The 112888-nt window shown below is 58.1% G+C and carries 119 protein-coding genes (2 of these 119 only partly in view); 47 read left to right on the top strand and 72 right to left on the bottom strand.

What is annotated here, in order from left to right; translation table 11 throughout:
• A protein-coding gene (ade, locus tag VNL17_12780; protein HXI84954.1) for an adenine deaminase crosses the window boundary here: on the bottom strand, positions 1-456 show its beginning. 1254 nt of this gene lie to the left of the window's left edge; 456 of the gene's 1710 nt are visible here — the first part of the coding sequence; its start codon is at positions 454-456; its stop codon lies off the left edge, out of view.
• A gap of 61 nt (positions 457-517) precedes the next feature.
• On the opposite strand from ade, the gene VNL17_12775 reads away from it, so the two are divergent.
• From VNL17_12775 to VNL17_12755, 5 genes are all read left to right on the top strand, one after another.
• Positions 518-2524, top strand: a complete 2007-nt coding sequence (locus VNL17_12775; protein ID HXI84953.1) for a 4Fe-4S dicluster domain-containing protein — start codon at positions 518-520, stop codon at positions 2522-2524.
• A 56-nt stretch (positions 2525-2580) separates the two neighbouring features.
• A complete protein-coding gene (locus tag VNL17_12770) occupies positions 2581-3861 on the top strand; it encodes a nucleotide sugar dehydrogenase (protein ID HXI84952.1) in 1281 nt (426 codons plus the stop codon).
• A 102-nt stretch (positions 3862-3963) separates the two neighbouring features.
• Positions 3964-4356: a hypothetical protein gene (locus tag VNL17_12765; GenBank protein HXI84951.1), complete on the top strand. Its 393-nt coding sequence runs from the start codon at positions 3964-3966 to the stop codon at positions 4354-4356.
• A 28-nt stretch (positions 4357-4384) separates the two neighbouring features.
• Positions 4385-4792 (top strand): hypothetical protein, encoded by a 408-nt coding sequence (locus VNL17_12760; GenBank protein HXI84950.1) that lies wholly within the window; start codon positions 4385-4387, stop codon positions 4790-4792.
• 10 nt (positions 4793-4802) lie between these two features.
• A complete protein-coding gene (locus tag VNL17_12755) occupies positions 4803-5579 on the top strand; it encodes a class I SAM-dependent methyltransferase (GenBank protein ID HXI84949.1) in 777 nt (258 codons plus the stop codon).
• On the opposite strand, the gene VNL17_12750 is transcribed toward VNL17_12755, so the two are convergent.
• The gene (locus VNL17_12750; protein ID HXI84948.1) at positions 5556-6158 is read right to left on the bottom strand and encodes a tetratricopeptide repeat protein; all 603 of its coding nucleotides are present in this window, start codon (positions 6156-6158) and stop codon (positions 5556-5558) included. The genes VNL17_12755 and VNL17_12750 overlap by 24 nt on opposite strands.
• 17 nt (positions 6159-6175) lie before the next feature.
• Positions 6176-6970 carry a TatD family hydrolase gene (locus tag VNL17_12745; protein ID HXI84947.1) on the bottom strand — a complete coding sequence of 265 codons (795 nt, stop codon included), beginning with the start codon at positions 6968-6970 and terminating at the stop codon, positions 6176-6178.
• Between the two features lie 79 nt (positions 6971-7049).
• Between VNL17_12745 and VNL17_12740 the strand changes: the two genes are divergently transcribed.
• Positions 7050-8057 (top strand): sugar phosphate isomerase/epimerase family protein, encoded by a 1008-nt coding sequence (locus VNL17_12740; protein HXI84946.1) that lies wholly within the window; start codon positions 7050-7052, stop codon positions 8055-8057.
• Here the strand turns inward: VNL17_12740 and VNL17_12735 are convergent.
• The 6 genes from VNL17_12735 to VNL17_12710 all read right to left on the bottom strand — a co-directional run bounded on the left by VNL17_12735 (position 8054) and on the right by VNL17_12710 (position 15702).
• Positions 8054-8611, bottom strand: coding sequence for a LemA family protein (locus VNL17_12735; GenBank protein HXI84945.1), 558 nt, complete (start codon positions 8609-8611; stop codon positions 8054-8056). The two genes, VNL17_12740 and VNL17_12735, sit on opposite strands and share 4 nt — an antisense overlap.
• A 58-nt stretch (positions 8612-8669) precedes the next feature.
• Positions 8670-10355, bottom strand: a complete 1686-nt coding sequence (locus tag VNL17_12730; protein HXI84944.1) for a TIGR03790 family protein — start codon at positions 10353-10355, stop codon at positions 8670-8672.
• Positions 10330-11124, bottom strand: coding sequence for an MBL fold metallo-hydrolase (locus tag VNL17_12725; GenBank protein HXI84943.1), 795 nt, complete (start codon positions 11122-11124; stop codon positions 10330-10332). The genes VNL17_12730 and VNL17_12725 overlap by 26 nt, the downstream gene beginning before the upstream one ends.
• Before the next feature lie 44 nt (positions 11125-11168).
• Positions 11169-11798 carry a hypothetical protein gene (locus VNL17_12720; protein ID HXI84942.1) on the bottom strand — a complete coding sequence of 210 codons (630 nt, stop codon included), beginning with the start codon at positions 11796-11798 and terminating at the stop codon, positions 11169-11171.
• Between the two features lie 101 nt (positions 11799-11899).
• The gene (locus VNL17_12715; protein HXI84941.1) at positions 11900-14323 is read right to left on the bottom strand and encodes a sodium-translocating pyrophosphatase; all 2424 of its coding nucleotides are present in this window, start codon (positions 14321-14323) and stop codon (positions 11900-11902) included.
• A gap of 347 nt (positions 14324-14670) precedes the next feature.
• Complete coding sequence (locus VNL17_12710) at positions 14671-15702, bottom strand: Gfo/Idh/MocA family oxidoreductase (protein ID HXI84940.1); 1032 nt, start codon at positions 15700-15702, stop codon at positions 14671-14673.
• A 146-nt stretch (positions 15703-15848) separates the two neighbouring features.
• On the opposite strand from VNL17_12710, the gene VNL17_12705 reads away from it, so the two are divergent.
• Entirely contained in the window at positions 15849-16262 is a 414-nt protein-coding gene (locus tag VNL17_12705; protein ID HXI84939.1) for a hypothetical protein, read from the top strand.
• A 142-nt stretch (positions 16263-16404) separates the two neighbouring features.
• Here VNL17_12705 and VNL17_12700 read toward each other — a convergent pair whose 3' ends face one another.
• A complete protein-coding gene (locus tag VNL17_12700; GenBank protein ID HXI84938.1) occupies positions 16405-17358 on the bottom strand; it encodes a lytic transglycosylase domain-containing protein in 954 nt (317 codons plus the stop codon).
• 174 nt (positions 17359-17532) lie between these two features.
• On the opposite strand from VNL17_12700, the gene VNL17_12695 reads away from it, so the two are divergent.
• From VNL17_12695 to VNL17_12685, 3 genes are all read left to right on the top strand, one after another.
• On the top strand, positions 17533-17898 hold the full coding sequence (locus VNL17_12695; protein HXI84937.1) for a hypothetical protein: 366 nt from the start codon (positions 17533-17535) through the stop codon (positions 17896-17898).
• Between the two features lie 14 nt (positions 17899-17912).
• Positions 17913-18134 (top strand): DUF6199 family natural product biosynthesis protein, encoded by a 222-nt coding sequence (locus VNL17_12690; protein ID HXI84936.1) that lies wholly within the window; start codon positions 17913-17915, stop codon positions 18132-18134.
• A gap of 385 nt (positions 18135-18519) precedes the next feature.
• Positions 18520-18975, top strand: coding sequence for a GNAT family N-acetyltransferase (locus VNL17_12685; protein ID HXI84935.1), 456 nt, complete (start codon positions 18520-18522; stop codon positions 18973-18975).
• Between the two features lie 386 nt (positions 18976-19361).
• Here VNL17_12685 and VNL17_12680 read toward each other — a convergent pair whose 3' ends face one another.
• Positions 19362-20129 carry a hypothetical protein gene (locus VNL17_12680; GenBank protein HXI84934.1) on the bottom strand — a complete coding sequence of 256 codons (768 nt, stop codon included), beginning with the start codon at positions 20127-20129 and terminating at the stop codon, positions 19362-19364.
• A gap of 203 nt (positions 20130-20332) precedes the next feature.
• Here VNL17_12680 and VNL17_12675 point away from each other — a divergent pair, with 203 nt between their 5' ends.
• Positions 20333-21100 (top strand): SOS response-associated peptidase, encoded by a 768-nt coding sequence (locus tag VNL17_12675; protein ID HXI84933.1) that lies wholly within the window; start codon positions 20333-20335, stop codon positions 21098-21100.
• Complete coding sequence (locus VNL17_12670; protein HXI84932.1) at positions 21094-21414, top strand: hypothetical protein; 321 nt, start codon at positions 21094-21096, stop codon at positions 21412-21414. The genes VNL17_12675 and VNL17_12670 overlap by 7 nt, the downstream gene beginning before the upstream one ends.
• A gap of 179 nt (positions 21415-21593) precedes the next feature.
• Here the strand turns inward: VNL17_12670 and VNL17_12665 are convergent, their stop codons facing one another.
• Positions 21594-21803, bottom strand: coding sequence for a hypothetical protein (locus tag VNL17_12665; GenBank protein HXI84931.1), 210 nt, complete (start codon positions 21801-21803; stop codon positions 21594-21596).
• 307 nt (positions 21804-22110) lie between these two features.
• Here VNL17_12665 and VNL17_12660 point away from each other — a divergent pair, with 307 nt between their 5' ends.
• The 3 genes from VNL17_12660 (at position 22111) to VNL17_12650 (ending at position 23730) form a co-directional block, all read left to right on the top strand.
• On the top strand, positions 22111-22455 hold the full coding sequence (locus tag VNL17_12660; protein ID HXI84930.1) for a hypothetical protein: 345 nt from the start codon (positions 22111-22113) through the stop codon (positions 22453-22455).
• Between the two features lie 561 nt (positions 22456-23016).
• Positions 23017-23232: a translation initiation factor IF-1 gene (gene infA / locus VNL17_12655; GenBank protein HXI84929.1), complete on the top strand. Its 216-nt coding sequence runs from the start codon at positions 23017-23019 to the stop codon at positions 23230-23232.
• 15 nt (positions 23233-23247) lie between these two features.
• Positions 23248-23730 (top strand): GreA/GreB family elongation factor, encoded by a 483-nt coding sequence (locus VNL17_12650; GenBank protein HXI84928.1) that lies wholly within the window; start codon positions 23248-23250, stop codon positions 23728-23730.
• 13 nt (positions 23731-23743) lie between these two features.
• On the opposite strand, the gene VNL17_12645 is transcribed toward VNL17_12650, so the two are convergent.
• On the bottom strand, positions 23744-24214 hold the full coding sequence (locus VNL17_12645; GenBank protein ID HXI84927.1) for a hypothetical protein: 471 nt from the start codon (positions 24212-24214) through the stop codon (positions 23744-23746).
• A 151-nt stretch (positions 24215-24365) separates the two neighbouring features.
• On the opposite strand from VNL17_12645, the gene VNL17_12640 reads away from it, so the two are divergent.
• The 3 genes from VNL17_12640 to VNL17_12630 all read left to right on the top strand — a co-directional run bounded on the left by VNL17_12640 (position 24366) and on the right by VNL17_12630 (position 27230).
• Positions 24366-25844, top strand: a complete 1479-nt coding sequence (locus tag VNL17_12640) for a serine/threonine-protein kinase (GenBank protein HXI84926.1) — start codon at positions 24366-24368, stop codon at positions 25842-25844.
• 115 nt (positions 25845-25959) lie between these two features.
• The gene (locus VNL17_12635) at positions 25960-26361 is read left to right on the top strand and encodes a hypothetical protein (protein ID HXI84925.1); all 402 of its coding nucleotides are present in this window, start codon (positions 25960-25962) and stop codon (positions 26359-26361) included.
• Between the two features lie 149 nt (positions 26362-26510).
• The gene (locus VNL17_12630) at positions 26511-27230 is read left to right on the top strand and encodes a YebC/PmpR family DNA-binding transcriptional regulator (protein ID HXI84924.1); all 720 of its coding nucleotides are present in this window, start codon (positions 26511-26513) and stop codon (positions 27228-27230) included.
• Between the two features lie 23 nt (positions 27231-27253).
• On the opposite strand, the gene VNL17_12625 is transcribed toward VNL17_12630, so the two are convergent.
• The gene (locus VNL17_12625; protein ID HXI84923.1) at positions 27254-28018 is read right to left on the bottom strand and encodes a TSUP family transporter; all 765 of its coding nucleotides are present in this window, start codon (positions 28016-28018) and stop codon (positions 27254-27256) included.
• A gap of 148 nt (positions 28019-28166) precedes the next feature.
• Between VNL17_12625 and VNL17_12620 the strand changes: the two genes are divergently transcribed.
• Positions 28167-28913, top strand: coding sequence for a tetratricopeptide repeat protein (locus VNL17_12620; GenBank protein ID HXI84922.1), 747 nt, complete (start codon positions 28167-28169; stop codon positions 28911-28913).
• Positions 28914-28934: 21 nt separating this feature from the next.
• Here the strand turns inward: VNL17_12620 and VNL17_12615 are convergent, their stop codons facing one another.
• Both VNL17_12615 and VNL17_12610 read right to left on the bottom strand, forming a co-directional pair.
• On the bottom strand, positions 28935-30617 hold the full coding sequence (locus VNL17_12615) for a peptidylprolyl isomerase (GenBank protein HXI84921.1): 1683 nt from the start codon (positions 30615-30617) through the stop codon (positions 28935-28937).
• A 401-nt stretch (positions 30618-31018) separates the two neighbouring features.
• On the bottom strand, positions 31019-32029 hold the full coding sequence (locus VNL17_12610) for a hypothetical protein (protein ID HXI84920.1): 1011 nt from the start codon (positions 32027-32029) through the stop codon (positions 31019-31021).
• A gap of 332 nt (positions 32030-32361) precedes the next feature.
• Here VNL17_12610 and VNL17_12605 point away from each other — a divergent pair, with 332 nt between their 5' ends.
• The 5 genes from VNL17_12605 (at position 32362) to ada (ending at position 38007) form a co-directional block, all read left to right on the top strand.
• Positions 32362-33024, top strand: a complete 663-nt coding sequence (locus VNL17_12605) for a PEP-CTERM sorting domain-containing protein (GenBank protein ID HXI84919.1) — start codon at positions 32362-32364, stop codon at positions 33022-33024.
• Positions 33021-33668: a hypothetical protein gene (locus VNL17_12600; GenBank protein HXI84918.1), complete on the top strand. Its 648-nt coding sequence runs from the start codon at positions 33021-33023 to the stop codon at positions 33666-33668. Before VNL17_12605 ends, VNL17_12600 begins: the two co-directional genes overlap by 4 nt.
• 155 nt (positions 33669-33823) lie before the next feature.
• Positions 33824-34897, top strand: coding sequence for a hypothetical protein (locus tag VNL17_12595; protein ID HXI84917.1), 1074 nt, complete (start codon positions 33824-33826; stop codon positions 34895-34897).
• Positions 34898-35001: 104 nt separating this feature from the next.
• On the top strand, positions 35002-36873 hold the full coding sequence (locus VNL17_12590) for an alkaline phosphatase family protein (protein ID HXI84916.1): 1872 nt from the start codon (positions 35002-35004) through the stop codon (positions 36871-36873).
• Positions 36874-36954: 81 nt separating this feature from the next.
• Positions 36955-38007 (top strand): bifunctional DNA-binding transcriptional regulator/O6-methylguanine-DNA methyltransferase Ada, encoded by a 1053-nt coding sequence (gene ada, locus VNL17_12585; protein ID HXI84915.1) that lies wholly within the window; start codon positions 36955-36957, stop codon positions 38005-38007.
• 11 nt (positions 38008-38018) lie between these two features.
• On the opposite strand, the gene VNL17_12580 is transcribed toward ada, so the two are convergent.
• The gene (locus VNL17_12580; GenBank protein ID HXI84914.1) at positions 38019-38324 is read right to left on the bottom strand and encodes a panthothenate synthetase; all 306 of its coding nucleotides are present in this window, start codon (positions 38322-38324) and stop codon (positions 38019-38021) included.
• Between the two features lie 145 nt (positions 38325-38469).
• Between VNL17_12580 and VNL17_12575 the strand changes: the two genes are divergently transcribed.
• Positions 38470-39186 carry a LamG domain-containing protein gene (locus VNL17_12575; GenBank protein ID HXI84913.1) on the top strand — a complete coding sequence of 239 codons (717 nt, stop codon included), beginning with the start codon at positions 38470-38472 and terminating at the stop codon, positions 39184-39186.
• 7 nt (positions 39187-39193) lie between these two features.
• Here VNL17_12575 and VNL17_12570 read toward each other — a convergent pair whose 3' ends face one another.
• The 3 genes from VNL17_12570 to VNL17_12560 are packed head-to-tail and all read right to left on the bottom strand — an operon-like array spanning position 39194 to position 45173.
• Positions 39194-42997 carry a LamG-like jellyroll fold domain-containing protein gene (locus VNL17_12570; GenBank protein HXI84912.1) on the bottom strand — a complete coding sequence of 1268 codons (3804 nt, stop codon included), beginning with the start codon at positions 42995-42997 and terminating at the stop codon, positions 39194-39196.
• A complete protein-coding gene (gene mnmA, locus VNL17_12565; GenBank protein HXI84911.1) occupies positions 42994-44064 on the bottom strand; it encodes a tRNA 2-thiouridine(34) synthase MnmA in 1071 nt (356 codons plus the stop codon). Before mnmA ends, VNL17_12570 begins: the two co-directional genes overlap by 4 nt.
• A 35-nt stretch (positions 44065-44099) precedes the next feature.
• The gene (locus VNL17_12560; protein ID HXI84910.1) at positions 44100-45173 is read right to left on the bottom strand and encodes an aspartyl protease family protein; all 1074 of its coding nucleotides are present in this window, start codon (positions 45171-45173) and stop codon (positions 44100-44102) included.
• A 115-nt stretch (positions 45174-45288) separates the two neighbouring features.
• On the opposite strand from VNL17_12560, the gene moaA reads away from it, so the two are divergent.
• From moaA to VNL17_12540, 4 genes are read left to right on the top strand one after another with little or no spacing between them, the layout of a single operon-like run.
• Complete coding sequence (gene moaA, locus VNL17_12555; protein ID HXI84909.1) at positions 45289-46287, top strand: GTP 3',8-cyclase MoaA; 999 nt, start codon at positions 45289-45291, stop codon at positions 46285-46287.
• A complete protein-coding gene (moaC, locus tag VNL17_12550) occupies positions 46284-46730 on the top strand; it encodes a cyclic pyranopterin monophosphate synthase MoaC (GenBank protein HXI84908.1) in 447 nt (148 codons plus the stop codon). The genes moaA and moaC overlap by 4 nt, the downstream gene beginning before the upstream one ends.
• Complete coding sequence (locus tag VNL17_12545) at positions 46727-47203, top strand: MogA/MoaB family molybdenum cofactor biosynthesis protein (GenBank protein HXI84907.1); 477 nt, start codon at positions 46727-46729, stop codon at positions 47201-47203. The genes moaC and VNL17_12545 overlap by 4 nt, the downstream gene beginning before the upstream one ends.
• Entirely contained in the window at positions 47200-47844 is a 645-nt protein-coding gene (locus tag VNL17_12540; GenBank protein HXI84906.1) for a glutathione S-transferase N-terminal domain-containing protein, read from the top strand. The genes VNL17_12545 and VNL17_12540 overlap by 4 nt, the downstream gene beginning before the upstream one ends.
• On the opposite strand, the gene rimO is transcribed toward VNL17_12540, so the two are convergent.
• From rimO to VNL17_12520, 4 genes are all read right to left on the bottom strand, one after another.
• Entirely contained in the window at positions 47801-49192 is a 1392-nt protein-coding gene (gene rimO, locus VNL17_12535) for a 30S ribosomal protein S12 methylthiotransferase RimO (protein ID HXI84905.1), read from the bottom strand. The genes VNL17_12540 and rimO overlap by 44 nt on opposite strands.
• A 141-nt stretch (positions 49193-49333) precedes the next feature.
• Complete coding sequence (locus tag VNL17_12530; GenBank protein HXI84904.1) at positions 49334-49888, bottom strand: PEP-CTERM sorting domain-containing protein; 555 nt, start codon at positions 49886-49888, stop codon at positions 49334-49336.
• A gap of 283 nt (positions 49889-50171) precedes the next feature.
• Positions 50172-50690, bottom strand: coding sequence for a helix-turn-helix domain-containing protein (locus VNL17_12525; GenBank protein HXI84903.1), 519 nt, complete (start codon positions 50688-50690; stop codon positions 50172-50174).
• A gap of 10 nt (positions 50691-50700) precedes the next feature.
• The gene (locus VNL17_12520; GenBank protein HXI84902.1) at positions 50701-53265 is read right to left on the bottom strand and encodes a DNA translocase FtsK; all 2565 of its coding nucleotides are present in this window, start codon (positions 53263-53265) and stop codon (positions 50701-50703) included.
• A gap of 72 nt (positions 53266-53337) precedes the next feature.
• Between VNL17_12520 and VNL17_12515 the strand changes: the two genes are divergently transcribed.
• Positions 53338-54342 carry a type I phosphomannose isomerase catalytic subunit gene (locus VNL17_12515; GenBank protein HXI84901.1) on the top strand — a complete coding sequence of 335 codons (1005 nt, stop codon included), beginning with the start codon at positions 53338-53340 and terminating at the stop codon, positions 54340-54342.
• Positions 54343-54357: 15 nt separating this feature from the next.
• On the opposite strand, the gene VNL17_12510 is transcribed toward VNL17_12515, so the two are convergent.
• Genes VNL17_12510 through VNL17_12500 form a run of 3 tightly spaced genes read right to left on the bottom strand, consistent with a single transcriptional unit; the run spans position 54358 to position 57311 of the window.
• A complete protein-coding gene (locus VNL17_12510; GenBank protein HXI84900.1) occupies positions 54358-54561 on the bottom strand; it encodes a hypothetical protein in 204 nt (67 codons plus the stop codon).
• Between the two features lie 57 nt (positions 54562-54618).
• The gene (locus VNL17_12505) at positions 54619-56127 is read right to left on the bottom strand and encodes a carboxypeptidase M32 (GenBank protein ID HXI84899.1); all 1509 of its coding nucleotides are present in this window, start codon (positions 56125-56127) and stop codon (positions 54619-54621) included.
• Positions 56127-57311: a class I SAM-dependent rRNA methyltransferase gene (locus VNL17_12500; protein ID HXI84898.1), complete on the bottom strand. Its 1185-nt coding sequence runs from the start codon at positions 57309-57311 to the stop codon at positions 56127-56129. Before VNL17_12500 ends, VNL17_12505 begins: the two co-directional genes overlap by 1 nt.
• A gap of 42 nt (positions 57312-57353) precedes the next feature.
• On the opposite strand from VNL17_12500, the gene VNL17_12495 reads away from it, so the two are divergent.
• Positions 57354-58106, top strand: coding sequence for a sulfite exporter TauE/SafE family protein (locus tag VNL17_12495; protein HXI84897.1), 753 nt, complete (start codon positions 57354-57356; stop codon positions 58104-58106).
• A gap of 63 nt (positions 58107-58169) precedes the next feature.
• Entirely contained in the window at positions 58170-58502 is a 333-nt protein-coding gene (locus tag VNL17_12490; GenBank protein HXI84896.1) for a hypothetical protein, read from the top strand.
• Positions 58503-58519: 17 nt separating this feature from the next.
• On the opposite strand, the gene VNL17_12485 is transcribed toward VNL17_12490, so the two are convergent.
• Positions 58520-59479 carry a hypothetical protein gene (locus VNL17_12485; GenBank protein HXI84895.1) on the bottom strand — a complete coding sequence of 320 codons (960 nt, stop codon included), beginning with the start codon at positions 59477-59479 and terminating at the stop codon, positions 58520-58522.
• On the bottom strand, positions 59451-60836 hold the full coding sequence (locus tag VNL17_12480; protein HXI84894.1) for a KamA family radical SAM protein: 1386 nt from the start codon (positions 60834-60836) through the stop codon (positions 59451-59453). Before VNL17_12480 ends, VNL17_12485 begins: the two co-directional genes overlap by 29 nt.
• A gap of 891 nt (positions 60837-61727) precedes the next feature.
• Between VNL17_12480 and VNL17_12475 the strand changes: the two genes are divergently transcribed.
• Complete coding sequence (locus VNL17_12475; GenBank protein ID HXI84893.1) at positions 61728-62504, top strand: G1 family glutamic endopeptidase; 777 nt, start codon at positions 61728-61730, stop codon at positions 62502-62504.
• A 452-nt stretch (positions 62505-62956) separates the two neighbouring features.
• Here the strand turns inward: VNL17_12475 and VNL17_12470 are convergent, their stop codons facing one another.
• Positions 62957-63922, bottom strand: a complete 966-nt coding sequence (locus tag VNL17_12470) for a hypothetical protein (GenBank protein HXI84892.1) — start codon at positions 63920-63922, stop codon at positions 62957-62959.
• 167 nt (positions 63923-64089) lie between these two features.
• On the opposite strand from VNL17_12470, the gene VNL17_12465 reads away from it, so the two are divergent.
• A complete protein-coding gene (locus tag VNL17_12465) occupies positions 64090-65958 on the top strand; it encodes a DUF3352 domain-containing protein (GenBank protein ID HXI84891.1) in 1869 nt (622 codons plus the stop codon).
• Here the strand turns inward: VNL17_12465 and VNL17_12460 are convergent.
• The 5 genes from VNL17_12460 to VNL17_12440 all read right to left on the bottom strand — a co-directional run bounded on the left by VNL17_12460 (position 65861) and on the right by VNL17_12440 (position 70277).
• A complete protein-coding gene (locus VNL17_12460; GenBank protein HXI84890.1) occupies positions 65861-67363 on the bottom strand; it encodes a class I SAM-dependent methyltransferase in 1503 nt (500 codons plus the stop codon). The two genes, VNL17_12465 and VNL17_12460, sit on opposite strands and share 98 nt — an antisense overlap.
• Positions 67364-67376: 13 nt before the next feature.
• Complete coding sequence (locus VNL17_12455; protein ID HXI84889.1) at positions 67377-67721, bottom strand: histidine triad nucleotide-binding protein; 345 nt, start codon at positions 67719-67721, stop codon at positions 67377-67379.
• A gap of 5 nt (positions 67722-67726) precedes the next feature.
• Entirely contained in the window at positions 67727-68296 is a 570-nt protein-coding gene (locus tag VNL17_12450; protein ID HXI84888.1) for an ATP cone domain-containing protein, read from the bottom strand.
• Positions 68293-68745 (bottom strand): transcriptional regulator NrdR, encoded by a 453-nt coding sequence (gene nrdR / locus VNL17_12445; protein HXI84887.1) that lies wholly within the window; start codon positions 68743-68745, stop codon positions 68293-68295. Before nrdR ends, VNL17_12450 begins: the two co-directional genes overlap by 4 nt.
• 776 nt (positions 68746-69521) lie before the next feature.
• Positions 69522-70277: a hypothetical protein gene (locus VNL17_12440; GenBank protein HXI84886.1), complete on the bottom strand. Its 756-nt coding sequence runs from the start codon at positions 70275-70277 to the stop codon at positions 69522-69524.
• A 302-nt stretch (positions 70278-70579) separates the two neighbouring features.
• Between VNL17_12440 and VNL17_12435 the strand changes: the two genes are divergently transcribed.
• Positions 70580-70972, top strand: coding sequence for a DUF202 domain-containing protein (locus VNL17_12435; protein HXI84885.1), 393 nt, complete (start codon positions 70580-70582; stop codon positions 70970-70972).
• Positions 70973-71234: 262 nt separating this feature from the next.
• Here VNL17_12435 and VNL17_12430 read toward each other — a convergent pair whose 3' ends face one another.
• The 5 genes from VNL17_12430 to VNL17_12410 all read right to left on the bottom strand — a co-directional run bounded on the left by VNL17_12430 (position 71235) and on the right by VNL17_12410 (position 73197).
• On the bottom strand, positions 71235-71411 hold the full coding sequence (locus VNL17_12430; GenBank protein ID HXI84884.1) for a hypothetical protein: 177 nt from the start codon (positions 71409-71411) through the stop codon (positions 71235-71237).
• Positions 71412-71434: 23 nt separating this feature from the next.
• Positions 71435-72142, bottom strand: a complete 708-nt coding sequence (locus VNL17_12425; protein HXI84883.1) for a hypothetical protein — start codon at positions 72140-72142, stop codon at positions 71435-71437.
• Between the two features lie 52 nt (positions 72143-72194).
• A complete protein-coding gene (locus VNL17_12420) occupies positions 72195-72551 on the bottom strand; it encodes a hypothetical protein (GenBank protein ID HXI84882.1) in 357 nt (118 codons plus the stop codon).
• Between the two features lie 5 nt (positions 72552-72556).
• Entirely contained in the window at positions 72557-72781 is a 225-nt protein-coding gene (locus VNL17_12415; GenBank protein ID HXI84881.1) for a hypothetical protein, read from the bottom strand.
• A 200-nt stretch (positions 72782-72981) separates the two neighbouring features.
• Positions 72982-73197 carry a hypothetical protein gene (locus VNL17_12410; protein ID HXI84880.1) on the bottom strand — a complete coding sequence of 72 codons (216 nt, stop codon included), beginning with the start codon at positions 73195-73197 and terminating at the stop codon, positions 72982-72984.
• Between the two features lie 290 nt (positions 73198-73487).
• Between VNL17_12410 and VNL17_12405 the strand changes: the two genes are divergently transcribed.
• From VNL17_12405 to VNL17_12395, 3 genes are all read left to right on the top strand, one after another.
• Positions 73488-73805, top strand: coding sequence for a helix-turn-helix domain-containing protein (locus VNL17_12405; protein HXI84879.1), 318 nt, complete (start codon positions 73488-73490; stop codon positions 73803-73805).
• A 4-nt stretch (positions 73806-73809) separates the two neighbouring features.
• Entirely contained in the window at positions 73810-74268 is a 459-nt protein-coding gene (locus VNL17_12400; protein HXI84878.1) for an SRPBCC family protein, read from the top strand.
• Between the two features lie 161 nt (positions 74269-74429).
• Complete coding sequence (locus VNL17_12395; GenBank protein ID HXI84877.1) at positions 74430-75275, top strand: alpha/beta hydrolase; 846 nt, start codon at positions 74430-74432, stop codon at positions 75273-75275.
• Positions 75276-75321: 46 nt separating this feature from the next.
• Here the strand turns inward: VNL17_12395 and VNL17_12390 are convergent, their stop codons facing one another.
• From VNL17_12390 to msrA, 3 genes are read right to left on the bottom strand one after another with little or no spacing between them, the layout of a single operon-like run.
• Positions 75322-75738, bottom strand: a complete 417-nt coding sequence (locus VNL17_12390; GenBank protein HXI84876.1) for a hypothetical protein — start codon at positions 75736-75738, stop codon at positions 75322-75324.
• 23 nt (positions 75739-75761) lie between these two features.
• Positions 75762-76328 (bottom strand): peptide-methionine (R)-S-oxide reductase MsrB, encoded by a 567-nt coding sequence (gene msrB / locus VNL17_12385; protein HXI84875.1) that lies wholly within the window; start codon positions 76326-76328, stop codon positions 75762-75764.
• Positions 76325-76801 carry a peptide-methionine (S)-S-oxide reductase MsrA gene (msrA, locus tag VNL17_12380; protein ID HXI84874.1) on the bottom strand — a complete coding sequence of 159 codons (477 nt, stop codon included), beginning with the start codon at positions 76799-76801 and terminating at the stop codon, positions 76325-76327. The genes msrB and msrA overlap by 4 nt, the downstream gene beginning before the upstream one ends.
• 197 nt (positions 76802-76998) lie before the next feature.
• Here msrA and VNL17_12375 point away from each other — a divergent pair, with 197 nt between their 5' ends.
• Together VNL17_12375 and VNL17_12370 are read left to right on the top strand one after the other, a co-directional pair.
• Positions 76999-78294: a DUF1015 domain-containing protein gene (locus VNL17_12375; protein HXI84873.1), complete on the top strand. Its 1296-nt coding sequence runs from the start codon at positions 76999-77001 to the stop codon at positions 78292-78294.
• 14 nt (positions 78295-78308) lie between these two features.
• On the top strand, positions 78309-78740 hold the full coding sequence (locus tag VNL17_12370; GenBank protein ID HXI84872.1) for a hypothetical protein: 432 nt from the start codon (positions 78309-78311) through the stop codon (positions 78738-78740).
• Here VNL17_12370 and VNL17_12365 read toward each other — a convergent pair.
• The 24 genes from VNL17_12365 to lysS all read right to left on the bottom strand — a co-directional run bounded on the left by VNL17_12365 (position 78729) and on the right by lysS (position 101039).
• Complete coding sequence (locus VNL17_12365) at positions 78729-79367, bottom strand: phosphopantothenoylcysteine decarboxylase (GenBank protein ID HXI84871.1); 639 nt, start codon at positions 79365-79367, stop codon at positions 78729-78731. The genes VNL17_12370 and VNL17_12365 overlap by 12 nt on opposite strands.
• 19 nt (positions 79368-79386) lie before the next feature.
• Positions 79387-79938: a flavoprotein gene (locus VNL17_12360; protein HXI84870.1), complete on the bottom strand. Its 552-nt coding sequence runs from the start codon at positions 79936-79938 to the stop codon at positions 79387-79389.
• A complete protein-coding gene (gmk, locus tag VNL17_12355) occupies positions 79911-80576 on the bottom strand; it encodes a guanylate kinase (protein HXI84869.1) in 666 nt (221 codons plus the stop codon). The genes VNL17_12360 and gmk overlap by 28 nt, the downstream gene beginning before the upstream one ends.
• Positions 80573-81451: a YicC/YloC family endoribonuclease gene (locus VNL17_12350; protein ID HXI84868.1), complete on the bottom strand. Its 879-nt coding sequence runs from the start codon at positions 81449-81451 to the stop codon at positions 80573-80575. The genes gmk and VNL17_12350 overlap by 4 nt, the downstream gene beginning before the upstream one ends.
• A 7-nt stretch (positions 81452-81458) precedes the next feature.
• Positions 81459-81770 carry a hypothetical protein gene (locus VNL17_12345; protein ID HXI84867.1) on the bottom strand — a complete coding sequence of 104 codons (312 nt, stop codon included), beginning with the start codon at positions 81768-81770 and terminating at the stop codon, positions 81459-81461.
• Complete coding sequence (trpB, locus tag VNL17_12340) at positions 81767-82969, bottom strand: tryptophan synthase subunit beta (protein HXI84866.1); 1203 nt, start codon at positions 82967-82969, stop codon at positions 81767-81769. The genes VNL17_12345 and trpB overlap by 4 nt, the downstream gene beginning before the upstream one ends.
• Positions 82954-83571 (bottom strand): phosphoribosylanthranilate isomerase, encoded by a 618-nt coding sequence (locus VNL17_12335; protein HXI84865.1) that lies wholly within the window; start codon positions 83569-83571, stop codon positions 82954-82956. Before VNL17_12335 ends, trpB begins: the two co-directional genes overlap by 16 nt.
• Positions 83568-84365 carry an indole-3-glycerol phosphate synthase TrpC gene (trpC, locus tag VNL17_12330; GenBank protein HXI84864.1) on the bottom strand — a complete coding sequence of 266 codons (798 nt, stop codon included), beginning with the start codon at positions 84363-84365 and terminating at the stop codon, positions 83568-83570. The genes VNL17_12335 and trpC overlap by 4 nt, the downstream gene beginning before the upstream one ends.
• A protein-coding gene (prfB, locus tag VNL17_12325) for a peptide chain release factor 2 (GenBank protein HXI84863.1) occupies positions 84355-85468 on the bottom strand; the annotation gives its coding sequence in 2 pieces (ribosomal slippage) (positions 84355-85398 and positions 85400-85468; 1113 coding nt in all). Before prfB ends, trpC begins: the two co-directional genes overlap by 11 nt.
• A 74-nt stretch (positions 85469-85542) precedes the next feature.
• A complete protein-coding gene (gene cysS, locus VNL17_12320) occupies positions 85543-86904 on the bottom strand; it encodes a cysteine--tRNA ligase (GenBank protein HXI84862.1) in 1362 nt (453 codons plus the stop codon).
• Positions 86901-87374: a 2-C-methyl-D-erythritol 2,4-cyclodiphosphate synthase gene (gene ispF / locus VNL17_12315; GenBank protein HXI84861.1), complete on the bottom strand. Its 474-nt coding sequence runs from the start codon at positions 87372-87374 to the stop codon at positions 86901-86903. The genes cysS and ispF overlap by 4 nt, the downstream gene beginning before the upstream one ends.
• 13 nt (positions 87375-87387) lie before the next feature.
• Complete coding sequence (locus VNL17_12310) at positions 87388-88113, bottom strand: peptidase E (GenBank protein HXI84860.1); 726 nt, start codon at positions 88111-88113, stop codon at positions 87388-87390.
• Positions 88110-88793: a 2-C-methyl-D-erythritol 4-phosphate cytidylyltransferase gene (ispD, locus tag VNL17_12305; protein ID HXI84859.1), complete on the bottom strand. Its 684-nt coding sequence runs from the start codon at positions 88791-88793 to the stop codon at positions 88110-88112. Before ispD ends, VNL17_12310 begins: the two co-directional genes overlap by 4 nt.
• A 20-nt stretch (positions 88794-88813) precedes the next feature.
• Positions 88814-89869, bottom strand: a complete 1056-nt coding sequence (locus VNL17_12300; protein ID HXI84858.1) for a PIN domain-containing protein — start codon at positions 89867-89869, stop codon at positions 88814-88816.
• 86 nt (positions 89870-89955) lie between these two features.
• Entirely contained in the window at positions 89956-90984 is a 1029-nt protein-coding gene (locus VNL17_12295) for an MlaD family protein (protein HXI84857.1), read from the bottom strand.
• Positions 90962-91726, bottom strand: a complete 765-nt coding sequence (locus tag VNL17_12290) for an ABC transporter ATP-binding protein (GenBank protein ID HXI84856.1) — start codon at positions 91724-91726, stop codon at positions 90962-90964. Before VNL17_12290 ends, VNL17_12295 begins: the two co-directional genes overlap by 23 nt.
• Positions 91723-92508 carry an ABC transporter permease gene (locus VNL17_12285; protein HXI84855.1) on the bottom strand — a complete coding sequence of 262 codons (786 nt, stop codon included), beginning with the start codon at positions 92506-92508 and terminating at the stop codon, positions 91723-91725. The genes VNL17_12290 and VNL17_12285 overlap by 4 nt, the downstream gene beginning before the upstream one ends.
• Positions 92509-92635: 127 nt before the next feature.
• Entirely contained in the window at positions 92636-95098 is a 2463-nt protein-coding gene (locus tag VNL17_12280; protein ID HXI84854.1) for an ATP-dependent Clp protease ATP-binding subunit, read from the bottom strand.
• Between the two features lie 10 nt (positions 95099-95108).
• Positions 95109-96218 carry a protein arginine kinase gene (locus VNL17_12275; GenBank protein HXI84853.1) on the bottom strand — a complete coding sequence of 370 codons (1110 nt, stop codon included), beginning with the start codon at positions 96216-96218 and terminating at the stop codon, positions 95109-95111.
• Between the two features lie 7 nt (positions 96219-96225).
• Entirely contained in the window at positions 96226-96735 is a 510-nt protein-coding gene (locus VNL17_12270) for a UvrB/UvrC motif-containing protein (GenBank protein HXI84852.1), read from the bottom strand.
• Positions 96736-96738: 3 nt separating this feature from the next.
• Positions 96739-97614 (bottom strand): branched-chain-amino-acid transaminase, encoded by an 876-nt coding sequence (ilvE, locus tag VNL17_12265; GenBank protein HXI84851.1) that lies wholly within the window; start codon positions 97612-97614, stop codon positions 96739-96741.
• A 26-nt stretch (positions 97615-97640) separates the two neighbouring features.
• Positions 97641-98327 carry an ABC transporter ATP-binding protein gene (locus VNL17_12260; GenBank protein ID HXI84850.1) on the bottom strand — a complete coding sequence of 229 codons (687 nt, stop codon included), beginning with the start codon at positions 98325-98327 and terminating at the stop codon, positions 97641-97643.
• A complete protein-coding gene (locus VNL17_12255) occupies positions 98320-99555 on the bottom strand; it encodes an ABC transporter permease (GenBank protein HXI84849.1) in 1236 nt (411 codons plus the stop codon). Before VNL17_12255 ends, VNL17_12260 begins: the two co-directional genes overlap by 8 nt.
• On the bottom strand, positions 99552-101039 hold the full coding sequence (lysS, locus tag VNL17_12250) for a lysine--tRNA ligase (GenBank protein HXI84848.1): 1488 nt from the start codon (positions 101037-101039) through the stop codon (positions 99552-99554). The genes VNL17_12255 and lysS overlap by 4 nt, the downstream gene beginning before the upstream one ends.
• A 56-nt stretch (positions 101040-101095) precedes the next feature.
• Between lysS and VNL17_12245 the strand changes: the two genes are divergently transcribed.
• The 6 genes from VNL17_12245 (at position 101096) to VNL17_12220 (ending at position 107716) form a co-directional block, all read left to right on the top strand.
• Positions 101096-101941 carry a DUF1570 domain-containing protein gene (locus VNL17_12245; protein HXI84847.1) on the top strand — a complete coding sequence of 282 codons (846 nt, stop codon included), beginning with the start codon at positions 101096-101098 and terminating at the stop codon, positions 101939-101941.
• Between the two features lie 125 nt (positions 101942-102066).
• Positions 102067-102639 (top strand): CvpA family protein, encoded by a 573-nt coding sequence (locus VNL17_12240; protein HXI84846.1) that lies wholly within the window; start codon positions 102067-102069, stop codon positions 102637-102639.
• A gap of 3 nt (positions 102640-102642) precedes the next feature.
• A complete protein-coding gene (dnaG, locus tag VNL17_12235) occupies positions 102643-104466 on the top strand; it encodes a DNA primase (protein ID HXI84845.1) in 1824 nt (607 codons plus the stop codon).
• 34 nt (positions 104467-104500) lie between these two features.
• On the top strand, positions 104501-106186 hold the full coding sequence (gene rpoD, locus VNL17_12230; protein ID HXI84844.1) for an RNA polymerase sigma factor RpoD: 1686 nt from the start codon (positions 104501-104503) through the stop codon (positions 106184-106186).
• A 140-nt stretch (positions 106187-106326) separates the two neighbouring features.
• Positions 106327-107127 (top strand): type II secretion system protein, encoded by an 801-nt coding sequence (locus VNL17_12225; GenBank protein HXI84843.1) that lies wholly within the window; start codon positions 106327-106329, stop codon positions 107125-107127.
• Positions 107128-107182: 55 nt separating this feature from the next.
• A complete protein-coding gene (locus tag VNL17_12220) occupies positions 107183-107716 on the top strand; it encodes a cupin (GenBank protein ID HXI84842.1) in 534 nt (177 codons plus the stop codon).
• Between the two features lie 57 nt (positions 107717-107773).
• Here VNL17_12220 and VNL17_12215 read toward each other — a convergent pair whose 3' ends face one another.
• The 5 genes from VNL17_12215 to VNL17_12195 form a co-directional block, all read right to left on the bottom strand.
• On the bottom strand, positions 107774-108937 hold the full coding sequence (locus tag VNL17_12215) for a TIGR03118 family protein (protein HXI84841.1): 1164 nt from the start codon (positions 108935-108937) through the stop codon (positions 107774-107776).
• A gap of 205 nt (positions 108938-109142) precedes the next feature.
• Positions 109143-110129, bottom strand: coding sequence for an aldolase catalytic domain-containing protein (locus VNL17_12210; protein ID HXI84840.1), 987 nt, complete (start codon positions 110127-110129; stop codon positions 109143-109145).
• 657 nt (positions 110130-110786) lie between these two features.
• Complete coding sequence (locus VNL17_12205; GenBank protein ID HXI84839.1) at positions 110787-110960, bottom strand: Flp family type IVb pilin; 174 nt, start codon at positions 110958-110960, stop codon at positions 110787-110789.
• Positions 110961-111089: 129 nt separating this feature from the next.
• Entirely contained in the window at positions 111090-111263 is a 174-nt protein-coding gene (locus tag VNL17_12200) for a Flp family type IVb pilin (protein HXI84838.1), read from the bottom strand.
• 369 nt (positions 111264-111632) lie between these two features.
• Complete coding sequence (locus VNL17_12195; protein HXI84837.1) at positions 111633-112394, bottom strand: DUF4197 domain-containing protein; 762 nt, start codon at positions 112392-112394, stop codon at positions 111633-111635.
• Between the two features lie 284 nt (positions 112395-112678).
• Here VNL17_12195 and VNL17_12190 point away from each other — a divergent pair, with 284 nt between their 5' ends.
• Positions 112679-112888, top strand: partial view of an AbrB/MazE/SpoVT family DNA-binding domain-containing protein gene (locus VNL17_12190; protein ID HXI84836.1) — the 5' portion only. It continues 60 nt past the right edge of the window; the window shows 210 of its 270 coding nt (coding positions 1-210); the start codon lies at positions 112679-112681; its stop codon lies beyond the right edge, outside the window.

Raw genomic sequence — 112888 nt, 5'->3', positions numbered from 1 at the left:
CAAATCGACCGCCTTCAACCGCGCGCCACTCGTTTCCAGATCCGTTGCGGGCACGCACGACGGCAGCATCACGTACACGCTGAGCGGCTGATACTTCGCCGTCTTCAGCACATACTCGATGCCTTCGACGCCGAGAACATTCGCCAACTCATGCGGGTCGGCCATGATCGTGGTCGTGCCGTGCGGCATGACGGTCTTGGCGAATTCCCAGACCGTGACCATCGAGCTTTCGATGTGCATGTGGCCATCGATAAAGCCGGGGGTGATGAACTTGCCGCGTGCGTCGAGTTCGTTCGGGCCGCTGTAGTCGCCAATGCCGGCAATGGTTTCGCCGCAAATGGCGATATCGGCAGGATAAACCTCGCTGCTGAGGACATTGACGATCTGGCCGCCCTTGATAACGAGATCAGGGGGTTCTTCTCCGCGGGCAATTTTGATCAGTCGGGTTAACTTCACGGTAAGTTTCAGCTAGACTACGGCAAAAGAAACCGTAAAGTCAATTGACAGAAGCGACCCTATGGCGGACCTCCATCCATCTCCTTTTTCCGACCTTGTGAAGCGGATGTTTCTCGAACCCGAGAAGCAACAGACCATCTTCGATTTGCCGCTGCGCAAGATGTACGTGCCTGATCCCACGCTGGATACGAGCGTCAAGTTCCACGGCAAAGTCGCAGCCAATCCGGTCGGTCCCGCCGCCGGACCGCAAACGCAAATGGCGCAAAACATTGTCCTGAGCTGGCTCGGCGGCTCACGCATCCTTGAGCTCAAAACCGTGCAGATCAACGATCAGCTGGTCATCAATCGCCCCTGCATCGACATGACCAATGTCGGTTACAACATCGAATTCTCGCAAGAATTGCGGCTGCAGGAGTCCCTCCAGGAATACGTCGCGGGAATGATGCTCATCGAGATGCTCAAGGCGAGCAACCTGTTGAATTTTCCTCCGAGCGCGTTCGACAAGACGTCAACCATCTACGATTTCAGTCTCGGCTACGATCTCGCGGGAATTTCGAGCCCGCCGATTCGCGACTTCATTGCCAGCCTGCGCAACGCGAAGAAGCAGATCGACAAATTGCGCCTCCAGATCCCGGATCGCTGGAAGCAATACCGCGACCTCCCCTACCCTGAGCAAATCTCCAACACCGTCACACTCTCGACGTTCCACAATTGTCCTCCGGAAGAGATTGAGAAGATTTGCCACTTCCTCCTGACCGAAATCGGGATGGACGTCGTGGTGAAAATGAACCCGACGATGCTGGGGTTGGACGAGTTGAACCATTTGTTGCATGAACGGATGGGGTTCACCGACATTAAGGTCAATGAAAAGGCCATCGATGCGGGCCTGAAGTTCGATGAAGGCATGGAGATGATGGCCCGCCTGCAGGAAACCGGAAAAAAACTGGGTCTTGGTGTCGGCACGAAATTCAGCAACACCTTGGAAGTTGTCAACCACAAGACGTTCTTCCCGAAGGATGAGATCATGTATCTCAGCGGGCTACCGCTGCACGTAATCACGTTGCAGCTTGTGGAGCGCTGGCGGCGGGATTACGGCGCGGATTGCCCGATCAGTTTCTCGGCGGGTGTCGACAAACACAACTTCGCCAATTGCGTGGCGTGCGGTTTCGTCCCGATCACAACCTGCTCCGATCTATTGAAGGTAGGCGGTTTTGGGCGTCTCTTCGAGTACCTGAAGAATCTCGAGCAAGAGATGAAAAAGCTTGGCGTCACGAATATCGATGACTTCATCCTCAAGCGTGAAGGCAACGAGGCGGCGGCACTGGAACACGCGAAGAAAACCGGCGGAAACCGCGACGCGGCGGTCAACTACGCCGGCTTCCTCAATATCACGCCGATCAATGTCCGCACGCTGGCCGACGAGCGTTACGCGTTCGAGAAAAACAAATCGATCCCGAAGCGAATCGACTCAAAATTGTGGCTCTACGACTGCATCAATTGCGACAAGTGCATCCCGGTTTGTCCCAACGACGCGAACTTCTACTATGAAGTCGATCCGGTCGAGATCGCGTTCACGAATTATTCATGGAACGCTGGCCACCTCGAATCAGCCGACAGCGGCATCTTGAAGATCGATAAGAAACACCAGATCGCCAACTTCGCCGATTGGTGCAACGAGTGCGGCAACTGCGATACGTTCTGCCCTGAGTACGGCGGCCCGTTCATCCAAAAGCCGAGCTTCTTTGCCGACCGCGCCGCGTGGTTGGATAACCCCCGCGACGGATTCTATATCGCCAAGCGAAACGGATTGACGGAAATCGTGGGCCGCATGGAAGGCAAAACGTATTCATTGACGCTCGACAAGTCGCGGCCGACTGCGCGGTACCAGGATGGTGTCGTAGAGGTGGATTTTGACCCGGCCACGCACAAAATTGTGAACGTAAAATCGTTGGCCGGACCTGTCCCCAACCACCGTATTGACGTGAAAACCTATCACACCTTGCGCATTTTACTGGTCGGGATGCTCAATCCCAGCCGCGTTCACCAGGTGAACGTCGCGCACTTATGAGCCGGGCTGGATTTCCAGCACAATAACTGCTATTTCTCAGCTACTGATGGGACACCATGAGGAAGATTGAAGGAAAAGTTGCGATTGTCGGTCTCGGCTATGTCGGCTTGCCGCTGGCGGTTTCTTTCGCCAGGCACCTGACCGTTGTCGGGTTCGACATCAATGCCCGCCGCATTGAGGAACTGCAGAGCGGCGTTGATCGTACCGGCGAAACGCTCGGCGGCGACCTCAAGAGCTCCAACATCAACTTCACCGCCGATCCCAAAGCGCTCTGCGAATGCCGCTATATCATTGTCGCGGTGCCCACACCTGTCGACAAGGCCAACGTCCCCGACTTGGAACCGGTCATCAGCGCCTCGCGCATCGTGGGTGAGAACCTCAGCAAAGGTTCCGTCGTGATTTTTGAAAGCACCGTCTATCCCGGCGTCACGGACGAAGTTTGCCTTCCGATCCTTGAAGAGAAATCGGGATTGAAACTTGGCGATTTCAAGATTGGCTACTCCCCTGAGCGCATCAATCCGGGTGACCACGAGCATACGGTCGATAAAATCGTCAAGATCGTCAGCGGTTGCGACGCCGAGACCCTCGAAGAAGTCGGCGCCCTCTATTCGCTTGTCGCCAAGAGTGTTTATCATGCGCCCAGCATTGCGACCGCTGAGGCGGCGAAGGTGATCGAGAACATCCAGCGCGACCTCAACATTGCGCTCATGAACGAGCTTTCGCTTATTTTTGGGCGTCTCGGCCTCAACACCGAGGAAGTCCTTGCGGCGGCGGGCACGAAATGGAATTTCCATAAGTACCACCCCGGCCTCGTCGGCGGACATTGCATCGGCGTCGATCCGTACTATCTCACCTACCGCGCCCAACAGTTCGGCTACCACCCGCAGGTAATTCTCGCGGGGCGTCAGATCAACGACTCGATGCCGGTCCATGTGGGCGAAATGGTCATCAAGGGCATCGCCCACGTCGGCAAGCCGATTAAGGGCGCTACCGTGGTGATCCTCGGGCTGACGTTCAAAGAGAACGTCCCGGATATCCGCAACAGCAAGGTGCACAGTATCATCACCTACCTGCAGGGTTTTGGTGTGAAAGTGCTCGGCTGCGATCCACTGCTTTCGGCCGACATCGTCCGCAAATATTTCGGCATCGAGAACGTCGAATTCGACAAAGTGCCCCAGTGCGACTGCGTCCTTGTCGCCAACAAGCACAACGCCTTCCGCTCACTCACGCTCGACCAGCTAAAGGCAAAGATGTCCCCGCCCGTGCTGATCGACATCAAGAACCTCTTTGACCGCCACGCCGCCGAAACTGCCGGGTTCTACTTCAAGAGCCTGTAAATAAGCCGTTAACTACCCTGGATTCCTCATTGCGATTGTTACAGACAGGAGTGCGCTTTTGTGGTATTCTTGCCGTCGAACGCAGTAAACAGAATTGTACTCATGTATCGACAAAGAACAGGCGCACGCTTCGAACACCGTGAACTGGAAAGCCAGCGCGTCAAGGACTCCCTCAGTCTCGCCGCCCGCTTCGCGAAACTGAAATCCCTGACCGTTGATCTGAGTTTCTACGATCCCGAAGGCACGTCCAAGACCAGCCAGGTCAAGTACACGGTGAACCTCGCCAACGCCAAATCCGTCTTTCGTTTCAACTGCCCCAACGGCGAATGCATCCGCGGCGATTTCGACCTGACCGACGAACTGGCCAAAGCTGTGGCCGGGAAGCGCACCACGGTGAGCGGCGAAAAGTCCTGCGAAGGCTGGCGCAGCAAGACCACCATCGACACGGTCCATTGCGGCAATATCCTGCGCTACAAACTCAGTCTCGCGTATTGACGGGTCGTGCGCGGTGATTTCGGGAAAGATGCGTGCCGTCCTCAGTTTGTTGCTGCTCTTCTCGTTGGCGGGAGTTGCCAGCGCCGGCACGGAGGTTTCGCTCTGGCGTTCCTACACAAATCAGCCGTCGGGACAATTCCGTTTCGCTTTTGACCTGAAGAATCTCAAGCACGGGGTGTTTTTTGGGTCCTGCGGTCTCAGTACCCGCTCACTGCAATGGGAATACGGCTTCGAGTTAAAGGGTAAGGCGACGAAATATGCGAAGGATGATATCGAGTTGAAGGACGCCAATTTCCATCTGGTGCCGATTGATTCGGGAAGCATCCTGGTGGACGAAAAGAAGTCCACTGTGCAGATCACCATCAAGGTCAGCACCAACGGCGTCGCGCAGGACTTCATCGGCAACGGCACCTACAGGCTGAGAAGCAAACTCTGAACGACTGCCGATGATCAATCCCACCCTCCGCTTCTCCAATCGCGTGGAGAACTACGTCAAGTATCGGCCGGGTTATCCGATCGGCCTGGTTGAAACCTTCACAAAGGAATGCGGGCTGACCGCTGGGTCAGTCGTCGCCGACATCGGGTCGGGAACAGGGATTCTATCCGAGTTATTCCTGAAGAACGGGAACCCGGTGTTCGGCGTGGAGCCGAATCGCGAGATGCGGGAGGCAGGTTCGCGACTGTTGGGCAAATACGCAGTCTTCAGGAGCATCAATGGAATGGCAGAGGCGACGACTCTGGCGGACTCTTCGGTTGATTTCGTCACGGCGGGCCAGGCGTTTCATTGGTTTGACCGCGAGCGGGCGCGGAAGGAATTCGCGCGCATTCTCAAGCCGAACGGTTGGGTGGCGTTGATCTGGAACGAACGGCTGACGGATACGTGCCCCTTCCTGCGCGCATATGAAGACTTGCTGCAGAAGTACGGCACCGACTACGCGACGGTCGATCACCGAAACGTCGATGCCGACGCGATCACGGCATTCTTCGCTCCACAACCGTTCACGCTGAGAGAGTTCGAGAATCGGCAAGTCTTCGACTACGACGGAGTGGAAGGCCGGCTGCTCTCGTCATCCTACACGCCCGAGTCAAGCCATCCAAATTATCAACCCATGCTCGAGGCGTTACGCGCGCTTTTCGACAAGTACCAGATCAACGGCAATGTTTCTTTCGATTACGCCACGCGGCTGTACTTTGGGCGGCTAATCCGTCAACTTGAAGCGTGACGGCCTGGCGGCAATCTTGCCGGGCGATTCCGGCAATGTTTCGCCAGAATGGACGATCCCCTCCAGAATCACGATGCGTTCCTCCGCGAGCTTTGCCTGCTTCGTTGTCGGGATTTTCTCGCGTAACTGTTTCATCACGTCGAGCGCTCGGGCAGGATCTTGTAGCGTGTGTTGATACAGATCGGCCAGCCGGCCGGCGGCCAGTGCGACCGAATCTTCGCCTTTCGCTTTCGTGAGGGCCGCCTGCAGTTCCATCTCGGTGGTCTGGTTGTCCTGCAGATACTTTAGCGCAATGTCCGCAATGCGCAGGTGCGGATACATGTCGTCCGGATGACGGACGATGACCTTGCGGTACTCCTCAATCGCCTCGGAATACCTGCCGGTGTTCACCCGCGCCTCGGCAATGCTATATTCGGGGGTGATTTGCGTGCTGTCATCAGAAGGTCCGTAGAAGGAGAAAAGATTCTCGCTGATTTTCCGGAGTAACGGGAAACCGACGATGAGAAACGCCACAATTCCAAGGCCGGCAACAATTCCCACTGTGATAAATGCCGAGCCCGCGCCACCTACGAAATCCATGACGACAATGTAGCAGTCTACGGCAATCGAAACAACCGCCGGGCATTTCCGGTCGTGGCCCGGGCAATCTCTTCCACCGAGACGCCCTTTACCTGCGCCAACACTTCCGCGATCAGCGGCACATAGGACGACTCGTTGCGTTTCCCACGGTGAGGCACCGGCGCCAGGTATGGCGCGTCGGTCTCGAGCATCACGTAATCGAGCGCCACTTTCCCGGCCACATCGCGCAACGCCGTCGCGTTCTTGAAGGTCAGGATGCCCGTGTAGCTGATGAGCAGGCCCAGCTCGATGCAATCGAATGCGAACTTCTCATCTCCCGAGAAACAATGCATCACGCCCCACGGCCGCCATTCTTTCGGCAGGCTCTCCGCGTGGGCGCCAAGGATTTCCAGAATGTCCACTTCGGCGGCGCGATTGTGGATCACTACCGGCAGTTTGCGTTCCTTCGCCAATTCGAGCTGTGCCCAGAACAAATCTTTTTGCTGTTGCCGCAACGCCGCATCGTCCTTCGCCTCCCGGTAATAGTCCAAGCCCGTCTCCCCAATCGCCACGACCTTCGGCTCCGCCGCCAGTTGGGCGAGTTCTTTCATGTCACAGAGCGAGACGGTGGGAACCTCACCGGGATGCAGCCCGACCGCGGCATACACGGCCTCGAACTGCCGGGCGATGCCCAGCGTCTTTCGCGCCGCCTCCAAATCCGTGGCAATACTGACAATCTGCGTTACCTTGGCGGCCTGGGCGCGCTCGACCACTTGCGGCAGTTCCTCGGCAAAGTCGGGATAACAGAGATGTGTGTGGCTATCGACAAACATGATGCTTGAAAAGCGTTCGCCCCTTGTTTATCACTCGTGCCGCGGCGAGTTCAACGCGAATCACACGGAGGCGACAATCATGGGCAGACCCGTCACACTTTTTACCGGCCAGTGGGCCGACCTTCCTTTTGAAACTATTTGCCAGAAGGCGAAAAGCTTCGGCTTCGACGGGCTGGAATTGGCCTGTTGGGGCGATCACTTCGATGTGCGGCAGGGCGCCAAATCGAAGGCGTATTGTGACACGCGCCATGAAATCCTTGCGCGGCATGGATTGAAGACCTGGGCAATCAGCAATCATCTGGCCGGCCAGGCCGTCTGCGACAACATCGACGAGCGCCACAAGTCCATCCTGCCGCCGCACGTCTGGGGGAACGGGAAGCCCGCTGATGTTCGGAAACGCGCCGCCGAGGAGATGATGCGCACCGCACAGGCCGCGAAGAACCTCGGCGTCAAGGTCGTCAACGGTTTCACCGGAAGTTCCATCTGGCACCTGCTCTACTCGTTCCCGCCCGTTTCGTCGGCGATGATCGACGACGGCTTCGCCTTCTTCGCGAAGATGTGGAACCCGATCCTCGACGAGTTTAAGAAGTGTGGCGTGCGGTTCGCCCTCGAAGTGCATCCGACCGAGATCGCCTTCGACACCATGACCACGCTACGAGCAGTGGCCGCGCTGCAAGGCCACAGGTCATTTGGAATCAACTACGATCCCTCACACCTCGGTTATCAGCACGTCGATTACGTAAAATTCCTTCGCATACTCGCGCCGCGTATTTTTCATGTTCACATGAAAGACGTCTGGTGGGGACACGGCGACGGCATGGTTGGTGTATTCGGTGGGCACACAAATTTCGGCAATCCTAGCCGCTACTGGGACTTCCGTTCGCTCGGCCATGGCGACATCAACTTCGAGGAGATCATCGTCGCGCTCAACGACATCGGCTATCAGGGCCCACTCTCCGTCGAATGGGAAGACAGCCGCATGGACCGCGAGCACGGCGCGAACGAAGCCTGCGCCTTCGTGAAGAAACTCGATTTCAAGGCCAGCGCCCGCGCGTTCGATGCTGCGTTTGAGAAGTCGCGCGGCTAGAACTGCACCTTCACTGGCTCGCGGGCGACGGCGTCGGGGACCCCGAAGTATTCGTGAGCTTGGAAACTGAACAGGTTGGCGACGGCGCTGGCGGGAAACACTTGTAGCGCGGTGTTCAAGGTCAGGACGGCGTCGTTGTAATGCGAACGACACTCCGCGATGAAGCCCTCCGTGTTGGTCAGCTCCTGTTGAAGAGCAGTGAAATTCTGGTTGGCTTTGAGTTCGGGATAAGCCTCGGCGACGGCGAAGACGGATTTAAGGGCACCCGTGAGGGCGTTCTCGGCGCCCGCTTTGGCGTCCGGGGTAGTGGCATTCATCGCGGTATTGCGCGCCTGAGTCACCTTCTCGAACGTCTCCCGTTCGTGCGTGGCGTAACCCTTGACGGTCTCGACGAGATTGGGGATCAAATCGTAGCGGCGTCGCAGTTGCACATCGGTCTGCGCCCAGGCGCTATCGACGAGGTTGCGAAGCGTGACCAGGTTATTGTAAACACTCACCACCCAGAGCAGCATGGCGAAAAAGAGTGCAACGACCACCAACAGTCCGAGGATCATCAATATCAGGCCTTTCCCGCTTCCGTGCGCGCCTTGATAGCAAAGACGCGCCGCATTGTCACTTCTTTTCCTGCCGGCCTGCCGGCAACAACCGATCGATCTTCGCCTGCAACGCCTTCGCCTTTGCCTCGTCGCCCAGCGCCCGCGCCAGGTCGCGCGCCCGCTGGAAGAACTCGACCACGTTGTGATGTGTCGGGTAGGCGTCGCCGAGTCGTTCGTAAATGGCCAACGCCTGCGCTGTTTCCTTCCGCGCGACATGAGCCGTTGCCATTTTGACCGCCACCCGGATGTCGCGGTACGGATCGGCGGGCTTTTCGTCAGCCTTGCTGTACGCCTCGATCGCCTCCCGTTCACGGCGCGCTGCGCGCAGCATGTCACCCAGTTTTTCGTAAAGAACGGCGCTGTGCAATTCCCCGGCCTTGCTGCGGCAAAGCTCCTCCGCTTCCGTGGTTCCATCTTGCGCGACCAACAAGTTGACCCTCCGCAAATACGCCCATTCAACCTCCGTCTTGTGGTCAGCCTCCAGCCGCTGGATTTGCTCGTCCAACGAAGCAGCAAAGGGTCGGTACAGTGGATCCCCCTCGAACGTCGTCTGCCAGCTCAAAGCCGGCTCACTGTAGTACGCGGCCTCCAGAAACGGCGCGCCGGCCAGCAGCCGCTGAAAAAACATGTCGATATGGGGCGTGAGCGAAAGGTACGGTTCATACACGTTGCCCATCGTCGCCGCTGCCCCCTTCGCAAGCAGCGGCCCAACCCAAAACGCCGTGCGCGTCCGCACCGCCGCGCCACTGGACGAGTGCAGGTGATACGCGACGGCTCCTGTTTGGAAACGGAAGTCGGGACGGCGGAACGGCCCCACCACACGGTCCGAATACCAGCCGGCGTAAATCGCCGCGTCCGTCATCGGGTAATCCTCCGCAAACGTCTCGGGTTGTTCATCGAGATCACATTCGTAGCCCGACTGTTGAAAGGCGTGCCAGGCGTTGGTGATCCAGGTGTCACCCACGATGTAGCCCGGGTCGTGCGTGCCCTGCGCGTCGAAATACGCGCGCCCGTGCAGTCCGTAATGCTCGGCTGTCTGCGCGTCGTCGATCATTCGCCGTACGGTCTGCGCGTCAGGCCCGTCGAGGCGCCCCACCAGCAGTATCTCCTGGTTCAACGGCGGTCCGAATCGTTCAGAGGCGTTACCAAAGAATGGGTTGCGAAGCGGTCCCCGGATCGGCAGGCCGGTGGTGGGCAGGAGTGCAAGCTCGCTTTCGACGGAAGCTTCGTCCCTCTGTAATCCCTTCTTTGACTTGTCGGAGAAAAGCTCCTGAAGATTCGGGTCTGGAGCGATGCCCAACGGCACGCCGTACATCAACACGAGGTACGAAACTTTTGCGCTGACGGTGGCCAACGAGGGGACCTTGCCGAGCGCCGGGTCCATGACTGTTCGCGACTCTTGCTGGAGCAATCCCCGGTGGGTGAGGAACTGCCAGATCGGGTCGCGAATTTTCTCGTTGAACTGTTTGCGGGAGATCGTGTCCGCAACGGGGATGCCAATCTCGCAAATCTGGTTGGTCGGGACACCGCGTTTGCGGGCGTAGTAATCTGCGAGTGGTTTGCTATCGGGGTCCTCTGCGTTGTAGACAATCACGACGCGTTGCGCCGGATCATCGGCCGACGCTACGCGTGGCAGCCATAGCAGGACTGCCAACGCCGCAAACCAAAGTCGTGCCTTATGCCAGGTAACGCACTTCGCCATCGGCCACCTCGATTTGCATTCCATCGCAGGCCACGCGCACCTGCGGCGGCAGTTCTTTCTCGACCGCTTCGTGCTCGGCCTCGTGGCACAGGTGCGTGAGCAGCGTCAACTTCGCACCCACCTGCCCCGCCACTTCGCGCGCCTGATCGATGGTCAGGTGCGTCGGATGGGGACGGTGCCGCAGGGCGTCGAGCACCAGCACCGTCACGCCACGAATAGCATCGATCACTTCGGGGGACACGACATTGCAGTCCGTGACGTAAGCCACATCGCGTCCAAAGAGGAAACCGTACACCGTCATCTGTCCATGCAACAGCGGCAGTACGCGGAACGTCGTTCCCGCGACCTCGCATTGCTGGGCTGGTTGCATCGTGTGCAATTCAAAACTGGGCAACCCGGGCCATGCGGGTGTTTCCGTGCAGGCGTAGGAGAACATCCGCTGGATCGTCTCAATCGAATGTGGCGATCCGTAGATCGGCATTTTCTGTCCGGAGCGCTGGCAGAATACCCGCAAATCATCCAGCCCGAGGACATGATCGGCGTGAGTGTGCGTCATCAACACCGCGTCGACCCGGCGGATGTTCGCCCGCAACGCCTGCGTGCGAAAATCAGGCGTCGCATCCACGAGCAAACACCGGTCGCCGTTTTCAATGTAAACGGAGGGCCGCAGGCGTTTGTTGCGGGGATTGTCGGAGCGGCATACGGTGCAGTCACACCCAATCATCGGGATGCCATGACTCGTGCCCGTGCCCAGAAACGTGACGCGCATGCATCCATCATCCGTGAGCCTCGCGCCGTGGTCAAGTCCACGGCTCAGTGGATGGAGAAATTGCGGACGCGCCAGCGGTTCGCCGGCTGCCAGCCGCCGAGTTGAACCTGAAAGGAGCGGGGCACCGTGACTGTGTCCGGAATGCTGGAATCAACACCGTTGACGTTGATGTTCAGTTTACCGGCGGCAAGCACATTGATCTTCACGTGATATACTTTCCCGGCTTCCACCTTGAACGGCGGCCCGGTCCAGACAGGAAAACCTCGCGTTCCCTCCTGCCGGTCAATTTCCAAGCGATCGGCCGACCCATAATCTCCCGTGTTGCTGTAGATAATCCGGAACTTGGTCAACTGGCGAGGGATGACATCCAGAGGTTGTCCCGTCGGCAGGAAGTAAAGGTCGAAGCTGCCGTCACTGGCCGTGCGGCTCTCGAGCATTACGTCACATTCAATCGTCACGGGTGCAGCGTAGGCACGTTGCGTTCGCACATCCTGCCCGTGCAACAGCACGTCGCCCTGTCCCATCACAGCCGGCTCACCTCTTGGGCCATGCCAGTCCGAGTCCTTCGGGAATGGCAATCTGTCCCATGCGATTGGACGCGGCCCGGTGGCACACCCGATGCCCAACAGCGTGATCACCAGGACACCCAGAAGCGTTGCCTGTGTACGGTACATGGCCGGAGAGTACCGCAGGCGCGCCGGTCGCGCAATCTCCTCCGCAAAAAAGAACAGGGGCGCGGGTTGGCCGCGCCCCTGTTGAAACCGCCTGGAATTCTCTAGGCTGTTTCGAATTCCTTTTCCATCTCCGCCATTTCGGGCGAATCTGTCTTGGACTTATTCACGGCCCACGCGATGGCTGCCAGGGCCAAAACCGCGATGACGACCGCGATCCCATAAGAACTCTGCCCCGTGCCTTCCACACCCCCGACGGCGTGGAACTTCAGCACGATGGGCAACAACAGCAGGCTCACCATGTTCATGACCTTGATGAGCGGATTGATGGCCGGGCCGGCCGTGTCCTTCAACGGATCGCCAACCGTGTCGCCGGTGACTGCGGCCTTGTGTCGCTCGGAGCCTTTGCCCGTATTCCTGGCGAGGTCGCGCGGTTCGTCTTCGATCAACTTCTTGGCGTTGTCCCACGCGCCGCCCGCGTTGGCCATGAACACCGCCAGCAATTGTCCAACAAGGATCATACCGGCGAGGAACCCAGCCAGCGCCAGTGGTCCCAGCAGGAAGCCAACCGCCAATGGCGCCATGATTGCCAACAGGCCGGGCCCAATCAGTTCTTTCTGCGCCGCACTCGTGCAAATCCCGACCACACGCGCGTAATCGGGCGTCTTTGTTCCGGCCCAGATTTCCTTGTCGCGGAATTGCAAGCGGCACTCTTTGACAATCAGGAATGCCGCGCGACCGACGGCGCGAATCGTCATCGAGCTGAACAGGAACGGCACGGCACCACCGATGAGCAGCCCGATGAATAACGTGGGGTTGGCAACGGTGAGCATGCCGGCCACGTTGTTGTACTGCGCGGTGGTCATTTCGCTGATTTTTTCCTCACTGCCCATCGCCATGACGGCAATGAAACTGGCGAAGAGCGACACTGCCGCGATCACCGCCGAGCCGATGGCGATGCCCTTGGTTTCCGCCTTGGTGGTATTGCCGACGGAATCGAGGTCAGCCAGAATCTGCCGGGCCTTCTTGTATTTCTCCTCGCCCATCTCGGCCTTGTCATAACCCATTTCACCGATGCCGTTGGCGTTGTCGGCCACGGGGCCAAACACGTCCATCGAGATCGTGTTACCGGTGAGCGTCAACATGCCGATGCCGCACATGGCGACACCGTAGGCCACAAAGATCGGCGAGGTGCCGGAATAAATCGTCACCGACGCGCCAACGGCAATCGCGATGATGATGACCGCCCACACGGTGGATTCATAACCAACCGCAAACCCCTGGATGATGTTGGTCGCGTGACCTGTCTGGCAGGCTTTGGCCATGGACTTGACGGGGGCGTGCGTCGTGTGGGTGAAGTAGCTGGTGCACTTGTTCAGCGCCACTGCCAGAAATACGCCGATCAAGCACGTCCACGCGGGACGCAAATCCAGGCTGGCCTGCCCAAGGTTTGCCCACACCGGCAACTTGCTTAGGTCAGCCAATCCGTTCGTTATTGGATATCCGGCGAGCGCTTGATGGTATTGCATGAAATATCCAGCGTCGAACTTCAGATAGAACAATCCGACCAGGAAGAAGCCCACGACGCTGATCACCGAACCGATCAGGAAGCCGCGGTGCACCGAATCCAGCGCCGCATCACCCGAGTCGCCTTCCTTCGAGCGCACGCTGTAGGTGCTGATAATCGAGCCGATGACGCCGATGGCGCGCACCAGCAACGGGAAGATAACGCCCTTGTGACCAAATGAGGCGTAGCCGAGAATCATCGCGGCCACAATGGTCACTTCGTAGGACTCGAAAATGTCCGCCGCCATACCGGCGCAATCGCCGACGTTGTCGCCGACATTGTCCGCGATGGTCGCCGCGTTGCGCGGGTCATCTTCCGGAATGTCTTTCTCGACCTTGCCGACAAGGTCCGCGCCCACATCGGCCGCCTTGGTATAGATGCCGCCGCCGACACGCATGAACAGCGCGATCAACGTGCCGCCGAAGCCGAAGCCGAGCAGGACTTCATACGCCTTCTCGCCGTAGGCCATGAAAATCAACGTGCCGCCGAGCAGACCGAGGCCGTCCGTCAACATCCCGGTAATCGTGCCGGTGCGATACCCAACCTGCAGCGCCCCGCCGAACGAATTCCGCGCCGCCGCCGCGACGCGCAGATTGCCAAGTGTCGCGAACCGCATCCCGACGAAACCGACGGCGAAGCTGAAGAGCGAGCCCATCAGGAACGCGCCCGCGCGGCCGAAAGCGACCGGGTATTTCGCCTCGCTCGTGCCGGCGAGCGCCGTGAAGAAGAGCGCCACTGTCAAGACACCGATGAGCACGATGATTTTGCTGAACTGCTGCCCGAGGTACGCTTCGGCACCGGCGCGAATCGCCGCCGCCACCTTCTGCATCTTCGGCGTGCCCTGGTCGGCGTTCCTGACCTGGCCAACCAGCAGCATCGCGTAGCCCAAGCCCGCAAACGCCACACAAAGCACGGCCCACAACGCGTACTTTTCCCCGGATGAGTACCGGTCGCTGGTCATGAACGAGAAAAAGTGGAATTGTTCCGGTACTTTGCCAGCCAATTCCGCGACCTTCTCCTGGGCACGCGCCCAATTCGCCGCCAATAGCGTCAAGCCGCACAGGGCCATAGTGACGAATAATTTGAGACGCAGGCTTCCCTTGGTAATCCGCTGCATAGCACGATTCATTGATGCCGTCATAAGCTATTTTTTTCTCCTAAGTACAGGTGAGACGCGCAGAGGCTACAGAACCTCCGCGGCATTGGAAAGAGAAAAATGGGAATTACCCCCAAACGAACGGAAGGCGCTTATTTACCAAGCCAACTCCTTCACTAGCTGCGGTATAGGCGAAGCAGGCTCGACCGCTATTACTTGTATTTTGCGGGGAGAACCTTGCCCTTGCGCGCGCTGAGGTCGGCCAGGTCGAGAATGTGAATTGGACGGCGCGCCCATTCGGGTGTGATGACAAGTTTGGCGCCCTTGGTCAGATGGTCGGCGATATTCTGGTAAAAGCGCCAACCTTCGCTCACAGGATTCCGGAACTTCTGGATCTTCGTTCCCGCCCCGTTCTGGCGGAGGCATTCGTTGAACGTCCAGTCGAGCACGTACGATCCTTCCGTGCCCGTGATTTCGAGGAAACCGGGGCGTGGATTGGAGTTGAGCGTGGAAATCAGCAAGGTCAGCCACTGGCCGTTGCGGAAGCGGACACTGGCGAAGGCTTCGTCCTCGTTGCTGTCCTTCTTCCATTTCGTTCGCGGGGCCCAGTAACCGGTCTTGGCGTAGCCCGCTACCTCAACAATGTCCGAGCGGATGATTTGGAGGCCGTATTCCAACAAGTGCACGCCCCAATCGTAGAGGATGCCGCCCGAAATCGATTTGCTGGTGCGCCACCAATCACTGGGTTTGTTGCGTGACCCCCAACGCGCCTCGACGCGCACGACGTCGCCGACGAGGCCGGACCGGATGTGTTGCACGGCATTCAGGATCGGGCCGTCCCAATGGCGATTGTGATACGTCGAGAGCACGACACCGCTCCTCTTCGCGGCCGCAATCATCGCGTCGCATTCGGCAGTCTTGATCGCCATGGGCTTTTCGCAAACCACATGCCGCCCCGCCTTCAGGGCGAGCAGCGCGAGGGGGGCGTGTGTGTTGTGCGGCGTGATGACGGTGACGAGGTCCACCTTCGACTTCTTGAGCATCGCGGGGAGTGACGGATACGTCTCGATGTTCTGGAAATCCTGTGTGGCGGCGGCGAGACGCGTGGGATCGATCTCAGCCACGGCGGTTGGGGTCATGCCTGCCCGCTGCATTTCCTGCAAATGCACGCGGCCCATGTTAAATGCGCCGCCGTAACCGACGACCCCCACTTTGATGTCACTGGCCCGCTTGTATTTCTTCATCAAGCCTCGCTGCGAGCATGGCAATCTCAAATCCACGGCCTTATGTCAATGAGAGACTGCACCCACATCGGAGGAAAGACGCGCCGGCGCTGGCTTTCCACAAGCTTGGTGCTATTTTAATTCGATGAAGCAGGAGGAATGACAAGATGAGAATTACATCTGTGATGACATTAACGATCCTTGCCGTTGCGCTGTCCATTGGGACGGCTTCGCGCGTGAAGGCTGCCGAGGCCGCGGCGATGACATTCACCGGCCAGGTCCAGGGCGTGGATGTGGCGCAAGGCTACGTGGTCGTCCGCGGCCCAAAGCCGGGAACAGAGAGCGGTAACGCCAGCGGCCAGGTTAGCGTCCTGATATTGGTTGCGAAAATGTTCAAGGTCGATAAAACCGCCACGATCTCGGTCGGCGGCAAGACCAAGACAAACCTCGCTGACGTCAAAAATGGTGATCCGATCCAGGTCAGCTATGTCCAGGCTCCCAACGGGCAGTTTCTCGCCAAGTCCGTGACCGATTCGGCGGGTCCACCCGCCAATCAAACGTCCCAACCGTCCCGTTACTAGACAGACTGGCGGGGAGACCTTCGGTCGAAAACCGTGCGGGGGAGATTGCCGCGAAAACATCGTCGCGGGTTTGCCGCAGACGACAGCGGCGTGTCGTCGGACTCCGCTCCGTCCGACTCGGCTCTCGCACAACCTTATTCTGTTAGGGGCTCTTGGGCAGCTTCAATTTCTCCAAGGCGACGCCTTCGCGCCGCAGGATTGTGGCTTCGACCTTAGGGACGTACATCTGGGTTTCGGCGGGAAGACGCGTCGCAATCTCGTCATAGGTGTGCGCCGCATATTTCGTTAAGAGGCGGCTGACGGTTCCCTCCCCCGCATTGTAAGCGGCGATGGATAAACGCCAGTCGCCAAATTGGCCATACAGGTACTTCAAATATTTCGCCGCAGCGCGTCCATTTTTTTCGGGCTGGCGACGCTGGTCCCAGGGCGACAATGCCAGCCCCAGCGACTTCGCGGTCTCGGGCATTAGCTGAAACAGACCCGCCGCCCCACTTGGACTTCGCGCGAGCGTGTCGAATCCCGATTCCACCTCTGCCAACCAGACCAACTCGGCGGGCACACCTTCCGCCACGAAGATTGGTTTGAGCCGCGCGACGTACACCGGCGCCCCCGGCGGCAAATCCTCCATCTGCATGCGTTCCTGCCAGGCGCGGCGTTCCATGCCCGGTGTGGGATTCGCTAACGGCACCGGCGGAGGGCGTAGCTCCAGGTTTGTCGGCGGAATGGAGATCTTCAGTTGATCGGCGACGGCGAGATAATCGAGCCGCGTGCGCAACCATGCTGCATACGGCTGCGTCTCCGCGTGTTGATCCAGCAGCGGCAACGCGGCGGTTGCCATGTCCCGCAGCGGGGCAAGTTCCAACACGTACTCGCCCTGGAACCGCTTCTGCAGTTCGCGGCACACCGCCTGCAGTTGCGCCTCGTCGAGGTCCGTCAACGCCGGCAACGCGGACAAGTCGAGGTTCGTCAGCACTGATTCGTCGAACTGTCCGAGCGCATCTTCCCACGCCAGCGTAGCGGCGCTGACCTGCTGAGAACCGGACGGAATCAGTCCCATCCCCACCACGAAAACGATTGTGAAAAACTTCAATGTCATCCGAAAGTTCACCACGAATTGCACGAAGTAGACACGAAGAACACGAAGGGGGCAAGAATTGAACAGGAGGGCACGGAGTACACGGAGCCTGCCGGTGACCGCGAAGGGGCTTCTATTTGTGCTTTCATCGTCGTTCGGGCAGGGGTTTAATGGGGTGTTGTCGTTAGGCAAAAGATGAATGTCACAGGGCAAACCCTCATTCTGCGATTCATTGCCATTGCCTTTTACCTTGCGGCTTGGTTCGCATTCGCTCGCACCCTGCCTGGTGGCATCGTGCTTTTTGGGGTCGGCGTGGTCTTCTCAATCTTGGCGCGGAGACGTAGACGACGAAGTGAATCACGACTCAACGAGCAGCAGAAGAAGAAGATGTTCATCGTAATTCTTGGCGCGTCCATTGTGGGCTATGTGGGCACCCCCGTCGTCCTTTACTGGTATGACCCAAGGACAGATATTCGGATGCTGATGCTGATTTCTGCGGTTCTATTCGCACTGACGATCGGCTACTATTACTGGTGGGTATTCAAGAAAGGAGCCAGCTAGCCGCTGAAGACGATATGCAAATTGGTTCTCAGGAACTTTTTCTTTGGGCGCTGCTCGTGTTGAGCGGAGTACAGTTCCTCTTCCCCGATTTGTTTTGGTCCTGGAGTGAAGGCTGGAAAGTTCAAGGTGACAGCGAGCCGTCTGACTCGTGGCTTTTCATGACGCGCTTCGGTAGCTTTATCGGCGTCATCATCATCGGCTACATGCTTTATAAGGTCAGACATCCCAGCTTTTAGATTTTTCGGTGGGAGATTTGCCCGACGATGAACTGGAACAGGATTCTTTCGGGGTTGGTGGCGGTGACTACCACGAATTGCACGAAGCAGACACGAAGGGCACGAAGCGGAGGCAGGAATTCAACAGGAGGGCGCGGAGTACACGGAGGGGGCAGCGATCTTCGCCATTTTCCACCTCGCCTGCATCTGGTTTGCGGATGAGATGGGCGGTTACATTGGGCCGACATCGAGTGGGTACATTACCAATACAACACCCGGTATGCTGGTTTGCATCGGAGGCTGGCTGTTACTACTCATGCCGGTTCTCGTTGGGATTGGGTGGGCGATTTGGGGGTGACTCCGATTACCTGCTATGATAACGGAAAACGAACTGACCTTTTTCGCCATGAGACGAGCCTCCCCAAGCGACGTGCCGCAACTGGTTGCGATGATGGATGAGTTCCACGCTGAGTTTGGTTATCCGCTGAATCATCAGCATGCTACCGAGGCGTTCGCGACGCTGCTGGCCGACGACCGACTCGGCTGCGTGTGGTTCATTCAGGCAGACGGCCAGGATGTCGGCTACGTGGTTCTGACGCTGTGCTACAGCATGGAGTGCGGAGGCGCCATCGCAATCGTGGACGACCTTTTTATTCGGTTACCGTTTCGTCGGGCCGGTCTTGCCACGGCGGCGCTAGCAGAGGTTCGCGCGTTCTGCGTCCGGGGCGGTGTTCGTGCCATCCATGTCGAGACCGGCCGAGACAATGCCGCGGCATTGTCCGTGTACCGGCAAGCCGGGTTCAGGGACGACGACCGCCAGCATCTGACACTTCGATTAGCCAACCTGACGCACGAAGGTTGAGCGAGAGAGTGTGACCGTGGCTGTTGTTGCTCATGCCGGTTCTCTTTGCGATTGGGTATGCGATTTGGGGTTGAGCGAATTGTTTACGGCGAGTTTGGATGTGAGCCCAGATTTCTTGGGAATAAGGGCTCCACTATGCACTTATTCATCCCTGACCCCTTTACGTTTTTTAGGTTGGCTTCTTCCCAATGAAAATTAGCAGGGTCTAGTCCAAATTGTTGAATGAACGTAGAAAGCTGGTTCTTTTGCGATTTTAATAGCTCGGTTCGCACGGTCTTGAATCTATCAAGACAGTCGCACCATTTCAATCAACGGATGATTTGCCGAGAGGAAGCGCGTGAGGATGTCACATGTCCGGAGTTGAGCCCTTGGGCATCCAAACGCGTCTACGCGAAAAACTGCGCGACCAATATAAGACTCTTTTTGATCCGCTCAACCGAAGGATTGTTTTTCGCGGCCAGTCTGTCCGGCCTCCCCTTAAGAGCGTCCCACAGTGAGCTATCAAATTCAGTTACTGTCCATATGCTTTCTTTGATCGAGATAGAGAGGAATCCCAGACAGTCGAAGGCTATTAGCCATCCATAGGCGTAATCAATATCGAACGCCAGATCCTTGTGCGAAACTTTCGAGGCAATATCCTTGAGCGTAAACGATTTTTTTGAGTGGAACGAAGTATGGGCAACAGCTAGTGCTACGAACCCGAGATTTGATGTGTACTGTGCTAATCGCTCAATCATTTTTGCTCGATCCTGCGGCATCTTCTCTGGCGGAGCCCCCTCAGCGAATTTGTTGGAATATGACTCGACCATCACACGTGTGGCCTCGACTTTCGACCCCATTTCCTGAAGCAAGCTCGGAACGTTTCCCACTTTCTTTTCTAATTCCGCAGTGGAATGGATCAGCATGCCCGACGCGTCACCGATTTCTTTCGACGCGCGTTCCAGCATTCCTGCCTGGCGGGAATGAGTGGCGTTGGAAAAAAAGGCGTACACAATCGCTAGAAGTGATAACACAAGGGAAGTCAACGTAAGCGCGAACGTCAAATAGTTAACTAACTCCTGTATGGCGCCCCACTTGATTGTAAGCACCAGAATGTCAACAGCCAGTAGAATTCCGATGATGTATGCGAAATGGATCTTTGAAGTGTCATTCATAGTAACTCCGCGCGATTGTTAAAAGACCTTTATGATACCGCCTACAATTCAGCAGTCCAGTTTCAAATCTGAGCAACTTCTGCGAAGTCCTTGACCGGGCCGGCTCTGAAAATAAGGCCTTGAGTCAGGCCTATATATTGCGCATTTAACTGGTGTGCCAAAACGCTGCTCGCGAGGGCGCCCGCGATTATTATGTGAGTGGCATGTGTGGCCGCTACACCCTAACTGCGGATTTGAAGAAGGTGGCTGACCGGTTCGGCGCGCCAATGCCGACGGAGGATTGGGCGACGTGTTTGCCGCCCAAGTACAACATCGCCCCGACACAGGCTGTGATTGTCGTGGGTGATGACGGGAAGCGATATTTGAAGCCGATGCAATGGGGGCTGATTCCGTCCTGGGCGAAGGACGCCAGTATTGGCAATCGGATGATCAACGCGCGAGTTGAAACCCTGGCGGAAAAGCCGGCTTTTCGGGCAGCGCTGAAGAAACGGCGGTGCATCATTCCGGCGGACGGGTTTTATGAATGGCCCACTATCGCCAAGCTCAGACAACACCCCCGTCCGAGTGGGTTACTGACTATGGCCTTTCCAATGACGGCAGATAAGATCGCCGGGAAGATGAAACAGCCCGTGCGGATCGTGTTGAAGAGCCGGGAGCCGTTTGGGTTTGCCGGCCTTTGGGAGCATTGGAAGTCGCCCGACGGCGAAGAAATCCTGTCTTGCACCATCATCACGACCGAAGCGAATGAGTTGTTGAAAGCGCTGCATGAGCGGATGCCGGTCATCCTGACACGGGACGATGAGGCGGCGTGGTTGGACCCGAAAACTCAGGACCCGGAGAAGCTATTGCCGCTGTTGAAGCAGTATCCGGCGGAGGAGTTGGAGTTTTACCCGGTGTCGCGGGACGTGAATTCGCCGGTGGTTGACAAGGCGAGTAACATCGAAGCCATAACGGAGGGTGCATCATGTTGAAGTGGGGACAAACTTTTCAAGTGAACCTGCCAAAGCGGTTCGAGGCCTGGCTGGAGGATTTGCGGGACCGACACCCGCAGTACAGCAACGAGGAGATCCTGTTCGCGGCGCTGGCTTGTGGGTTGGACTGGTTGCGGCGGGACGAAAAGCTGGCGATGAAGTTGAGGCGGTGGTATCCGCCGGAGACGCCGAAGGAGCAATTTACACGTGTGGCGGTCAAGATCCTGAGTGGAAGGATCTGCGGATACACACCGAGACCGCGGCCACGGTTGTATCGGGGGATTTATTTCGGTGACGGTCTGGGGCCGTGGTGAGCTTCTTCCGGATGAACTGGCCCAAGCCCCGCAATCCTGTGGAATCCCGTCGCATGACGGGACTCAGCATGACAGAGTGAGGAATCGAGGCATCCGCCCCTTTATCCCCGCCGCGTGAGGGCACGCGGCCTACAACTTCAGGGGGGATTCCGCCCAAACAAACGGGCGGGACGCCCGTTCTACGGTTGAGCGGTGGTTTCGTGTCTCGCCGATTCTGCTTGGTGATCGCGGATCGAACACAGAATGCGCTGCTCCTTGGCTTTGCGGTCGGTTTTCGGCCATTGGCCACGGGCTTCGACTTCGCGGAGCGCAGCCATCAAGGTCTCGACGCGCTCGTCAGGCGTCTTGCGGAGGTTCCGCCGAATGGTTTCGTCGAGGTGCAGGTTCATTGGAGGAATTGTAACAGGTTGGGTGCGAATACACAACCATCCTCCGGCAGTCAGCGCCCGCGGTTGCAACGGCCCGCGCTTAGCAAGCACGGCTACAACGGAAGGCGCGAGAAGTACCCACTTCCTGTCCCTCCGATTCGCCGCCGCTCTTCGAGCTTCCGCCGCCGCGCTACGCGCTATGGCGGACGAGATGGAGGAGCCTACTTCGCCAAGACTACGAAGGACGGACTCGTCCGACTCGGGAGGGGCATCTGTCCGCATATCGTAAAACGATATATTTTGCTGGACAGGGTAGTTTGGGAGGGGTATGGTGAGAAACCATGCGGACATTTTGGATTTTCGATTGCCGATTTCGGATTGGCAATGGGGAAAGGGCGTGGTGGAAATGATCCGGGAGACCGATCGGTCGATTAACGTGCGCGGTCAGGAGATCGGCGCACAACGGCGCGATCAACCCGCGCAGAGCGAAACGGCGCTTCACAGAAGCGCCGCTACAACTGGCGAGGCAGGGGTTTTGAAAAATACGCAAACTGCGAAACGAACTCCCCCCTTATCTATTGGAACCGGAATACATTACGCGGATGGGTCTAGAACGGATGAACGTTCAACGCTCAAAGGATGGACAGATCTGGTTTGGGAGATTGATCGGTGAGACCAAGGCGGGAATTATCTGCTCGTGCCGCTCTGCGAGTGAGAGACCCTTCGACTTCGCTCAGGGTGACAGCCGGGGAGACGCGAGCGAAAGAAATGTGCCGTTCTACCAAACGAACCCACCGTTTTTTGGCGAAGTTTTTTATGGATGTGCCTATGAATGCATTGGTTGCATTTGAAAGTTACGAGAGAAATCGGTGGGTTCGTTTTGGAAAACGAACCCACCGGTTCGCCTTCGCTAAGGCTACGGCGCGACTCGGATGGCGATTTTGGTGGGGTTCGGTTGCCGCGACAACTACTTCGCGGCATCTCGTCCGACTCGGTTTGGAAAACGAACCCACCGGTGAGGGGTTTAGGGTCAGTTTAGAGTGATTGTTCTTTGAAATATGGGTTCTTTTAGGGGAAACGAAGCCGCTGAGGGGTTGTGAATCCCCCGCCCCGAAAGGAATTCGGGGCGGGCGGGCAGATTCGTGGCTTGCGTTCGCCGCGGAAATGTGGTCTATTAAGGGTCCCGACGGATCCGGCTGCTTGGGCGGCCAAGGAAAGCGATAGTACATATATTATGATGGACCAACTAGTTGATGTCGAAGGTGTCGTGACGAAAGTCCTGCCCGGCACGATGTTTCATGTCGAGCTGCAGAACAAACGTCAAGTGTTGGCCCATATCTCGGGCAAGATGCGCAAACGGTTCATCCGCCTGTCCATCGGCGATCGCGTGAAGATGGAAATGACGCCGTACGACCTCGGCAAAGCCCGCATTGTTTACCGCCTCAGTTAGGCCCGCAGCGCTGTTGTGATCTCCAAGCGCGTCATTGTCGGGCTGATTATCGAGCAGCTTACCGAGCAACTCACCACCCTCGCGGGAGCTTCGCGGGCGATGCATGCCGATGCGTCCGACGAACAGAGCAAGCCCGAGGACAAGTACGATACGCGCGGGCTTGAGACGGCGTACCTCGCCAGTTCGCAAGCCCGTATGGCCACCGAAACCGAACAGGCGCTGGCGGTTTACCAGGCGCTCGAACTGAAAAAGTTTCTGGAAAAGACCCCCATCGATGTGACGGCCCTGGTGGAGTTGGAATTCGACGGAACGCGCAGCCTGCACTTCCTCGGCCCGAAAGGCGGCGGGATGGAGATCCGTCACAAAGGGACGGAGATCCTCGTCATCACCCCCGAGTCCCCTCTTGGCCAGCAGTTACTCGGGAAGAAAACGGGCGACTCGATCAAGTTTCAGACGCGCGGACCGGCGCAGGAATTCCGCATTGCGTCGGTCCGCTGAGCGTCTGTCACGTTTAGAATTTCACGGCGAGTACCACACTGTGTTCGTGCTTGAAGAGCGGCGTGGATTCGTGGAGTTCCTTGCTGGTGAGATTGAAGACCTTGATCACCTTCTCGTCATCGGTCACGACGACGGCATCGGCGCCATGCTGTTTGGCCTGGTTGGCGACGTTGCGCATCCGGTGTTTTTCCGAGCCGAGTCCTTCGTCGAAGGCCTTGCCGACGACTTCGACACCTTCATCGCGTTTGTCGGTAATGCGGCCGAGCACCTTGTAGCTTTTGTCCGGCAGGCCGACGTAGATGGGGATCGAGTAGTCCTTGTTGATCTCCGCGTTGGTGCCGGTCGGCCAACTTTGCGAGCCGTCGTACGCCGTGAAGGCGGTGTCGCCTACTTTCGTCTCTTCCTTGTCCTTGGCGGCGGCGTTCAGCGAACAAGCGACGCAGAGGCTTAATACAACCGGGAATGTCACCGATAGCCATTTCATTGTGTGTCTCCTTTCCAACTGTAAAATATAGGCCTTTCTCATTCACCTTGCAACCGTTGCTCTATATTCGTCACGGTGTGAGCCCCCGGGCTTTCGCACTCGACAAGGTTTGCACCCGCGCTACAATGACCCGGCTGGGAAGGGCACACCGATGAGCGAGCCGGCGCAAAGCGCAAAGACTATCCCGGACCCGATTGGCTATGCGCCCGATGAACCGATCTTTGATGGTTCACCTGTCGGGATTCAACTGCACACGGACTTCGGCAACTACGAGTTGCTCGAGGAGTTGGGCCGCGGCGCGATGGGCGTCGTCTACAAGGCCCGTCAACGAGACCTCGATCGTTTGGTCGCTATCAAAGTCATCCTTGCCGGCCGGCTGGCCACGCCGCAGCAAGTGCAACGTTTCCGCGACGAGGCGCGGGCCGCCGCCAAACTACAGCACGCCAACGTCGTTCGCGTCTACGACGCGGGGGAGGTGCGCGGGAACCATTTCTTCGCGATGGAATACATTGTGGGGCGGAGTTTGGCGGACGTGATGCAAACCCGTCGGTTGACGTTTGAGGAGATCGCCGAACTGATCAGCGCCGTCGCGCGCGCCATCGACCACCTCCATTCGCAGGGCATCCTGCACCGGGACCTGAAACCTTCCAACATCATCATCGATGAGCAAGAGCGGCCATTCGTGACGGACTTCGGGTTGGCGATGTTGCTGGATCGCAATGACAAGTCCGGCATGCCCTTGACGGTTGCGGGCACGCCCAATTATATGGCGCCAGAGCAGGCGGCTGGCACGCTCGTCAGCCCGCGCACGGATGTTTTCGGCCTCGGCGCGGTGCTCTACCACCTCATGGCGAACCGTCCGCCCTTTGAGGCGGCCTCCACGGTGGACACGCTGGTGCAGGTCATGGAAGGCGAGCCGCCGCGACCACGCCAACTCAATGCGCAGATCCCGGCGGAGCTGGAAACGATTTGCCTCCGCTGCCTCGAGAAACGGCCGGAGCAACGCTACGCGTCCGCCGCCGCCCTGGCCGATGATTTGGACCGGTTTCTGCGCGGTGAAGCAGTCGAGTCACGGCCTTTGGGATTGGTACATCAGCTGCAAAGCTGGGCGCGTCGTCAACCGGCCCTCGTGGCGCGTCTCAGCGGACTGGCGGCCTGCGCTGTGATCGCCCAGATCAACTACCATGTGTTCCATGACGAGCTGCTGCCGCAACAAAAAAATGTTTTAATCACCCTGGCTGTATGGGGCGTCGTATCGATCTTCTGCCAATGGTTGCTCGAGAAGGAGCGCTGGAACCATTACGCGCGCCTGATGTGGGCAGCCGCCGACGTGCTGCTGATGACGACGTTGATCCGTATCCTGGGCGCGGCCAACAGCGCGCTGGTCGCCGGCTACGCGCTGGCGATTACCGGCGCGGGACTCTGGCTTCGTGAACAGATCGTCTGGTTGGTCACTCTCACTTCCGTGGTCGGCTACGCGGTGCTGGTGGCGGATGGCTACCTTCATTACCAGGTCATGCCTCCGCCTCACTGGCACTTCGTTTTCTTAACGTTGCTCGTCGTCCTCGGCTGGGTCGTCGCCTACCAAGTCCGTCGCATCCGCAAACTCAGCCGTCACTATAGACACTAAGCTTAGCGCACCGACTTCTCCAGACACGCGCTGCTTGGGGCTTGAAGCCGGGAGGAAATTCCTGTATTCATCAAGTCCAACAGCAACCGATATCCGATTGTCAAAGGAGGACAAAATGAAGGGACATCTGGCTCGCGTTATATTGTGCGCCGCATTGCTGACCCCGGCCGTCGCGCCAGGGTTGGCGGCTGCTGCGGACAAACAGCCCAACCAGTTCAACCAGGACATGAAGCACGATCTGAAGTACCACGGATCGATCACGGCCATCGACACCACCGCCGGCACGGTGACCGTCAAGAGCAAGGAAAAGGGGGCGTTGACCATGACCGTTACCAAGGACAGCCTGCTTTTCGTCAAACATAAGAAAGGCCCGGCGGCGCTGGGCGATTTCAAGGTTGGCGAAGAAGTGCATGTGCTGTATGCCCAGTCCGGCGGGACCGTTCTGGCCCACAGCATGTGGCATCCGGGCGCCAATCCCAGCGAGAAACAGCGCGAGATCGAAAACAAGACTCCGTAATCCAACTGCGTAGCTACACCCGTTCGCAGGCTCTGTCGCCGTCGGCCGAAAAATCGGCGGCGGCAACGAGAGCCGTGTTGCAATCGCAAACTGACTCCGTCGGTTCGCACTTGCACATGCCTCTGCCACGCTGCTATGACTGACCCGCTATGGGCGCACAATGGAAACAAAAGGGCCGTGAAGCGAGCGCGTTGAAGCGTGGGCAAGTATTCGGCAAACTCGCCAAGGAAATCGTTGTCGCTGCCAAGGCGGGCGGCGCCGATCCCGACCTGAACGCGCGGTTGTTCGCCGCGATCGAGGCCGCGAAGAAACATTCCGTGCCCCGCGATACGATTGAGCGGGCTGTGAAAAAGGGCGCGGGACTCACGGGCGAGCAGGTCAACTATGAACTCGTGACTTACGAAGGCTTCGCACCACACAAAGTCCCGGTCATCGTCGAGTGTCTCACCGACAATCGCAGCCGCACGGCGCCCGAGATTCGCGTGCTCTTCAAGGCCGGCCAACTCGGCGCCATTGGCAGCGTCGCCTGGATGTTCAACCACGTCGGCGTCGTCGAAGCTCATCACACCAATGCCGCGCAGGACCTCGAGACCGTCGCCATCGAAGCGGGCGCCCAAAACGTCGAACCGGAAACCCATGATGTGCCGGCCGGCCACGTCGGCGCGCGCTTTTTTTGCGATCCCGCCGATCTGGATACCGTGAGCAAGTTTTTGTCGAACGCCGGCTGGATCGTCACGGCTTCCGAGATGAGTTACGTCGCCAAGAACACTGTTGACGTGCCCGAAGCGCAGCGCCCCGAGGTCATCGCGTTCCTTACCGCCATTGACGAACACGACGACGTCCATCGCGTCTACACCGCGATGAAGTGATGGCCGTTCGAGAGCGAACGGCGTCAATGTGATGGCCAAAAACCATCGTACAGCAGCTTCAGCGTGAGGGCGACGACCACTATTAGGAATACCGGGCGAATGAATCTTGCTCCTCGTTGGATGACTTCGCGGGCGCCAAAACGCGCGCCAATGAGTTGTCCCGCCGCCATGACCACGCCATAGTCGTAGTGGACGCGTCGACCGATGATAAAAACGATCAGTGAGAACAGGTTACTGGTAAAATTCATCGCCTTGGTGTAACCCGTCGCCTTCGTCATGTTGAATCCCAGAAAGAACATGAACACCACCGCCCAGAATGATCCGGTGCCTGGCCCGAAGAACCCGTCGTAAAACCCCAAACCCAGCCCAAAAATTGGATAGAACATTCCGGCCTTGATCCGCGGCTGTATTTCTTTGGATCCGATTCCCGGTCTCACGATCAAATAGATGATAATCCCCACGAGCAGGATCGGAATCAATTGCTTCAGGAACGCCGGGTCAACCCGCAACACCGCCAGCGCCCCCAACGAAGTCCCAACTAAGGTGAATAAGATCCCCGACCAACATTCCTGAAGATTGACCACGCCGGCGCGGGCATAGTGAAACGTTGCACTGCCCGAGCCGAAGGATGACTGGAATTTATTCGTTCCCAAGGCGTCCTTCGGCGGCAACCCAAGACTTAGCAGCATGGGCAATGTGATCAGCCCTCCGCCACCCGCAACTGTGTCCACGAACCCCGCCGCCAAGCCGGTTCCAAACAGGATGGCATACTGCCCGAGGGAATCCATGGCGGCGAAGTCTACTCTCTCCGCACTGCCTTCTTCAACATGGCTGGAGACGTATCGAAGAAACTCGCTGGGACTATGGGTCTGGCGCAATGTTTTAGGTTGCTTTTTGCAGGCACCTTCCCTACTCTGCCGCCTTCGGAAGCCCCTTGTGACCGCGTGCAGCCATCGCGGGATCCGTAACGGCGCGGGCTTGTTAGCCTGCGCCATTGTCGCGTTTTTTTCTGCCTCCACCACAACGGCTTCGACAAACGTCGCCGGAACCGTCATCGCGCCCTCGCACAATGATAAATCGGGTCTGGCGGGCTTTGCTCTCCAGATGGTCAGCCAGATTCAGTCCCAACAGCAAGAGACCTTGCAAGCGGTCCAGGATTCCCAACGGCAAAACGCGGAAACCATCCGCTTTCTCGTCACCCGGCTCAAAATTGCGATCGCGGTTGGAATGCTTCTGGCGGCCGGCATAGTAGCCGTGCTGCTTTACGTGCGAGCCGCTTTGCGATCGATCCAGCGTCGGCTGCGACCGATTCCGATGCCGTCTCCCACCGGCGGAATCACCCAGCGCCTCGCGTCGTTGCTGGAGACCGGTGAACACCTGCTCGACGTGAAACAACCGGGTAGCGCCCTCGTCTGCTTCGAGGAAGTGCTCGCCCTTGATGCTCACCATGCCAGGGCCCACGTAAAAAAGGCCGCGGCCCTCGAACAACTCGGCCGTCTGGACGAAGCTCTCGCCTGTTATGACCATGCCATCGCGCTGGACGATTCCCTCGCCGATGCCTACGTCGGCAAGGGAGCCATCTATAACCGGCTCGAGCGTTATCGCGAGGCGCTCGAATGCTACGAACACGCCGCCCATCTCCAGCCCACAATTAACATTTCCCAATTTCACTCTGTCCACTGAGCCGACGCCCCGGCGGGATCCTTACAGCGTGGGCGGCACGAACGTGCCGGGCCTTTGCACAAACCAGGTCCGCACATCGGTCACGTAATCGTTGCCCAGCGCGATCCCGATCTGAACCTGGCCGCTGATGGGTGTGGGAAAGTCAAAGCCCTTGGCGGAGATTTTAAATGTACCCGCCACTCCATTGAACTGCGCCGAGACACTCACGTTGCTGGACACCACGGAATTCGCGTTACTGGTCACCATCGAAATCACATGCTCCTTCGCGTTCACCGTGCCGTTATGAAATTTCCAGCCGGTGCTGTCGGGCGACAGCGTCAGCATCAATGGATTCGTCGGATCGCCGAGGGTCAACACCAGTATGTCATTGCTACCGAACGCGTGGTCGGACTCACCGATAAACGCGAATGTGCCGTGTACGTTCAAACTGTCGCCGGCCGTCTTGCCACCATCTTTCGCCACGCCCATCAACGATGTAATCGCCATCGTCGGCGATGCGCTCCGCGGCACAAATGTCAGCGAAAAAACCTGGGTGTCCACATCAGGATTCTGGGGGTTAAAGCCGTGCGCGCGATCCTGAACGCCGATGACCAGGTCGACCGCGCCAGTGAGTGTCACATCGGGCCGAAACCACATCCGGGTCATGCTCTGAGTGTGGTTCCTGCCCAGCGTCCCTTTCGTGTCCGGAATAATCGTGGCTACGATGTTCGTTAGCGGCTGCGATTCGAAGATGTTCCCCGACGATATGAATGAATCCGCATAGCCGTCCGCGATGAACATGGGATCGCCGTCGATGTCCGTGCTCGTAACAATGAACGTCGCGGCCGTGTTCTGCGTGACGACAATGCTGCTGGGAATCGGCCCGAGAAACGGCGGCGAATTGTTCGCGTCGGCGATGACCTTGACCCCCAGCATCTGCGTCGTGAATTGATGTTCGGCGTTCGTCGCGCTCACCGTCACCGTCACTACGCCCGTAAACTTCGGTGCCGCCGTCAGGCGCAGCACACCGTCCTGCGAGTTGTTGATGATCGTCGCGCTATTGATGACCACGTCCGTCAACGGCCGGTCATTGTTCCCCGTGTCAACCGGCGTCGACGTGATGTCCGAAAGCACATCAAAGCCGCTCGTCAGTTGGCCAAAGATCGGCTGGTGGAAGTTCAGAAACTCGGGCGACGTGTTGTTCGGATTGTCGATCGAAAGACCCGTATCGGTGATGAAAAACTGCGAGTTATTGGAATCATGGAAACTGGCGCCTAAGTTGGCCATGGCCAACTGGCCGAACCCGTCATAGGTCAGTGTCGCGACAAACTCATCATCGAGAGTCTGGTCCGATTCGAAATTGGCATTGGTCGTCGCGCCGCCCGCCTGAGCCACGAAGCCCTGGATCACGCGATGAAAGATCAGGCCGTTGTAGAAATTGCTGTTCACCAGGTCGATGATGCGCCCCGTCGTCTTTGGGGTGAGATCCGCAAAAAGCTGCAGCCGCAGGTCGCCCGTGAACGGGTCACCGTTGCCGTCCACACCACTCACGTTCAAGACCAGGCTGGGATTGCTACTCGGCGCGATCGCCGCCGTCACCCCCTTCTTGTCGACGGTTGCCGAGAACCTCAATGGTTGCCCATCCGGATCAGAACCCGTCAGCGGCATCTGGAACGTTTGCCCCCGGGGCATGGTGATATTCGTCACCACCAGCGTCAGGCTCACCGCCCGTGCCTCCACGGCAAACAGAACCAACCCGCAAACACAAACAGCCCTGCACGCCCATCGTCGCCAGGGCCATGAGAAAATTCCGGGATTCACCCTCATAGCATTACCTTTCGACCGCCCTCCCGTCAAACCCCAAACCAGTCCGCCCAGCGGTGACGCCGAACACCTCTCCTTTCGTTGAATATCTCCCATAGACCCCCTCAAAATGGGTTCGTTTTTCCAGAACGAACCCATTTGCAAATCCCTCTGCAACCTGCATAAGTTTCTATAAATACCGCTGATACACCAAAAACTTCGCGAAAACCAAATGGGTTCGTTTCGTAGAAACATATATAGGGGGGTCTTGCGGGCGAGTTGCGCACAGCAACAAGTCGTGCCATAGCCTTGGCGAAGGCGGATCACTTCATCACGTCCATCATCAATGGCGCCGACACCTTCTCACCCTCGCGCCGACGTTGCAACCGCTCCAGTTGGTTCATCGCCCGATACAACTGCCGATCCAACCCGCCCTCATACCTCATGATCTTCCCCAGCACCCCCGCCGACGGCAACACATCCGCCGCCTGCTGCGCCGTCTCCTCCTTGTTCTCCCGGTCCTTCCACTGGCGGCTCAATTCCGCCTGCCAGCCGAGCGTCGCCTCCACGTATCGCGCCACCGCCGTCCGATGCGTCTCCTTCAAATCTTCCGGGCTCAACCCGTCCGGATTCGCCAAAAACCTCGCCCGATACCCCTCCAGTACTCGCGTCATCGCGTTCGACGCGTTCATGAATCGCCCCCGCACCCAGTCAAGGGTCTTCTCCGTCAATTCACCGTCCCGTTTCACGTCCTCGTCCACCTTCTCCAGGATACGCTTCAGGTACTCCAACTCTGCGCTCGTCTTCGTCATCACCTGCGAAGCGTCATGCGTCGAGTCCATGAATATCCACACCGGAACCGGATCCCGATTCGAGCGGTCTCGCCGCCCGCCGTCCACGCTCAGCACGATCTCCCCCGTCTCCGCCGTCAACGCGCGCCGCATTCGCCATTGCGCTGTCACGATCTTGTCCACCAACATCTCCTCCACCGGCCCCACCGGCGCCAGGCTCTCCCAGCACCGTTCCCGCAACGCCTTGAACTCATCCGCCCGTTCCTGGATCCGCATCCCCCGCACCACCACCTCCGACGACAAAATCCCGTGCCGCACCGCATTCATCCGCGAATTGAGTTTCCCTTCCGCCGTCCGCGGCCCCGTTGACTTGAGAGCATTCCGCCGATTCGCCGCCAACATCTTCGGCGACACCGCTGTGGCGTCTGGCGCATTGGTTTCCTGCGTAGAACAGGTTGCTTGGCCTTCGTAGCGTCCTCGCGAAGTAGGCTCCGGCGTTTGGTTCATCGACTCTGCTACAGGTGTGACATCATTGGGGATCATAACTCTGGCCTTTCGGGTGATGTTGCTGGTTGGACTTCCGTGGATGTTGGTTGGGCGCGACCGCCGGGCGCGCCGTCCGCACGCTCCCGATCGACATCATGCCTATTCCTACTCACCCGCCAATCCTACCTAAACAGCAAAAATCCCGTGAGCGAGCTTTGGAAGCTTTGGAAGGTTTGGAAGCTTTTCTCTAAAATGCCCGTAAACATTGGGCTTTTTAGAGGCAATGAGCATTGTAAAGAACATGTAAATATCCAAGCTACCAGGTCAAATTGCCTCGCCTTGCACCGCGTTCTAGGTATGCTCCCGGTAAGAAGCGAAAGACAGCCGCCATGAAGTCCAAATCATTCCTACTGCCGCTCTCTGCCCTCACACTGCTCGTCTTTCTTGTCGTTTCAGACGTTTCGGCCACCGTCATCACGTTTGACGACATGACAAGCACAATAGTCAGCAATGGTGTACCAATCTTGCAAACTGATGCGGTTATAACAAATGGCTACCAAGGACTGAGCTGGGCTAATCTCCACACTCTAAATGCGCCTCTTGACGCAAAAAAGTTTGGCACGAACGGCTACTATTACGGAATGGTGACTGTTTCCAACGTGGCCGTTAATGACTTTGGGAATCCCGCTGAAGTCGATTCCTCAGGCACCAATTTCAATTTCCTGAGCGCTTATCTGACCGGCCCGTGGAACAGTAATCTGAGCATCGAAGTGCAGGGATACGGCGGTATAACCTCGCTGTACGACACAACGATTGTGGTCAGCGCGACAAGTCCCACTCTGTTTACCTTTAATTATCTGGGCATTGACCGCCTGACCTTCAACTCTTTTGGCGGTCAGAACGCTGGTTTCCCTCCTCCGGGTGGTGGCGGAACTCAGTTCGCCATGGACAATTTCACGTTCGAGTTTGTGCCGGAACCTTCCTCGTTTCTGCTGGCCGCCGCCGGTGCGCTGCTGCTCTGCCCCCTCCTCAAACGTAAGCGCGTAGCATGAACACGAAGTTATTCCTACTGACGCTCTCTGTCCTTGCGCTGCTTGCTTTCTCAGTCGTTCCGCCCGTTTCGGCCACCGTCATCGCTTTTGATGACATACCGAGCACGACCCTCAGCAATGGCATGCTACAGTTACTAATGTATCCGGTTATAACAAATGGCTACCAAGGGTTAAACTGGGCCAATTTCTATATTCTAAATGCGCCTTTTTTCGCGAAGAAGTATGAAACGAACGGGGAGTACTACGGAATGGTGACTGCTTCCAACGTGACCTTCAACGGCGGTGGCACTACTGCTGAAGTTGATTCCTCCGGCACCGATTTTAATTTCCTCAGCGCTTACCTGACAGGCGCATGGAACAGTAACTTGAATATCGAGGTGCAGGGATTCAGCGGCACAAACCTGCTCTACGACACAACGGTCGTTGCCAGCGCGACCAGCCCAACGCTTTTCACCTTCAATTATCTAGACATTAATCGTCTGACGTTCAACTCTTCTGGCGGCCAACCAGCCTTTGGCGTTGATGCGCCACAGTTTGCCATGGACAATTTCACGTTCGAGTTTGTGCCGGAACCTTCCTCGTTTCTGCTGGCCGCCGCTGGCGCGCTGCTGCTCTGCCCCCTCCTCAAACGCAAGCGGGCGTAACATAGATCCAATATCGCCCGGTCTCATTATCCGACCATCCAGCCTGTAGTTTGGTGACCACCCACTGCGACGTCCCGTCGTGTGCACAACGAGATTGACTCTGCCAGCCTAATCTGCCACAATCCATTATAATTCTTGGCTCACAGGGTTGTTGCGTGAACGACACCACTCATCAATGCGGCAGTAGAATCTTCTTTTTACGCGTGGCGACGCTATGTCTGTTTCTGGGCGCAATCCACCACGCGCAAGCAGGCCCGGTATTATTCGGCTCAACCATCCTGGGACCCACGAGCACTTCCAGTCTTTACCGCGTCGATTGCTCCACGGGCGCGGCGACACTCATCGGGTCGATCGGATTCAGCCACGTCGGGGCGATTGATTTCGATTCGTCCGGGACCTTGTACGGAGCCGGCACCCCTCTCGGTCAAACCAACGTCGTGCTCCTCAAGATCGATCTCACGACCGGTGCTGGCACGCAGGTTGGCGGGCTGGGCACTCCTTCCAATACCGGCGTTGCCGACATTTCCTTTCGGAACGCCGACGGCGTGCTCTACAGCTACCAGGGTGGGCATATCTACACGATCAACAAAATTACCGGTTTGGCAACGGAGGTTGGTTATACTGGCACATTTGCCGATGGCAATGGACTCGCGTTTTCCCCCGATGATACGCTATATCATGTGGATAGTCAGCACCTGCACATGGTCAACCAGACCACCGGCGCGCTCACCATCGTCACCAACATGAACTATGGAAGTCTCAATCCGAACGGTGACCCGCGCGCCAACGCGATGGACTTCGATAACACGACGGGTGTGTTGTGGGCCTCCATCATCAATGGCTTCGGCAGTGGAGGTGCGGGTACCACGAATTATCTCGCTACCATCAACATCACCAACGGTACCGTGACCGTCATCGGCCAGACGGTGTCCGGCTTGGAGGGGATCGCCGTTCAACCTCCGGCCCCTTCCCCCGCGCCCTTCAACATTACCGCGATTGCCCGGCAGGGTGACGACATCCGTGTGACGTGGACGTGCGGGCCCGCCATGACCAACGTGGTACAAGTTACCAGCGGAGCCGTCGATGGCAGCTACACAGACAACTTCACGGACCTCAGCCCGCAGATCATCCTGCCCGGCAGCCCGAGCACGATCACCACCAACTTCCTCGACAGCGGCGGCGCCACCAATCCACCTTCCCGCTACTACCGCGTGCGCCTGGTGCCGTAGGACGTAGTTTTCTTGACTTTTGTAGGTCTGTGATTCATTCTTCACACCACCTCGTCGACTGCAATATGCACAGACAGCGTAAGCTGGAGACTAAAGAGTAATACTTGGATTTGTTCCGAAAATACTGGCTGACGCTGCTGGTGGTCGCTCCCTTGACCCTCTCGGCTTTGCGCGCCGAGGCGTCCATGCAGGATGTCCAGACGGTCTTCATCATTCTGATGGAGAACCGCAATTGGTCCAACATCAAGGGGAGTTCGTCGGCTCCGTACATCAACAACACTCTCCTGCCGATGGCCTCTCATGCGGAGCAGTATTATACCCCTCCCGGCCTTCACCCGAGTTTACCGAACTACATTTGGCTCGAAGCGGGCTCGAACTTGGGCATCACCAACGATAACGATCCGAGCTTGAACCACCAAAGCACCACGAATCATCTCGTAACGCTCCTCAATAATGCCGGCATCTCGTGGACGTCGTATCAGGAGGACATCTCGGGCACCGTTTGTCCTCTCACGGCGGTAAACAAGTACGCGCCGAAACACAATCCGATGGTCTATTTCGATGACGTCACGAACACTAATACCTCCAGCTCGGCCTACTGCATCGCCAATGTGCGCCCCTACACCGAGTTGCCGACCGATCTCCAGAACAACACCGTCACGCGCTACAACTTTATCACCCCGAACCTGACCAACGACATGCACGACGGCAGCACCGCCGCCGTGGCGATCAAGAATGGCGACACCTGGCTATCGAACAACGTTCCGAAGATCCTCAACTCCCAGGCCTATAGCAATGGCGGCGCGATCTTCATCGTCTGGGATGAGGGGGCCAGCAGCAGCGATGGCCCGATTGGCATGATCGTTCTCTCTCGCCTTGCCCGGGGCGGCGGCTACTCCAATACCGTCCACTACACGCACAGTTCGACACTCCGAACGATGCAGGAGATCTTCAACGTCATCCCCTTCATGCGCGACGCTACCAATGCCACCGACCTCAGCGACCTGTTCAATCCCTTCCCCGGCATCACCAACGTCACACCCGCCTGCGGGGGCCTGTCCGGCGGCACGGCAATCACCATCAGCGGGAGCAATTTCGTCAGCGGCGCTCTCGTGACCGTCGGCGGCATCCTCGCCAGTAATGTGGTGTTCGTCACGGCCAACACACTCACGGCCACGACCCCGGCGGGAACGGCCGGCGCAAAGAATGTCGTCGTCACCAATCCCGACACGCAAACCGCGACGGTCCTCAACGGCTTCACCTACACCGTCCCGCCGTCCTTCGGTGGCGTGACCGGCGTGACAGCCGGCGTCGAAAGCGCGACGCTGGCGTGGGCCCCCGCCGCCGGCACCGGGCCAATGACCTACCGCGTGTTCCAAGCAACGTCCCCGGGCGGAGAGAACTTTGCGTCGCCGGTCGCGCAGGCCAGCGCGCCGCCGGTATTCATCGCGCCGCTCGATCCCGGTAGCACGAATCCGATCACGTATTATTTTGTCTGCCGTGCCAGCGACGCGTGCGGGAACAGCGAATCCAACACCGTCGAGCAGTCCGTCCAGCCGCTCCTCGACCCGACGAAGGACCAGGACGGCGACGGAATGCCCAATGGCTTCGAGCAGTCGCACGGGTTAAACCCGTTCAACGGGGCTGACGCCAACGATGACACCGACCACGACGGGTTCACCAATCTGCAGGAGTACCAAGCGGGCACCGACCCTACGGACGTGAGTTCGTCCCCGTTCCGCATCACCGATATTCACCCGGAAGGCGCCGACATGCGGGTCGCATGGATGCCCGGCTCCGGCACGACCAACGCCCTGCAGAGCACCGCGGGAACGACAGACGGAAGCTACGAGACAAACGACTTTACCGACCTCTTCATCGTCACCAACACCCTCGGCACGGTGACGAACTACCTCGACCTCGGTGCCGCCACCAACTTCCCCGCCCGCTACTACCGCGTGCGACTGGTGCCGTAAGGGCTACGGCTGTACGCGCTCCAACTTTGACCGCAAGAAGCGGATAGTCGCCTTTGGCATTCCGGCGTATCGTGTCGGCAGATGAAAACAGTCGAACTCGATGACCAGCGCTGGCAGGCCGTACAACAGCGCGATGTAGATGCCGACGGCCAGTTTGTCTTTGCGGTGCGTTCCACCGGCATTTATTGCCGCCCGTCCTGTCCCGCCCGCCGGCCCGCGCGGGACAAGGTCGTCTTCTTTCCCACATGCGATGCCGCCGAACAAAATGGCTTCCGCGCCTGTCGCCGCTGCCATCCGCGCGAAACTCCCGCGCACGCCACGATGGTGAAGCGTGTTTGTCAATTAATTGAAACCAACCTCGAAGGACCGCTCAGCCTGGCCGCGCTGGGCGAGAAAGTACGCATGAGCCCATTTCATCTCCAACGAATTTTCAAACGCACCCTCGGTGTCTCGCCCCGCGCCTACGCCGATGCTTACCGCTTTCGCAGGTTCAAGCATGAACTCAAACAGGGACCGTCCGCCACAAATGCCGTGTACGCCGCTGGCTACGGCTCCAGCAGCCGCGCCTACGAACGCACCGCGAGTCGCCTTGGAATGACGCCCACCCGTTACCGTAATGGCGGAGAACAAACCCGCATCCATTACCTCATCACCAAATGCGCTTTGGGTAATATGCTCGTCGCAGCCACAGACAAGAGGATTTGTATGGTCAGCTTCGGCGACAACAAAACTTCTCTTGAGCGTGCGCTCCGTCAGGAATTCCCCGCCGCCGATATGGTGACTGGTGGAGCAAACCTTAAAGTCTGGACGCGTTCGATCGTCCGCCACCTCAACGGTTACCAACCCCGGTTGGATCTCCCGTTCGACGTTCGGGCGACCGCCTTTCAATCGCGCGTCTGGACCGCATTGCGGTCAATCCCCTACGGCCAAACCCGTTCCTACACACAAATCGCGAGAGCCGTCGGTCGCCCCAAAGCCGTCCGCGCCGTCGCCCACGCCTGCGCCACCAACCCCGCCGCCGTGTTGATCCCCTGCCACCGCGTCGTCCGCGAAAATGGCGCACTCGCAGGCTACCGCTGGGGCCTCAAACGTAAACGCCGGTTGCTTGCGAAAGAATCCTCAGAGCGAGTCTGAAAAGATGATCCCTATGCCCACTTTTTACCGAGCGCATCGAGACCGGCTTTTTTCAGGTCGTCGGGCGTCATCGCGATGCGGAGTTTGACATCGGCGTTGAAGGTTAGGAACCATGGCTCGGCCAGCGCAGGAATTTTTGAGGGGTCAGCCAGATCGACGACGGCGATGGCGCCGCGTTTGCCATCCTGTTCGGTAAAATAAATCGCCTCGGGTTTGAGCGCCTCCAAAATTTCGCCAAGCTTCTTGCCGGTTACGCCTTCGCGGACGAGCGAATTGAATGGTTCGTGCGGAATTGTGATATCCAAAAGCATTCTCATGACAATCTCCCGTGGGTTTTGTTGGACGACCTCCGCGCAGTTTACGCCGGTTACGGGCCTCGTCAAGAGAGATGGATGATGGCGCATTCCAACCTCGACTCCGAAGGTCGGCGGTGCTTATCATCGGGCGCGACGGGAACCAAATATGAAACTGCCAACATCATCGAAGGCCCAGGGCCTCTGCCGGATGCTTGTGATGCTGGTCTTTGTCAGCGTGACCTCCGCGGTGCGGGCCGACGAGAACTTCACGCCAAACACCCTACCGCCCACCGTGTGGACGCTCGACAATGTTAAATTGATCGGCGGACACCGGCCGCGCGTACTCGGCGCGCCGCGGATCGCGAGTGCGGCCACGGGCGGACCGGCATTGCTGTTCAACGGCAAGAGCGACGGTCTTATCCTCCCGGTCAATCCGCTCCGGGGCTTGTCGAAATTCACCATTGAAATTCTTTTCCGACCCGATGCCGACGGCTTGCCCGCGCAGCGCTTCGTGCATATCCAGGATGACCGTGACAGCCGGGTCATGATCGAAACCCGGCTTATCAGCAGCCTGTCTTGGAGTTTGGACACATTCATGCTCTCCGGTGAGAGCGGTCGCCCGTTGCTCGACCGCACCCGGCGGCATCCCACGGGAAGATGGACCTGGGTCGCGCTGGTGTACGACGGGAAAACAATGTCGGACTATGTCAACGGCGTGAAGGAACTGGAGGGCCCGGTCAATTTCGCGCCGATGGCCGACGGACGGATGTCGCTCGGTGTGCGGCTCAATCGGGTCTATTGGTTCAAGGGTACTCTCAAGGAAGTCCGCTTCAGTCCCCTGCCGCTGAAACCAGCCGATCTACGGCGCATATCGGAGAAATAGACCGCCGTCACAACTTCACAACATTGTTCAGTCGGGTGATCTCCTCAATCCGGTGGTCAGGATCAATTTCCACCGTGCCGCCGGTCACCTCCGCGCCCTCCGGCAATGCAAGAACCACATCCGTCGTCTTCGGATACAGATCAACAGGCGCTGGTAGCGGGCCCACTTTCGCCGCGGCGATAATCTTGCCGGTACGGTCGCGAAAGGCCACCGTCGTCTCGGGTGACGGGACCGATCCGAGACTGTGAATCCGCACCCGCACTTCCCGTCCCTTCACCTGAACGTCTTCCCGATCCAGACCGAGGTCGGGGCGCTCCCAATAGGGTTTGCCGGGCGTCTTGAGTTTGAGCGAGAGTACCGTGGTCGCGCGGGGCGCGAAGGTGAATTCAAGGTTGCTCGTGCGCTCGAAGGTGTTCGTCCAGGTCGTGACCGACTGGTCGGCAACATCGTTGCCATGGGTGTCGATACCCTGCGTGATTTCCCACAACCCGGGATCGATATTCCATCCGGTCATGGTCGCGCGCACGGGCCTGGTCTCGACGTTGTAAGCGATGACCAAGAAACCCGTGGGCGTGGCATTGGGGACCAGGATCGCGACGCTCTCCTCGTTGGCCGGTGCGGCAAATTTCCAGCTGACGGCATGCCCGGGAAACTCATGGTTGCGCACCAGCGCGACGCCCCCGAGTCGCGCGCGCTGCAGGTCAGCGTAGGGCACACCGACACGGTCGATCCACAGGCTGCCCTCGGTGTTGATGTACTCGAGGCGGTCGCATTCCTCGATCTGCGCGGTGTAGAGTTTTATGAGATGCGACTTGTCCCCGGTCAATTGCCACTCGAAATGCTCCACGTTTGAACTGCGGTAGCTGGTGGAACGCGCCGAACCACGATTGTCGTTCGTGCGCGTCTCACTGGCACGGCCGGTTTCGCCCGACTCGATGCGCGGTCCCCATGTGTCACGAATACTGAGCATGTCGAGGGCGTTGGCGTTGAGCTGCATCAGCGATGTGGTGCCGCCGTCGAAAATCGGGTCCAGATACTTGCGGTCGCCCGTCCACTTCCACGCGCTCCAGAAAACCGGCCACGGAAAATAGGCGCGCGTCGCGACGCTGTCCCTGTCGTCCACGAAATGGATCGCGCTGGGTATAACGTAATGACCGTCGGCATCCCGGCGGCGGTGCGCCAGCAGGCCGTCCGCAAGTTCGAGGTCGATTTTTTTCGCCGTGGGATTGCCGTTGAAATCGACAAGCATCTGGCCGGGCGCCAGCACTAGGTAGGAATACGCCTTCGCGTATCCCCACGGGTCGTCAGTCGCCATCTTCTTGCCATTAAAATAGGACGTACGGAAGTGTCGATGACCCGCGGCGTTGATCCCGGTCAGGTCCGCAACGCCGAGTTGGGTGACCATCGCGCGCTCGAATTGGCGCGGACTACCGTATTCGAGGATCATGTTCGCGTTGAGGCAGCCGATGCCTTCCTCGTTACTGTGCAATTCGTCGGCTTGAATCGTCGGAAGGCCGGCGGTGAACATGCCGTTGTTGAAGGCCGCTTCGAGCAGCGCATGCAGCGATTTCCGGATCTTCTCCGGCTCGCAACCCATCAAAGCGACACCCGGCCACGTGTTGAGCAGGTCAACGTCATCGGAGATACCCCCGCCAAAATCGCCGTACTCGACCTGCCGATTATCGATATACCAGAGGACAAACTTTTTCACGCGCCCAAGCAGTTCGACCTGGCGAATGGCCCACAGCGGGACGTCCGCCGGCGGCATGGGAAGGTGGATCGGGGGAACCGGCTGGCCCAATTCCGCCGCCGCGTATTTACGGCCAAGAGAGTGATCGGGGTTCACACGTAGTAAATCGGTGAGGTCGGTCTCAAACCGGTTCCAGAGATTATACTTCGAGCTGTGCGGATGCTCCTCCACGAGCATCGCATAACAGTCTCTCACTTGCGTGAAGCGATCAAGCTCGTGCTCGACGCGCGCCTCCGCCCGGGGCTTGAACACGAGACGAAGCGTCGCGCCTTCGAGTGACGCCGTGTCAAAATCGCCGCCCGCACCGGCAATCGTGAGATACAGGCCTTTTCCGGGCGGCAGGATCCGGTCGCGCAGATCCAGCCAGAGCGTCCGCGCCTCGCCAGGCTTCACGCTAAATGTAAAGTCGAACATGTTCCGCAACGGCCAGAGCGGATCCTTGACCTGAATATCGAGCGGGAAGAACTTACCGTGCGTCGGTTTCACCTTGAGCGCTGGCAGATCGATCGCAATGCCGTCGAGTCCATCCTCCATATCGTCCCAGTTGTCAGGCACCAGAATGTGGACGAGTGGCAGTGACTTCACAGGCCCCGCCACGGGCGCGGCGGGGTTGGCGTCGATGGGCCGCGCAACCATCGTCGCCCGTTCATCGGCCGCATACCGGCCATTGATGAATGTCACAAGCGAATCAAGGCTGTGGTTGGTAGGTGTTGCACTCGTAAGCCGGTACGCGAACTTGGCGCTGCCCGCCGGTTCGCCGCCTGCGGTGACATTGTAAGCCACGAGTTCGCCAATCGGTTCCTCCTGCTCGACGTTGGTGAAACGAATCTTGCCGCCCGTCCTTGATGCCGGGAAATGGTGAACGGTTTTTTCCTGCCCTTGAGGACGCTCGAACAGCGTTGATTCCGCCGGGCCGTCGTTCGCGGCATTTGGTTTCAATAAATCCATCCGACCCCACGCCGCGCCGGAAATCTCAAGATGATTCCACGGCTCGTCGGGCATAACAAATGTGATGGATTTTCCTGATTGGACGTAGCAATCCCAATCGGGCAATTGAAAATAGTCGTTGCGCCCCGGCAGTCGCGACCGGTTGTAAACCCCGGGCCAGGTCGTCTCGTCGATGCCATCGCATGCCTTCCACCACCAGCGCTTCAAATCATACGCGTCGTGGATCTCCACCTTACGCACTGATGTCGTCGCGTCGGCTAAATACGGGGGTGGATCGCCGGCCCGGTTCCAGCCGTAGCGCTGCCACCATTCATCACGCCAGCGCGTATCGTCAAGTTTGCGAGCTGGCAATGGCTTGAGGTCCGTCGGCGCGTCGCCCTTCGCCAGCGTGGCGACGGCCACATCATCGAGCATGCGGTCGTAAATGCGAATTTCGTCGATATCGCCGCCGCGCACGAAGTTGTAATCGCTCTGGACGTTGTGCGGGCTGATAATGCGCGAGTGCGGGCCGAACTGGTCGAGGGCGGCGTTGTACACCGCCGCCGTTTCCTTCGTCGCCGCGAGTTTGCCGTTCACATAAAAGCGAATGCCACGCGTCTCATCCCAAGCGAGCGCGAGATGCACCCACTCATTCGGTTTGGGAAACGGATCGACCGTGACCGACACGCGCGTCCGCGCGAGGCTCGCGTCGGTCACGAACGCATCGAAGCCGTGCCCGTTGTAGTCGATGCGGAGAAAAACCATGTCCCAACTCGAATGCTCGGCGTAGCCGACGCGGAAGATGGGGAACTCCGTCGGCCCGACGGGATACCGCGAGCGCCAAAAAAACGAAAGCGTCCCGCGTTGAGCGTAGATGTTACCCGGCGCCCACCAGGCGAGCCGCTGCAGATCGCCACAACGGAGCGCCGCGCCCTTCGCGCCGTCGGGGATGCGCGTCACCTCGGAATCGAAATTCGGTTCAGGCGTGCCGCCCGCGGAGAAGTCCGCCGTCGTGCCCTTTTCGCCGGAAACATAAAACAGCAGAGCCGAGGTGTCCGCGGCTACCGGACGACAAAACACACCGGAAATAGCCAGCAGGAGCGCTACCCGCAAAGAGCGGTTGCAAGCGGTCAACAAATCCATCCTCCTCCAACCACAAGGTCCCCCCGGTAGAAAACTGCCGCTTGACCGGGTGTAATGGCTCTTTGAGCCTCGGCAAGAGATACCTTCGCCGCACCTTTACCAGTCGCCGTGACCGTCGCCTTGCAACCGGGATGTTGATGCCGGGGTTTGACGGTAATCTCTAAAGCCCCGGCCGGTTCGCCGCCGTGCCAGACGCAGTTGCTAACTTCGAATTCGCTGCGCAGCAGTTCTTCGGCGGAGCCGACGATGACGCGGTTGCTCGCCACGTCGAGTTCGATGACATAAAGCGGACGCGGTTGACCGCCCAGGTTCAAACCTTCGCGCTGGCCGATGGTGAAATTGTGAATGCCACTGTGGTGGCCGAGGACCCGTCCTTCCCTGGTCATGATTTCCCCCTTCGTGTCGACCATATTCGCGTTTTCGCGGAGAAATTTCCGGTAATCATTTTCCGGTACAAAACAAACTTCCTGGCTCTCTTCTTTGCCGTACGTCTTGAGGCCAATCTCTTTGGCGACGGCGCGGGTCTGTTCCTTGGTCAACTCGCCGATGGGAAACATGGCGCGGGCGAGCTGGTCCTGGTTGAGCGAAAACAGAAAATAGGTTTGGTCCTTGCGGTCGTCGCGGGCGCGGCGGAGTTCGTACCGGCCATCCCGGGTGATCCGGGCGTAATGGCCGGTGGCGATGGCCTCGGCGCCGAGCGCCTGAGCTTTGCGCAAAAGCGAGCCGAACTTGACCTTCTCATTGCAGATGACGCACGGATTCGGCGTGCGGCCGCGTTTGTATTCGGCGGCGAAGTAATCCATGACCTCGCTGCGAAAGGTGTCGATCTCATCGACGACGTAATACGGAATATCGAGCGAGTGCGCGACCATGCGGGCGTCCGTGACGGCCTGCGGGCCGCAGCATTTGTCCTCTTCGACGGACCGGCAATCCTGCGGCCAGCCGCGGAAGGTCAGGCCGATGACATCGTAGCCTTCCTTCTTCAAAAGATAAGCCGCGACACTGGAGTCCACGCCTCCGCTCATGCCGACACAGACTTTGGGTTTCTTGGCGTTCATTAGGACGCGGAAGTATAGGACAAAACCCTCAAATTTCAACGCTCCAGCCACAGGGTGCTGTGCTTGAAATCGAACGTGATCCGGTAGCGGCGCAGGACAGCATTCCCGAGGAAAACCTGCCCGCCGCCAGCTTCCGGGCCGATCAGGACGGTGCGTCCGGAAATGCGTGTGAACGTCGCGTCGCCGACTTTCGCCTGCTTGATTACGTAACTCGTGGCCAGCGAAGCTCCGCCGACCCCGCCCGGAATCGAGAGCGGATCTTTCTTTCCCGGTTTCCAATAACCCAGCTCGATGGCGCGCAAGCGCGGCACCAGCATCCCGTAATCGCCACCCGTATCGAGAATGCACGGGACCGGATTGCGTCCATCAATGGAGATGTCCACGGCGGGCAATTCGCTCAGCCAATGCAACGGCGCTGTCGTCAGAAACGTCAGCGTATCGTCCGGTAGATAGGCTTCGCGTGCACCGAAGATGACGTTGCCGTGGAGGTTGTCGATGGTGAGATACGACAGGTTTCGCAGTGCGTTGACGCCGAGTAGCATCACTTGCGAACCGCGCGTGGCGCCGAGCACTTGCGCATCCGGGCCAATGATCGCCACCGTCTTCTGAAATCCGATGGAACCGATCTGCATCGACGGTACGAGCGCCCCGTAGTTGTCCACCGCGCCCCCGATTCCGTACCCCGTCATCGGCTTCAGTCCGGCGATGGTCGGAATCCCAAGACTGTGCGCGAGCGTATAGCCGAAAAGATTGCGGTTGCTGCCGCTGTCGAGAAGGAGTCGCACATAGGCCGTGCCGTTGACGGTCGCGTGGATGACCGGCGCACGATAAAGTCCCCCGGCTTCACGCGGATTGTCCGTCGGAACTTCCAAGAGCGGCACGGTTACGTTTTCGGTCGCCTCAACAACATTGACCCCGGCAAAATTGGCCGAACGCTCGGTGACCTGCATTTGGATACCGAGTTCCTCGGGTGTCTTCGCGGCTTTCTGCAACTCGGCAATTTGCACGGACGAAAGCGCGGGCGTGGCCGTCTCCAGTTTAGCGTACCGATCCGTGGCGCAACTGGCCGCCAACATTGCCAACGCCGCCCAGACGAATGCTCGCCGCATAAGGCGCAGGATATAAGCCCGCCAAGCAAAGTCAATCCGCTTGCCCGTCTCGGCTTGCCCCGAACCTCTTCGGGGCTTGCGGCGGATGCGGGCAACTCGTATTGTTAGGGCAGGCGTGCATATCGTAACCTACATGCGGATTTCCGTGACGGATCGCTGCAACGAGCGGTGCGCCTACTGCCTGCCGCACGACGTGACCATCGAATGGCTGCCCAAGGGCCAAATCCTCACTTACGAGGAAATCCTGCGCGTCGCTCGTGTGGCCACCTCGCTCGGCGTCACGAAATTCCGCGTCACGGGCGGCGAACCGCTGGTGCGCAGGAACGTCGCGGAGTTTATCGGTGAGTTGCACAAATTGCCGGGCGTCACGGACATCGGCCTGAGCACCAATGCCACGTTGCTCGCTCCCCTCGCCCACCAGCTTTGCGAGAACGGGGTCACCAAGGTCAACATCTCCCTCGATTCGCTGGATGCCGACACCTACCGCGAGTTGAGCGGCAACGGCCAGCTTGCCGATGTGCTCGCGGGCATCGACGCCGCTATCGACGCAGGATTCCCGCAAGTGAAGCTAAACATGGTGCTGATGAAGGGCAAGAACGATGATGAGGTGTTCGACCTCATCGACTTCGCACGCGAGAAGGCCGTCACGTTGCGTTTCATCGAATTGATGCCCATCAGCACGGGGGAAGTGCTCACAGACGACAATTTCATCTCAGTCGGCCACGTCCGCCGCCAGATCGAACAGCGCTACGAACTCATTCCGCTGCCCGAGCCGCCGAGTGAGGTCAAAGGGAACGGGCCGGCGGCGTACTACGAAGTCAGCGGTTTGCTCAACCGCCGTGGCCAGCCGGTACGGCTGGGTTTCATCGGCGCGATGACCAACCTCCATTTTTGCGAGACGTGCAACAAGATCAGACTCACCGCCGACGGAAAGTTGCGTCCCTGCCTCGGCGCGCATCTGGAATACGATTTGAAGCCTGTGTTACGCGCCATGGACACCAGCGACGCCAAGCTGCGCGAGGTGTTCGTGCAGACGATCCGCAACAAGCCCGAGGAGCACGAGTTCCGCAACAACTACGTTCCTGGCCGCAAAATGATCGCCATCGGCGGATGAAGAAACTCACCCACGTCGATCAGCAGGGCAAAGCGCGGATGGTGGATGTGTCCGCCAAGCCGGTCCAACTGCGCGAAGCGGTCGCGCGCGGGACGATCCTTCTGCAGCGTAAAACCCTGGCGTTGATCTTCGCCAATCAAATGGGCAAAGGCGATGTCTTGTCCACCGCCCGACTCGCCGGTATCCAAGCGGCAAAGCGCACGAGTGATTTGATCCCGCTCTGCCACCCGTTGAACCTCTCCCATATCGATGTCGATCTACAGGCAAAACGCGATCGCATCGAGATCACCGCCACCGCGAAGATCGCCGCGCAAACCGGCGTCGAGATGGAAGCCCTCACGGCGGCGGCCGTCACCGCCTTGACCATCTACGACATGTGCAAGGCCGTGGACAAAGAAATGGTCATCGGCGAAATCAAACTGGTCAGCAAGACGAAGAAATGATTACCGTCGGCATTATCACGGTAAGTGACCGCGCGTTCCGCGGCCAGTACGAGGACAAAAGCGGCCCCGCGGTCAAGCAGTTCTGTGAAAAGCTCGGTTGGTCAATCACCGCTCAAGCCGTCGTGCCGGATGAAGAGGCTCTGATCGGGGACAAGACCTTCGAACTCACAAAGGCTTGCTCGTTGGTCCTGCTCACGGGCGGCACCGGCATCGCGGAGCGCGACGTCACGCCCGAGGCGATCCGTGAAATCGCCGAGAAAGAGTTGCCCGGTTTCGGCGAGGTGATGCGCGCAAAAAGTTTCGAGCGTTTCCCCCACGCCATCCTGTCGCGCAGTCTGGCCGCAGTCGTCGGCAAGTCCCTCGTCATCTGCCTCCCCGGCAGCCCAAAGGGCGCGGTGGAGTGTCTCGAATTCGTCGCCGACACGATACCCCATGCGATTGAACTCCTTGGAGAAGGGACCCAGCACCCATGATCACGCTCATTCAATTCCCGTGGTCGCCGTTTTGCATCACGATTCGACGCATCTTGGAACGCCACCGGATTCCGCATCGGATCAAGAACATACCTTCACACCAGCGTGACGCCATTATTCGCGCGACGAAAGGCCGCGCCTACACCGTGCCCTGCCTTTCCGACGGCAAGATAGCGGTCGGGGATTTCACCGACTTTGGCCAAGAGGTGGCGCGATACGTTGACCGCAAGCACAAGCTGGGTTTGTTCCCGCGCGACAAGGAAGGCATCCAGGCGATCCTCGCGCGCTACATTGAGAACGACCTGGAAGGCATCGGTTTCAAAGTGGATGATAGTTACGTCATTCCCACGTTGCCCCTTGTTGAACGAACCATGCTGACTCGCCACAAGGAGCGGAAGTTCGGCAAGGGTTGCGTTGCGCAGTGGGCGCGCGACCGCGCAGATCTTAACCATCAATTCGCAGACCTTCTCAAGCCGATCGACAACATGCTGGCGTCGTCAGAGTATCTCGTCGCGGAACGTCCGCTGTTTGTGGATTACGATCTCTACGGGATTGTGGAGAACTATCTCTACAGCGGGAAAACGAAACTGCCGCCGCTCAAGCAACTGCGGCGCTGGCACCGCGCAATGTCTCACCGGTAAGATCGTATTCGCTCGCGCCGGTAATCCGCACGCGCGCAAACTCACCGATTTGCGCCGGCCCCATGACCTGCACGCTGCCGTCGATTTCAGGGGCGTCGGCGTGAGAACGACCAACCCAGCCGCCTTCGGTCCGCTCTTCGATAAGCACCTTGATCGTCTGGCCGACAAACGCGCCCTGCACCTCACGCGACACCTGCTGCTGCAGCGCCATCGCACGCTGGTAACGTCTCTTCTTCTCCTTGACGGACAACTGCGTGGCCATCGTCCCGGCGGGCGTATGGTCCTCTTGTGAATACTGGAACATGCCAAGCCGCTCGAACTTCGCTTCGGCGATGAACTGTAGCAATTCTTCGAATTGCTTTTCAGCCTCACCCGGAAATCCAACAATGAATGTCGTGCGTAACGCAATGCCCGGGATGCCCCGGCGAATCCGTGCGATGAGATCGCGAATATACTGTCCACTCGTCTCGCGTCGCATCTGCTTCAACATCTCGTCATTGATATGTTGCAGCGGCATGTCGACGTAGCGACACACTTTGTCGCAAGCGGCGATGGTCTCGATCAGTTCGTCGTTCCAATGGTATGGATGCGTGTAGAGTAGCCGCACCCAGAACTCGCCGTCGATCTGTTGGATTTCCCGCAGCAATTCGCAGAGCAAACTCTTTCCGTCGCGTGGCCCTGGCGCCTGCGGGTCGAGGTCCTTGCCGTAAAACGTGGTGTCCTGCGAGATGAGATTGATCTCCCGCGCACCGTTGGACACGAGCGCGCGAATCTCCGCGAGGACATCGTTCAGCGCACGGCTCCGATGTTTTCCGCGAATCCGCGGGATGCTGCAAAACGTGCACGGGTGATTACAACCCTCGGCGACCTTGACGTAGGCATGATGTTTCGGCGTGAGCCGAAACCGCGGCGCCGCATAATCGGGAACATAGTTGGCCGGGCCGGACCAGAAAAGTTGCGGAGCGGTATGTCCATTCTTCGCGAGAATCTCGCGGACGATTTGCCCGATGCGCGGGACTTCGTTGAGCCCGACGATCGCATCAACCTCCGGCAATTCCTTCTGCAAATCTCTCGGGTAACGCTGTGTCAGGCAACCGGCCATGATGAGCGCCTTGCAGTTGCCCGTCTCGCGCAGTTCGTTCGCCTTCAGAATCGCGTCGATGGATTCCTTTTTCGACGCTTCGATAAAACCGCAGGTATTCACAATCACCACGTCCGCTTCCTGCGCGTTCGGTGTCACCTGCATCCCGTCGCGCAACAGCGAGCCGAGCATAACCTCGCTATCCACGAGATTTTTCGCGCAGCCGAGACTGACGAACCCGACCTTGATAGTTTGGGACGACTGCATAGTTTGTGGGGCCGGATTCTACCAGCTACCGGTCGCGATTACAAACCGGTCCGGCGGCCTTGTGGGATCAACCAGATTGACGGCACAAGCAGCCACCCGCCGATACGGCCGGGTGGCTGCCCATGGGCGCGATTGGATTGACTACTTGCGACGACGGATGATTGTCAGAAATCCGACCAAGCCCAAACCAACCAGTGTAACGCTGGTAGGCTCAGGAACATCGCTGACAAGGTTGTACTGCACAGGGAAGCCCACATCGCCGGGTGCACCCGATCCCGGAGGGGGAGCCCACACGAACCCATTGTTCCCTTCAGGCCCAACTTCGGCAAATGGGCCGGCCACATTCGGCTGCAGTGGAGGGAACGCCGCCACATCAGCCAGATCAAAATTCGTCTCGCCTGGCTCCCTTTCCGAGTACACGATGAGGTTGTTCTGGAAGAATCGGAAGATGTCCGACACCACGTTGCTCTGACCCCCAGATTCTGTCAGCAACACATCCCCCGGTGCGGGCGCGAACGGCAGCGGGTAAACCAAGGCGGGCAGGCCCGTCAGCGGGTCAATGCCCATGAAGCCCGGTATGGGACCGCCTGGACCAAATCCATTGCCATTCTCGTCAAAACTGAACTGGCCGAAAGCGGCCGTCACCGCGATCACGAATACTCCAATGGGGAGCAAAAGCTTCAGCAGTGTTCTCATCGATCCCCAAGTCCTTTCTGCGCATAGCGCATTACTGAATTTAGGGTAAGAAACAATCTCACCCTGAAAGGCAAGATTCAGAAAGGCTTGCGCAGCGACCGACACCGCTGGAAGAAGAATCGCCCCAATCAACTCGCTACGTCACGTGACCTTACCACGCTCGCCTGAACCAGGCGCATCGCGACGCTCTCACTGGTGCCGAGGGTGACAACATTGCTTGCATTTTGCAAGCTAATTCGCAAGGTCACTTTGGCCGGCCAACGTTTAAGTAGGCGCTGTCGCCTCACTTGCCTGAAGGCTCGACAAGCTCGGGGGCCGGCCTGGGCTTGGGCTGGTACCAGGCGTCGAAATCGGCCTTGGGTATCGACGGAGCGTTCGCTGACACTATCGGTTCCACCGGCCGAGACGCTCGATGCGAGAAATGACTCTTAATGAGTACAACTACGAACACAATTGCCGTGATACCAACAACAACCAGCCCGACGCTCCGCAGTGGCAGCTTCAATTCGGGTGGTTTACGCGCGCGAACGGTTTTCTCGGTTTCAACGTGCAACCCCTGCCGCCGCAGTCCGCCCTGGCTTCGCAAATAAGATTCGACCATGGCCTGGCTGTCGAGACCGAGATACTCGGAGTAGAGCTTCAAGAATCCCTTCGTGTAGGCCGGTGCTGCAAGTTTGTCAAACTCGTCCGCCTCGAGTTGTTCCAGAATATCCATCTTGATGCGCGTCGCGCGGGACGCGTCCTCAAGGGACGCCCGTTTGTTGTGCCGCGCTTCGCGGAGGATCTCGCCGATGGATTCCATTGGTGTCAGCCTATTGACGCTCGGCCGGCACTTGCCCATCCAGGTCGATCAGGATTTCTCGCGGCTCGGCGCCTTTGTTCGGGCCGACGACCCCGCGTTCTTCCAACAAGTCCATGATCCGAGCGGCGCGAGTGTAACCGATGCGGAGGCGGCGTTGCAAGACCGAGACGCTGGCGCGATTGGTCTGGCGAATGACTTCCATGCACTGCTCAACCAACTCCTCATCCTCGTCGCTCGGCTCGGAGTCGGCGAGGCTGGAATTCTTCTGCAGCTTCTGGTGCAGTTCTTTTTCAAACTGCGGCTTGGCGTGGCTGCCAATGAAATCGACAATGCGCGTGACCTCCCGATCCAGCACGAGGACGCCCTGCGCGCGGACGGCTTTCCCGGACCCGGGCTCATAGAGCATGTCGCCCTTGCCGAGCAGTTTCTCCGCGCCCTGGCTATCGAGAATGACACGCGAGTCCTGCATCGACGCCACCTGAAACGCGATGCGGGCGGGGATGTTGGCCTTGATGACGCCCGTTACGATGTTGACACTGGGACGCTGCGTGGCGACCACCAGATGAATACCGGCCGCGCGACCCAGAGCGGTGAGCCGCGCAATGGCCATTTCCACGTCCTTGCCGACGGTCTGCATCAGGTCGGCCAATTCATCCACCACTACCACGACGAATGGCAGCTTTTCGGGGATGATTAGTTCGAAGTCGCGCGGCACTTCGATCTTGAGAAGTTCCTGCTCTGCCTTCGGCTTCGGCGTCGCCTCTTCTTTCTCATTCGCGGCATCTTCGACGACCAACGGATCGAGGGGAGTTTCCGTCTCCGGCTTGACCGATTTCTTCGGACGCGAGTTGAAAGCGGCGATGTTGCGCACGCCGCTCTTGGCGAAAATCTGGAACCGCTTCTCCATCTCGCGGATCACCCACCCCAACGCCAGTGGCACCTTCTTCGCCTCGGTCACGACGGGCACAATGAGATGTGGCAGAGCATTGTAGTGCTGCATCTCGACCATCTTCGGGTCGATCAAGACCAGACGCATGTCTTCCGCCGTGAAACGGTACAGCAGCGAAGCGAGAATCGCGTTGACGCAAACGGTCTTGCCCGAGCCGGTCGCGCCGGCAATCAACAAATGCGGCATATTGGCCAGGTCGCCGATGATCGGATTGCCTTTCACATCGCGGCCCAACGCAATAGGGATCGTTCCCGTCGCGTTGCGCCACTCTGGCGATTCCAAAAGATCGCGCAGGTAGACAGTCGTGCGGGACGAGTTGGGTACTTCAATACCCACTGTCCCCTTACCCGGCACCGGCGCGAGAATGCGTACCTTCTCCGCCCGCATCGCCATGGCAACATTATTGGACAGCGATGAAATCTTTTCCACGCGCACGCCAGCCGCGGGATACAACTCGAACAAGGTCACCGTCGGCCCCTTCGTCACGTCGCCGGACTCCACGTCGATACCGAATTCCTGCAACGTCTCCCGCAGGACTTTTGCGCTGGCCTTTAAATCCTCCATCACGTCGCGTTTTCCCGGCAATGGCGGCTGCTCCAGCATGTCCAATGGTGGAAGCACGTACTCCTCGCCGGAGGCGGCGGTGACGCTTCCCAGCACCGGGGCGGGGCCTGTCGGTGCCGGCTTTTCGCGTTTCGGTTTGGGAGCGGCCGATGTCGCAGCACCCGCTTCCGCGTCGGCGGAATCCGCAGCGCCTTCTTTCTTCGGCTTGAGCTTATCGGCGAGCTTCTCCATCATCGATGGCGACTCACCGGTCGCTTTCTTCTTGTCCGCGCCATTCTGCGACCGGGCCACGGTGTAATCTTCGAACTTCGGTTCCGGCCGACGCTCGCGGGCGGCTTCTTCCTCCGCCTTGGTGCCGTTGGACTGTTCGGTGGCAAGTTTGCGCGCTTCCTTCTCTTGTTTGGCTACCTGGCGGTCGGTCTGAAATTCTTTGATGGTCAGCTCGCGCTCCTGGTCGCGCAGTTCGTCCGCAACCGTGGGCTTGGATTTGTTGCCCCGCTTCCGCTGCCAGAAATCCATCGCCCGGCCCACGCTCAAGGCCACCCAGTAACTCGGACGGAAATTAATCAACAAAATGAGGCTAATGAGATAGCACCCGCCGAAGACAAGGATCGTGCCGGGCCGCCCCACAAGTCGTTGTGAAAATCCTCCAATGATCAAGCCGAGGAAGCCGCCCGCGCTATCCGGCAAATTCAACGAGCGTTGCGCGCGCTCCAGTCCTGCGACGTGCAGCAGGCAACTGAGCGAGATCAGCAGGAGAATGCCGGCGCCAAGCTTACCGCGCCACGGGAGTTCCTTGCCGAGCAACAATGTCGCCCCGATCACGGCCAGCACGGCCATCAGCCCGTAAGCCGCCAGCCCGAACGCCTGAAACGTGCTGAAAGCGATCCACGCGCCGACCGGCCCGATGAAGTTTGCGACAGCCTTGTGTCCGCTTGCCGCCACATGGCCGACATCGTACGGATCGTACGAAATCAAGCTGAGTAGCAATAAAAGGGATGCGACGACCAGGACAACGGCCCAAATCTCACGAGCGCCCGAGTGCTTCGAGTCTTTCCCCATAGAAAAGCGTTGCAAATCCTCCTTGTGGTCGCAAAGTGTATGTTAAACAGGACTTAACTGCAAGGCACAAAGATGCTCTATCCTTATAAATTTACCCCCGCGCTCATCGAACGCGTTTGGGGTGGAAATGCGCTTGCCCGCTACGGCAAGTTGGTTCCCTTCGGCAAGCGCATCGGTGAATCGTGGGAGATCAGCGACCGCGATGACGTCCAGTCCGTCGTCGCCAACGGGCCCGACAAAGGCCGGACGTTGCGCGAGCAGATTCACGCCCATGGAGCGGAGCTTTTGGGTACGAATTGCGGCAAGGCCATCCGGTTTCCCCTGCTTGTCAAGCTCCTCGATGCCCGCGAGCGGCTCTCGTTGCAGGTTCATCCGCCCGCCGCTGTCGCCGCCAAGCTGAAGAGCGAACCCAAAACCGAGATGTGGTGCGTGCTCGAGGCCGAGCAGGATGCGCACCTCATTGCCGGCCTGCGGCGCGGTGCTACGGGCGCCGACTTCATGCGCGCGTTGGAAGGATCCGCAAAACTTCAAAACGGAACAGACAAACTCGAAGATTGCGTCTACCGTTTCCCCGCCCTGCCCGGTGACACTTTCTTCGTTCCCTCGGGTCGCGTGCATGCGATCGACGCGGGTGTCGTGCTGGTCGAGATCCAGCAGAACTCCGATACCACCTATCGCGTTTATGATTGGGGCCGTGTCGGCCTCGACGGCAAGCCACGCCAACTCCACGTCAAAGAATCACTCATCTGCATCGACTTTCAGGATTACGAACCGAAGAAGCAGCAGGCAAAGGTTGAGTACCATGGCGTCAACGGCCTGTGGCGTTTGGTCGAGTGCCAGGAGTTCCACGTGCACCGCCTTGAATTGCGCAACGCCTGGCCCGACCGCACCGATGGCTCCACGTTCCACATACTGAGTTGCACCAAAGGCGCCGTCGGTTTGCTCTTACCCGACGGCAAGGAAGAGCGGATCAATGTCGGAGAATTTGTCCTACTCCCCGCCGCGATGGGCTTCTACACGCTCACACCGCTGGCGGAAAACACGCAGGCCCTGAAGTCGTATGTGCCGGTTCGTTGACAGATCACTGGTAAGTTACTCGTATAGTTTGCCAGCCCTAAGCATCTTGATGATCAAATCCCAAGAGGCGGGAGAATCTTTCCTTCCCGAGTCTTCCGGCCACGCAGCCATGGCATCGAGAAAGCGATCGAGTGACGGATTCTCCCAAGTGTCAGGCTCTTCTCTCAATTCCACTAGGAGATTGCGAATAGCTTCTACCGCATCGTTACCAGTTTTCATCGTTCACCCCTCCAATGCCTAGGCGCTTTCGAGATACAGTTATTCAAAGAATTGCTCTCAAACAACTTTGTAAAGTTCCCCATATTTCGTGCGCAAATAACGAATGTACGGTTCAATGGAAAGTGGTTGGCCGGTGGCACGTTTGACCAACTCATTCGCGGTGAACTTGGCGCCGTGTTGGTAGATGTTTTCCTGGAGCCAGGCGTGCAGCGGGGTGAATTCGCCGCTGGCGATCTGGTCGGGAATCTGGGAGTTTGCCCGGAGCGCGGCGTCGTAGAATTGGGCGCTGAGGATGTTGCCGAGCGTGTAGCCTTGAAATACGCCGCCGATTTGTCCGCCGAACCAATGCACGTCCTGCAGCACGCCGTCGCGGTCATCGGGTGAGGCGATGCCGAGGTCGGCTTTGTAGCGTTCGCGCCAGGCTTCGGGCAGGTCGCGGACGGCCAGCTTGCCTTCGAGCAGTTGCAATTCGAAATCGAAACGGATCATGACGTGGAGATTGTAGGTCACCTCGTCCGCGTCGGTGCGAATCAGCGAACGCTCGACTTTGTTGATGGCGCGGTAGAACACATCAAGTGGAACGCTGCTGAGTTGCACGGGAAAAGCCGCTTGTAGTTCCGGATAGAAGAACCGCCAGAAGCCCCGGCCGCGTCCGACGAGGTTCTCCCAGAGCCGCGACTGGCTTTCGTGGACGCCCGACGAAGTTCCGCGCGCCAGCGGCGTGCCTTCCAACTCGCCGCGAATCCCCTGCTCGTACATCGCGTGGCCGGCTTCGTGGATGGTGCTGAACAGCGCGTCGCCCAGATCGTTCTCCTTGACGCGCGTCGTGATGCGCACGTCGCCGAGCGAGAACGTCGTGCAGAACGGGTGATGCGTCTTGTCCTGCCGACCACGCTGGAAATCGTAGCCAAGCTGTTTGACGACGGCGGAACCGAACGCGAGTTGTTGGGCCTCGGGGAAATTCTGGCGGAGACACGCATCGTCGGTGAGCGGTTGCGCGGTAATCGCTTGCACGAGGGGCACGAGTTCTCTGCGCAATTCGGCAAACAGCGCCCGAATCGTCGCCGCCTTCATTCCGAAATCGGCGAAATCAATCAACGGGTCGGCAATGTGGTCGTAACCAGGGAAATAATTTGCCAACTCGCGACTGTATTCGAGAGTCTTTTCGAGATACGGACGGACGGCGGCGAAATCGTTGGCGGGCCGCGCCTTCACCCATGCTTCGTAGGTGGCGGTTTGATGCGCGCTGAATTTCGCGACGAACGCGGGAGGGACTTTCACCGCGCGATCGTAATCGCGACGGGCAACGCGAATCAGCGCCGCCTCGTCGGAATCGGCGGGCAAGCTTCCTTCGCGCGACCGTAACTCCGTGAGCATGCGGCCAATGGAAGGATGCGTCAGCTTCTCGTGGGCGATTTGCTCCAAGGTCGCCATCTGCCGGCCACGCGCTTCGGCGCCGCCCGGCGGCATGTAGGTCATCTGGTCCCAGCTCAAGACGGCGGCGGCGGAGCGCACGTCATTGATCTCAGCGAGGCGCTGTTTCAGCTCTTCCAGCTTCGCTTCCATTACATCACCTCGAGCAGCAGGCCGCGAAGGTATTCGGTCTCGGGTATGGCAGGCAGAATCGGGTGGTCGGGCGATTGCGTGAGCACCTTCACCAGGCGCACGGTTTTCTTTGCGTCCGCGGCAGCTTCGACGACCACTGACTTGAACAACTCGGCGTCGATGTGATGCGAGCAGGTGAACGTGGCGAGGATGCCGCCGGGCGGAAGCATCTTCAGCGCGCGCAGGTTGATTTCCTTGTAACCACGGAGCGCGCCTTCGACGTTTTCCCGCGTGCGCGTGAATGTGGGCGGATCGAGCACGATCACGTCGTACTGGCGTTTGTCGCTATCGTATTTCTTCAAGACATCGAACGCGTTGGCGCACACGAACTCGATCTTTCCCGTCAGCCCGTTCAACTCGGCGTTCTTGCGCGCGCGGGCGATGGCGGTGTCGGAAATTTCGACGCACTCCACGCTCTTGGCGCTCGCCATGGCCGCGGCGAGGGCGAAACCGCCGTGGTACGTGAAGCAATCGAGCACACGTTTGCCCGCGCAGAGGCGCGCGACCTCGGCGTAATTATCGCGTTGGTCGAGGAAGAAACCGGTTTTCTGGTCTTCGAGCAGGTTGACCTCGATGGAGAATCCCGCAAACTGCGCACGGACGATGGCGCCGGTCTCGCCGAAGAGGACGCCTTTCGTTTCTTCCAGGCCTTCCAGTTTGCGACTGGGGACATCGCTGCGTTCGATGATGGCGCGCGGCTCTAACAATTCACGAAGAATTTCGACGATTTGCCCTTTGCGTTGGTCGATGCCCAAGGTGAGGGCCTGAATGACGAGATTGTCGCCGTATTGATCGACGATGAGACCGGGCAACTGGTCGCCCTCGGAGGAAACCACGCGGAACGCCTCGGTGTCGGCGATGGAGGTATCCTCGCGGCGATAGGCCAGGGCCTCCTCGATACGACGCGTGAAGAACGCGCGGTCGAGTTCCTCTTTCTGCGTGGTGAACCGCCGCACGGTGATTTGCGATTTGGTGTTGAGCAAACCGCGGCCAAAAAAGCGGTCTTTGTGGTCGCGGATGTCCACGGCGTCGCCGTTTTTGGGATTGGGATCGCCGGTGATTCGTTCGATGTCACTGGAGTAGACCCAACTGTGGCCCGCATAGAGGCGGCGTTCCTTGTTTTTCTTCAAAAATACAGACGGCATGTTGCTGACGCTAACAGAACTTTGTTATGCTGCCAACCTATCATGCAGATTTACGGACTCAGCTCGCTCGCGGCGTTCGGCGCGGGCTTCGTCAATGCCTTCGCCGGTGGCGGCACGTTGCTGACGTTCCCTGCCCTGCTCTATTCCGGCATACCGTCGATCAAGGCCAACGCCACGAGTACGGTGGCGGTCTGGCCCGGCTCCATCACAAGTTCCTGGGCGTATCGACGTCAGCTCAGCGAGAATCGGGCGCGCGTCTGGACACTCGCATTGCCGTCGCTGATCGGTGGACTTCTCGGCGCGGTCCTGCTGTTGCGGACGTCGGAGAGCTTCTTTCGGTTCATCGTGCCGTTCTTGATACTGCTCGCGTGCGCGCTGTTGCTGCTTAATGAGCCGATGGGCCGCTGGGTCTCTCAGAGGGCCAAGGCGCACCCGAAGAAACATGCGGCGGCGATTTGGATCTCCCAGTTCGCCATCGCCGTCTATGGAGGCTACTTCGGCGCGGGCATGGGAATCCTGATGCTGGCGGCAATGGCGATCTTTCTGCCGGAAGATTTACAGGCGGCGAACGGCATCAAGAACTTCCTCGCAGTAGTCATCAACGGCATCGCGATTATCTATTTTCTCGCAGTCGGCGCCGCGGCCTTGCAGGTCGCGCTGGTGATGGCGATCGCGGCCATTGCAGGCGGATTCGTCGGCGCCAAACTCGCGCAACGGATGTCACCCCGCATCTTGCGCGGCGCCGTCGTGGCCTTCGGCGTAATCGTGGCTGTGCATTTGATGGTGAAGAAGTGAAGTTTGCAAATACGGTGGGAGGGAGAGCGAAACTGTGCTACATATCAGGTGGTTAGGTATACAATGGCCACAAAGGTGAAGATGACTTCTTGGGTGGTGGCAGGCGGCTTTGTTCTTTTCGGTGCCCTATTTGCGTTGGACGTTGCAAAGTTCAAAGACATTTCCACGGAGTTGGAAATATCTTTACCTCGTCTGATTGCCGCGGCGTTTGTTATCGGCCCTTGGGGTTGGTTTGCGCTGGCAGTCTTGGCCGCTGGAAGTGTCATCCTTAACGACTTGAGATTTCACTCGCGTCTTCCGACTCCCATTCTCACGCTGCTTGTTTGTGCGGTGGTTCTGTATATCGTCACCGCTTTATTCCTCCCCGTGATTAACGTTGCGTTCTCTGCTGGGTGATGGGGACCATCTCACCGTCACGGCCACCAGCGGGCGTCTTCGTCGGTGGGCTGGGTGGTGGGGGCGAATTGCTTTTTGATGTGGCCGGTGATGCAGGAGACGATCATGGCGATGATGGTTTCTGGGACGCCATCGAAATACTTGCTTTGCGGGCGCATGTCGCACGGGTCGTTGACGTAATCGACGACGAAATAGCGACCATCGTGTTCCAGCGCGATCTCGGTGCTGAAAAAATCCAGTTGGGATACATCGGCGATGATGCGCACGATTCGGCTGAGTTCATCCACGTTCACGTGCGCGCGGTCTGAGGGCGTGACGACGCCGTAACGGTGCGTAGTGTCGTCCCACCAACACGGGATGATCGTGCCGCAGACGAAATAGACGCGAAACCAGGCGCGGCGATTGTTAAGAATTTGCGGGACGATGCGCTGCTGGATGAGGAAGCGCTGGTTACGGAATTTGGCGCGGGTTTGCATGATGTCGTCCGGCCGCGTCGCGCCGATCACGACGCCGAAACCGCCGCCGCCTTTCGCCGGCTTCACGACAAACGGCGATGCCAACGGTTCGATCAGGCGCGCGTCAAAATTCGGCTCGTTCTCGTAGGGCGGCAGGATAATGGTGAGCGGCAACTGCAGGCCGCGCGCGAGAAGTTCGCCGTGGATGTTCGCCTTGTCGATGGACCGGCGATAGTGGTGTTGCGCGTTGATGAACTTCGCGCCCTTCGACTGCAGCAATTGGTTGAACTTCAGGAAGCGCTCGTCCTCGTCGCTGGCGCGGTCGAGGAAGTAGGTGAAATTCCGCTCGCCGTTCTGTACTTCGAGAAAGGTTTGCTGGAGGTTGTGGACCCCGACGAGGTAGCAACTTAAGCCCGCATGAAGACAGGAGCGGTCAAGCTGGTTGACAAAATCCTGGTCGAACTGCCAGTTCCAGGCCAATCCGAAATGTATTTCAGTCGAGCGTCTGGCGGTGGTGTCCATTTCCCTCTTGCGTTGTGCAGCAGCTCTTTATAGCAGCTTCCGCACCCAACGGGCGTGCTGAGGGAGGAGCACCGGACCCTGATTTTACAGGGGTCGGAGCGTCGTTCAACTCGGGGTATTCGAAAACCTTGCCTTCGTAATTGCGAATGATGACGCGCTGTTTGTCATGCGCCAGTACGTACTCGGGCCCGATGGGCACCTTGCCACCGCCGCCGGGCGCGTCGATGACATACTGCGGCACCGCGTAACCGGTGGTATGACCGCGCAGCGCTTCGATGATCTCGATGCCCTTGCGCACGGTGGTGCGCAGATGATGCGTCCCCTTGACCGGATCACATTGGTAAATGTAATACGGTCGCACTCGCATCATCAGCAGTTTGTGCACGAGCTTTTTCATGACCGCCGCGTCGTCGTTTACCCCACGTAACAACACGCTTTGGTTCCCCAACGGAATCCCCGCATCGGCAAGCCGACCGCACGCCTCCCTGACTTCGTGCGTGGCCTCCTTCGGGTGATTGGTATGAATGCTCATCCACAGCGGATGATACTTCCGCAACATCGCGCACAACTCGGGCGTGATGCGTTGTGGCAGGAAAATCGGGATCCGTGTCCCGATGCGCAGAAATTCAACATGCTTGATGGCGCGCAGTTCGCGGAGCACGTGCTCAAGCCGCTCGTCACTGAACAGCAACGGATCGCCACCGCTCAACAATACGTCGCGCACTTCCGTGTGTTCGCGGATGTAATTGATGGCTGCGTCAAATTCCGTGTGCAGTTGCTGTTCACCCGCGCCGCTGACCACACGGCTGCGTGTACAGTAACGACAATAAGCCGCGCAACGGTCGGTCACCAGAAACAGCACGCGATCCGGGTAGCGATGCACGAGACCCGGGACAGGCATGTGTTCGTCTTCACCGCACGGGTCGGCCATCTCCCACGGGGCCGTGACCATTTCCTCGGCGCGCGGGATGACCTGGGCGCGGATCGGACAGTTCGGATCGTTGACGTCAATGAGGTTGAAAAAGTAGGGCGTGATCGCCATCGCCAAGTGATGGCCCGCCTGGGAAACGCCGTCCCGCTCAGTGGGCGTCAACGGCATCAACGCCTCAAGGGCCTCCAGCGAAGTGATGCGGTTGCGCAACTGCCATCGCCAGTCATTCCAGTCAGCCTCCGGCACGCGCGCCCAGATGCCCCGTCCCGCCGACGGGAATTGTTCGTCGATAGAAGAAGATTCCAGAGAAGATGATTCCGAATTCACGCGGTTGGGATGCTGGAATGGGGGCGAAAGTTTCACCCCGAGCGGTGACGCTTCAACGCTTGGTTTGCCCCATTCTCCCCCAGGCTCGTCGGTCTGCATTGCTCCGGGAAGTATAGAACATCGACGGCACGTGTCAAGCGGGGGGGATTTGGGGGTAGTGTCCTAATTTTACTTCGACTCAGCGTCTATGACATACCAAGAGGAATACCGTAGCAAGAGGCTAGGAAGTACAAAAGCCATGAACAGGGCTACGAATAGCAAAAAGAGCGACACCATCAGTATCCAAAACCTTGCCCGATGGTGCGTAGTGCTCACCTCTGTGCCTTGCCCTTCTTCTTAGCAAACGTGCAATACAGAATCGCAGTTGCTAGGGCAATCAGAATGCAGGTTGTAATAATTTGAGATCGCGTGTCCCAGTTGGTCAGGCCAATGATGTAGGCGATCAGGCTTAACGCACCGGCGACAAGTACGATTCTTTGAGGGATATTCACTTCTGCCCTTGCTCGCTTAGGATTTTAAGGGGGGAAAAATCAATGCAGCCAAGATACCGAGAATGGCCGCAATAAGCACCAATATCCAGAAGGACTTCCTTTTGAACCTGCTCATTTTGAACGTGATCATTCCTGCGCCTTGCTCGCAATAGCAGCCCTTACAGCCGTTTGTGGTGATTCGCCAGGGGGAAGTTCCAAGACGGTGATACAGTGCGGCTCATTGCCCTCCTGCATAACCCAAAGCTCCGCCAAAGACTCCCCAAAATCAAGACACGAGTTGGACGATTTCTTCCGAGCTTCATTGCCGGTATCACACGCACACTGTCACGTCGACGACCCCTCGCGGTGAGGCGCGGCCAATGCGCCAAGTATATAAATGCCCTAATTTGCATCGGCAAACTGTAGCCGAAGCTTACGCTTCGGCTACAAAACACCAACGCTACCTCCGATTCGATTCATTTGACTTTTCATAATTGAATGCGCATGGTGGGTGGGAAATATGGCACGAGCTTTTACGTGGCTCTCGCTTCTGGGCGTGTCCGTCTGGCTGTTGTTTCCGACGGAGCGCCACTCTTCATCTTCCACCCCGCATCGACAATACGCGCCGGTGATCCGTCACGGCACGGGCAAGTCGGCGAACTGGGCCGGGTACGTGACAGCGACGGACCTGACCATTCCCGTCAAACATTCCGTGACCGATGTGCAAGGGTCGTGGCGGGTGCCGACCGTCGCTGCCGCCGGCACGCAGGAAACTGCGTCGGCAATCTGGGTGGGAATTGACGGCAGCTCCGACAGGACCGTGGAGCAGATCGGCACCGAACAGGATTGGCACTTGGGGGCGCCTTTGTACTACGCATGGTTTGAGATGTATCCCGCGCGCGGATTTTTCCTCACGGAGTTTCCCGTTGAGCCAGGCGATCAGATCAGCGCGGAAGTCCAATTCATTCCCAAGAACCAATTTGTCCTCAGCATCACCAACCTCACGCAAGGCGTCGGGTTTTCGATCACCAAGAAACGGTCCGCCAAGCGCACCTCGGCGGAATGGATCGTCGAAGCCCCGTTCTTCCGGCACATCCTTCCCTTGGCGGATTTCGGGAGCGTGAGCTTTACCGGGTGCTCGACGACCATCACGAATGTCGAGGGTCCGATCAATAGCAGCTCGTGGACAAACGAGAGCATAACGATGGAGAATCCCCTCACCAGCACGGTTCTCGCCCAAACGTCCGCTCTCATAAGTGGCGGAACTGCGTTTACGGTTGAATGGCGGCATAACTGAAGTCGTAAGTTTGCGCGGTCGCTGCGTTCCGTTTCTCCTTCACCACCCCGCCGTGCAAGATCCACCAATTTAAAGCTCTGGACATCGGATTCCGATAGTGGTAGAATGCGAGGCGTGATGATTGGCAACGTGATGCGAGGATGTCCGCCTTCGAGAGACCGCTTCCTCCTTCGCCAGGGCTTCTGCCGTCGCACTTCGTGCTGTGGCGGACAAGTCGGCACGGCAGACGGGGCCTATATACGTTTTTGCGAAACGAACCCATTTTACTTTCGAGGATTTATTGGTGTATTACTCTTTTTCACAGGAACTTATGAAAGTTGCAGAAGCGTTTGCAAATGGGTTCGTTCTGGAAAAACGAACCCATTTTTGGGGTGTTCATGGGTCAGATTGAAGGCTTCTTAGGGCAAATGAGACGGATACAAGGGAGAATCGTGAACGAGGGAAAATCCGGCCTACTGGGCGAAGCTGACGCGGTAGTAGCGCTTCGGGAAGGTCACGGCGTTCGGATCCACGGTGGTCGGGGTGGGCGAATCACCGCCCGGCTCGAAGCCGATCACGCTATAGATCCAGTCGAGGTTCGCCGAGATGCGGGTGCTGTAGAAGGCGCTGGGGACGGGGCGCACGTCGTCGATGAGGATCCAGTCAGAGGGTCCGTCCTGCTGGAACAATTCACGGCGGTCGACGAGCGCCGCCGTGAAGGTTGTGTTGTCGACGTCGTTGCTGAATTCGCCGTCGACACCGTGGTTGATCCCCGCGAGTTTCCAAACGCCGTCTTGCTCGATGAACACGCCCCCGCTGGAGTCGCCGTCGGAGAGGTGGCACTCGTTCGACCCGCCGCTGCCGTTAAATACCACGCGCAGCACGTCGCCGACGCCGACACCGAGATTGGTGATCGAAGCCACGTCGTTCTCACCCCAGCGCTGGACGCCGTCGGCTATGCCCCAGTACCAACCGTTGGTCTGTCCGCCGACGACGACGGGCACACCGCGTTGCGTGCCGCGGCCGAAGACGACGAGGTGCTTGTTGGTTTCATCGGAAGAAGTGTACAGCGGGGCGTAACTGGGAAATGTCTCGCGCACCTGCCAGATGGTGAGGTCGCTGTCGAAGGTCTTGAAGGCGGCGATGGGGTGATAAGGAAGTCCGTTGAAGAGGAAGATGTCGTTGGTCGTGCCGCCGACGTGGTTCGCGGCGATGAAGAACTGCGGCGCGATGGGTGTGCCGAGGAAGCTGAGCCAACGGCCCTGATATTGCCAACCGCTGTTGGCGAGAACGCCCGTGGGGGCCGTCGTATTGAAACCCGGATCGCTCGTCGACTGGAAGAGTACCGCGTCCGCACGCGATGCGCCGATCAGCACCGAGGAAATACAAATGCACGCGACACCCAGGCCGCGGTGCAATCGGTTCTTTTTGCCGTTCATAATAACCAGCGCGCTGACAACTCCACCGTCCCCACTCTATCCCGAGGAAGTTTCGTTGAGTTTAGCATGGGAATTCCTTCCCGGCCAGCCTATTTCCTTGACGCTATCTTTCCGAACGGACTAGCATTCTCAGTCATTGCCAAGCTTGACCGTGTGGTGCGGATATTATGAAAAGGGTTATCGCTGTTATACTTCTGTTGATCGCCATTGTCGCGGCGGCGCTCATTTATTTCACTCTTGGCAAACCTGCGCCTCGCGCTGCCAGCCTGCTACCCGAGTCGACCCTCGCTTTTCTCGATATCCCCGACATTTCGAAATCGCGGACTGAATTTACGAAGACGGAGTTTTACGCCCTTTGGCATGAACCGGAGGTGCAGGCATTCCTGGCGCAGCCGCTGGCCGCGTTGCGCGAGGTGTCCCAGACCGCGGGCGCCCCGAAGGACGCTGACACCATCGGTGGTCTGGTCCTGGGAGCGATGCAGGGAGAAGTGTTTCTTGCGGTCACACACGTGACGCTTTTTCCGGGGTTCAATCCGGGACTGGTCTTCGGCGTTGATGTTCGCACCAAGCGCATCGAGACCATCGCGGGCCTTTACAAACTCGAAGGCGAACTCAAGCGGTCCTATCCGAGCGGGACGTATCAGACCAAGGAGTACCTCGGCATAAAATACGCCGTCTGGGAAGCGACGCCCGGCTACCCGATTTGCCACGCGTTTTTCAATTCAATGGTGGTCTTCACGTTCGGCGAAGATACGATGCGCGACACGATCGCCAGTTGGACCGGCCAGGTCCCGCGCGATTTCAAACGCCTCGCCGACAGTGCGAAGTTCAAGAATATCCAACAGCACGCCTCGAACGACCACGATTTCCTGGCGTATTTCAACGTGGAGGAAATGCTCGGCCTCGTTGGCCCGCTTCTCGCGCTTTCGCCACAAACCGCCGGTATGTACCAGAAATTCTCACGCATCCAGGCTTCGGCTTATAGCATGACCTTCCGGGATCGTGGCATCGAGGACGTCGGGTTTGTCGCCTACTCCAGCGGCGTGCCCAAACCCACGCCGCCCACGCAGCGGAAGACGCTCGCGCTCACCACGCCGGATACGCTTGCCTACTCCGTCGGTTCCGCCGACCTGCCGGCCATGTACGAAGAGGTGATGCAGTCACTCTCGCAATCGGGCAATGCAGATTTGATGCTGTCGGTCGGGCAGTTTCAGCAGGCGCTGCGCAGTCGCGGCATTCGCATGAGCGAGGATGTTTTGCAAAAACTGGGCCCGGAGTTTGCCCTGGTCGCCAACTGGCCGGCCGACACCCGCGTGCCCAAGATTGCCATCGTCAGCGAGATCACCGATGCGGAGAAGCTCCGGCCGTCGCTCGATTCGACGATGGACGCACTCAAGGAAAGCTGCGTGGGAACCAATAACGACGCGCAGCCGTGGGATGAAACCGAAAGCGCCGGCCAGAAGCTCCGCTCTCTCCACATCGGCCCGCAACTTTTTGCGCCCACGTACGCGGTGACCGACCGGTTTTTTATCCTCGCCAGCAGCCCCGACTACGCGCGCGCCTTGCTCGCCCAGTCGAAAGAACCGAAGCCGACGTTGGCTACCAGCACGGTATATCAACAATCCATGAAACGCTTGCCCGAGAATGGGTCCTCGTACCATTACGCCGACCTGCGCGGCCTGTTCACGTCTGCGTATGGTCTTATGAAAACCGTCCTCGTGCAAACTGGCAGCAACCAATTCGTTGACCTGAACAAACTTCCCCAACCTGAGACGATTGGGAAACACCTGTTCCCTCTCGTCTCCGCGACTGTCAGCGAGCCGCAGCAGTCAACCTCGACATCGTTCTCGCCGCTGGGCAAGTCGCTCGCCGTGATCGTCGGCGTCGGTGGCGCGGTTTGGGCCGTCAACACCTTCGGGCCGCAGCTCCAGCAATCCGTTATGCCAACCTTGCCCAAAAAGTCTTCAAGTAGGGCTGTTCCTTCGGCGCCACGCGAAAATCAAACGGCAGCGTCTCAAACTCCAGCGAGTCCGTGAAGCGCTCGCAGTTTTGCGCGGCGATCTGGATGCTCTTCTCGAATTGCTCGGCATCCAGTGTCCGCTGGTTCGTCGAGCAGAGCAGTAAACCGCCCGGCGCAACCAACGGCACGGCCAGCGCCGCCAGTTCCTCGTAGTCGCGCGCGGCTTGGAACACACGCCCCTTCTTCGTCGTCGAAAACGTCGGGGGATCGAGAATGACAACATCCCAACGCTGCCCGCGCTTGGCCAGCCGCTTCAGCCACTCAAACGCATCCCCGAAAATGAAATCGTGCGCTGCCGGATCAAGGCCGTTCGCGCGGAAGTTGTCCTTCCCCCACTCCAGGTAATTCTTCGACAGATCCACACTCGTCGTCACCGCGCCCGCTTTCGCCGCCGCGACGGAAAACGCGCAGGTATAGGCGAACGTATTAAGCACGGTTTTCCCTTTCAGCGGCAACGCCAGTAAATGTCTTCGGTTCTCGCGCTGGTCGAGGAAAATGCCGGTCGCCAGTCCTTCACCGAAACTAATCAGGAAGGTAAGGCCGTTCTCGCGAATGGATCCTCGCTGCCCCAATTCGCTCCCGCAAACCAGCCGCGGCGTCAGCCGCTTTTGCTTCGTTGCCAACTGCGCGTAGATCGCTCTCGGCCCGCACTCTTTCCGCAGTCGATCGATCAACTTGGCCTCTCGCGCCATCGCCGCCTCGGTTTGCCACTGGACCAGCAACGTCCCCGCGTACGAATCGACGATCACCTCCTCAAAACCATCGGCCGTCCCGCTAATCAGGCGGAATGCGTTTGTCGACTCATTGAACAAGGGCTCGCGAAACTCCGTCGCCGCTACCAGCGCGTCCACCTCATCGAAGGCCCGTGGCACCGAAGCCTCGAACAACACGCGTTCTGCCGTCGCCGGGTGTTCGAAGTCGAGCTTGTACGCGTGGAGCATCAATCGCGGCGCTGCCTTGCCCTCGTAGAGTGCATCACCAAGTATCGGGAATCCGCTCTCCGAGGCGTGCCGTCGAATCTGGTGCGTCTTGCCCGTGAGTGGTCGTGCTTGCGTCAGGAAATACTCACCGTGCGTATCGACAAACTCAAACTCCGTCACGCAGTTCGGCGACTTCGCCCAAAACTTCTGGCGCGTCGGGCGCACGGCACTGAGCAGCAAATAGGTTTTCTCGACAGTGTGCTTCTCGAACTGCTGGGTCAGCGATTGGTTGGCCCGCTGCGTCTTGCCAAACACGATCACGCCTGACGTGTCTTTGTCGAGCCGCTGGAGAATAGAAAGGTTCCGCCAACGCGGTTCACGCTTGGTCAACCACTCGTGAATTCCATCCGGCGTGAACCGATCGGGCTTGTGCGTGTTGATTCCCGATGGTTTATTGACGACCAGCAGGTGGTCGTCCTCGAAGAGAATAAGTCCGTTCACAAGACGACGGCGCTCAACCGGGCGGCCACTCCATCGGCCGACCCCCGAGCAGATGCACGTGCAGATGCGGCACCGTTTCGCCCGCGTGCGCTCCCTTGTTGATCACCACGCGATAGCCCGAGCCGTCGATACCTTCCTTCCGCGCGATCTCGGCCGCCACCGTCAGCAGATGCCCCAGCAACGGTTCATCCTCGGCCTTCGCCTCCGACACCCGCGCAATGTCCTTCTTCGGCACGATGAGAATGTGGATCGGCGCCTTCGCGTCAATATCGCGGAACGCCAGCGCGCGCTCATCCTCGTAAACAATCTTGGCGGGAATCTCCTTGCGGATAATCTTCGCGAAAATGTTGTCGGCCATGGCCGCTACTCCACCACGGCGAGTCTCAGGCACTCGGCCTTTGCCGGCCGCACCCGCGCCACGCGTTCGCGAACGTAGTCGACGATTTCCTCGGCCAACTCCCGACACCCAACCGTCCAGCGTCGCGCGCCGCGCAACTGCATCACGCACGCCCGCAGCCCGTCCACCTCGATCACCGCAAGCCGATGGTCCGAAGCTGCACCCAGTTCGGAATCCAGCTGCCTAAAAAACTCGAGCTCAAACGCCGCGCCCACTCGCGCCGCCAGGTCGTTGAGATGAATCGCCGCGCAGTGTTCGCGTCCGGCGTACGCCTCGGAAATCTTCTCAAAGCCCAGCGTCGCCAAAACCGCGACTACAATCTCCACAATCTCGCGCGTCGGGATCACCCCATCCGAGCGTGATTTGATCGCGTACGCATGCACCGCCGCCGCCACGGACTCCGCCAGCCACCAGTCCGAATGCCCCGCACGCTCCGCGACATCCTGGATCGACAGTGCTAGCTGCTGTTCGTCGAATGGCGCCATGCGCCCGTCTTCAAACTTGACCCACGCCATATCTTCGAGCGCTTTGATCATGATTTCCCCAACTGTTTGATCTCGTCAATGAACTGCTCCGCGTCGCGGAACTGCCGATACACCGAGGCGAACCGCACATACGCCACCTCATCCAGCTTGCGCAGGTGCTGCATGATGCGTTCGCCGATCTGCTTCGACGGCACTTCGCGACCGAATTCGTTTTCCAACTCAGTGATCACCCGCTCGGCCAGCAACTCGATATCCTCCGTGCTCACCGGCCGCTTCTCGCACGCCTTCTCCAGGCCCGCCAGCATCTTGCGACGGTCAAATTCCTCGTACTGGCTATTACGCTTCTTCACGCGCAACTTCTCGCGGAAGATCTCCTCGTAGGTCGTGAACCGCGCCCCGCATTTTAGGCACTCCCGCCGCCGCCGAATCAACAACCCGTCGCGGCTACTGCGCGAATCAATGACTTTATCGTCCGCCCCCGTGCATTTTGGACACCGCATAATTCTTTTGAAACCTCTAACTGCAAACCCCTTGCTACCACGCAGCCCGCGACCGGTCAAGAGGGAACGCCCCGTCAATAGTTTTTCCGAAAACCTTATCACGCTCCTTTCTCTCCTAGTGGCGTGGGCGTTCCGCCCGCGTGTCGTCATTTTTCTCCTCGCCAGCTGTACCGGCCAGATTTCCGCATCGCCTTTCATCAGTCGCATTCAACTTATCAGTCCCAATTTGGGTTCGTTTCTCGTTTTGTCGCCACCAGACCCCCATAAATACCCCTTAAATTGGGTTCGTTTTGGAAAACGAACCCAAATATTTTGAGCGTTTTTTTCATCTATAACACCCTATAGCCCTGATAGATAGCCTCTGTTTCCCGAGCGAAATAAATTGGGTTCGTTTCGCAGAAACGTATATAGGCCCCCGTCTGCCGTGCCGACTTGTCCGCCATAGCACGAAGTGCGACGGCGGAAGCCCTTGCGAAGGCGGACGAGTCGCGTCGAAGCCTTGGCGAAGATGGATCAAATAATGCATCTCCACCATCCTACAATTATCGTAATTCGATGTCAAGTAGAAGCGGAGTGCAGCACTGGCTGCGCGACACGCGGCGATGTTGTTTTCGCCGCAACCGCCTCTCTCGTCCGAAGCATTGGGGCATACGGCAACGCCCGTAAGCATCCGGGTTTTAGAGGGCGAAAATCACCCGAAAACTGTGAAAATACCCTTTCTGGATCGGTCCGTAGCTAAGGCTCTGCCAGGATTCGGGGAGGTTGTGGCGAGGGGATCAATCCAAAATCAGCGCTCTTCGGTCACTGCGACTTACTCGGGCCAGGCCGCGGCGAAGACCAACAAATGCAACCAGGGTGCCGACGACCAACGCGAACACGCTCGGTTCTGGAACCGCCGTAATATCATCGACCCCCAGCGTGGCGGCAATCGGGTCACCTTCGACCGACGGAGAGGCGGAGTCCAGAATGCGGAGCTGTCCGGTGAAGTTCGTCAGCATATTGTCAAAGCTGATGCCGGGCGTACCCACCGCGGTAAAATCGGATGCGATCAGTGGGAAAAATGCCTGGTGCCAATTGGCATCGGCGGGGAGAGAGAACGCCGTTGTTGCCGCGTACCCATTGGGTTTACTGATAAAAAACGCCAGGCGCATGGAGAGAGGTTGCGCGCCGAAGTTGGCCAGTTCCAACGTGATGCCGGTGATTCCCGCGCCGGTGTAGTTGCCCAGCCATTGGGAAGTATTCAGGATCACCAGCCTGCTATCGGTACCAAATCCTCCGGTGGATATCACCCGCATGTATTGATCACCAGAACCGCCCGGGCCACCAGTGGCGATGTTGCTTGGCTGCGTCCCGCCGCCTGTGTGCCAGCCATCCGCTGTCCCATCTTGAAAATTATCGATCTGCCCAAGAGTCACGGCGTTGACGGAACCTGACAGTGCGACGAAAAGAATCGCCACGCAAATCGAGCCGACCAAAGTACGCCAGGATGAAATTCTCGTTACGTGCAACTCGCCGTTGATGAATGCTCTCATACCCTCATTTCTCCGTATTGTCCCTAACGTCAGGAGGCCTAAGTCGCCTCTCCGCATCGTAAGAGACACCACTTCGCAGTTTGTTCCGGCAATCGCGCTGGCCCGCAAAAAAACGCCTTGTAAGCGCCTCAATAGCTTGGTCTTTCGTCATCCCCGGTCAGGATTCGTCCTCTTCCTGGCCTATGGTCATCCGACACCCGCGAACCACTCAAATCCAAACCAACAGATCCCCTGACGCTCCATCTAAGAGAATCCGGCCCAATTCCTTGCCTGCCCGCCGGATTAGGCGTACAAAACCGCTTGTGAAAGCCCACATACCGGAAGAGAAAAGGGCGACCGAATTCCTCGCCAACGAGCGCACGTTTCTGGCATGGATCAGGACGAGTATCGCCGTCATCAGTCTCGGCTTCGTCGTGGCCAAGTTCGGCGTCTGGCTGCGCGAACTGGCCACACGACTGGCCCCACAGCTACCAATCCGCAGCACAGGCATGTCGCTGCCGATCGGCATAGCCATGATGTCCCTCGGCGGTGCGCTCGCGGTCCTGGCAGCGTGGCATTACCACCTCGTGAATCTGGCCATTGAACGCGGCGAAGTGCGCGCCAACCGCGGTCTGATCGTGGCCGTGACTGCCGGCGTCGCCCTCCTCGCGCTGGCGATGATCATCTACCTGCTGGTAGCCTCGGAGCAATTATGAATTCCCTCGCCACGAAGGCTGTTGGAAGCCGCGTGCCGTCACGCGACGGTGTTCCGACTGCGGAATTCGCTTACGAGCTTACTCGTGAAGATGCGTAGAAATGCGACTAACGCGCTCCCTCCGAAGACCGGTAAGCTCCCTTACGCTCGTTGAGTCCATTCCGGCCTTGAGTGCTTGAAGTATGAAGGTATCCTCAAGCAACCCGATAACGGTATCCAGTCGCTTTGCAACACGTTCTTGCTCGCTCTCAGCGTTTTGCATGTTAGTTCTTCCTCTTCTTTGAGTTTAAGTGTTTCACTATTCGCGAAACGCGATTCAGATCGCAGCCGACAATCTCACGAATGCTCAACTGCGGCACACCTGCAATACCTAGTTGGATTATCATTAGATCTTTTAGCAGGTCTTCTGTTCCGCGCCCGCTGTTTGCAACTTTTTTCATTTCACTTCCTCCAAATCTACGAGTCACAACATGATAATGTCGCGAAGTTTTCGAGCCATAAAACCATCAACCGCATCATTCCCTTTATGATTTTTCAGATCTGAAAGTTCGAGAACGTCGCAGTCCTCCAAAACCATGACGCGATTGGGACCCGCGTCCATTATGTACTTGCATGTCCGCAATGCGTGGTGTTTGTCTGCAATTTCGCGACAAGCCAGAATGCCAAATCGTCCCTGTTTGTCATGAAAGCGGCCGATAAGCTGGTCAAATTCAGGATTTTCGATGTCGCGTGAATAGTTCTTGCACTCAACGAAAACGTACGGACAGAAGATCTGGTGAAGCGCGTTGAGCTCGTAGAAAAAACCGTGCGTCGACATATTGCGATAAACGATGTCGATACGCTTTCGGCCTTCATCGACTTTCTCCTCCATTTTGCCTTGAATCAAGGATGGCTCAAAGACGTTGGAGAGGGTTTCGAAGATTAGCTTGTGATAAGTACTAGCGGTTTTGGCGCCGGTCCTGATGTTAGCTAGCCGCGTCTGCAATGAGAGTGCCGAGACCACACGGGCTGTCGCATACGGTTTCGTAGCCGAGAGAATTACGTCTGCTATGAACTCTGCAGTAATCGAACGCGGCAGCAATCCCTGCTTGGCGTTCAGGCGGCGGATTAATTCCGTGCGCTTCGGCAAGTCTGGCCCTTGAAAAAGGGATTCAAGGCCGAATTTATCCACCAAACGAAATTCGCGCAGTGCCTCCGTCAGCCGGTGAAGCCGCCTTTGCGATTCATTTTGCGAGTGGTTTTGCAATTTTGGATAGCTTTAAGATATTTTCGGCGTCCGTCCATTTAAACAATAGCTTGCGGTCGGTACGAATACTGTCGATCCAATGTAAGCCCTCAAGATGCGTAAGAATCTTCGAGATATTCGCGCGGCTCATCTTTGTTGATTTCATTAGCTCGTCTTGAGAGCGAGGACCATCCCCAAGTGCGAGGTAGACGCCTGCGGAGTGCTTTTTAGCGGCAAATTCTTCCTTCACGTAGGCATCTTTTGTAGGACTAGACGCCAATTGGAACCATTGCATCCTCTCGATATTGTCTACGTGCGTACGGATATACGCTATGTTCTGATCAGTGTCAGACATGTCTCTTATGTGCCGCCTTTCTTTTTATGTCGGTAAAGAGCCATCTGGACGGTGGCTGCAGTCGTGTCCACTACGTCGGCAATCTCCTGATTAGACGCCCCCGTAGTTGAAAGCAGTACGATTAATTGATTCTGCTGCATCGTACCCTTCAATTGCGCCGCTAGGAGCCGGTTTGTGATTTTCGCCTGTATAAATAAGTCGGCGAAGCCGACGGCTTTCTCTCGTATCATTTTGTTAGCCCTTTGCCTTTCGTGCTTTCGCGATCGCGGAGGCAACGTCGCCGGGAGACATTGCCAAAATTGCCGCAATCCGGTTGCTTGGAATTGCCAGTTCGTTCAATCGACGTATTGCCTCCGACTTCGATGTGAAGTTACCGTGAAGCGCAATCGTCACACGGGTTAGATCGTTAATCGCATCTATTATGGCTTGTTCACTCATTGCCCCCCCCTTTCAAGGCGGATGCCTTAGCACGTTGAATTATCATCCTCACGGCATCTTCTTTCTTGCTGAGGAATTCGCCAATCTCGCGATTGGTGAAACCTGCCTTGTGCAAGAGAAGTTCCGGTTTCGCGAATGCACCCCCGCCGGTCAGGGACTGTAATTGAAAGAAGGTCAGTGCCTTCATGTACTTTACAAGCTCATCCATGGTTCTTTATCCCCCATAAGATTACTTGTACCTGATCTCGCGCAAGTAGGCAATACATTTAATTTACGCCTACTATAACATATTTGAGGACAGCATATTACATTATATTCACGGCGGTTGGTTGCTAAAAACCTAGGTTGACAGGCAGGAGCATTGGCTTGGACACGCGTGCTGGGGTCAGGTCTCATCATCAGACAATCGGTTGCCGCCACCCCTCCCTATTCACCCTTCTCGTCCCACCAAATATTCCCGCTTGACATGCAACCATTTGGTTGCATATTATGGCGCGTATGGATGCAGTCTTCAAAGCCCTGGCCGATAGCAGCCGCCGCGAGTTGCTCGATCAACTGCGCGCCAACAATGGGCAGACGTTGACCCGGTTGTGCAAGCACCTCGATATGTCGCGGCAGGCGGTCACCAAGCATCTGGCGCTACTGGAAGCGGCGAATCTCGTCGCCACCGTGTGGCACGGACGCGAAAAACTGCATTACCTCAATCCAACCCCGTTGCACGAGATCTACGAGCGTTGGATTGGCAAATACGAGCGCCATCGCCTCCAGGCGTTGGGCGATCTGAAAAAGGGTCTCGAAGAAAAACCGAAAGGATAACGCCATGGACAAACCCCAATTCGTTTATGTGAACTATATTCGCACCACGCCCGAAAAACTCTGGGCCGCCATTACCAACCCGGAATTCGCCCGCCAGTATTGGGGAGGCAATGAAAACGTCTCCAACTGGAAGAAAGGTTCAAAATGGGAACACGTTACTGATGACGAGAAGCATACCGTCCGCGTCACTGGCGAAGTCCTGGAAAGCATACCGCCCAAACGTCTGGTCCTGACCTGGGCTGATCCAGCGGCGCCGGAGGACGTTTCGCGCGTGACGTTTGAAATCGAGCCTATCGAAGACATGGTCCGCCTCAACGTGGTCCATGGCGACTTCAAGCCCGGTTCGGTCATGGCCAACAAGGTTTCCCAAGGCTGGCCGCTGGTGCTCGCCAGTATGAAATCCTACCTCGAAACCGGCAAGGGCCTCGACATCTGGACCGCAAAGGGAGGTCGCTGTTCGTAACCCGTCAGAAGCATCGGGGACGAACGGTGACATGTTTCAAGAGTGTGAGGGTTGGTCAGGGGATCAACCCTCACTCTTAACAGCTCGTCAACAGCTTTCCCGTAGCGCGCCAACTTTCCCTGTGTTATACCTCGCGCGTGCGTACTTGGAAACGCCGCGTGATGATCTACCTTCTTTTAATCCCCCTCCTCTACATCGGATTCGCCCTCTGGATCATGTGGAAGGAACCCGATTTCCTCTACCATCCCAACCGCGAAATCGAGCAGATGCCCGATCAACTCGGACTCAAATACGAAGATGTCACCCTGACCGCTTCCGATGGTGTCCGGATCAACGGCTGGTTTTTACCCGCCGAAGTTTCGACGAAGGCGGGCGTGGACGCCAATGCTTTGCCCTCGCCCACAAAACCGACCGTGCTCTTCTTCCATGGCAACGCTGGCAATATCTCTGACCGCCTTGAGAAAACCGGCATCTTCCGCGACCTCGGCGCCGACACCTTCATCATCGACTACCGTGGCTACGGTCGCAGCGAAGGTCAGCCGAGTGAGGAAGGCACCTACCGCGACGCGCAGGCCGCTTATGAATACCTGACGCAAACACGCAAGCTGGCACCGCGCTCCATCGTTGTCTATGGCGAATCACTCGGCAGCGCCATTGCCGCCGATCTCACAAGCAAAGTTGAAGTCCGCGGACTTGTCATGGAGGAAGGGTTTACGTCAACCGCCGACGTCGGCCAGGAAATATTCCCATTCTTTCCCGTACACTGGCTCGCCCGCAACAGGTACGACACGATCAGCAAGCTGACGCGCATCCACATTCCGCTGCTGATCTTCCACAGTCGCGAGGACGAGGTCATCCCTTTCCGCCATTCACAACGCCTGCTCGCCGCCGCCAACGACCCCAAACAATTCGTCGAACTCCACGGCGGCCACAACGACGCGTTCGCCGTCAGCGCCACCACCTATTGCGCCGCCCTCAAAAACTTTTTCGCCGTCCTCGCGCACTAGCCTCTCCGGGTTTTGGTAGGGCGCGACCGCCGGGCGCGCCGTCCGGTTACACCCCCTGCCCTGAACCACCGACAGTCTTACGCCCTTGGAACCACCGTTCCAGGGGATACGCCAGCAGCCATGCCGCAAAGAACACGATGAACATTCTTCCCGTACACATCAGGTTGTCGAATGTACAATGATGGAAGGGTTGCAGGAGTCCTTCGGCGAAAACATCAATGATCACGGCGGCACAGTAAAATTTTGTGATAAACAAATCCAGCCGCCGCCATTCCTTCACGAGCCAGAACGTCAGCGCCGAGACAAACACGACCGTCGTCACCACGTACTGCCAGTAATCAACAATCGGGTTCCACACCAAATGCGCCGCGGCATTGACCGCCGAAAAACCAATACCCACCAATAAGTCGCGGCGCTTGAGCGGCGGTTTCTGAAACGGCTTGTCGGCGGGAACTTCAGTCATGATGGCGTGTGCGTGCCCTCGCTTTATTTCTTCTTCACAAAAGTCAGGGCCGCGGAGTTGATACAATAGCGGAGGCCCGAGGGCTTGGGGCCGTCCTCAAACACGTGCCCGAGGTGCGCCCCGCAGCGTTTGCAGAGCACTTCTGTCCGCTCCATGCCAAAGGAATTGTCGGCCCGCGATTCGATGTTCTCTTCGGCGACCGGCTCCCAAAAACTCGGCCAACCGGTACCTGACTCAAACTTCGTGTCCGACTTGAAAAGCGCCGTGCCGCAGCAGACGCAACGGTAGAGGCCCGCATCGTGGTTGTTCCAGTACCCCGCCGAACAGGCGCGCTCCGTGCCCTCTTGTCGCGTCACCTTGAACTGCTCCGGCGTAAGCTGTTTCTTCCATTCCGCATCCGTTTTGACGATTCGATCGACCGTGACGACCCCCAGTCGTTCGCCGGCATCGTTAAAGTCCACAATCTGCACTTTTCCACTCCTGTTTGCGCTTTGCACTTTGTCCTCCGCGCCGAGAAGGTATCGCGTGAAGCCCGCCGCCAGGACCGCCACGACCGCCGCTGCTGCTAGGTACCAGATCTGGGATTTCATGGCGCGATATGGCAACTCGGTAAATTGTGCTTCTCAGCATAACGCTGGTGATACTCTTCCGCACGCCAAAACTCCGTTGCCGGAGTAATCGCCGCCACAATCGGCCGGTCAAACTTGCCCGACGTTTGCAATCGGTCTTTGACCTCCAGCGCGACCTTCTCCTGCTCCGGCGAGTGAAAGAAAATTACCGACCGGTACTGGCTGGCAAGATCACGACCGTCGGGGTTGAAAGAAGTCGGGTTGTGGATCTGGAAAAAGACGCTCACGAGTTTCTCATAACTGATCTGCGCCGGGTCGTACGTGACCTGGCAAACTTCGATATGCCCCGTCCGATGGCTGGCCACGTCCTCGTAAGTCGGGTTCTTCAGCGTACCACCCATATACCCGACCATCGTATCCGTAACGCCCTTCACTTGCCGAAACGCCGCTTCCACGCCCCAGAAACACCCCGCGCCAAATGTCGCCTTCTCCATCTGTGGATTCGACTCGTTGGCGCGTGCCATCGGCACAAATGCGCCGACAAGCGCAATAGCTGCCAAAAGTGCCGCTCTGTTGACGCTTCGTTTCATGGCCCGCGACTGACTATTGGATGCCTGCCGCGGCAATTCGTTTCGCGTCCTTGACGCTGCGCGGGGCACCGCCTAGTATCGACCGCAACTTACAGATACCTATGGCGGATATTCAACCTTTTCGAGGCGTTCTCTACAATACGCAGCGCGTCAAACCCGACGAGGTGTTGACGCAGCCTTATGACAAGATCACCCCGGCGATGCAGGAGCGATACCAAAAGCTTTCCTCCTACAATCTCGTGCGAATCGAGCTTGGAAAAGAAGCCCCCGGCGACTCGGAATCAACCAACAAATACACCCGGGCGCGCGATCTGTATCAAGCGTGGTTGCGGGAAGGTGTGTTACGACGGGCCGAGCAGCCTGCGCTTTATTATCTCGAACAATCCTTCGCCGCGCCCGATGGTTCCGGAAAGCGGACGCGCAAGGCGTTGATCGCCCGTGTGCGCCTCCACCGCTGGGACGAGGGCGTAATCCTTCCGCACGAACATACGCTCTCCAAACCGAAAGCCGACCGTCTCTCGCTTCTGCGCGCGTGCGGTTCCCAGCAAGGCCAGATCTTCATGCTGTACCCGCATCCGCAACGCAATCCCCTCCCCACTCCCAAAGGCGGGCCGGCGTTGACCGCAACCGATGACTACGGCGTCGTAAATCATCTCTGGGAAATCAGCGACCCCGCGGCGATCAAGTCCGCGCAAGATGCATTACGCGAGGCAAAATTCTACATCGCCGATGGACACCACCGTTACGAAACCGCGCTGGCCTACCGCGACGAGTGCCGCGCGTCGGCCGGCAAGACCGATCCAAACGCGCCGTCTGAGTTCGTCATGGCAACGCTGGTGGATATGAGCGATCCCGGGTTGGTCGTTCTCCCGACACATCGGACCGTCGCAAATCTCAGCGGATTCGACCCGCATCGCTTCCGCGAGCAATTGGCCAAGAGCTTTTCAATTGAACCTTATCCGACCTGGGAAAAACTGCTGGCAGCGATGAAAGGTGGCCAACATTTCATCGGGATGCGAGGCGAGGAAGGTTTCGCTCTGCTGCGGCCAAAGAACCTCGACGCCTTGCGTCCGCTGTTCGCCGACAAGCCTCCGCTCTGGCATACCTTGGACGTGGCCATCCTTCACGTCGGGATCCTCGAAGCCCTGCTCGGCATCGACGAGATTCGCCTGCGCGAAGAGTCCAATGTCACCTACTGGCGCGAGCCGGAGAAGGCCGCGTTACTTGTCCAAGACGGCGATTCGCAGCTTGCATTTTTCCTGAATCCGACGCATGTTGAAGAGGTCAAAGCCATTGCCGACGCCCGTTCGCGGATGCCGCAAAAGAGCACGGATTTTTACCCGAAGTTGCTTTCGGGAATTGTGATAAACGATCTGTGCAGTGAGAGCGCAGCATAGGGAAATCGATCGCCATGTTGCCGATCCGGGAGACCAAACTGCCGCGTGGCAAAGCCGCCACGAAAGAGGACCTTGATTTCGAAATCAGGTTCTTCGAAGGCATCGCGCACCACGATCCCGACTTCATTGAAGCCCTGCAAATTCTCGGCGATGCGTACACGAAGACGGGACAATGGGAAAAGGGGCTCAACATCGACCAGCGGCTGGCCAGGCTTTGTCCCGACAACTCCCTGGTGTTCTACAACCTGGCCTGCAGCTACGCGCTCCTGAAACAGGTGGAGGAAGCGTTCGCCGCCCTCAGCGAGGCGGTCAAGCTCGGCTACGACGATGCTCGCTGGCTCACCAAGGACCCCGACCTCGATAATCTCCGCCACGATAATCGCTTCGAGAAAATCCGGAGCGACCTTTCCAAGAAGCCCGACAGTTCATCGCGGTCAGCGGACTAGCCGCACCGCTCGCTCAATAATCGCCTTCGCGACTTCGCTCTTGGGCAGTTCCGCCAATCGGTCGACCTTCCCTTCACGTGTGATAAAGGCCACGCGATTCGTCTCGGCATCAAACGCGCACGCATCATTTGCCACAATAAAATCCAGTCCCTTCCGCTCCAGTTTCTCGCGCGCATTACTTTCCAGATCGTTGGTTTCCGCCGCGAAACCAATCAGCACCTGGGATTTCTTCCGTCGTCCCAACTCCGCAAGGATGTCCGGCGTCGGCTCCAACTCAAGCGTGCCGCCGAACGACCCTTTCTTGATTTTGCCAATCGCTTTCTTCTTCGGTCGAAAATCGCAGACCGCCGCCGCCATGATACAAATGTCCACTGCCTCGAATCGGCTCCAAACCGCCTCCGCCATCTCCTGCGCCGTCGTCACCGAAACAAACTCGACACCCTTTGGCGGCGTGAGCGCCGTCGGCCCGCTAACCAATAGCACCTGCGGCGAGAGAGAGCGCGCCGCCTCGGCAATCGCATAGCCCATCTTCCCTGACGAACGATTGGAAATATAGCGGACGGGATCGAAGAACTCGCGGGTCGGTCCCGCGGCGATGAGGAAACGAATGTCGGCCGGCGCTTTCATCTTGGCCCGGGCAGTAACTCTATCCGAGGAGCTTCTGGATTTTCTTCACAATCTCATCCACATTCCACAGCCGCCCGATGCCTTCGTAGCCGCAGGCGAGCAAACCCTTGTCTGGCCCGATGAATTCGACGCCGCGCGATTGCAGGGTTTTCACGTTCGCTTGCGTCGCCGGGTGCAGCCACATCTTGCCGTTCATCGCGGGCGCAACGAGCACCTTTGTTTCGGGGCGTAGCGCGAGCGCAATCGTGCTCAACGCGTCATCGGCGATGCCATGGGCGAGCTTGGCCAGGACATTGGCAGTCGCCGGCGAGATGACGAGCAGATCAGCCGTGTCGGCCAACTGCAGGTGGCTCGGCCGCCAATCTCCTTCGCCCGCCTCAAACAGATCCACCGTCACGGGATGCTGCGACAACGTCTCCAAGGTCAGGGGTGTAATAAAATGCGAGGCGTCCTTCGTCATCACGCAAAAGACGTCATGGCCGAACTTCTTGAGTTGGCTCGCGAGGTCAGCGGATTTATACGCCGCGATGGAACCCGTGACGCCTAGAAGAATAGTTCTTTTTGCTGCCATGGTTTGCCGTCCTTCGCCGCGCGTAACGTGCGGCACTTCTCGGCGATAATAATCGCCTTGCCCTGTCCGAAATCGTCATCAAGTCGGCCGCTGACAATCACGTAATCGTACTCAGGCCAGTGTTTCATTTCCGCCTGGGCCAGCGTCAGCCGCTTCCGGATCGTCTCGTCGCTGTCCGTCCCGCGCCGCCGCAACCGTGTCTCGAGCAGTTCCAGCGACGGCGGCATCAGGAAGATCATCACCAACGCATCGGGATAAGCAAACGCGCCGCCACGAACGCACTGGGCCACCTGTTGCGCTCCCTGCACCTCGATGTCCAGCAGCACGTCACGGCCTACGGCCAATTGATCTTCGACAAAGTTTCGCGGGGTGCCATAATAATGGTTGTTGTACTTCGCGTACTCGAGGAACTCTCCTGCCGCAATCTTCTTCTCGAACGCCTCCTCGCTTAAAAAAAAGTAATCGTGTCCGTTTTGTTCGCCGCCACGCGGCTCCCGCGTCGTGCAGGAAACCGAATAGACCATGTTCGGCGCCCAGTTCAACAACCGCTGGCACAACGAGCTTTTCCCGCCGCCCGAAGGCGCCGAGACGACAAGGATCAGGCCGGTGCGTAACGGAGTGGAGGGAGTCTCGTTCATTCGATGTTTTGGATCTGTTCGCGGATTTTCTCCAACTCGGCCTTCATCTTGACGACCTGCTGCGAAATCTCCGCGGCGTTGGCCTTCGAACCGATGGTATTGATTTCCCGTCCCATCTCCTGCGCAAGAAAATCCAGGGTGCGACCAACCGGCTCATTGGATTTGAGGCAGTCGCGAAATTGATTCAGGTGGCTGCCGAGCCGCGTGATCTCTTCCGAGATGTCGGCGCGATCGGCAAAAAACACGACCTCCTTCACCAGCCGCTCATCGTCCAGCGAGACATCCAGTCCCGCTTCCTTGATCCGCGCGTGTAATTGTTCCCGATAGCGCGTCGCGATCTCTGGGGCCGCCTGGTGGATCAGTTCCAACCCGGCCGTCAGCAAGCCGAGCCGTTCCGCGAGATCGTTGGTGAGGAACTTGCCTTCCTTCTCGCGCATCTTGACCAGGCCGCTGATGGCCTTGCGCAGTGCGACCTCCACGTGGGGCCAGACGCCCTCCGCGTCCACGGACGTCTCCGCGAGCTTCATGACGCCCGGCGCGCGCAGAATTACGTCGAGCGTGAGGGATCCATTGAGTTTCATTTCCTTCTGCAATTTCTGGATCGCGCGGTGGTAGGCTTTGGCCAGCGCCATGTCCAGTTCCACCTGCTCCTCGGCCTTCGTGTTGCTTCGATGAAAGGCGAGCACTACGTTGATGCGACCGCGCGAAAGATGCGCGTTGATCTCGTCGCGAATGCGCGGCTCCAGCTCGATGAGTTCCTTCGGCAGGTTGATCGAAATATCACTCTGTTTGCGGTTGATCGAATTGAGTTCAACGGTAAATTTGAACCCATCCTTCGCCGCTTCTCCGCGGCCATAGCCGGTCATTGATCTCATGCCATCCTCATTTCAATCGAAAATTCCCCAGCAGTGCGAACATCGCCGGCCACAGGACAAATGTGTACACCGGCAGCCACAACGCCAGCACCAGGATCTCGCCGTCGGGCCCCGGGAACCAGTGCCACGCTTCGAGCGAAAGAACCATCCCGACGACCACGCCGAAAACAATCAGCAATTGGTGCGTCGTGACACTGAGCCGCCAGATCCGGCCGCACCGCGGACAAATCCGCTCCCTTCCCCATAAATAATGGGCGAAACTTTGTACCAGCGGAACCAATCGTTTCTTGCAGTGTCGGCATCGAAAATACGGCCTCATAGCTTCAACAGCCGCGCCATTTGGCTGACATCCTTGTCGCCGCGGCCGCTGAGGTTGACGATCACCAGAGCGTCCTTGCCAATCTTTTTGGCATTCTTCATCACGTACGCAACCGCATGCGCCGATTCCAGCGCGGGAATGATGCCCTCGATTCGCGAACAAAATTTCGCGGCTTCCAGTGCTTCTTCGTCCGTCGCATACGTGTACTCAATGCGCTTCAAATCGCGGAGATAACTGTGCTCGGGTCCAACCGCCGCGTAATCAAGCCCCGCCGACACGGAATGCGTCAGCATGATCTGTCCATCGTCGTCCTGCAACACGAACGTCCGCGTCCCTTGCAACACTCCCAGCGAACCGCCCTTCTGGAAGCGCGCCGCATGTTTGCCCGCGCGGATTCCCTCTCCACCGGCCTCGACGCCGACCATGCGCACACCCTTGTCGTTCAGGAAGGCATGGAACAAGCCGATGGCGTTGCTGCCGCCGCCGACGCACGCCACCAGTTTGTCCGGCAACCGTTCTTCTTTCTCCAAAATCTGCCGTCGCGCTTCGCGTCCGATCACGCTCTGAAAATCTCGCACCATCATTGGGTACGGATGCGCCCCGAGGACACTACCAAGGATATAATGCGTGGTGCGGACATTCGTTACCCAATCCCGCATCGCCTCGTTGATGGCTTCCTTGAGCGTCTTCTGGCCGGCATGGACCGCGCGCACTTCCGCGCCCAGCAGTCGCATGCGATAGACATTCAACGACTGCCGTTCCATGTCCACCGCGCCCATGTACACGGCGCATTCCATGCCAAACATCGCGGCGACCGTCGCGGTGGCCACGCCGTGCTGACCGGCGCCGGTCTCGGCGATAATCCGTCGCTTGCCCATCCGTTTGGCGAGGAGAATCTGGCCGAGCGTGTTATTGATCTTGTGCGCACCCGTGTGAAGCAGGTCTTCACGCTTGAGATAAATCTTCGGCCCGCCAAGTTCGCGCGTCATCCGTTCGGCAAGATATAACGGCGTCGGGCGACCGCAGTATTCACGGAGATAATAGGCGAGCTCGTCGCGAAACCGTTTGTCTCGGCGCGCTTTCTCGTACTCGCGGGTCAACTCGTGCAACGGCTCCATTAACGTCTCCGGCACAAACATGCCGCCGTACGGCCCAAAATGGCCGCCCTTGTCAGGGACGTTTGTCAGGTGCTTTTGCACAATTCAATGAATCTCCGCAGCTTCTCCGGATCCTTCTTGCCAGGCTCGCGCTCGACCCCGCTGGCCACGTCCACTGCGTAGGGCCGGACGCGCCGAATGGCCTCCTGCACATTGGCCGTGGTCAAACCGCCCGAAAGGATGATCGGCGGACCAATCTCCTTCGCCTTCAACGCCAGCGACCAGTCGAATGTCTTGCCCGTGCCACCTCGCGACTCGTCAGTGTAGGTATCCAACAAGAGCGCGTCAACATCGTACTCCGCCGCCATGCGTAAAGACTCCTCGTCACGCATGCGAATGGCCTTGATCGACTTCGCGGCAAACTTTTGGCAGAAACCCGGCGGCTCGTCGCCATGGAACTGCAACACATTGAGCAGGCACTCGCCCAGCGCTTTTTCGATCTCATACTCCAATTCGTCTACAAACACCCCCACCTTTATCACGAACGGCGGCAAGGCGTTACAGATATCGGCTGCGTCACTTACGGTGATGTTGCGCGGGCTTTTTGCATAGAAAATGAAGCCTAGGGCATCCGCGCCGAGTTCCACCGCCAGCAGGGCGTCATTCAGATTCGTCGTCCCGCAGATTTTGATCTTGGTGTTCATTTGCCGAGCAACTCCTTCACTTTCCCGACAATGTCTCCGCTACGCATCAACGATTCACCAACAAGGATCGCGTTCGCACCGGCTTTCGCGACGCGTTCGACATCCGCGCGCACATGGATGCCGCTCTCGGCCACCAACGTGTGTTTGCCGCACATCCCCCTTTTTAGTTTCGCCGCGAGTTTCTCGGTCGTCGCCAGGCTCACCGAAAAATCCCGGAGGTCGCGATTGTTCACCCCGATGATCTCGGCCCCGGAGCCCAATGCCCGATCGAGTTCCGCTTCGTCATGGACCTCTACGAGGGCCGCTAGCCGCATTTGCGACGCCAGCTCACGAAACCCCTTCAGTTGCGCGTCATCGAGAATCGCGACGATCAGCAGAATCGCATCGGCGCCGCGCACGACGGATTCGTAAACCTGTACTTCATCGATTACGAAATCCTTCCGCAACAACGGCAACCGTACCGCATCGCGGATCTGTTGCAGGTACTCGATACGTCCCTGGAAAAACTTCTCATCGGTCAGCACCGATAGCGCCAAGGCTCCGGCCGCCTCATAATCGCGGGCAATCCGAATGGCGTCGAAATCCTTCACGATTACACCGGCCGATGGCGACGCCTTTTTGACTTCCGCAACCAGCGCGACGCCATCGTCCCGACGCAAAGTACCGGCGAAGTCGCGGAAGTCCTTGCGCGTCGTGGCAGTCTGTTTCAACTTGCCCGCCTGCGAACGCAGCTTCGCCACTTCCAGCTTTTTTTCGGCAACAATTGTGTCGAGAATATTTTCCTTATTCTTCATCCGTCACACCCTGCTTGCGCATCCGCGGCTGGCCGGCCTTGAGCCAGGCGCTGATGAATGGATGAATATCGCCGTCCATGACGCCCTGTACGTCGCTGGTTTGGTGGCCGGTGCGAAGGTCCTTGACCATTTGGTACGGCTGGAAGACGTAACTGCGGATCTGGTTGCCCCAGGCCATTGCGCCTTTCTCCCCGTAGTATTTTTCCATCGCGGCGCGCTTCTCGTCCTGTTCCTTCTCGTAGAGGCGTGACTTCAACATCGCCATCGCCAGTTCACGATTCTGGTACTGGCTCCGCTGGTTCTGACATTGCACCACGATACCGGTTGGGAGATGTGTCATGCGGATCGCCGTCTCGACCTTGTTCACATTTTGTCCGCCCTTGCCGCCGGACCGGAATGTGTCTACTTGCACGTCCTCCATCTTGATTTCGATTTCGACCGAAGCTCCCAACTCTGCGATCACGTCCACGCTCGCAAAGGACGTGTGGCGGCGCTTGTTCGAGTCGAACGGTGAAATCCGCACTAGCCGGTGTACCCCGCGCTCGGCTTTCAGGTAGCCGTACGCGTAGTCACCCGTGACCAGCATGGTGACGCTCTTGATGCCCGCTTCATCGCCGGCCTGACTGTCCACCAGATCGACTTTGAACCCGCGCGATTCGCTGTAGCGCTGGTACATGCGCAGGAGCATGTTCGCCCAATCACAACTCTCCGTGCCACCCGCGCCCGCGTGGATGCTGAAGATGGCGTTGGATTTGTCGTTTTCCTCGCCGAGAAGGTTTTCCAGTTCAAATTGATTGAACTTCTGCTCGGCGGCATTGACCTCCGCCGCGATCCCTTGCTCCGTCTCACCGAGATCGATGAGCATGGCCGCATCGGAGATTTTTTGATCGAGGGCCGCCTGGGTGTCGAGTTTGCGGCGAATCGTCGTCGCTTCGTCCAGAGTAATGCGGGCTTTGGCTTGATCGGCCCAAAAGGTTGGGCCGGCCATGATGTTTTCTAGCTCGACGAGGCGAGCGCGTTGTTTATCGACGTCAAAGATACCTCGTTAACGCCTGATGGCGTTCGCGCAAGTCGCTCACCTTGTTCTTGAGATCTTCAATCATGGCAACGCTAACTCATCATACCGGACACGGATTGTCAACCTGAGCGGTTGGTAGCGCCCGCTCAGCGCCAAAGTTCAAACCGCCCGTTTGGCCCGCGGGCCTTTCGCCGTATCTTCAATCACCCAGCCCTGCTTCGCGAGCTGATCCCGTATCTTGTCCGAGCGCTTGAAATCCTTGGCTTTGCGGGCTGCCTGTCGCTCCTCAACCAGAGCCAACACGTCGCCCGGCACTTCGGATTTGACGGGCATTCCGAAACCCAGCACTTGATCGATGCCTTGCCACGTTGCAAGAATCGCCGCAGCCTCACTGGCCGCAATCGTCCGCTTGTTGGCTTCCCGGATAAACTCGAACAACGCGCCGAGCGCGGCGCTGGTGTTCAAGTCATCGTCCATTGCCGCATCGAACCGCGCTTGAAGATCGGAGACCGTGCCGGCGGGCACCGCGTCGAGTTTCAGAAGGAATTCGTCCATCCGCTGCAACGCCGAGCGCGCGGCCTGCAGGCCGTCCATCGTAAAATTAAGCGGGTCGCGGTAATGCGCGGAGAGCAGGACGTAGCGGATTTCGCGGCCGCTCCAACCTTTCGCCAGCAAATCGCGGAGCGTGTAGTAGTTGTTGAGCCGTTTGCTCATCTTCTTGCCTTCCACGAGCAAGTGGGCATTGTGCAGCCAGTACCGGACGAATGGCTTCCCGGTCGCCGCCTCGCTCTGGGCAATTTCATCCTCATGATGCGGAAAGACTAGATCTTCGCCACCGCAATGGATGTCGAACGTCTCGCCGAGATGTTGGATACTCATCGCACTACATTCGATGTGCCATCCGGGTCGTCCTGGACCCCACGGCGAATCCCATTTCACGTCGCCGTCTTTCTCGTCCCACGCTTTCCACAGCGCGAAATCGGCCATTTCTTCCTTATCGTAGTCGTCGCTCTTAATGCGCGCAACCGCCGTGCTCGGATCGCCGACCTGCCGATGTGAAAGCTTGCCGTATTCGGGAAACGACTTGATCGAATAGTACACGCATTTATCGTCGCTGACGTAGGCATGGTTCCCGGCAATGAGCTTTTCGATCATCGCAATCATGCCGGGGATTGCCTCAGTCGCGCGCGGGATAATATGGGCACGTTTGACGTTGAGCGTGTCGAGGTCGGCCAGAAACGCGTTCGCGTATAGGTCGGTGACTTCCTTCAACGGCTTGCCGGATTCGCGAACTTTGTTGATGATGCGGTCTTCGACGTCCGTGATGTTCATCACGTGCGTGACGTTGAATCCGCGGTATTCAAGCCAGCGGCGCAACAAATCGTCGAACATGAACGCGCGCAGATTGCCGATATGGACAAAGTCGTAGACGGTCGGGCCGCAGGTGTACAGGCCGACGTGCGGCGCTTTGAGGGGAACGAATTCTTCCTTCGTCCGGGTGAGTGTGTTGAAGAATTTCACATCTCCACCGAGGCGATCGCTACTACAACAATGCCTTCTTCGCGGCCGGTGAATCCCATGTGCTCGCTGGTAGTGGCCTTCACACCCACTTGTGTCGCGGCGATGCCCATGTTCTTTCCCAGAATCTCCTGCATCTTCGGGATGTGCGGGGCCATCTTCGGCGCTTGGGCAATAATCATGGCGTCCACATTGTTGATGTTCCCGCCCGCTTTCCGGACGCGCTCCGCGCACTCTTTCACGATGACCATGCTGTTCATGTCCTTGAACTTCATATCGTTGGGCGGGTAATACTTCCCGATATCACCGAGCGCCGCCGCTCCCAGCAACGCATCCGCAATGGCGTGCGCCAGCACGTCAGCATCGCTATGGCCTTCCAACCCAACCTCGTGCGGGATTTCGACTCCTCCCAAGATGCATTTGCGGCCAGCGGCAAAACGATGCACATCGATCCCGATTCCAACGCGGTTCATAAGATTGCGGAGCTTACCCTACCCCCGCATGTGAAGCAACGCCGAGAAATCGCGTGGGCAGGACCTCTTCCACAACCCGCTTTCCGACCCGAAACACGCGGTACGCTTTCGCCCGTGGTCGCGAACTCACGGCTTCGACAAACCGCCGGCCGACAAAATGCGCGGCAGCGCCGTCATCGAGGGCAAATCCATCGGGGAGTTGACCCTTGGCAATAAAACGAATCAATGTTGGTCGGCGCTGCTTCTCCCCGTCGTAATGCGGACACACTGACCCTGGCAACAGCCCCAAGCCATCACGCAAAGGCGCCAGCGGTCCAAATGAATCCGTGCTGCACGCTTCAAACCAGCAATTGGCCCCCGTGCTGATACCCGCCAGGACAATCCCCCGCCGCCAGGCTTCCCGTAGCGCACGATCAACACCATGAACGCGCCAAATCGCCAGCATATTGGCCGTGTTTCCGCCCCCGACATAGATCACATCTTGCCGCAGCAAGAACTTCGCGGCGTCCAAATGGGTTCGCTTGAAAAGTCCGAGGTGCGAGGCTTCGCATTTACGCCGGGCCATTGCGTTGTAGAATTTCTGAAAGTAGCTATCACTATCGCCAGTGGCGGTACCCAGAAAACAGATTTTCGGGCGACGTTTACCTGACAATCCAAAAATAAAATCATCCAACACAGGATTGTCGGGCTCGTCGCTGAAGCCCCCACCGCCTAATGCCACAATGTGCCTCTTTGTCATGACCGCACCCGAAGTAATGCCTCAGCCATGGCCAGATCCGATGACATGGTGATCTTCAGATTCAGAAACGGTGTCTCGACCAAATGAACTTTCTGGCCCAGCGACTCGACCGCAGCCGCTTCATCCGTCACCAGGGCCTTATCCGCAAATATTTTCGTGTATGCTTCCTTGAGCAACGCATAACGCACCGTCTGCGGCGTCTGGACCGCCCACAGCCTCGTGCGATCCACCGTGCGGACAACAGTCTTATCGTCGTTAACTTCCTTGATCGTATCGACAACCTTCGTAGCTGCAATCCCTGTCTCGAAAGAGCGGGCGCTGGCAATGGTCGATGCAATCAGTGCTGAAGTCACCAAGGGCCGGGCGCCGTCGTGGACCGCGACAATTTCCGTGGCAGGATCACATTTCTCCAGGCCGTTCCACACTGAGTTCTGGCGCTCGACGCCGCCATCGGTAACAGCGACCACTTTCTGGAAGCCGAACTCGCGAACGATCTGCTCCGCCTCTTGCGCATAATCGGGACGGCGCACGAGGATGACCGTATCGACCGCACCGCACAGCTCAAACGCCGCCAGCGAGTAGCAAATGATCGGTTTACCGAGAAGTTCGATGAATTGCTTGTTGGAGCCGCCGCCCATTCGCGTCGAGCGCCCGGCAGCCAGCACGATGGCCGTAACCATGTGCGGGAGACTAACAGAACTCAGTTTACAGGAGCAAGCCTGCCCCGCTCTTCGGCGGGCGACCCGGCCTCGGTGTGGCCGGTGTACCCGGCATTGCCATTGACCACTTCAGCAAACGCCATGCGGCCCGCGGCCGTTTGCAACACACTGGCGACGGTGACCTCGATCTCGTGGCCCACGAACTGGCGGGCATGGTTCACGACGATCATCGTCCCGTCGTCGAGATAGGCGATGGCTTGTTGCGGTTCGCGCCCCTCCTTGATGAGGCGAACCGTGAGCTTCTCGCCCGGCAAAACGACAGGGCGCAAAGACTTGGAAAGTTCGTGAAGGTTGAGTACCCTCACGTGCTGCAGCTCGGCAATCCGATTGAGGTTGTAGTCATTGGTTAGAATCTCGGCCGGCAGCATCTTGGCCAACTGCACCAGCTTGGCGTCCACTTCCTTCACGTCGGGCAGTTCGTTCTCATGGAACTTCACTTCCACGCGCGGGTTGAGCTGGAGCATCTTGAGCACTTCGAGGCCGCGGCGTCCGCGCACACGCTTGATTTCATCCCCGGCGTCGGCGATGTACTGCAATTCATCGAGTACAAACCGTGGCACGATGAACACAGCATCGAGAAAGCCGGTCAGGCAAACTTCCTGGATGCGGCCGTCGATGATGATATTGGTGTCGAGCAACACGAGCCGCTCGGGTTTGTTCTCCTTGATGAACTTCACGTAAGGGATAACGAGGTTGAACTCGTCCTTGGCGCGTAGCGCGATCACCATCGCGAGATAGGTGCCGACCACGTACATGACAATCTGCGCAATCAGTTTCGGCTCTTCGTCGATGAACTTGAACAAAACCGAATTACCAATGAAGTAGCTGATCGTGAATCCGACGAGAATGCCAAACGTGGCGGCCGAGAGCCCACGCAACGAGAAGCCTTTCAGGGCCTTGTCGATACCGATGAACGCGCCACCGCCGACCAGGCCGATCAGGATGGCGATAACGGGGTGCTGTGCCCACTGATCCTCCAACTGCGAGATGGACCAACTCCCCATCACACAGAGGATCAGGAAAAAGATTCTTAACATTAACAGCGTCATAGCTCTAAACCCATCTCTCGGGGAGCAAAAGCAGCAGGTTTAAGGCCAGAGAATAATTCCCGGCGGGCGTCCGGCTACCTGGACGGCGGCGTGGAGTCCGTGCCGAAAATAAGGGTTCCGCCGCCGCTTTGGACGGGTCGTGCAGGTTGCGGAACAGTACCGCGCCTCGGTTCCTCGATGGTTTTCGGGGTCGGCCGGTTGCCCTCCTTGTACAGGAGGCCGTATTTGCGCCAATTTTGTACGAGGTGCACAATTTCGTCATGCAACGTTGGATCGACGAGCAATTTACCGACGGTTCCCTCACCCTTCTCCAGTCGCGCGAGAATATCGTTCACCCGTGCGGTGCTTTCGGCCAGGTTTTTCATCGCCGCGCGGATGTCATCCTGATTCGCGCTGACAAGTTGGTCGACATTACTGGCGGTCTTGCTGAGATTATCGGCGGCGTCCGAGAACCGTGTCAGCGTATTGTCCACTTTACCGCGGTTCTCATCGACAATGTTGCGCAGGCTTAACGTCAAGCCGACGGCGTTACTGCTGGCCACGTCGAGGTTGACCAGCGACGCGTCGATATGGTCCAGGCTCTGGCGGCTCAACACTGTCTCGTCGATGCGTTGAATGGCCTTGTCCACCCGTTCGATTGTCCCGGACGCTTGATGCAACACCTCGGCAACACCATGGATTGCCTCGGTCAGATCTGCGCTTGCAGATCCCTGGACAGTGGCCCCCGCTTCGAGGAACGCGTTGGTCGCCCCCTGGGGAACCACGTCGACATAGCGGTCCCCGAGCAGTCCGGATTGGTTAATAACGAATCGGGCATCGCTCCGGATCTTCACTGTCTGATAAATATCCAGTTTGACGTAGATTTTTAGCATGCCTTCCTCGTCGAGCGTGATGTCGCGCACCTTGCCGACGGCGATCCCACCGTAGAGCACACTGGCATCCTTGACGATGCCTCCGACGTTTGCGAAGACGACGGTAATCTGGTAGGTCTTCGTCGCCAACCGCTCGTACTTGCCAAACTTGAGGATCAAGCCAGCGACCAACGCCAGGCAGATCACCACAAAAATACCCACTCTGAGTTCAGTGAACCGTTGCTGTGCCACGCTGCACCTCCTGAGTTTCGTCACCCACGCCTGTAATGAATTGCCTCACGACGGGGTCTTGCGTCGCCTGGATCTCTTTTGGGGTCCCGACCACATGGATCTTTCCCTCGTGCAACATCGCGATACGATCCGCAATCCTGTACGCACTAACCATGTCATGCGTCACGGCGACCCCGGTGACGTGTAATTGATCATGCAGGCACCGGATCAACTGGTTGATATTGTCGGCGCGAATGGGATCCAGCCCCGTCGTCGGCTCATCGTAGAGCACGTACTTCGGGTCGGCCACGACCGCGCGCGCCAAACCCGCGCGCTTGCGCATGCCGCCGCTGAGTTCGGCTGGTTTCTTGTCTTCGGCCTTCAATAAATCCACGATGGTCAACGCTCTCTCGACGCGCTTCCGGACCTCGGCCTCGGGAAGGTGTTCCTCGCGCAGCGGAAACGCCACGTTGTCGTACAGCGTCATCGAGTCGAAGAGCGCCGCGCTCTGGAAGAGAAAACCAAATTCCTTGCGGATCGGCGTTATTTCTTCTTCGTCCAGCGGCACAATGTCCACGCCGTCGACCAGGACTTTGCCCTTGTCTGGCTTGAGCAACCCGCAAAGGTGTTTCAATAGCACACTTTTGCCGCCGCCGCTACGTCCGATGATGACGACGGTCTCGCCGTCGGGAATTTCCAAGTCCACGCCGCGCAAGACCTCCGCGCTGCCAAAGCTTTTCCACAATCCCTCAATGTTGATCATGGCGGAATGATCGCGTTGAACAACACCGCAATGAAGAAATTGGCGATTAGGACCGTCAGCGAAGACACCACGACGGCCTGCGTCGTGGCGCGCCCGACGCCCTCGGCTCCTTCGCCAGCGTGGAAACCCTTGTAACAGGAGATCAACCCGATAAATATGGCGAAGAAGACGGACTTGATCAGGCCGCTCATCACATCTTTCGCTGACGTGAACTTGTACATGTTCGTCAGAAAATACGCCTTATCGATCCCCAGCATGTCCACCCCGATCAGATAGCCGCTGAAAATCCCAAAGAACATCGCCTCCGCTGTCAGCAGCGGCAACGCCAACAGCAGCGCCAGGAACCGTGGCACCGCCAGATAATCAACCGGGGCCGTTCCCATCGAACGCAGCGCATCCAACTGCTCCGTGACTTTCATCGTGCCCAGTTCCGCTGCGATCGCCGCCCCCACGCGTCCGGCAACCATCAACGCCGTCAAGACCGGGGCCAGCTCGCGGGTCATGGCCACGCTCACGACCGGGCCAACCGCCGTGTCCATTTTCACCTTGTGAAACTGGTTGTAGATTTGATCGGCAAACACCATTCCCGTGAACGCGCCGGTGATGACGACGACAGCCTGTGATTGCCAGCCGATCTTGTAGATCTGCTCGATCATTTCCGCCCAACGTGGCCGCTTCGAAAACGCGGTCTTGAAGATGTCGATCAGGAGCAGCAGCAGCGCGCCCAACTGATTGAGTTGGTCGAGCATCACCTCCCGGAAACTGGCCAGTGCAGCAGTCATGTCGCGGCAGCATAAGGAAGTGGTCAGACCGTTGCAAGCCCGCCGTAGGGACAGGCCGCGCCTCCTCGAAAGCCAGAAGCCGCCCCGGGCTTCTCCGGGACGGCCTCTTGTGAAGCAACAACTATTTCTAGCTGGCGCTGGCGGCGAGCTGGTTGAAATCCAGCTTGCCGTCGCCGACAGTGATTTCGATCGTCTCGCTCGGCTTGATATTGCCGCGCAGGATTTCCTCGGCAAGCGGGTCCTGCAGGTATTTTTCCACCGCGCGACGCAAGGGACGCGCGCCAAACTGCGGATCGTAGCCCTTCTCAATCAGGAAGTCGGTCGCTGCCGACGTGAGGCTGATCTCAACGTCCTTGTACTTGAGGCGACTCTTGACCTTCTCGACCTCGAGATGGACGATCTGGCCCATATCAGCCTTGGTCAGAGTGTGGAAAACAATGACATCATCGAGGCGATTCATGAATTCAGGCTTGAACGCGCGCTTGGCTTCCTCGAGCAGCTTGCCCTTCATATCTCCGTACACGTGTTCTTCCTTCGCGGGCGCGAAACCAAGTTCACCCGCCTTGCGAATCGTGTCGGCGCCGATGTTCGAGGTCATGATGACAGCGCAGTTGCGGAAGTCCACCTTGCGACCGAGCGCGTCGGTCAGATGACCATCCTCCAGAATTTGCAAGAGCATGTTCATAACGTCAGGATGCGCCTTCTCGATTTCGTCAAATAGCACGACCGAATATGGGCGGCGACGCACGCGTTCCGTCAATTGGCCGCCTTCTTCATATCCGACGTAGCCCGGAGGCGAGCCGACGAGACGCGAGACGTTGAATTTCTCCATGTACTCGCTCATATCGAGTTGGATGAGCGCGTCCTGATCGCCGAACATGAACTCCGCGAGCGCACGGGCCATCAATGTCTTGCCCACGCCAGTCGGGCCAAGGAACACAAACGAGCCGATGGGACGGTTCGGGTCCTTGAGGTCGGCGCGGCTGCGGCGTAGCGCCTTGCTGATCGCCACGACAGCCTCGTCCTGGCCGATGACTGTCTTGCGCAGTTCGGCCTCCATCTGGAGCAACTTCTCGGCATCCTTCTGTTCCATGCGGCTTAGGGGTATGCCGGTCCATTTGGCGACAATCTGCATGATGTCGTCTTCAGTAATGACAATCTGCTTCTCATCGCGCGCCTGGCGCCATTCCGCGAGTGTCTGTTCCAGATTTTCCCGCGCGTGCTTTTCTTTGTCACGCAGACTGGCGGCCAATTCAAAGTCCTGCGCTTTGATCGCTGCCTCTTTTTCTTCTTTGATCTTTTCGATGTCGCGCTCCGAATCCTGGATATTCGGCGGTCGCGTCATCGATTGAATGCGGGCGCGGGCGCCGGCTTCGTCCATGACGTCAATTGCCTTGTCGGGTAGGAATCGGCCGGTGATGTACCGGTCCGAAAGCCGTGAAGCCGATAGCAGAGCTTCGTCCGAGAATTTGGCGCGATGATGCTCCTCGTACTTTGGACGCAGACCCTTCAGGATCTCGACGGTCTGCTCCACGGTCGGTGGCTCCACCACGACGGTTTGGAAACGGCGTTCCAAAGCAGCGTCCTTCTCGATGTACTTGCGGTATTCGTTCATCGTGGTTGCGCCGACCACCTGCAACTCGCCCCGCGAGAGCGCAGGCTTGATGATATTGCTGGCGTCCATCGCGCCTTCGGCGGAACCGGCGCCGACAATGGTGTGCAATTCATCGACAAAGAGAATGACGTTCTTCGAGCGCTTGATCTCGTCCATGACGGCCTTGATACGCTCTTCGAACTGGCCGCGGTACTTCGTTCCCGCCACCATCAACGCTAGGTCGAGGGTCACAACCCGCTTGTCGCGCAAAATCTCGGGGACATTGCCCTTGGCAACTTCCTGCGCGAGGCCTTCCACGATCGCGGTCTTACCAACGCCCGCTTCGCCGAGCAGCACGGGGTTGTTCTTTGTGCGACGGCACAAAATCTGGATGACGCGCTCGATTTCATTCTGGCGGCCCACGACCGGGTCAAGTTCGTTTTTGCGGGCCAATTCGGTCAGGTCGCGTCCGAACATGCGCAGGGCTGGCGTCTTCATTTCCTTCTTGCCGCCGCCGGCTTCGCCTTCTTCGACACCACCTTCGCTCGGGGTGAAATTGGGATCGAGCTCCTTGAGAATCTCATTGCGGCACCGCTCGATATCAACGTCGAGCGACTTCAGGATACGCGCGGCGGCGCCTTCACCTTCGCGGAGCAGGCCGAGCAGGATGTGCTCAGTGCCCACGTAGTTGTGATTGAGTTGCTTCGCTTCCTTCTGCGCCAGCGCGAGGACCTTCTTCACCCGCGGGGTGTAGGGAATGTTGCCGACCATCTTGGTCTCGGGGCCGGTGCCGATTTGTTTCTCCACTTCCATGCGGACGGTCTCGAGATCCAGGCCCATCTTCTGGAGAACGTTGACCGCAACGCCCTGGCCCAGCTTAATCAGACCGAGCAGCAGATGCTCAGTGCCCACATAGTTGTGGTTGAACCGGTCCGCTTCCTTGCGGGCCAACGCGAGCACCTGTTGTGCTCGCGGCGTGAAATTGTTCATTTCCATCACCCTCCTCTCATTCTGGTTCGACTGTACCGCTCTCCAGGGGCGGCCGGTCGCTCAGATTCGGTTTTGAAATTCCCGCCAACTGCGCGCGGATCAGTTCGGCCCGCGCAATGTCGCGTTCCTCGGCAGACAACTTGCGTGCGGCAGCTTTTTGGACGTGCGCTGGCTGCGAGAGGATGAACATTTCATCCACCGTGACCCGCGCTGTCGCCGGAAACATCTCTAAATCTACCCCCATACGTACCAGACTAAGCAGGTTGAGTGCCTCTTTGGAGCTGATTGTATGTGCATTGCTTAGAATGCCATACGCCCTACCGATTTGATCATAAACCAGTTTGGGCTTCTTTTCAAGCAGCGTGACCCGCGCATTCTCCTCGTGCTCAATAATCTGCAAAATTACCTTGTTAAGGCGCTCGATCACTTCCGACTCTTTTTCGCCCAAGGTCGTCTGATTGGAGACTTGGAAGACATTCCCAAGCGCTTCTGTTCCTTCCCCATACAAACCTCGCACCGCCAGGCCCAGTTTATTGACAGCCTGCACGACCTGGTTGATTTGGTCGCTCAAGACCATGCCCGGCAGATGCACCATGGCCGAACCGCGCATCGCCGTACCCACGTTTGTCGGGCACGCCGTGAGGTAACCCAGCTTCGGTGTGAACGCATAATCAAGATGTTCTTCCAGTTCCGTGTCAACTTTGTCGATAATCTTGAAAATATTCTTGAGCTGCAGGCCCGACTTGATGGTCTGCATACGCAGGTGGTCTTCCTCGTTGATCATGACGCTGATCGTCTCACGGTCATTAATGACCACCCCGCTGCCGACATTTTTGGCCGCGTGCTCGCGGCTAATGAGATGCCGCTCCACCAGCACCTGCTTGTGAATCGCGCTGATGTTGTCCATCGAGTCGCCGAAGTGGTCGGCCATCTCCGGCAGGCTTTCCACCACCGGCTGGATCATCCCCAGCAGTTTCTGGCGCTCGGCCTTTTTGGCCCAGCCGGGGAACGGGAAATCGCGAATGTTCCGCGCAAAACGGACCCGTGACGACATGACGATCTTGCAGTTGGGTCCGTCGGCCTTGACCCATTCTCCCGGGCTTTTCAGCAAATCCTCGATCTTCATGTTCGCATTACTCCGAAGAACGCACCGCGCTCCCCGTTTTTTTTAACTTCGCCTCAAGCTCGCGAATCTCGTCGCGAACCTGCGCCGCGTCCTCATACTTTTCCTCGCTCACCGCCTTCTCCAACTGTTCCGAGAGCTCGCGGATCTTCCCGCTCAACACCAGCGTGTGCATCGCCTTCGTCGGCACCTTGCCGATGTGATGATCCCCCTTGTGCATCGCCTTCAACAGCGATGCGAGCCCGACCTCGAAGGTTTCCCAACACGCGCTGCAACCGAGCCGCCCGGTCTTCTTGAAATCCGCGTGGCTGAAGCCACAAACAGAACATTGTGCGCCCGGCGATTCGACCTTGATGTCCGTCCCGAGCCCCACCAGCAAATCTTCATCGAAGCCCGCGGATGCTTCCACGCCCTTTTCTTTGGCGCAGGTCTCGCACAGATTCGCCTTCAACAGCTTCCCTCCCACAATCTTGGCGAGGTAGACTGTCGCGTCAGCTTTTTTGCAAATGTCGCAGACCATGTGTTACTTCACCCCGATCGGCGTTCCCTCGGAACGCGTCAACTTACGGAAGTCCTCCGTCAATTTCAAGGTCAGGTGGCCCGGCCGCCCGGAACCGATGATCCGCCCATCGATGCTCGAGACGGGAACGATCTCCGCCGCTGTACCCGTGAGAAAAACTTCGTCCGCCGTCGCCAGATCGTAACGCGTCAGGTTCGGCTCACTGACCACAATCTTGCGCTTCGCGGCCAGCTCGATCACGACCTGTCGCGTGATGCCAATGAGCGCGCCCGCGCTGACGGGTGGCGTTTCGAGCCTGCCGCCGCGGACAATGAAAATGTTATCGCCGGTACATTCAGCGACATGTCCCTGTGCGTTAAGCATAATTGCCTCGACCACGCCGGCGTTCACGGCTTCGATCTTCGCCAGGATATTATTGAGGTAGTTTAGCGACTTGATCGACGGACTGACTGCCGCCGGATTCGTCCGCTGGGTGCTCGCGGTGATCAGCTTCAACCCCTTGCGGTAAGCTTCCTCGGGATACAGTTCAATTCGATCCGCGATAATGAAGATGGTCGGGTTCTTGCAACGGAACGGGTTCAATCCGAGGTAGCCGACGCCGCGCGTGACGACGAGCCGAATGTAACCGTCTTTCAGTTTGTTCTGCCGGCACGTCTCGCAGCACGCCTCGACGAGTTGCTCCCGCGCCAGCGGAATCGCCAGCATGATTGCTTTCGCCGAATTGAAGAGCCGATCCAGATGCTGGTCGAGACGGAAAATTCGTCCGTTGTACACGCGGATTCCTTCAAAAACACCGTCGCCATACAACAATCCGTGGTCAAAGACCGAAATCTTCGCCTCGTCTTCCGAAACATATTTACCATCCAAAAAAATCTTCACAGTCTTTTCCTCAATACTGCCTCTATTTACTCCAATATTCTGCCGTCTGCAATCTCCAACACCCGTTCGCCGCGTGTGGCGATATGCTCGTCGTGCGTCACCATCACCAGCGTCGTCCCCGAATCCTCCCGCAACCGCCAGAGCAGATCCAGAATCGATTCGCCTGTCTTCGAATCCAGGTTGCCCGTCGGCTCGTCCGCCAGCACCAGGCTGGGCCGATTCATCAAGGCCCGCGCAATCGCCACGCGTTGTTGTTCACCGCCGCTCAGTTCCGCCGGCCGGTGCTCCATGCGCCCGGCGAGACCCACAGCCTTCAGCAATTCGGTCCCCCGCTCCGCCACGCCGTCGCGCGACCGCGATTGCAGCAGGGCGGGCAGACAAACATTCTCCAAAGCATCCAGTTCGGGCAGGAGATTGTACGACTGGAAGACGAACCCCAGCCGCTCGTTGCGCAGCCGGGTTCGCGCCGCGCCTGGCATCCTAAAAAGCGAAGCGCCATCCAGGCTCACGTCGCCTGCGGATGGCGCATCCAATCCGCCCAGCAAATGCAGCAGCGTGCTTTTCCCCGCCCCCGAGGCGCCGACGATCACCAGCGCTTCGCCACGGCGCACGCGCACATCGATCCCGCGTAACACCTCAACTTCCTGCGAGCCGAGAGTGTAGTTTTTGCGAAGTCCGCTCGCAACCAAAATGTCCTCGCCAGCCTCACTCATAGCGTAGGGCCTCCACGGGTTCGAGGCGCGCAGCCCACCACGCTGGGATTACTCCACCCAACGTGCAAATTCCAACAGCGGAAGCCCCGATGACCAACAGATCACGCATGGTCAGATAGGCCGGAATCTGGGTGAAGTTATAAATGTCCGGCGGGAACAACTCGACTCCAAAGACATGCGAGAGAAAACTCCGAATTACATTGATATTCTCGATGGTCAGCAGGCCCAGCGCGACCCCTACGGTCATGCCCACGACGCCGACGAAAAAACCCTGCAATAAAAAGATCCGTAAAATTTTTGATGACGATCCACCCAGTGATTTGATGATACCAATCTCCCTCGTTTTTTGTACGGCGACAGTAATTAGCGTGCACATGATGCAAAATGCGGCGACGACCGTTACCAGGATCAAGATGAAAAACATGGTGGTTTTTTCAACCTGGATGGCCCCGAGCAAGCGCCGATTCAGTTCCGCCCATGTTTGCGCGCGGAGGGGACGGGCGAGCTGTTTGTTCAGAGCATCTGCGACCTCGCGGGAACCATTGATCGGGTCGTCCGTGCGAATCTCGATCCCGTGGATGGCGTTGCCCAAACTGTAAAGTTCCTGTGCGGTTTCGAGAGATGTGAAGATCAAGCCGACATCGTACTCATACATTCCCGACTCGAAGATGCCGGTGACCGTCAACTCCATCGGGAGATAGACTTCCTCGCCTTTTTTTTCGAGATTGCGCGGCGAATAGACCGTGATCTTGTCACCGAGGAAAATGCCGTACTGCGAGGCCAACTCACGGCCGATAACTACTTTGTCACCAATCAGGTCGAGGCGACCTTCCTTGATGTACGAGCCGAGTTGGCTGACCGTCACCTCGCGCTGTGGATCAATGCCTTTGAGGTACGGCGTCGTCCTCCGGCGTTCGAACTCGATCATCACCAGCCCCATCGCAAACGGCGACGCGGCCTTCACGTGCGGCGTCTCTAGGACTGTTTGGAGCAGTCTGTCGCTGTGCTCGATCAAGCCACCCGATGTCACCGTAACATAGGCGTGCATGCCCATGAGCTTTTCGCGTAGTTCGCGGTCAAAACCGCTCATCACGGCGATGACAACGATGAGTACCCACACGCCAATCGCCACCCCCGACAGGGAGATGAGCGTGATGACGGAAACGAACGTGCGCTTGGGTTTGAGATAGCGGAGCCCGAGAAAAAGCTCGAAGGGCAGTCGTGTCATGTGTGCGGCCGCATCAGCGGGAAGAGGATCACATCGCGGATGCTTTCTGCGCCTGTGAGCATCATGACCAGCCGGTCGATCCCCATGCCCATCCCGCCGGCTGGCGGCATGCCGTGCTCCAGCGCCAGGAGAAAATCCTCGTCAAGCTTCTCGGCGTGTCCTTCCGCCTGGGACAGTAAACGCTCCCGTTGGACAACGGGATCGTTCAGTTCAGAGTACGCGGGGGCAATCTCCTGGCCGTTGATAATCAGCTCGAACACGTCCACGACACTTGGGTCCTGGCGGTTGGGTTTTGCGAGCACGACCAACTCGGCGGGGAGATGTGTCACGAACGTGGGATTCATGAGCGACGGCTCGATAATCTTTTCGAAAATCGAGTTGGTCACTTCGTAATCGGGCGTATTGGCGGTCACTTCAACTCCCATTGTGATCGCTTGGGCCTTGCGATCCTCGGGCGTGAGCGTGAACCACTCGTTGCCAATTCGCTCCTCGACCAACTCGCGGTACGTCACGCGACGCCACGGGGGCGTCAGGTCGATCTCCTGGCCATCGGCGCGGCGGATAAGCAATGAATCCGTGATGGCCTCCGCGACCGACACGATCATTCCCTGCGCCAGGTCCATCATCGACTCGTAATCGCCATACGCCTGATAGACCTCGAGCATCGTGAACTCGGGATTATGGCGGCGCGAGATGCCTTCGTTGCGAAAATTGCGGTTGATCTCGTAGATACGCTCGAAACCACCGACGAGCAATCGCTTGAGATAAAGCTCAGGCGCCACCCGCAGGAATAGGTCAATATTCAGGGCTTCGTGATGTGTCTCGAACGGCTTGGCCGTCGCGCCGCCCGCAAGCGGCTGCATCATCGGCGTTTCGACTTCCATGAAGCCGCGCGCGTCGAGAAACTTGCGCATCTCCGCCACGATCCGACTGCGCGCCAGGAACGTCTCGCGGGACCTTTCATTGAGGATCAAGTCAAGATAGCGTTGACGCAAGCGTGTTTCGACATCCTTGATGCCGTACCATTCCTTCGGGAGCGGCTGGATTGCCTTGCTCAACAACGTCACGCTCTCCACCTTGACGGTCAACTCGCCCGCATGGGTCGTGAACAGCTTGCCGCTAACGCCCACGATGTCGCCGAGATCGATGAAATGTTTGAAGAGATCGAATTGCTCTTCGCCCAATGCCTGCTTCTGGACGTAAATTTGGATCTTCGCAGTGGAGTCCTTGATGTCCGCGAAGAGGCTTTTGCCCATGTCGCGGTGGCTCAATACGCGCCCGGCCAGCCGCACCTCACGGTCGGGTGTGGCATTCGCGCGCGCGGAGCCGATCGATTCGCTCACTTCGTATCGCCCGCCGTATGGGTCGATCCCCAGCTCCAACAGCTTCTGCCGTTTTTCCAAACGTGGTTTGGTTAGTTCACCCTGGGGTTCCATGCCGTGCGAAGAATAGCCGCAGTCCCCGGCGCGGGCAACGCTAAACATTTCGCCTTCACGGGCTGGAATTCCCGGCGTGCTTGCGCTACGGTTCCCGCGTGAAAATGAGGAGCCTACTGGCGGCCCTTGCACTGGCGGGGACGACGGCGACACGCGCGCAGGACACGACCGCGCCGTTTGTCGGCAATTTCCCCAACGTCACCGAGGGACGCTACCAGGTCTTCGCGCAGAGCGGACACCAAATGGCGTTCGAGGTCAACATGTTCATGAACCAGATGCTGCGCCAGTATGAAAAGTTCTTCAGCAACTGGGGCGGCAAACCCGGCGCGCGCGTGATCGTGTTCGATAACGTCACGGATTTTCGTAACTATGCCGGGAACGTGGTCTCGTTGACTCATGCGGGCCTCGCGGGTTACTGTCATCTCAAGACCGATGAGGCGGGCAACCAGTTCTATGAAGTGGTGTCGTACCAGGACCCGAACTTGTGGCGCGTGCTGGCGCACGAGGGGTTTCACCAATTCATTGGATACGAACTCGGACTACAGGTCCCAACGTGGCTGAATGAGGGCACGGCGCAGTATTTTGAAACCAGCTTCATCACGGGTTCGCATTTCAACGTGGGCCAGGTCAGCCGCACGAAGCTGCTGTACGCGCAGGCACTGATCCTCAACAAAAAGGCGCCGCCGATTGCGCAGTTGGTTTCCTGGGACCAACCCACCTTTTATGCGAACGCCAATGTCGCCTACCCGATGAGTTGGGCACTCGTCTATTACCTGCTGAATTCGAACAATGACCGGTACGAGCAGAGCCGGTTTCGCCGTTATCTACAGGACCTGAAGTTTGGTAATGACAGTGTCCGAAGCTTGCAAAGGGAGTTTGGGTCGGACATCAACCGCTGGCAGGCCGACTTTGAAGACTACATCTTGCACCTGAAACCCCAGACGGATTGATGTCCCACGCATCCGCCGCGCCTTCCCGTGTTGTTGGTGGACGGTTTTTGCGAAATGTCTAGAGTTTTGCAGTCGATTTCGCTAGCGTGAAGCGCGGGTATGCAGGAAGTTGAACTGGCTTCGGGATGCTGAACTGGTACGACATCGTGGTGGTCGGCGCCCTGTTCTACGGCGTGTGGAGTGGTATCCATTCCGGCTTGACGGGTGAAATCATCCGCGTCATAGGGCTGGTGTTGATGATCGTGGTTGCCTTGGTGTTCCACGAATCCGTGGGCGACTGGCTCCGCATGAGTTCTTCGCTGTCCGACGAGACGGCGCAGCTTGTTGCTTTTGTGGGCATCGCCGTGGTGGTTTACTTGATCACGTTGGGAATCCGTCTGAAGACCCACCAGCGGATGCAGGAACTGAAGGTCGGGGCACTGTTGGAAAACGTGGGTGGTGGTTTCGCGGGGGTGATTCGGATGGCGGTGATTATGGCATGGGTGACGATGGTCCTGAGCCTGTCGACGAGCGGTTTCCTGGCCGATCAGGTCGGTATGAACTCCCGTTTTGGATCTCTGGTTCTCGACCAACTCCCAGCGTTACGAGCAATGATGAACCATGGCGGGCTGTTGCCGAAGGCGAGCCGACCGCCGGATCTGCCCCACGAGGAAAACAGCCCGACCAATACGCAACATTCAGAAACGGTTACTCAATAAGCTGTGCCCGGTTTAATTCCTGAACCTGTTCTCGAGCAAATTCGCCAAAACAACGACGTTGTCGAGGTGATCGGCTCCTACTTCCCACTGAAACGGGCGGGTGCGAACTTTCGCGCCCTCTGCCCATTCCACAAGGAGAAGACCCCGAGTTTCAATGTGAATCCGTCAAAGCAAATCTGGCACTGCTTCGGCTGCGGCGAAGGCGGCAACGTGTTCAGTTTTGTGATGAAGTACGAGAACGTCGACTTCCTTACCGCAGTCCGCCGCCTGGCCGAACGCGCCGGTATCAAGCTGGAATACGAGGAACGCGCCGGTGACCCGGGTCGTGACCAGAAGGATCAGCTTTTGGTGCTGCACGAAGTTGCCGCGAATTTTTTCCATCACAATCTCATGAAGGAACCGAGCGCCGCGGTCGCGCGCGAGTACCTGAAGAATCGCGGCATCACCGCTGAGACAGCCAAGAAATGGCGGCTCGGCTACTCGCCCGATGCCTGGGACGGGCTGATCCAGCATGCTGCAACGAAGAAACTTGCCGCGGAATTGCTGGCCGCGGGGGGCCTGGCTTTACAACGTGACCGGGGCGATGGATTCTACGACCGGTTTCGCGGGCGGTTGATGTTTCCGATTTGTGACGAGCAAGGGCGTGCGGTCGGGTTCAGCGGTCGCATCCTGACCGATGCCAAGGACCAGCCAAAGTACGTCAACTCGCCGGAAACGCCGATTTTCCAGAAAGGCCGCATCCTCTTCGCACTCGACAAGGCCAAGCGTGCGATTCTCGACGAAAAATATGCGATCGTCTGTGAAGGACAGGTCGATACGATCTCCTGCCACGAGGCGGGCGTTGAAAACGTGGTTGCGCCACAAGGCACCGCCCTCACCGAACAACACGCGCGCATCTTGAAGCGCTACGCCGAAGAGGTCGTGTTGATGTTCGATGCCGACGCGGCCGGCCAGAACGCCATCGTGCGTAGCGCCGGGCCGTTGTGGGATGCGGGCGTGGTCATCCGCGTGGCGGTCCTGCCGCCCAGGCACGACCCCGACAGCTACGTGAAAGCCTTCGGCGGGGAAAAGCTAAAGGAGTTGGTTACCAAGGCGCCCAGTTTTTTTCTGTATCTGCTCGACCGACTTTCACAGCAGCACGACCCGCGGACGGAGCGTGGCAAGCTGCAGATTGCGCGGCAAATGGCTGAATGGCTGGCGCGCATTCCGACGCCGATCCTGTTGGCGACGTATGCGCAGCAAACCGCCAGGCGCCTCGACATCGGCGAAGACGTCCTTCGCAAGGAGGTCACGAAACTGACGGGTAGTCGACGCGACCGCACAGGCATTGCCGGCGGTGACGATGAGTTGAATGACGCGGCAGACATCGATGAGGAACGACCGCGCGGGTTGCCGGCGGAGGAGATGCTGTTGCGAACGATGCTGGCGGATGAACGCATCATTGAGATAGCCGCGGAACGCTTGGATTTGGCGTGGTTGAGTAACAGCCTCGCGGGGCAAACAATCCAGGACGCGTTACGCCTCTATAATGGACGGAACTGGAACGGGCCGAACTCGCTCCTCAACCAACCGCAGAGCGATCAGACGAGTCGGCTCGTCTCGGAGTTGCTGTTGAACCAGGAATCTGTCAAACAGCCGGAAGCGGCTGCAGCGGATTGCCTTGCGACGCTGGAGCAGCGCTGGATGAAGCAGCGCCTGGGCGAGTTGCGGCGGCAATTGCAGCAGCCCGGTTTGAGCGCGGCAGATTCAGCCCCGCTGCACCAACAGTTGCTTGACTTGGACTCCAGACTGCGGCATATTGCCACGTTTTTGAAGGGGAAACCGTAGCTTACCCGGCGTTGGCCATAGATTTATTTTTATTATGTCGAAGGATAATCATCATCGGAAGAAACCCGCCGTCCACGAACCACCCAAGCTCGATCGCGACGAGAAAAACGAGAAGATCAGGGAGCTGATCAAGCTCGCCAAGGAACAGGGCTACCTGACCTATGGCGACGTAAACGACATTCTGCCGGAGAGCATTCTCTCTCCCGACGAACTCGACGCGATCCTGATCCAGCTTCGCGGGATGGATATCGAGATCATCGACGCCTCGGAGGTCGACCGTTTCAAGCGGGAGGCCGAGGAGGAAAAAGAGACCGCCAAGGTCGATTCCCGCCTCGACATTCTTGATGACCCGGTGCGCATGTACCTCAAGCAGATGGGCCAGGTGCCGTTGCTCACGCGCGAACAGGAAGTCGAAATTTCCAAGCGCATCGAGACCGCCGAGAACCACGTAAAGTTGATCATCAACAATTTCGGCTTCACGGCCAAGGAGCACATGGCGCTCGCGAAACGCCTGCTCAACGGCAAGGAGCGGTTCGACCGCGTGATCATCGACAAGAAAATCGACAGCCGCGAGCAATACATGCGCGTGCTGCCGCGGTTGCTCACGCAGGTAGAAAAGGCCGACTTGGTGGTCGATGGGAAGTACGACAAGGCGACGCGGTCGGGACTCAATAAGAAAGAAACCGAAAAACTCCGGCGCGATTTCAAGAAGTCCGACACGGCGCTCCAGAAGTTGTTCGAGAAGTTCTTCTTCAAGCAAAAGGTGCTTGAAGAATTTGTCGAGAAGGCCAACGAAGTGCGAGAGAAATTCGATGAGGCGCTGTTCCAGATCGAACGGATGGAAAAGTTGCGCCGCTCCCCCGCCCTCGATGCGGACCAACGCAACGAAGAGCGCAAGTTGAAGAAGCTCGAACTGGGCTCGCGCATGAACACCGAGGAATTCATCAAGGCGCACGACGAACTCAAGTCGTGGATGAAGAAAGCGGTCCAGGCCAAGAGCGAGATGGTGGAAGCCAACCTGCGCCTCGTGATTTCCATTGCCAAGAAGTACACCAACCGCGGCCTCTCCTTCCTCGACCTGATTCAGGAAGGCAACATGGGCCTGATGAAGGCTGTGGAAAAATTCGAGTACCGCCGCGGCTACAAGTTTTCCACGTACGCCACCTGGTGGATCCGCCAGGCCATCACCCGCTCCATCGCCGACCAGGCCCGCACGATCCGCATCCCCGTCCACATGATCGAGACGATCAACAAGTTGATGCGCGTGCAAAAGCAGTTGCTCCAGGAATTCGGCCGCGAACCGGTTCCCGAGGAAGTCGCCGAAGAAATGCAGATGCCCGTCGATCGCGTCCGCGCCGTGCTCAAGATGGCGCAGCAACCGATTTCGCTGCAATCCCCCATCGGCGACAGCGAGGACACCAGTTTCGGCGACCTCATCGAAGACAAGTCCGCCGAGAACCCGTCCGACATGGCGTCGTACTCGCTGCTCAAGGAAAAGCTCAACGACGTGCTGGACACGCTGACCGAGCGCGAGCGCAAGGTGCTGCAACTGCGTTTCGGCTTGGGCGACGGCTACTGTCGCACGCTCGAAGAAGTGGGCCGGCAATTCCGCGTCACCCGCGAGCGCATCCGCCAGATTGAAGCCAAAGCGCTGCGGAAGATGCGCCACCCCACGCGCCTGCGCCAGGTCGAAGGTTTCCTGCAAGCGCAGGGCTTCTAGCCAACTCTTTTTCATCCTCCCACAAGCCTTGATGGGCCTAATTTTGCGGCCATTCAAAGCTTGCCGGACATCCACCTTTCTGTTATAGATATCAGAAGGTGTGAGGGTCCCGTTTGCCCCTGGTTTCGGAAAGTGCGTTGATGAATCCGCAAATTCTGAACGCAGATGAAGGAACGAGCACGGGCGCGCGTTGGGTACACGCTTTCACCTTGATTGAACTCCTCGTTGTGATTGCCATCATCGGCATTCTGGCGGCGATGCTGCTTCCCGCCCTGAACAGCGCGCGGGAACGAGGTCGTCGGGCTGTCTGCATCTCGAATCTTCATCAGATCGGCCTGGCCGGTTTGGCGTATGCCGATGACTGGAAGGGTTTTCCCTGCATGGGTAATCCGGCCGCTGAACCTTGGCGCTGGGCTGGGAATCTGATCAATGTGCCGATGGATCTGCCGACTCGGCCGCTCAATCCCTATCTCAAAATCACCCACGTTCAGCTTTCCAATACCGGATCGCTGGCTCCGAATATTGCGTCCGTAATGCGGTGTCCATCAGATCGCTCCTACCAAGGCGGGCCAAGCTGGTATCAAATGCAGGGCACGAGCTATTTTTTCAATGTCTACGGCTGGAAGCACAACCCCGGCACCGGCACCACTGATTTCAATGGATTGGTGAAGACAATTAAGAACACCGCTACGGAAATCGGTGGTGTGAACCCGGCAGACGTGAGTAAGGCATCGATTGTCGTCATCGCCGCTGACTACGTCGTCAATTACGCACTGGCCGCCACCGAGTATGGGTCCGACCCGAACCTTCTGGGACCGCACCAGCCAGGCACGGGCTGGGGTAACGCCGTATTTGTCGATGGCCACGCCGCGTGGGTGCACTTTGCCGAATCGACCGCCTCCTATTACCAAGGCCCGGACTGGACGATGGTCGCGCAGTAGCGGCATCGGCGAAAAATTCAGGACGAATTGCCGATTTGGATTATATTGAATCGTCATGGAGGCCAGTGCCGTTATCCGCATGTGCGCTCCCCTTGTCCAACCGCTGGAAGACACGGGCGCGATCCCGAACAACCCAAACTGTCCACTCCTCATCTATCCGAACGCCCTCGTGCTGCCGAAGGACAATCCAGCTCGGTTCATTGAGCAATTGCTGGCGGACAACCAATGGGGCGGGACGTGGCGGAACACCATCTACGCGTTTCACCATTATCACAGCACCGCGCACGAAGTCCTCGCCTGCTACCGCGGTTCGACCGAGGTCCAACTCGGCGGTGAACCGGGCATCCTGCACACGATGAACGTCGGCGACGTCATTTTGATTCCCGCCGGCACCGGTCACAAGAACCTCCATGTCACCGACGACTTCGCCGTAGTGGGCGGTTATCCCCGAGGACAAAAGTGGGACATGTGCTACGGTGAATCCGGCGAACGCCCCCAAGCCGATCAAAACATCGCCCGCGTCCCGCTCCCCAAATCCGACCCGATCTACGGCACCGATGGGCCGGTGCTGGAATTCTGGAAAGCTTAGGTGCCGATGCCCCGCAGGTGTGACACCCGCGGGGCAATTCGTCTTTGCCATGCGGAATTACATGTTGTGCCCAACGCCTCTCTGCACCGGCTTGATGATCCCAAACAGGCCATGCCCTTCACCGCCGATACCCGCCGTGAAATAGAGCACCAGCCCATCCACCGCGTCGGGGTCATGCCTGTCCAACCCGGGAGGCACACTCGAAAGCGCGCTGAACTTCAAGCCCCACAAGCTGTCGATGGCAATGACGTTGCCGCGCACGTCCGTGAGTTGCCCCAGAAACGCTCCCGAACCGGGCGCGTACGCATTGATCCGCCCATCGCCAAAATTCCCCACCAACACCGCGCCGCTGAACTCCCCGAAACGACTGGGCGCCAGTGCCACGCCCCACGGCGAATTCAACGCGCCGTTGGCCGCGAATTGTTGGAGCCGGTTCCCATCCAGATCAAACACATCGACAAACCCGTTCCCCGGCCCAGCGACGTCGTCGTGTTTTTCCGCGTTCTGGATCGCAAACGTAACGTACAACTTCCCGTCGATGTCCTGAATGCCAAATGGCGCGTAGCCCGCCGGTAGTGTCCCGTCCGTGAACGAACTCACAAAATTAAAGTTCGCGTCATACTTCTCGACGGTCCCATCATGGAAATTCGTCACGAAGATAAACTCGTTGGACGAACTGTCGGCCGCCCGCGCGATGCCCTTGTACACCGCATTCGACGCGGAATGATCGATCACCAGCACCGCGTTGGTCGGGTCCACAACCGGGTTCCAGCCGGAAACCGTGCCGTCTTCCGTGGACCAGAGGAAGAGACTCGGCGCTGAATTCGTCCCCTCGGTGATCGCGAACGCGCTCGTATTGTTGCCGATCATCCCGGTCGGCGTCGCCGGATTCGTACTGCCCGCCGGCGGCGCGACGATCACCACCAGCGATCGGGGCGTCCCATCCGCGTCATATAATGTGGACACACCCGTCCCATTGTCCGAGACCCAGACCCGACCCGACGATGGCACGACCACGAGCCCCCATGGATTCACCAGGTTCGGGTCGGTGAACTCGCCCACACCGGCAATGTCCGACACCAGGTTCACCTGCCGATACTCACCCGAAGGCCGCGGTTTTCCCTTCTCCGACTTCGCAACGCTGCCCGTCGCCAACACCAATCCCGCGATCGTAAGAATCCCCAGAAAACCAAACGCCATCCTTCCCTCAAATGACTTCATACCCGCTCTCCTTTCCCGTTCTTGTTGCAGTTGACTTCCCTCTTGATCCCGTACCAACCTGCCGTGCGAACGCGTCGCGATTCCGCGTGTCCCAACGGCGCAACGCTTCACGTACGAGTACACTAGGCAGGCCTTGTTTTTCCTGCAACCGGGGAAGGTTCCGATTCCGATGTAGGGTCGAATCCTAACAGCGCGCTCCGGCAGATTACACGTCGGCTACAGCGCGGTCATAAAAGGCGAGATAATCGTCCGGCGTCTGGCCCGCGCGGAAGCTCATCGCCGAGCGCGGATGCATGTTCATCTGGCCCGTGATGTTATAGGGAATCGACGGGCCCCAATCAAACTGCTTCCGCATCGGCAGGATTGTGTGCTGGATCACATCCAGCACCGCGCGCAGTTTGAACTTCGGATTGCGCAGGAAACCGAGCAGCAGTTCCATCGGACAATTCCCCGCGCCGCGACCGAGCCCCATCAAGGTCGCATCCACGCGATTGCATCCAAGAATAATGGCCTCAATCGTATTGGCGAACGCTAACTGCAAATTATTGTGCGCGTGAATCCCCACGTCCTTCTTCAATCCCTCGACGGACTTCGCGTACTTCCTCACAAGATAATCAATCTGCTCGCGGTACAGATTGCCGTAACTGTCCACCACCACCACCGCGCTGATCGGCGTCTTCGCCGCGAGCTGCAGCACCGTGTCGATCTCCGCGTCCTGCGTGATCGAGATGGCCATCAGATTCAACGTCGTCTCGTACCCCAACTCGTGGCAATGATGGATCATCTCCACCGCCTCGGAAATCTGGTTGGCGTAACACGCCACGCGGATCATCGAGAGCACGCTGTCCTTCGCGGGAATAATCTGCCGTTTCCAATCACTCTTCCCGCCCGCATCCGCCATCGCCGCGAGCTTCAACCCCGGCGCCACCTTCTTATGATCGCCCACCACCCGCCGCAGGTCCTCCTCGTCGCAATGCCGCCACGGCCCGTACTCCGCCCGCGGAAATTGCTCCACCGAATTCTTGTAACCGATCTCCATGTAATCGATCCCGCTCGCCACGCACGCGGCATACACCGCCTTCACCTGCTCGTCAGTGAACTTCGAATTATTGATCAACCCCCCGTCGCGAATGGTGCAATCCAGCACCCGCAACTCCGGCCGATACGTGATCCATGGCGCTTTGTCAGTCATAGAGCGAATTCCCTTCCAGAAACCGAACCACCCTCATAACGGCGGGGTGCCTGCTCTGTCAACAATAAGCCCCTTAACGAACCGACAGGAAATTTGCCTCGTCCGCACAACCCATTCCAAATCAACCACATGACTGGGGAGTTCGTTTCGTAATTTCGCGGTCTGGGGCGCGCCGTCTCGTCCTCCGTAGCCTTGGCGAAGGAGGAAGTTTCTTCGCGAAGTAGGCTTGCACGTTGAGCGTTGAAAGTTGGATGTTGAACGTTTATCCGTTCACCATACCATTATCGGAATCCGATGTCCAGAGCGGAGTGCGGCACTGGCTGCGCGACACGCCGCGATGTAGTTGTCGCGGCAACGTCATCCGCTAATTCGCCGTCGGCTGTAGCCGCGCTTGCCAAGCGCGGAATCCGCCCCTGTAGCCGCTGGCTTCAGCCTGCGCAGTTGTGCGCTGAAAAGCCTGCCCCGAATCCTTATGGTTTCATCCGGATGTAGCCGCGCGCGATGAGAGCCGAATTCGCGCCGGCGGCGCAATCCGCCGCGCGCCTTAGCCTGTTGTAGCTGCGCTTCTATGAAGCGCAGGCTCTGTCCCCTGTAGCCGCAGGCTTTAGTCTGCGAACTTGCGGGTTGAACGTTGGAAGTTGAACGTTTAGGTATTCTTCACGGTATGTTCGCGTTGATCGAGGACAGCGTATTATTGACCTTGTTGCCGAGCCCCTGAAGAACCAGGATCGCCACCACCGCAATCAAAGCCAGAATCAGCGCGTACTCCACCAAACTCTGACCCGATTGTTTCCGCACCACACGAGCCAACTTTTGTAGACGTTTTTTCATAGATCTCCACTTTGAAGGAGCATACGGTCCAATAAAACATTTGCCTATCAGGTACCGCCTTTATTTCGCTTAGGAAGAAATCCTAGAAGCACTGACCATCTTTTCCCCTCGTGCTGTCCGCGTAGTCGCTCACGGCAGGTTCGCGTTGACTGACGACAGCGTATTATTGACCTTGTTGCCGAGCCCTTGAAGAACGATGATCGCCACGACAGAGATCAACGCTAGAATCAGCGCGTACTCCACCAAACTCTGACCCGATCGCCTCCGTCCCTTACGAAACAGCCTTTGCATACGTCTTTTCATAGGCCTTCGATAGCAGCAATATAAATGCCCGGCGGAATTTACCTCGCAGGCGTGTCCCACATTTCGTGCAGCGCGACACCTGCGAGTCGAGGCGATGTGAACCTACTCACGAACTCCGGTTGCTGTAACCCCGCTGCTACCATGGCTGCGCAAGGAATCTGGCTGTGCAAGGAATCTTCACCATTACACCGGTGTAATCTTGCGCGCGCAGCCCGCCCGACACGCGATCCTCGGTGCTCTGTCATGCATGCGAGAGTTTTTTCAGGAAACCGAAGTCCCCTCACAACTGCGATCCGCTCCCCCGTAGCCGCGGGTGTTGAACGCGGAATCCCTCGGCTGTAGCCGCGCTTGTTAAGCGCGGATGAATGGCTACTGTATCTTCGCGCCAAATACCTTCTTAAGCAGGTCGGTGCTGCGTGCGACGGGGTTTTGACGGATGTTCTTCTCCTCCGCGGCCACCATCTTGAACAAACCATCCAACGCCTTGCTGGTCACGTAACCATCCAGATCAACGGCGTTGTTCTGGCCCATGAACTGGTTGATCGAGCCGGCATGCTTCATCAATTGCTTGTAGGCCGCCGTGACGCCCGTCTTCTCCGTCGCCTGCTTCACGATCGGCAACATTTTTTCGGTCAGTTGCGCCGCGCTGGTCTTGCGGAAATACTGCGTCGCCGCATCGTCGGGACCCGCGAGAATCGCCTTGGCGTCATCCACGTTCATCTTGGTGATCGCATCACCGAAGATCGCCGCGGCCTCGGGCACAGCCTGTTCCGCCGCGTGATTCATGGTGGCAATGAATTCGTCCACCACCTTGTCCTGCCCTACCGCATGGGCCGCCTGCTGCACTCGCTTAAGGGAATCCGGCACCGGGATCTTCACATCGAGATTGTTCAAGTAGCCGCCATCGTGCCCCAGATTGGCCACGGCCTGCTGGACGCCCTTCGACAACGCCTGTTTCAACCCGTCATACATCTCCCCCTGCGTCAGGGATGTCACGCCCGCCGGCGCGGCATTGCTACCCGTTATGTCCTTCTTAAAAGTGTCCAACCACCCCGCCTCAGCGGTAACCGAAAGCAACCCGATCAGTAACGGAGTGAACAGCCAAACGGACCAAGAGCGATAGTTTTTCATAAATGTTTTCCCCGTCAACGCTGTGCCGCCTCAAAGCCTGATACTCGGCCTCGCGAAAGTCAAGAAGCAGTCCTGGCCTTCCCTGGTGGGAGCGACATTCCTGTCGCGACTCCCCCCGCAGCCGTCCTCGCCGCCACCCCACATCCTGCCGCCCCGTAATCGCGCCGACTGCACCTACAAATAAGACTCCCAAATATAGTAAGACAGGCTATATTTTCTTACAAATATTTCTTGCATTACTTATGGAAGATGCTGTACTTTGACACGGAAGCGAGAGGAACAACATGTATACAGCTTACGTTACATCCAAAGGGCAACTGGCCATCCCGGTCAAATTGCGCCGGAAATACAACATCAAAAAGGGTACCCGCGTCAACTTTGTTGAGGTCAACGGCAAAATCGTTATGCAGCCTGTAACGCGCGAGTTCATCGAGTCATTCCGCGGCATCTTCAAGTTGAAACCCGGCGAGAAATCGGCGACACAGGAATTGATT

The organism is Verrucomicrobiia bacterium, assembly GCA_035577545.1.
Classification (GTDB): domain Bacteria; phylum Verrucomicrobiota; class Verrucomicrobiia; order Palsa-1439; family Palsa-1439; genus Palsa-1439.
Note: the sequence above shows the minus strand (reverse complement) of the source record. Positions and strands in the feature narration are given on the sequence as shown.

Coding starts and splice junctions, on each gene's coding strand:
- VNL17_12360 (HXI84870.1), bottom strand. CDS start 79,938: ATGGCAGCAAAAAGAACTATTCTTCTAGGCGTCACGGGTTCCATCGCG.
- VNL17_12465 (HXI84891.1), top strand. CDS start 64,090: ATGAAAAGGGTTATCGCTGTTATACTTCTGTTGATCGCCATTGTCGCG.
- VNL17_12375 (HXI84873.1), top strand. CDS start 76,999: ATGGCGGATATTCAACCTTTTCGAGGCGTTCTCTACAATACGCAGCGC.
- VNL17_12745 (HXI84947.1), bottom strand. CDS start 6,970: ATGTTTGTCGATAGCCACACACATCTCTGTTATCCCGACTTTGCCGAG.
- VNL17_12285 (HXI84855.1), bottom strand. CDS start 92,508: ATGACTGCTGCACTGGCCAGTTTCCGGGAGGTGATGCTCGACCAACTC.
- VNL17_12610 (HXI84920.1), bottom strand. CDS start 32,029: ATGATCCCCAATGATGTCACACCTGTAGCAGAGTCGATGAACCAAACG.
- VNL17_12245 (HXI84847.1), top strand. CDS start 101,096: ATGAGGAGCCTACTGGCGGCCCTTGCACTGGCGGGGACGACGGCGACA.
- VNL17_12390 (HXI84876.1), bottom strand. CDS start 75,738: ATGACTGAAGTTCCCGCCGACAAGCCGTTTCAGAAACCGCCGCTCAAG.
- msrB (HXI84875.1), bottom strand. CDS start 76,328: ATGAAATCCCAGATCTGGTACCTAGCAGCAGCGGCGGTCGTGGCGGTC.
- VNL17_12755 (HXI84949.1), top strand. CDS start 4,803: ATGATCAATCCCACCCTCCGCTTCTCCAATCGCGTGGAGAACTACGTC.
- VNL17_12730 (HXI84944.1), bottom strand. CDS start 10,355: ATGGCGAAGTGCGTTACCTGGCATAAGGCACGACTTTGGTTTGCGGCG.
- mnmA (HXI84911.1), bottom strand. CDS start 44,064: ATGAACGCCAAGAAACCCAAAGTCTGTGTCGGCATGAGCGGAGGCGTG.
- VNL17_12450 (HXI84888.1), bottom strand. CDS start 68,296: ATGATCAAAGCGCTCGAAGATATGGCGTGGGTCAAGTTTGAAGACGGG.
- VNL17_12630 (HXI84924.1), top strand. CDS start 26,511: ATGGGCGCACAATGGAAACAAAAGGGCCGTGAAGCGAGCGCGTTGAAG.
- VNL17_12640 (HXI84926.1), top strand. CDS start 24,366: ATGAGCGAGCCGGCGCAAAGCGCAAAGACTATCCCGGACCCGATTGGC.
- VNL17_12580 (HXI84914.1), bottom strand. CDS start 38,324: ATGAGAATGCTTTTGGATATCACAATTCCGCACGAACCATTCAATTCG.
- VNL17_12395 (HXI84877.1), top strand. CDS start 74,430: ATGATCTACCTTCTTTTAATCCCCCTCCTCTACATCGGATTCGCCCTC.
- VNL17_12715 (HXI84941.1), bottom strand. CDS start 14,323: ATGACCAGCGACCGGTACTCATCCGGGGAAAAGTACGCGTTGTGGGCC.
- lysS (HXI84848.1), bottom strand. CDS start 101,039: ATGTTTAGCGTTGCCCGCGCCGGGGACTGCGGCTATTCTTCGCACGGC.
- VNL17_12415 (HXI84881.1), bottom strand. CDS start 72,781: ATGATACGAGAGAAAGCCGTCGGCTTCGCCGACTTATTTATACAGGCG.
- VNL17_12670 (HXI84932.1), top strand. CDS start 21,094: ATGTTGAAGTGGGGACAAACTTTTCAAGTGAACCTGCCAAAGCGGTTC.
- VNL17_12625 (HXI84923.1), bottom strand. CDS start 28,018: ATGGATTCCCTCGGGCAGTATGCCATCCTGTTTGGAACCGGCTTGGCG.
- ispF (HXI84861.1), bottom strand. CDS start 87,374: ATGAACCGCGTTGGAATCGGGATCGATGTGCATCGTTTTGCCGCTGGC.
- VNL17_12260 (HXI84850.1), bottom strand. CDS start 98,327: ATGAGTGAGGCTGGCGAGGACATTTTGGTTGCGAGCGGACTTCGCAAA.
- VNL17_12660 (HXI84930.1), top strand. CDS start 22,111: ATGGTGAGAAACCATGCGGACATTTTGGATTTTCGATTGCCGATTTCG.
- VNL17_12310 (HXI84860.1), bottom strand. CDS start 88,113: ATGACAAAGAGGCACATTGTGGCATTAGGCGGTGGGGGCTTCAGCGAC.
- VNL17_12195 (HXI84837.1), bottom strand. CDS start 112,394: ATGAAAAACTATCGCTCTTGGTCCGTTTGGCTGTTCACTCCGTTACTG.
- VNL17_12205 (HXI84839.1), bottom strand. CDS start 110,960: ATGAAAAAACGTCTACAAAAGTTGGCTCGTGTGGTGCGGAAACAATCG.
- VNL17_12255 (HXI84849.1), bottom strand. CDS start 99,555: ATGACACGACTGCCCTTCGAGCTTTTTCTCGGGCTCCGCTATCTCAAA.
- rimO (HXI84905.1), bottom strand. CDS start 49,192: ATGCAGTCGTCCCAAACTATCAAGGTCGGGTTCGTCAGTCTCGGCTGC.
- VNL17_12345 (HXI84867.1), bottom strand. CDS start 81,770: ATGAGGCCGTATTTTCGATGCCGACACTGCAAGAAACGATTGGTTCCG.
- VNL17_12765 (HXI84951.1), top strand. CDS start 3,964: ATGTATCGACAAAGAACAGGCGCACGCTTCGAACACCGTGAACTGGAA.
- gmk (HXI84869.1), bottom strand. CDS start 80,576: ATGAACGAGACTCCCTCCACTCCGTTACGCACCGGCCTGATCCTTGTC.
- msrA (HXI84874.1), bottom strand. CDS start 76,801: ATGGAGAAGGCGACATTTGGCGCGGGGTGTTTCTGGGGCGTGGAAGCG.
- VNL17_12520 (HXI84902.1), bottom strand. CDS start 53,265: ATGGGGAAAGACTCGAAGCACTCGGGCGCTCGTGAGATTTGGGCCGTT.
- VNL17_12290 (HXI84856.1), bottom strand. CDS start 91,726: ATGATCAACATTGAGGGATTGTGGAAAAGCTTTGGCAGCGCGGAGGTC.
- VNL17_12560 (HXI84910.1), bottom strand. CDS start 45,173: ATGCGGCGAGCATTCGTCTGGGCGGCGTTGGCAATGTTGGCGGCCAGT.
- VNL17_12750 (HXI84948.1), bottom strand. CDS start 6,158: ATGGATTTCGTAGGTGGCGCGGGCTCGGCATTTATCACAGTGGGAATT.
- ispD (HXI84859.1), bottom strand. CDS start 88,793: ATGGTTACGGCCATCGTGCTGGCTGCCGGGCGCTCGACGCGAATGGGC.
- VNL17_12440 (HXI84886.1), bottom strand. CDS start 70,277: ATGAGAGCATTCATCAACGGCGAGTTGCACGTAACGAGAATTTCATCC.
- VNL17_12510 (HXI84900.1), bottom strand. CDS start 54,561: ATGAAAACTGGTAACGATGCGGTAGAAGCTATTCGCAATCTCCTAGTG.
- VNL17_12420 (HXI84882.1), bottom strand. CDS start 72,551: ATGTCTGACACTGATCAGAACATAGCGTATATCCGTACGCACGTAGAC.
- VNL17_12680 (HXI84934.1), bottom strand. CDS start 20,129: ATGAATGACACTTCAAAGATCCATTTCGCATACATCATCGGAATTCTA.
- VNL17_12275 (HXI84853.1), bottom strand. CDS start 96,218: ATGAAGATCGAGGATTTGCTGAAAAGCCCGGGAGAATGGGTCAAGGCC.
- VNL17_12480 (HXI84894.1), bottom strand. CDS start 60,836: ATGCAGACCGACGAGCCTGGGGGAGAATGGGGCAAACCAAGCGTTGAA.
- VNL17_12400 (HXI84878.1), top strand. CDS start 73,810: ATGGACAAACCCCAATTCGTTTATGTGAACTATATTCGCACCACGCCC.
- VNL17_12505 (HXI84899.1), bottom strand. CDS start 56,127: ATGGAAGCGAAGCTGGAAGAGCTGAAACAGCGCCTCGCTGAGATCAAT.
- rpoD (HXI84844.1), top strand. CDS start 104,501: ATGTCGAAGGATAATCATCATCGGAAGAAACCCGCCGTCCACGAACCA.
- VNL17_12405 (HXI84879.1), top strand. CDS start 73,488: ATGGATGCAGTCTTCAAAGCCCTGGCCGATAGCAGCCGCCGCGAGTTG.
- VNL17_12280 (HXI84854.1), bottom strand. CDS start 95,098: ATGGAAATGAACAATTTCACGCCGCGAGCACAACAGGTGCTCGCGTTG.
- VNL17_12700 (HXI84938.1), bottom strand. CDS start 17,358: ATGACATTGAAGTTTTTCACAATCGTTTTCGTGGTGGGGATGGGACTG.
- VNL17_12220 (HXI84842.1), top strand. CDS start 107,183: ATGGAGGCCAGTGCCGTTATCCGCATGTGCGCTCCCCTTGTCCAACCG.
- VNL17_12470 (HXI84892.1), bottom strand. CDS start 63,922: ATGAACGGCAAAAAGAACCGATTGCACCGCGGCCTGGGTGTCGCGTGC.
- VNL17_12490 (HXI84896.1), top strand. CDS start 58,170: ATGGCCACAAAGGTGAAGATGACTTCTTGGGTGGTGGCAGGCGGCTTT.
- VNL17_12705 (HXI84939.1), top strand. CDS start 15,849: ATGAGAATTACATCTGTGATGACATTAACGATCCTTGCCGTTGCGCTG.
- VNL17_12215 (HXI84841.1), bottom strand. CDS start 108,937: ATGAAGTCATTTGAGGGAAGGATGGCGTTTGGTTTTCTGGGGATTCTT.
- VNL17_12740 (HXI84946.1), top strand. CDS start 7,050: ATGGGCAGACCCGTCACACTTTTTACCGGCCAGTGGGCCGACCTTCCT.
- VNL17_12370 (HXI84872.1), top strand. CDS start 78,309: ATGTTGCCGATCCGGGAGACCAAACTGCCGCGTGGCAAAGCCGCCACG.
- VNL17_12645 (HXI84927.1), bottom strand. CDS start 24,214: ATGAAATGGCTATCGGTGACATTCCCGGTTGTATTAAGCCTCTGCGTC.
- VNL17_12410 (HXI84880.1), bottom strand. CDS start 73,197: ATGGATGAGCTTGTAAAGTACATGAAGGCACTGACCTTCTTTCAATTA.
- VNL17_12725 (HXI84943.1), bottom strand. CDS start 11,124: ATGCGCGTCACGTTTCTGGGCACGGGCACGAGTCATGGCATCCCGATG.
- ada (HXI84915.1), top strand. CDS start 36,955: ATGAAAACAGTCGAACTCGATGACCAGCGCTGGCAGGCCGTACAACAG.
- VNL17_12710 (HXI84940.1), bottom strand. CDS start 15,702: ATGAAGAAATACAAGCGGGCCAGTGACATCAAAGTGGGGGTCGTCGGT.
- trpC (HXI84864.1), bottom strand. CDS start 84,365: ATGAAGAATAAGGAAAATATTCTCGACACAATTGTTGCCGAAAAAAAG.
- VNL17_12695 (HXI84937.1), top strand. CDS start 17,533: ATGAATGTCACAGGGCAAACCCTCATTCTGCGATTCATTGCCATTGCC.
- VNL17_12210 (HXI84840.1), bottom strand. CDS start 110,129: ATGACTGACAAAGCGCCATGGATCACGTATCGGCCGGAGTTGCGGGTG.
- VNL17_12350 (HXI84868.1), bottom strand. CDS start 81,451: ATGAGATCAATGACCGGCTATGGCCGCGGAGAAGCGGCGAAGGATGGG.
- VNL17_12240 (HXI84846.1), top strand. CDS start 102,067: ATGCTGAACTGGTACGACATCGTGGTGGTCGGCGCCCTGTTCTACGGC.
- VNL17_12200 (HXI84838.1), bottom strand. CDS start 111,263: ATGAAAAGACGTATGCAAAGGCTGTTTCGTAAGGGACGGAGGCGATCG.
- VNL17_12455 (HXI84889.1), bottom strand. CDS start 67,721: ATGGCCGACAACATTTTCGCGAAGATTATCCGCAAGGAGATTCCCGCC.
- VNL17_12530 (HXI84904.1), bottom strand. CDS start 49,888: ATGAGAACACTGCTGAAGCTTTTGCTCCCCATTGGAGTATTCGTGATC.
- VNL17_12495 (HXI84897.1), top strand. CDS start 57,354: ATGCAGATTTACGGACTCAGCTCGCTCGCGGCGTTCGGCGCGGGCTTC.
- VNL17_12665 (HXI84931.1), bottom strand. CDS start 21,803: ATGAACCTGCACCTCGACGAAACCATTCGGCGGAACCTCCGCAAGACG.
- VNL17_12735 (HXI84945.1), bottom strand. CDS start 8,611: ATGATCCTCGGACTGTTGGTGGTCGTTGCACTCTTTTTCGCCATGCTG.
- VNL17_12335 (HXI84865.1), bottom strand. CDS start 83,571: ATGAACACCAAGATCAAAATCTGCGGGACGACGAATCTGAATGACGCC.
- VNL17_12685 (HXI84935.1), top strand. CDS start 18,520: ATGAGACGAGCCTCCCCAAGCGACGTGCCGCAACTGGTTGCGATGATG.
- VNL17_12690 (HXI84936.1), top strand. CDS start 17,913: ATGCAAATTGGTTCTCAGGAACTTTTTCTTTGGGCGCTGCTCGTGTTG.
- VNL17_12500 (HXI84898.1), bottom strand. CDS start 57,311: ATGCCGTCTGTATTTTTGAAGAAAAACAAGGAACGCCGCCTCTATGCG.
- nrdR (HXI84887.1), bottom strand. CDS start 68,745: ATGCGGTGTCCAAAATGCACGGGGGCGGACGATAAAGTCATTGATTCG.
- moaC (HXI84908.1), top strand. CDS start 46,284: ATGAAGAAACTCACCCACGTCGATCAGCAGGGCAAAGCGCGGATGGTG.
- VNL17_12515 (HXI84901.1), top strand. CDS start 53,338: ATGCTCTATCCTTATAAATTTACCCCCGCGCTCATCGAACGCGTTTGG.
- VNL17_12605 (HXI84919.1), top strand. CDS start 32,362: ATGAAGTCCAAATCATTCCTACTGCCGCTCTCTGCCCTCACACTGCTC.
- VNL17_12775 (HXI84953.1), top strand. CDS start 518: ATGGCGGACCTCCATCCATCTCCTTTTTCCGACCTTGTGAAGCGGATG.
- VNL17_12225 (HXI84843.1), top strand. CDS start 106,327: ATGAATCCGCAAATTCTGAACGCAGATGAAGGAACGAGCACGGGCGCG.
- VNL17_12575 (HXI84913.1), top strand. CDS start 38,470: ATGAAACTGCCAACATCATCGAAGGCCCAGGGCCTCTGCCGGATGCTT.
- VNL17_12540 (HXI84906.1), top strand. CDS start 47,200: ATGATCACGCTCATTCAATTCCCGTGGTCGCCGTTTTGCATCACGATT.
- VNL17_12760 (HXI84950.1), top strand. CDS start 4,385: ATGCGTGCCGTCCTCAGTTTGTTGCTGCTCTTCTCGTTGGCGGGAGTT.
- VNL17_12300 (HXI84858.1), bottom strand. CDS start 89,869: ATGTTAAGAATCTTTTTCCTGATCCTCTGTGTGATGGGGAGTTGGTCC.
- VNL17_12770 (HXI84952.1), top strand. CDS start 2,581: ATGAGGAAGATTGAAGGAAAAGTTGCGATTGTCGGTCTCGGCTATGTC.
- VNL17_12475 (HXI84893.1), top strand. CDS start 61,728: ATGGCACGAGCTTTTACGTGGCTCTCGCTTCTGGGCGTGTCCGTCTGG.
- VNL17_12430 (HXI84884.1), bottom strand. CDS start 71,411: ATGAAAAAAGTTGCAAACAGCGGGCGCGGAACAGAAGACCTGCTAAAA.
- infA (HXI84929.1), top strand. CDS start 23,017: ATGATGGACCAACTAGTTGATGTCGAAGGTGTCGTGACGAAAGTCCTG.
- VNL17_12270 (HXI84852.1), bottom strand. CDS start 96,735: ATGGTCTGCGACATTTGCAAAAAAGCTGACGCGACAGTCTACCTCGCC.
- VNL17_12720 (HXI84942.1), bottom strand. CDS start 11,798: ATGTACCGTACACAGGCAACGCTTCTGGGTGTCCTGGTGATCACGCTG.
- VNL17_12365 (HXI84871.1), bottom strand. CDS start 79,367: ATGAAAGCGCCGGCCGACATTCGTTTCCTCATCGCCGCGGGACCGACC.
- VNL17_12525 (HXI84903.1), bottom strand. CDS start 50,690: ATGGAATCCATCGGCGAGATCCTCCGCGAAGCGCGGCACAACAAACGG.
- VNL17_12675 (HXI84933.1), top strand. CDS start 20,333: ATGTGTGGCCGCTACACCCTAACTGCGGATTTGAAGAAGGTGGCTGAC.
- VNL17_12600 (HXI84918.1), top strand. CDS start 33,021: ATGAACACGAAGTTATTCCTACTGACGCTCTCTGTCCTTGCGCTGCTT.
- VNL17_12545 (HXI84907.1), top strand. CDS start 46,727: ATGATTACCGTCGGCATTATCACGGTAAGTGACCGCGCGTTCCGCGGC.
- VNL17_12635 (HXI84925.1), top strand. CDS start 25,960: ATGAAGGGACATCTGGCTCGCGTTATATTGTGCGCCGCATTGCTGACC.
- VNL17_12485 (HXI84895.1), bottom strand. CDS start 59,479: ATGGACACCACCGCCAGACGCTCGACTGAAATACATTTCGGATTGGCC.